Origin of the sequence: Paracoccus amoyensis, from assembly GCF_014490725.1 — a bacterium.
Classification (GTDB): domain Bacteria; phylum Pseudomonadota; class Alphaproteobacteria; order Rhodobacterales; family Rhodobacteraceae; genus Paracoccus; species Paracoccus amoyensis.
This window is the reverse complement of sequence record NZ_JACOQL010000003.1, coordinates 626,527-712,992: the sequence shown is the minus strand read 5'-3', so window position 1 is coordinate 712,992 and position 86,466 is coordinate 626,527. Positions and strand designations below refer to the sequence as shown.

Sequence of the window (86,466 nt, the reverse complement as noted above, 5' to 3'; positions counted from 1 at the left end):
GATCGATGCCGATGATGGTAGCTTTCTTCATGGATGCCTCCTTCCATTTCCTTGCGTTTGACACTTCAAGGTCTGGCACATCGCGATGCCGTCGGGGAGGGAGGCATCCACCCCATCACAGCTCGATATCCGGGCAGGGCAAGGGTGAGGCCGAGATCGATCCCGCCCGCGCCGGAGCAGAGGGAGAGGCCGAAGAGGCAGGTGTCATCGGCCCCGGAATCGCGTCCGGGGGCAGGTAAAGCCAGGTCATTCATGGTCTCAGCGTCTGTTGGCGGTCAGGTCGGCGAAGGTTTTGTCGGTGCCGTCCAGCACGGCCGCCTGGCCCGTCAGGTTCTGCCAGCGGGTGATGGCGACATCGACATAGGCGGGGTTCAGTTCGATACCGTAGCAGACCCGGTCGGTGGTCTCGGCGGCGATCAGTGTGGTGCCCGAGCCCATGAAGGGCTCATAGATCGCCTGTCCGGGGCTGGAATTGTTCAGGATCGGGCGGCGCATGCACTCGACCGGCTTCTGGGTGCCGTGGACCGTTTCCGCATCCTGATCGCGATTGGCGATCTGCCACAGCGTCGTCTGCTTGCGGTCCCCGGCCCAGTGGCCCTTGCCGCGCTTCTTCACCGCATACCAGCAGGGCTCGTGCTGCCAGTGATAGTCGCCCCGGCTGAGGACCAGCCGGTCCTTGGCCCAGATGATCTGCGAGCGGATGTCGAAGCCCGCCGCGATCAGGCTGTCGGCGACGGTGGTCGCATGCAGCGCGCCGTGCCAGACATAGGCGACATCGCCCGGAAACAATGCCCAGGCCTCGCGCCAGTCGGCACGGTCGTCGTTCAGCACCTTGCCCGTGCGTTTGGTCTTGGCCGCGCCGGTATGGTTGCGCCATGCCGGGTCGTATTCCACCCCATAGGGCGGGTCAGTCACCATCAGCAGCGGGCGGACATCGCCGAGCAGTTTGCTGACCACATCCGCCGAGGTGCTGTCGCCGCAGATCAGCCGGTGATCGCCAATCCGCCAGAGATCGCTCGGCACCGAGACCGGATCGACTGGCGGTTCGGGCACCTCGTCCTCGCCCTCGGCGGCGCCTCCATCGCCGATGTCCGGATCCTGCAGAAGCGCCTCCAGCTCGTCCTCGGCAAAGCCCAGCAGCGACAGATCGAAATCCTCGGCCAGCAGGCCCGCGACCTCGTCGCGCAGCAGCCCCTCGTCCCAGTCGCCGAGTTCGGTCAACTTGTTGTCGGCGATGCGATAGGCCCGGCGTTCGGCCTCATCGAGATGGCCCAGCCGGATCACTGGCACCTCGGCAAGCCCCAGCTCCGTCGCCGCCAGCACCCTTCCGTGACCGGCGATCAGTTCGCCATCGTCACTGAGCATGCAGGGCACGGTCCAGCCGAAACGGGCCATGCTGGCCGCGATCCGGGCGACCTGATCGGGCCCGTGCATCTTCGCGTTCCGGGCATAGGGGCGCAGGCGCTCGATCGGCCAGAACTCGATCTGGCGCGGCGCAAAGGTGAGGTCCATGGGGCAGGCTGGTCCTGTGGTTTTTGGTGGCTTCGGGCGGGTGGATCCCGGTGGCTTCCACCTCGCTGGATTCCGGCCCTGGCTTCCGCGAAGTGGATCCCGGAATCCACACTGAATCCAGCAGGAATCCACCCCTGCGGGATACTCAAAGCCTTGTTTTATTGGTCGAAAATGGTCTCAAGCTGGCCAAGTGGATTCCGCCTGGATTCCCCGGTGAAATCGCCTGACGCTGGCAATCTTCCGCGCTGCGCCCCCCCGAATACAGATGCCGCCGGGGAGGAACCGAGGCAGGGGGTAGGGCACGAGAGTGTACTACCCTTGACTTGCGGCCACGTCTTCAGACGGTCGAAAAGTGAAGTCCCGGCCGCTCTTCTTCACAAAAAAGATGAGACACCCCGTCATTTCTTAGGGAGTTTTCCAATTTCTTGTCGAGACAATACTCCAGTATTTTGGGTGAAGCCCAATCTTCCCGCGATTGCGAAAACCTTGACAGAGGCCACCAATGCTCTGGATAATAGTATTTCAGCATGAGGTAACAGAATGACAACGGAGACAAGCGCCTCGACGAGCCCCAACGATCCTCACCCGACATGCCGATATGAAAATGTGCCCCCGGATGTTGTACAGGTCTAAACTGACTCTCACTAAATTCATACCGGAAGCGCGGCACATAATAGTTTATCGGCATACTTGTAGATAATTCAGAAAACTCTTCTTCCGAAATTTCTCCGCTATCCCGAGCAACGGAAAACTCTTTGAATTCAGAAAGCGCTTCGATCGAGCCTGTTATTCTCGGGTTTGGGTAGAAAGCTAAAGCCCACTCCGTTGGGCCCTTGTGAGTGAACTGAAAATAAGCGAGATCTAAGAGTAGAAAATTATAGTGAGAAAGTCGTAGGCCAGTCTCATAAATTTCATTATAGTCTTTGCTTGTAAGGCAGGTCTGGTTAAAATCCATAGATCTTGGAAGCGAGCAGTTGTAAACAGTGCCCTCAAGAAGGTTGAGATCGGCTAGGACGGCGTCGACAGCTCTTATGCTCCTGTTGAAGCTTTCAATGTTCACCCCTTACTCCTCGATTAGACTGTTCAGGTCGTCGTCAGAGAGGTTCAACTCATTTTTCATTTTCTCCATGCGTCGTTTGGCTTCAAGAATTCGTGCGTGCTTTTCCTCTAGTCCGCGCTGTATGGTGTTCAGTTGATTCATATCCGGCATGGTAAATTTGATACGTGGACTATTTTCTATCGCTGTGTCGAATTCTCTCTGCATTTGCTTGAAGGTTTTACTGTTTACTCCCATAATGCGGAGCCAAGCCTTGCTCCTTGTCATGGCAACAAATATTTTATTTCGACCAGTGCGGGTTCTTAGTACCGCAGCATCAGCGCCGACAACAATTACCACAGCAGCCTCGTTTCCTTTTGCTCTGTAGACAGTGCTCATCGTAACCATACCGTCGATCCTAAATGGAGGCTCACTGTATGTATCTTTGATGATATTGTTGCTGACAATGTTGTGGTTATTCAAATCTTTTGATATTCTTGAGAAGTAGCTTCGGGCTACCCTGTCATCCAAGCTTATGACCATTATTTGGTGTGGCGCAATTCCGTGATCGATAAAGAACTTTATTTCTTCTACGGCAAATGAAACCTCTTGGTCGAAATCCGTAGCAGCACGGGTTGAAGCTATTGGTATTCCTTCAGGAGAGTGTAGTATACTTGGGCTATTTCGAAGAGGGCGCTCGACGACGTTCTCGCTGCCAGTATCAAAAGTGCCGGATATCACTTCGTAGCCGACGTCTTCCCAGTGCTTTGCATTTTCCAGCATCTGTACGACGTCACTATAGACGCCGAATCCCAAAGAGTGTGCCAGAACAAGGACTTCACGCTGATTTCGGTATGAGCGCTGAAGGACGAAGTCATTTGTGTCCGTACCGGCGGGCAAGCTGCGAAGCAGAGAGATGCGCGGCTGACCATCGGAGTCTGTTCCGAACAGCAATTCAGGCTCTCGTACTTGCACATCGAACACATTTTGAAGCTCATCGTACGCCCAGATGATTTGCTTTTCATCGCGCGTACCTTTGGCAAGATAAAAGCACATTTGGTAGAAGCTATCTGGGAAATCTTGCCCCTCATCAACCAGAATTATATCGTAGAACTCCGAGATCGCGTTGCTTTGTACAATTTCTTGGCAAACCGCACCAAAAGGGTTTTTTGCACCTCTTACATCATTGAAGCTTTTAGGCGATCTCCCTTCTCGCACGCAGGTGTCGCGATAAACCCCGGGCAGATTGCTTCGACCCCAACCATGGCGAACATGAATATTGTCCCAGTTTGGATCGGTTTCGGCAAAGTGGCGATGAAATCTTGTGATAAGACGTTCAATTACATCTCGGAGGCTTCTGGTATAATAAGTGATAAGAATTTTGGCGTTTGGATTTTCAATATGAGCCAGCGCGGCCTTCATGGCCAAAATTACCGTTTTCCCTGTGCCTGCAAGACCGCGAATTCGCTGTGGCCCATTAATACTTGTCAGCGCGACAGCTCTTTGTGTGGCGTCGAAATTGTAGATGATGGCTTCGAGATCGTTGAATGCGCGTGCTACGGGGTCAATTAGATCTGTATCGTCCTTTTCTCCGATCTGGCCTAATGCCTTTGCCCCCTCAATGATAGCTTGGACTTCGGCTTGTTGCTCTGTGGATAGTTCGTTATCACTTTCTGCAAGGAGACGAATAATCTCAACTTCGCTACGAGCGAGTTCTATTTCATCAGTTCCGATGTCTGTTCCGGAGAAATTTGGCGCGAATAAAATTGGAACTACATCAAAAATCAACTTCCGCTTCTTTTTTAGTTCAAGACTTTTCCCGAGAAGCGCTTCTGTTGTTGCAGCGGCCTGAAGAATGCTAAGTGCATCCTTCTTGAGATCTGTGCTACTTGAAGAAGGAGAAAACTTTACCAGCTTCACTCCATGGTGGTTACTGACCACAGTTAAATCTGCGGTGTGGGTTCTTCCGCTATAATCCTTTACTTGCGGCCATCCCGCGTAGAGTATGACCTGATCCTCTGGTGAATAGACAACACCTTCTCTAACCTTTCGAGCGATCTGAGCTACGTCGTAGTTCTCCTCGCCCCTACCGATTGTCGGAATGTATGTAACGGTCATATTAGTCTCATTCGATTTTGTTGGTGGGGCTGATATTGCGCTGCTGGACACATAGCCGCTAGTATTGGCTAGGAAAATGTCGACGTCATTTCTGCGATGTCTTAGGTTTTCGGTATTCTAACGATCTACAACGTAATTGCGTCAAACTCCTCGGATTGCGTTGAGCATCTGGTCCTGAACGCCGATGCCATGCTGCATTTTGCGCACGGTCAGGAAGACATTACCGGTCTTCTCGGCCCAGAGCCTACCCAGCATGTCTTTTTCGCGTGCATCCTGCGCGGTGGCAAGGTGCTCGCCCTTGTATTCAACGACGAACAGCCGACCATCGGTGAGGCGGGCGATGAAGTCGGGATAGAAGCGGTGCTGGACACGGGGCAGCCAGAAGCTGGCCGGGTGTTTGGAGATGTTCCGCACCCACAGGTCCACCTCCTCCAGACTGTCGAGTGCCCAGGCGCACTGAAACTCTTCGCCGCCGAGATCGCCATCGAGCAGTGGGACGCGATCCGCGCCGAGCAGATGGCGGCGCAGGCGAAATGCACCGGTCGGCGTGGTCGGCACATTGGCATAGCTTTCGGCATCGAACCTTGCGACGCATGCCGGATCGGTGCCTAGCACGGCCGTATCATCGAAAAGCGCGACCTGATGGGCCTGCTGGCGCACCCCAGCGCGGATTTCGGCGATCTTTGCGCGAATGCGTGTGGCGAGCGGATATTGCCAGTCGATGAGCGTGCGTGCGGAAATCCCGCGTTCGGCGACCAGATTGGCGACAATCCGCGCCAGCCATGCAGACAGGTCGGTCGGCGGAATATCCGCAGCCCGGCACTGACGATCCAGCCATTGCAGGAGGCTTGACGCGAGCGTCGCATCGTCAGGATCTGCAAGTCCGATCAGCGGCAGCTGCGTCGTCTGGGTCTGCGAATAGACCAGCTTCTCGCCCTCGACATCGATCTCGATCACATTCTCGGCGCGGCGGAAACTCATTTCTGCTTCGGTGATCTGGGCGGGATGGTTCAGTATCGACCATTCGACCCGCTCCATGATCAGGTCGGTATCGGCCTGGAACAAATCGCCATCCATTTCGACCATCAGGAACGGCACCTCGATGGCGGCACCCTTTTCGGCGGGCGACAGCGCGGCCTCGACCTGTGCCTCGTGCCGGTCGATTTCGGCGCGCAGGGCAGGGCGCTGTTCCTCTGGCGTATGGCGTTCGATGGTGCTGGCGACAGCCTCGGTCACAGCACCCTTCACCCCGACCTTCAGCGTACCGGAATCGGTGCGGATAAACTCTGCACCGGCCTCGGCAAGCTCAGCCAGATCCGCGCGGGCCACGTCGCTGTCGGGGATTTCAAAGGTCATGACCGGCTTCGGCGCCACCGGATCCGGATCGAACAGCTGGCCCTGCGCATCTTCCTCGACAGAAGCCGGGCGCAGCGACTGCCGGACCTCTTCATCGGTGAAGCCCATGTCGATCAGCTTGTCGCGCAGGCTGGCCGCTACTTCAGCGAAGGACGGTTCGGCCACATGCGCATAGGCCATGTTCAACGCCGCATCCCGGCGCCGCTTGGCATAGGGCATCCGCAGAACACGGCCCAGAAGCTGCTCGACCGCCGTTGCCGATGCCACTTTCTGCGTGGCGCAGAGCACATAGGCCGAGGGGCAATCCCAGCCCTCGCGGAGCGCCTGAACCGTGATGACGTGCCGCGTGGGCTCGTTCGGATCGCGCAGATTGACGCCATCCAGCTCGCGGTTGTCGCCCGTCGCGACCTTGATCCAGGCGGGAGGAATTGCTTTTTCTTCAACAAGATAGCGGCGCAACTCCTCGACTGTGGGGTGCCCGTTCTTGGCCTGTGCCTGATACAGGGCAACGGGACGCAGGAACTCGGCCTCGCGTTTGGCCTTCTCCTCCAGCATGTTGCGGGTTGCGACCGCGCCGGTCACTGCCTCTTCCCAGCCGTCATGCGGGCGCACGCGGATAGGCAGCTTGATCATTTCCTCGTCCTTCAGCGCGCCGGCTGTGACGGAAAACAGCACGTTCGACACGCCGCGCGGGGTCGCGGTGAATTCGATGATCGCCGACGGGCGCAGCCGCGCTTGCATGTCGCGCGAAAGGCCGGTCACGGCGTTATGGGCCTCGTCCACGATCATTATTGGGCGGTGATGATACATCAGATTGGCAAAGCTGAACTTCACCGTGCCTTCGCGGCCTGCCAGCAGAGGCTCGCGCGCCGCGTCCGACGCTGTTACCAGCTCCATTCCCTCGGTCGGAAGCCCCGAGAAATGCGGCTCGAACTCCTCCTGATAGGCATAGACCTTGCGCTGGGTGGTATCCGTCACGCGGAACGACTGGATGGTTGCCACGATCACGCAGGTGAAACGGCCGATATCGCTGGGACGCAGGGTTACGAATTCCTCGATATCGAAAACTCGCGTCCTGCCGCCGGTCACCGCGTCCAGCCGCTGCCGATAGGGGTGGTTCACATCCTTCAACGCCTCGACCGTCTGGCGCTTGATCGCGTCCGAGGTCACCATCCACAGCACCATCGGATGCGGCTTCTGGACGAATTCCGCACCCACTCGGATCGCTTCGGTCGCGAGCAGCGTCTTGCCGCCGCCAGTCGGCAGGCGCAGACAGACATAGGGCATGTCGGGCTTGTCGGCGAAGGGGGTCTCATAGTGGCGAGGCTCCAGCTTGCGGCCTTCAAGCTGTGCCTCTTCCTCCTGACGGGCGACCTCTTCGGCGAAAGCCGCGGCAGGGCCTTTCGCGCCCGAACGGGTCAGGAACCGCGACAGGGAATTCAGGGCGGACTGCTGGTAGCGCTTCAATTCCATGGTCATGCCCTTGCCTTGATATCCCAGGGCGTCTGGCGAAAGCTCACCTCTGCCTCATCCAGAGTTCGGTCCGACAGGCGGTTTGCCGCGCCATATACGGTGACCGGCCCCGTATGGCCCGCCGCATGGGCCTCATCGCGGATCAGCCGCAGCACAGCATGGGTCAGCACGTTGCCGCCGCTGACCGAGCGATCCTTAAGGATGCCGTTGTACAGCAGCGCCAGCCCGCGTCCGTCATGTGCGCCCAGAAACGGACCAGAGGGCGAAGCTGCCAGCGGCACCCGGAATTCCGAGAACCACAGATGCCGGGCGAGATCCGCGAAACGGATATCCGGGTTGATCTGACCGGCATGGTCGAACACCGCCGCGCCCAGCGTGCAGAAACGAAACCCGCCGCCGCCCTGCCAGCCGATATCGGCCGAGATGCCGCCCTGTTCGCCCTCGATCACCTTCCGCATGCGCAGCGCGCAATGGGTCCGGGCGTGATCGCCCATTTCCACCCCGATCCAGCGCCGACCCATCTTGTGCGCCACCGCCGCCGTGGTGCCCGAGCCCAGAAAACTGTCGAGCACCAGATCGCCGGGGTTGGTCGCGATATGCAGGATGCGCTGGATCAGGCGTTCAGGCTTGGGGGTAGCGAAAATATCCTCATCCTCGAAGACAGCGAGGATCTCCTTCTTTGCCCTCTGGTTGTCGCCAGACTCAGCCGCTGTCCACCATGTCATCGGTGCAAGGCCAGAGTCTTCCCATTCGTATTTCTTGATGCGTGGCCGGCCTTCACCGCCTTTGGGCCAGTAGACGCGCCCCTCTGATCGGTAGCGTTCGAATTCTGGCTCTGTCGCACCCCAACAGCGCCCCTTTGGTGGTGAAAGCTGCGACCCTGTTGGTGTCGTGATGGTATACATTTGATTGGGTCGATACCCTTGGGCGCTGAAGGGAATGGAGCGCCAGCGGCCTTGAGGATCGCTATCGGGATTTGAGTAGCCCGCGTCCGTATCTGGTTCCAGATTCCGATACTCTTTCCATTCGGCCGGACCTTTTCGCGCGTAGACAAGGATATGATCATGCGCTGAACCGACAGCCTTTCGATTTTCGCGCGAAGTTCTCTTTTGCCACACGAGGTTGGCTATGAAATTCCTGCGCCCGAAGACCTCGTCCATCAGAACTTTGAGATAATGCCCCTCGTAGTCATCGATGCTGACCCAGATCGAGCCGTCTTCGCTCAGAAACTCACGCAGCAATTGCAGGCGCGGCACCATCATTGCCAGCCATTTGGCGTGTTCCAGACTGTCGTCGTAATGCTCGAAGGCCGAGCCTGTGTTATAGGGCGGGTCGATATAGATGCACTTCACCCGTCCGGCATAGAAGGGCAGCAGCGCCCGCAGTGCCTCCAGATTGTCGCCCTGGACCAGCAGATTGCCGTCCGCATCCCCGCCAGTGTCCGGCACCGACAGATCGGGCACCTCATCAAGCAGCCGATATGCCACGCGATCAGCGGCGGTCAGGTCCTGATCGCGGGTCAGCCATTGAAGAAGGGGCATAAGGGAAATGTCCTGCCGGTTGTTTTTCCGACAATCTGCCCGCGATTGCCCGGGCCTGCAAGGCAGCGCGACCGTTCATGTCAACGCAGGCCGTGCTTGCCACGGCCTCACCTTCGGCATCGCCTGCGTCACCTCCACCTCCCGCAGCATCCCGCCCGCAATCAGCCCGTCGCGGATCCAGCCCAGCGCCTGCCACCAGTCCTCATAGGCGCGGCGGGCGGCTTCGATCTGGTGGGGATGGGGCGAGAAGGTGACGGGGCAGGCCATAATATCGACTGTGCGCCATTTGCCACGGGACAGCACCCGCGCTGTGCCGACGACCGCCGTTGCTGCCCGCTCCCCATGCTGGTTGCGCCTCACCTCGACCGGCACGCAGCGCGGCAGGGCGCCGGGCATCCAGTCCGGTGTCAGCCCGGCGCGGGCCAGTTCCGCGATCCGGATCGCCATGCGCCTCCCGCCAAGACTGTCGGGCATGCCAGCCACGCAGGCGGCGATCACTTCGGCATCCTCATGGGTATAGCTGCCGAACTTGTGCTGGCCGCCATCGATCCTGCAGCCCAGCGCCGCGCGCTGCAGCAGGACATGTTCAAGCCCATATCCGTAGCTCTCACCTGTTGTGTCCTTCGGCACCGGCAGATCCAGCTGCGCCTTCTCGACCCGGAAGGCCCATTCCAGCGCCGCCTGCACGCCCAGCGCGCGCCTCACCCGTCCGCCGCCCGTGCGGCCGATCCGTCCCTGAATGCTCATGGCTGCGGTCCTTCAAACAGGGACATCTGCGCCGGGCGCTGGGGTTCCTCCGCCGGACGCCAGATCCACGGGCCCGAGGCCATGGGCAGCTGCGAGAGTGCGCCACGCATGTGCCGCTGCCAATGGGTGAACTCCGTTGCCGAGCAGGCGCAGAGCGCGTGCCCGATGGGCCAGCCCATCAGCCATCCGACGAAGAGCGGGTTCAGCCGCCGCCGCGCCCGCGCCTTCAGGATCCGCCGCGAGACAGCGCGCCCATGCGAGGCAATCATGAAAGCCCAGAGCGGGCGCGAGATCGGGGCGTGCGGCGAGGATTGTGGCCCATGCGGCGTGATCGCCGGGGCCGGGCGGGTGAAGCCCTGTTCCGCCCGGTAATGCAGGACATCCATCCGGCTTTTGCCATCCGCCCGGGTGATGCTGGCTTCCGAACTGCCCTTCCAGTTCTGCGCGGCCGGGGTCGGCCATTGCGTCGCTGGTGTCGCCCAGTTTTGCGCATCTCGCGCCAGGCAACGGTTGCCAGCCTTCGGTCCTGGAATCTGACCCGCACCCCGAGGGCTGACATCGTGTGCCTGCGGTGTCGTCCACCATTGCGCCGCCTGCGCTGGCAATGGTGGCGTTCCGCACGAGCCATAGCTCTGACCCGGTCCGCCCTTCGACCCATCGCTGGCCTTCGGCGTCGACCAGCTGGCGATGCCCAGCGCCAATGCTTCCGCCTTGCGGGTAAAATCGCTGTTGCCCGCCGGGTTGTAGCGGGTGGTTCCGGGATGCAGGCTCATCGGTGTGGGCCAGGATGAAGATCCGCAGCCGCTGGTGCGGCGCACCGACTTCTGCCGCTGAGAACAGACCCGCCGCAGGCGTGTAACCCAGTCCCCAAAGCTCTCGGAGCACGGTTTCGAGACCGAGGGTGACGTGCCCGGCGACGTTTTCGAGGGAGACCCATTCCGGTCGGCATTCGGCGATGACACGGGCGACTTCGGGCCAGAGGTGTCGGGGATCGGCCGCGCCGCCGCGCTTTCCGGCGGCACTGAAGGGCTGGCAGGGATACCCGGCCAGCACTGTGTCGAAGGCGCCACGGAAGGGGCGGGCATCGAAGCTGCGCAGATCGTCCCAGATCGGGGCCGGGGCGAAATACCCGGCATTCTGGGCTGCGATGAGCACCGATCTCGGCCAGTCCTCCCATTCGACAAAGGCGCGGGTATGATATCCGGGCTCGGCGAGCATGAGGCCCATATCCAGGCCTCCGCCGCCTGCGCAGAGGCTGAGTCCGTGCCGGGGACGTGACACCATGGCATTCACAGCACCCCTCGTTCGCGCAGGCGCTGGGCCGTCACCAGCCCCCTCTCAAGCAGTGCATTGCGCACGGTGTTGGAGATGGCGTTCGAGGGCAGGTAGCCGTCGCCGTTCACCATCCCGGCGTAGAAGCTGGCGATTTCGTCGAGGCTGGCCCCTGGGGCGTCGCTAGGTTTGGTTTTGCGCTTGCGGCGGTGATCGCCCTCGGAAGGGGGCGGGGCCTTGGCCGTGCGTGCCGCCCGTTCCATCAGCCGGTCCAGCGCCCGCGGCCCGTCCGGCGGTTCGGGATGGGTGTCCCGGCTGTCCCGGGCGACCGCGATGATCCGGTCCTCGGTCAGCCCGAGATCGGTGATCCAGCGCCGGACATGCTCGCGGGCTGGCCAGCCCTGCCACCAGGCGGGAAGGGCGGCCTCAAGGTCCAGACCCAGCGCATCGAGCAGTTCCCCGAAAAATTCCTCAAATCGGTCATCGCGCGCACGCGCGTCCTCCTCCTCCTTTACTGGTTCCCTTAAAGGTTCCCTTACAGGGTTAGTCTCCGGATTCCGGAGATGGCTTTCGGCAAAATCCGGAGATGGCTTTGCCGAAAATCCGGAGATGGGTCCATGTCCGGAATCCGGAGTTGGATCGCCGCCCGGTTCCCCCTCCAGCCCTTCATCGCCATCTCCGGTTTTCGGAGACGGGTCGTGCGGAAAGCTTGGCTCGAAACCCAGAATATAGCGGGTGGCCTGACGCTTGTGGGTGCGGGGATCATGCGTGCGGACCCGGTGGATCAGGCGCCGTTCCTCGAGCTTGATGAGATGTTCGTTCAGCGCCGAAACCGACATCTCGGCGTCTTCGGCCAGCCGCACCTGCGTCGGAAAGCAGCCGAAATCGGGATTGTGGCGGTCGCAGAGATGCCAGAGCACGATCTTGGTCGCAGGCTTCAGCCCGCGCTGCTGGATGGCCCAGTTGGTGGCGGCATGGCTCATGGCGCGACCCTCCGGGCCGGGGCTGCAATGCGGGTGGAAAACCCGTGATCGGCCAGCGCACCCAGTGCATCGTCGAGGGACCGGACCAGCGCCCAGCCGAAACCCTGCGCCATCACGGCGTCGCGGAACGCCTCCTGCGTCGGTCGCAACCGCCCCTTCGGGGCTTTCAGCTCCAGAAACAGCACGCGGCCATCGCAGAGGATCATCAGATCGGCGAAACCGGCATGAACGCCCATGCCGACGAGGATCGCCTGACGCTTCGCGCCGCGCGGTCCGGGTTCCGTGACCTCGTTGGCGCAGTGATGGATGATGGCGGTGCGGGGCAGGATCTGGCGCAGGCTGCGGACCACGGCGCGCTGCAGATCGGCTTCGGGGGTGCCGCGGCGCTTCATGGTTGTACCTCGTCACCATCATTGCGCCGGGCGCGGACCGGCCGCCGGGCATCGACGATCAGGCGCAGCAGCTTTGCCTCTTCGCGCTCTTCCTCGGTCGCGCCATGGCGGGCCAGAACTTCGCAGGCGATGGTCACGAGGCGGTCGCTGTGATGGGCGGCATCGGCAATGACAGCCCTTGCCTCGGCGACGCGATCGGCGGACCAGTCGGGCGCATGGATCAGGTCGGTCATCAGCGGCGGCCTCCGGCGCGGCGGCGGCGCGGGGCGGCCTGTTCCTGCTCTTCCAGCCAGTCCTCGACGGCGGCGCGGCGATAATAGACCTTTCGGCCAGCGCGGACGCAGGGCGGGCCCATCCGCTGGGCTTCCCAGCGGCGCAGGGTATCGACCGAAAGGCCGAGTTCCATGGCGAGATCGAGGCGGCTGATCCAGCCGGCCATCAGGGTGCGGGGTTTTGCGGTCGGTTCCGGCATCGATCCGAGATGCGGCATCGGGGTCTCCATCATTGCTGTGGAGGCGATTGAGCGCAGATGCCGAGGGGTGGCGGCGAGGCGGAGGGTGGCGCAAAGAATGCCACAGGCGTGCCACCCCATGTTTTGCTGGCTTTGTGGCGCTTTGCTTGGCGAAGCGGGGCAGGGAGGCAACTGCCACCGATCACCCCCGGATTGACCCCAAGGCGGCAAGCACCAGCGAACCGCCGGAAATGTCGGCATTGACCGGCATTGATGGGCAAAGGGGGGGTGGCACCCGGCAGGGCACCGCGCCACCCATTGAAATCATTCGGGATTTACAAAGCCGGGTCTGCCGATCCCGCGAAAACGCCCGCTATTGTTGGCGATTCCGATGATGAGCCTGAGATCGGGCCGGGACATCGCACCGGGTCAAGTGCCCGCCTGATCGTAGAAAGCCCAGCAAAACAAGGGGTGGCGCGAGTATGGCGACGTTTATGCCACTCTCCGCCTCGCTGCCACCCAGGTTCCCATGCTTGGCTTGATAGAGCCGCAGAACCACGCCTCATGTCGGATGCCAGAAGGACCGAACGACCATGCCCGAACGCATCAAGCTGACCGAAAAGATTCTGCGCGAGGTCGAACCCGTGCCGGGGCGCGATTACCAGATTTTTGACAGCGAGATGCGCGGCTTCGCGGTCTGCATCTATCGCGGTGGCGGGCGCGCCTTCACGCTGGATTACCGCCATGCCGGTCGCCAGCGCCGGATGACCTTCGGACGCTGGCCCGACTGGTCGGTCTCGGCGGCGCGGGAACGTGCCCGTGAACTCCGGCGCGAAATCGATGCCGGGGCCGATCCGCTGGCCCTGCGCGAGGAAAAGCGCGAAGCGCCGCGCGTCGACGATCTGATCGAACGCTACTGCGCCGAGCATCTGCCGAAACTGTCGGAACGCAGTCAGGCAGACCAGCGCTCGGTCATGGCGAAGCTGGTCGCCCCGGTCTGGGGTAGGAAGCTGGTGGTGGACATCACCCAGAGCGATGTGGACAGGTTGCTGACGCAGATCGCCGAGGGTCGGGCAAGGCCGCACAAGGCGAAGCCGAACAACCGGGCGCGCAAGCTGCAGGGCGCAAAACCCACGCCGGTCCGCGCCAACCGGGTCGGAGAGATCATTCGAAAGATGTTCACGCTGGCGGTGCAATGGGGCTGGTGCGAAGACAATCCCGCCCAGCGCTTCCATCGCCGCATGGAAACGCCGCGCGAGCGCTTTCTGTCAAAGGAAGAGATCGCCAAACTGGCTGCCGCGCTGGATGCGGCCGAGGACCGGCGCGCGGCCGATATCATCCGGCTCTGCATGCTGACCGGGGCTCGCCTCGGCGAGGTGCGGCAGGCCCGGTTCGAACAGTTCAATCTCGAACAGATGAGCTGGTCGAAACCGCCTGCCATGACCAAACAGCGCCGCGCCCATCGGGTGCCGATCTCGGACGAGACCGCCGCCATCGTGCGGCAGCGGCTGATGCTGGTGCCGAATGGGGTGCCATGGCTCTTTCCCGGCGACACGCCCGGCCAGCCGGTGCAGGAGGTCCGCCGCTTCTGGGCGCGGGTGCAGAAGGACTGTGGGTTGGAGGACGTGCGCATCCACGATCTGCGCCACACCTTCGCCTCGCTTCTGGTCAGCGGCGGGGCCTCGCTGGAGATGATCGGCAAATTGCTCGGCCACAGTCAGATGCAGACCACGCTGCGCTATGCCCATCTGATGGATTCGCCGCTCCGCGCAGGGGTCGATGCCGTGGCCAGCGCCTTCCGGCCAAAGCCCCGGCTGGTGCACGATGCCGAGGCAACTGTGAAACACCAGTCTGCCTGACCGGCCGAGCGCCGCCCCGGTCCTTTACTCATCCTCGCGCCGCAGGGCTTTCCACACCGGCGTGATCCGCCTCCGAATGCTGCGGCCGTCGGGGATTCTGTCACCGTTCGACCGGTTTGCGAACCAATCCTGCATCTCGGCGACTAACTCTGCCTGCGTCGCGGGCAGGCCATCGTCATGAATGCGCAGGATCAGGGCGACGTTCATGCCTTCCCAGTCATAGGGCGTCGCCGCGCCCGGTCCGGATGCGACCCGGCGCACCATATCGTTCTCGTCCTCGAAGGCGTGCACCTCCTCGGCCAGGATCAGCATGTCGGCAATTGCCACCGTGATCCCGCCCACCGGATCCGTGATCAGCAGCCAGTCTTCCCGGTCGACGGGCCGGATGCGTCGCATGACACCTTCCGTCGGGCCGGTGCCGCAACGGCGGAAGAGCGGCAGCAGTTCCATTGGCGACAGAACCACCTTCCCTGCCACTGTTTCGCTGCCGCAATGCACCACCGCGATCCCGGTCAAAATCCTGAAGCGGCCCGCATCCGCCCATCCCGCGATATCGGCGATGTTGCAGCCCCAGCGGGCAGTGACTTCATGCAGGGTGTAATGCGTGCGCGGCGGCAGGGCCATGGTCTTATCCTCTCCGTTTCTGCAGAGGATTGCCGTCGCTCAAACCCGGTGCAGCCCGCGCCCGAGGGTGCGGGGGGAAGTGGAATTGGCGGCAATAAGGGCAGGGCGCTTCCTTGCGCCCGATCGCCTGTCCCTGAGCTATATTCCGATGAGGCTGCTATGCTTGTGGTTGAGCTTGATTCTCCTCTTGCGCGTCGTTGTGCACCGTTCGGTCGATGGGAACAAGTCAAGAACACGCGTTAACTTGCAAACACGCGGATGCTGCCGCGACGTCGTTCGGAGGTGGCGTTCAGCACGGTTCCGGGGATAGAAACCGGTCAACAAAATTCCCGGGAGAATATCATGACCAAGCGCAGCGACATGTCCGATCTGATGGGCTTTATCGGAGAGAAGGGTGTCTGGGCTGACCGCATGAAGGAAGTCACGGCCGAACACATCCGGTCGACGCTGGAAGACTTCGGGATCGATTTCCTGAGCCTGATCGAGGTGCTGGGCGGTCAATGGAAAGTCGCCCTTTGGGATTGCGGTTTCGAGGATTTCCTGTCGCGCCACTATGAGGACGGCAATATCGTCGATCACTATCTGACGAGCCGCAACTGGAGGGACACTGTCCGGAACCGGGATTACCTGACGGCTTTGCGCGACACGCCGATCAGCCTCTATGAGGTCGATGAAGTTCAGCCTGGTGTCTCGATGGTGCTGCGGGATGTGCTGGGACCGGCAGAACCCGTCACCGTGCGGGCGACCGACCGCAATCTGCAGCAAGGCAGCCGGATCGCGACGCGGCTGATGCCCAAAGGCGATCATCATGTCATCGCGGGCGCGTTACTGGCTTTCCGAGCAGAGGCGGTGAAATTGCTGTTCCACAGGCTGCGTGACGCGCTGGAACTGGACACGTACGACCTGCCGCGCCTTACGCGGGATCAGCTGATGCTCTGCGCGCCGGTCTTCACCTCGGCCTGGCTGTTTACCGAGCTTGATCTCGCCGAAAAACCCGTCGAGGCGGTCATTTTCAACACAGACGGCGACGACGTGCTGTTCCATGATCTGCGTTTTCCCCTGGCCGACGGCGTGACGCAGAAGGACGTGGCCGAACAGCTTGGCCGCGTTGACGGTTTCAAACCGGATGGGCCGAACCTCTGGAACTGGCTCAGGGTTCACAAGGGCCCCGTCGGAGGGTCGGCGGGAGGTATGATCATGGACAACGAGATCGATGGCGCCACGGTGATGGGAACGCTGGAGCTGACGGAGCGGACGTTGATCGTCGATGTGAATTCGGCCGCGCGCGCTGCACACGTCGACGCGCTGGTGACGGCGGCCTGTGGCGAGTTGCTGACGGGCTCGATTACGATCAGGCGCACGATGGATCAGATGCGCGGCGAGTATCGCCCGATCCAGCCGCTGGTCGCATCAGACGAAATCCCGCCGGAAAATACCCCGAAAGTCACGCACGAAGATCTGGATCGGCATTACCGCGAAACGCTGGATGCGCCGATCCCCGCCCTCGGCGGCAAGACGCCGCGTGCGTCCACTCGCACTGCCGTCGGTCGAGCGAAGGTGGTCGATTGGCTGGAATATCTGGAGGGCGGACGTGATCGCTATCCGGACAGTCCGGTTGCGGAATATGATTTCGGCTGGATGTGGGATGAACTGGGGCTGAAGGAACTGCGGAAATGACGGTCGCAGACGTTTGCCACCTAGGACTTTGAAGTCAGCGCAATCACTCCTAACCGGCCGCTCATGATCGACGCAGCGAAAGCCGGGTTGCGGAGCCATACTTGTCAATCGCGGCGTGCAAACCGAAAGGATGCTCTTTTGAGTTTGCCCTGTAGGTTTGGTAGCGCCCTCAAGGAAGGAATGACGACTGAATCGCGATGCAGGCTGACATGCTTAGTAGGCCTAGAGACGTGGTTCTCCCCTAGTGCTAGGCCGACGGCGCGTCGGTTTGCGATTGACTTCTAGAGGCTCAAATCCTAAATCTACTCCTATCTATCGAGCCTACATGCGCTTTGAGAGCCCCGAGCCTGAAAGCGCCATGCGATTGTACGGATGAGTCGAAAAATTAGGGTTAGCCCTTGATCCACTCAGACCGCTTTCGGTGAGAGAGCATCATAGACGCATTTAAGGGAGCTACACTGTACTCCCTGATGCCACTTTCAGAAAAAGTCGCTAGTAAACATATTGAGGTGGGAATTTTTCCCGTGCTCACGGAGTATTCCGTGACAATCCTCGTAGATACCCTTCATAGACACGTTTTTATCGCGACTAACATTGTAATGGGTTGATCCATCAAACCTATGCCCGAAGCGCATGTTATTTGAGACCACACAAATTGCATTATGTGGCGGCATACTTGTTTCTGCCTGCGCGTGGCGTTCCGGTCCCAATTTGAAGTGTTTGTCCTTATCATCGACAAGGTAGACCTCCGGATAGGCAGAAGCCTTCTTGGGCTTTTGTCGCTTGCGCATGTCTTTCAACAGCGCGTCTATCTCACGGCCGTAGTTGCGTTGAGTCATATCGCGACAGATTTTGCGCATCTCAACAATTTCAGGGGCATCGAAATTTCTGAGCGGTAGCCGAAAAATCTGCTGGTATTTTTTGTCGGTGAAGCGTTTTGCGAAAAATCTGAAGGCGCGTAAGCACTTCGCCAGCACCGAGGTGATCACGTTGTCAACGTTCTTACTATTTGACGGGGCTTCGAAAAGGTGAACGCTGAAGTGGTCACCAAGATTTTCCGCCAAGCTCGGCATGCTTTCATCCGAAATAACAATGACCCCCGACGCATCTTCCCATCTTAGCCAATCTACGAAATCGTTTATGCTTTTGCTTTTATTCGTGTCAAAAGCGGTCAAAACTAAGTTGTGGACGCCAAGTGCCGAGAAACCATTTGCGCGTAGATCCGCAGGCACGAGAGAAGTCTTTTTCGACGCCACAGCTTCAAGTACCGCAGATTCAGCGGTTACAAATACAACGACAAGCATGATCAGCTTCTGAGAAGAGCTATGAGAACCTTTGCGGGTACCGACAATTCTGCCGAAGCGGTTTCCGGCATTGCTGCTAAGGAATCGACAAACTTTATCAGTTCTTGTCCTCGCCGGTCGCTAGGGCGCGATCGAGAATGGATTTGATCAGCCGCCGGTTCGCTCGAGAAGTCAAAATCGACGCCAGCAGGAATAAGTCCTACCTTTGCCTTAACTGTTGGATGGGCAACGAGCTTTGTGTCTGGAATGTCTTCTCTAGTCAGCCATTGCGCGAGTCGAAGTGGCCCTGTGAACGTGCGATAGTCCACACCCTTCTGTTTCAAATCGATAGCTACAAGGCTCAGATAGTAGGGAATTTGCCTCTCGTCCCATGTTTCCTGCGCACGCTGTCGCAAGAAATCCTTAACGTCGTTGGCGTCGTCGATGGAGGTGGTCAAAACTTTTACATCCTCAAATTTGAGCGCGCAGTGTTTGCTTATCTCATTCAAAGATAACTGTCACTCTACGGTTTAAGCTAAGACATGTATAATTGCTAGGCGATGTACACTAGGCAGGCCATCACGGACGACGGCTAGAAGGGTTCGGCGACCGGGTCGATGGCTGTCGTTCAGTTTCTCAAGGTGGTAATTGCCGCTCGCCCAACTCGTCCCGCATCCTACCAGTCCGTGTGCGGCGCAGTGTACGTCTGAACCCAAGCGCACACTTTGCTCAGCGTCAACATGCAGGCGTTCCAAACAAAGTTCTCGCTGGTTTCCGATCATTGATGGCGGGCCGGGCTCCGGACTACATCAACGCCACATCAACCTGCGACTGCGGGATTCGCGCCCGTTTTGCGCGTGAATCCGTGCCAATGCTGCTTGGTGCGGGGAAGGAAACTGTGTTAAATCAAAGATTTATCGCGTAAACTATTGATATTGCTAAGTTGTTGAAATTTCGGGGCTATGGGCTCATAACCTGAAGGTCACAGGTTCAAATCCTGTCCCCGCAACCAACACTAATTCGCCAATCTTATCAAAAGCCTCGGTGCATCCGCCCGAGGCCTTTTTGCTGTTCGCACGCCGGGTGATCTCCCGTAGCGGCTGGCCCGTCGCCAGGCGCAAGAGGCCCGCCAGCGCGCCCTGCAACTCGATCATCAGACCGTCGCCCTCCGGGTCGGGCCGCAGCACGATCCGCTCGACCAGTGCGCGCAATGCTTCCTTCGCCTCCTCCATTCCGTCGGCATCCGACACCCCCGGATCAACGCGCCCACCCGGTCGCGATAGGTATGCGCCATGGAGGGATGAATGCGCAGCGGATCGGCCGCAGGGGCCGTCGCGAGCATCGACCCGATCTCCCTTCTGCGCGCATCAAGCGCGATCATCCGGTCCTTGACATGCTCGGCCGGCACGCCGGCGATGATGGCATTGACCAGCTTCTCGTGGTCGCCAGTGACCTGGCGCAATTCCTTCTCCAACTCGCCGCGTCCGGCATGGGCCTCTGCCTGCAGCCGGTTGCGTTCGGCGGCATATTCTTCGCAGAAGATCGCCACCGCCTCTGGGTCCATCAGGTTCTGTTCCAGCGCGGTCAGGACCCGGGCATCCAGGTCTTCGCGCTTGATCGCGCGCATGTTGGTGCAGACGGCCGGTCCCTTGTTGCGGGCGGCCGAGCAGCCAAAGGCGTCCTTGGAGATCTTCGAGAATCCAGCGCCGCAGCAGCCACATTGCATCAGTCCCGAGAACAGGAACTTCGGGCGGCGCCGATCCCAGATCTCGGCATCGGTGTTCTTCACCTTCTGCTTACCCTGCCGGGTGCGGACGCTGTCCCAGAGCTGATCCTCGATGATGCGCAGATCCGGCACCTCGGTGATGACCCATTCACTTTCCGGGTTCAGCCGCGAGATGCGTTTGCTGGTTTGCGGATCCTTCACATATTGGAGCCGGTTCCAGATCTGGCGACCGATATAGAGCTCATTGTTCAGGATGCCGGTGCCGCGTTCGCGATTGCCGTGAATTGTCGACGTGCCCCAGTGCTTTCCGGACGGGCCGGGAACACCCTCGAGGTTCAACTGCTCGGCGATCTTCTTCGGCGAAATCCCCTTCGCGTAGTCGCTGAAGATCCGGCACACGACCTTGGCCTGTGCCGGATCGACCTGCCGGTCACCCCGGATGGGCTCGCCTTCGGCACTGAGCTTGACGACGGCCTTGTCGCCATAGGTCAGGCCGCCGGCCGATTTGCCAGCCAGCGCGCGTCCCTTCAGGCCACGACGGGTCTTGTTTGCGAGATCCTTCAGAAACAGCGCATTCATCGTGCCCTTGAGCCCGATATGCATCTCCGAGATCTGCCCCTCGCTGATCGTCTCGATCGCGACCCCCTGGAACTGCAGGTTCTGGTAGATCGTGGCAATATCCGCCTGGTTCCGGCTGAGCCGGTCCAGGGCTTCCGAAACCACCAGGGTAAACTGCCTGACCTGGGCGTCACGCATCAGCTTCTGGATGCCGGAGCGCATCAGGCTGGCGCGCGATACGGCGCGATCGGAATAGATCTCGACGATCTCTACGCCCTGGCGTTCCGCATAATCGCGGCAGCTGCGGACCTGGTCATCGATCGAGGCATCGCGCAGATCGACACCAATTTATCGGGCTTGGCCACGTCAGGCTTGGCAACGCTCGACGACAGAGCTGGTCGGCGAAAACCGACAGCCCTATTCAAGTCGACCGACTCAGATCTCTCAAACGGGCCATTGATGGTCGCAAACGCCGACATCGAGAAGGCGGGAAGCGGCAGCTATTGCGACACTTCCCGCCTTTGCTTGTGGCTTCTTTCGGCCCTAGTCGGGCACCGCCCAGTCCAGATCGGCCATCTTCAGCAGGCTGGCCACCATCCCGGTGGTCTGCCGCAACGGCAGCTTGAACAGCACCTTAACCGTCAGGCAGAACTGGATCGCCGCGTTCGAGAATACCGCAGGCCGACCGGGACTGCCGTCACGCGGCGCCAGCCAGTCCATCTCCTTGTCCAGCCAGATCAGCAGCGACTCGCGCTTGCGAAGCGAAGCCGTGTAGCTGGACCAGTTCGTCGTGCGGTAGCGGGTAGGTGTCGGTTTGCTCATGCGGCCCGTCTAACCGCATGGATTCGCGATGTGAATCCTCCACGGGCAGGGCTCTGCAACAACGCCTTTAGGACGATGGAAATCAAGATCCTTGAGGGAAACAATCGCCGCAATTCGCGTAGAAATTGATTCCATATTCCAGCACTCGCGCCACAATGGTTGTGCGATCGTATTTATCAGCTTGCGATGCATTTTCATCTTCTGACTTCGGACCTTTTTCGTCTAGCCTGCATGTTGTCTTGTTGTCTTATGAGTAAAGGAAGTAACAAATGTTCAAGGTTCTGATGAGCAAAGGGGCGGCGCGGGTATCCATGGCCGGGGTGATGGCTGCCCTCGCATTTCAGGCGACACCCGGTTTCGCGCAGACCGAAGGGCCGGACCCGCTGAAGATCTATTTCCAGACCAACAGCCGAACGGTTTCCGACGAGGGTCAGGAGACGCTGGATCAGGCGGCCCGACTGTTCCGTGACGGCAATCCCATCGTGATGATCGTCGCCGGCGGCACCGATACCGTGGGCGCCCCGGAATACAACCTGCAACTGTCGCTGGACCGGGCGCAGGCGGTGGCTGGTCAACTGGTCGCGCGCGGTATTCCGGTCGACCGTCTTCAGGTGTTAGGACGTGGGGCCAGTGAACTGATCGTCAAGACCGAAGACAATGTCGAAAACCCGGACAATCGTGTCGTCGAGATTTCTTGGCGCTGATCCCAGCAGAAGGCTTGCCCGGATCCTCGTGCTGATCCTGGCCTTCGGGGCCACCGCCGCGGTCGCGCAGAACTCCGACAGCGGACAGGCGGCGTTCGACCGTCAGGATTACGCACGGGCCGACACCCTGTGGAGAGAGGAAGCCGCCGAAGGCTCGGCGCAGGCGATGTTCGGGCTTGGCCTGATGCGCGACCTTGGCATGGGTCGCGCCCGCGATCCGTCCGGCGCCCTGCGCTGGTATCTGGGGGCGGCCAATCTTGGCCTGGCGGATGCGCAATTCAATGCGGCCGTCATGCTGGATTCGGGCGTGGGCTTTCAACGGCAGGCGCATGCGGCGGCGGCATGGTATGGGCGCGCGGCCAGCAATGGCAACCTGCGCGCCAGCTATAACCTTGGTCTGCTGTTCGCCGATGGCGATGGCGTGCCGCTGAATGCCGATCTGGCCCGCCTTTGGCTGACCGATGCCGCCGCCGTTCTGTCCGCCGCCGAGGAGCGCCTGCGGGATCTGGCGGAACCGGCGCCCAAAGATCGCAGCCTCGGCGGGATCATTCCTCTGGGGGGCGACCTTGTCTCGGCCGTGCGCGCCGAAATGGTCTGGGCGGCGGGGCCGGGGCCAGAGGGAATTCCCTACCGGGTCGAAATCATGGGCCGGATTTCCGACAAGACCTTCGCGACACAGCTTTTCGCCGGCGATACCGAAAAATCGGCGATGACCGTGCAGCTTGCGAACACGGTGCCACAGATGGTCTGGCGAGTGCTGCGTATTGATCCGGCCGGGCCGGATTACGCCGCAAGCCCGTGGCAGATGCTGGCCAGCGATGGTGAGGCCAGGGCGCCGCGCGGCGTGTTGCAGATCAGATGCCTGTCCACCGATATCGCCGCGCATCGTTTTGCCCGAGAGCTGGCCGATGTATTCACCCGCGCCGGTTTCTGGACCCAGTTGAGCTTTGATGACAGCGTGACGACGGATGCCAGCAGGGTCAGTTACGCCTATCCCTCTGATGTCGATCTGGCCCGCCAGATTGCCGAATTCCTTCCCGGCATGACTGCCGAAAATGTCGCATATCAACCGGATGATGCAGCCTTCGCCGGGTCAGTCGTGCTGCATCTGGTCGGCGGCCCGGCGGAGTGAGGGGGGAGGGACGGCCCCTGCCTAACCGCCCAGCCAGATTTCGATCATGCCGGCATCGGGTTTTGGTGCGTAGCTGGTGAAGTCCATGGCCTCGGCACCGATGATCTGCGCTGATTGCAGGGCAAGATCGCGATCCGCAGCATGGAAATACCGGACCATATTGCGATCCGGTGCGAAGAACGACCGGACAAGCTGCAACGCGTCCCCGGTATAGGCGATCTCCATATCGGCGGGCACATGCACCCGCGTCGCCGCAGGGACCACATCTGCCAGACGCTGCAGCAGCTCTGCCGGGGTCGGCGGGGCGTCCGGAACCGCCTCGGGCTCGGGTGCGGGTTCCGGCTCCGCTGCCCCGGTCGCGATAATATAGTTGCCCGGCTGCGCCGGATCACTGTCCACCAGACCGAAGCTGAGGCGAGAATCGTCTGCGGTTGCTGCGGGGTCGGCAGAGGGCGACAGCATCTCGGCGGCGATTTCCGGCGCCAGTCCGGCAGGCTGTCGGTCGGCCACCGGCCCGCTGTCTGCTAGCCAGAGCCACCCGCCCAGCGCCAGCGTGGCAAGGCCCAAAGCGGTGCCAGCCATCGACAAGGATCGACGCGCTGGCCGGTTGGGCATTCCCGCCACCGCAGGCATGGGCCGTGTCGGCCTTTCTGCTTGAATTGGCTGGGTCTTTCGGGCGGGTCGCAACCCGTCCGGCCGGGGCGGGTCGGCCTTTCTGAATGACGGCTGGCGATCGGCAACCAGAAACGAGGTTTCGGCGGCGGTCGGATCCAGCCCTTCGATTGCCGCCGCGGTCGGGGTGACCTTTTGCTTCAGCACCTGCTCGCGCTTGGCGCGAGCTTCCTCAAGCCTTTGTTTCCAGTCGTCGGATTTCAGACCAGCCAGGATCTGTTCATGGTCAGCCTTGGCCGACGCCGTTTCCGATAATGCTTTTCTGGTCATTGGCTTCTGACCCTAATTGCTATGACGCCATTGCATCTGGACAGGCGCAGCGGCGGGTTCTTTCCCCGATCACCCTGAAAAGTACCTGAGATGCGCTAGCAAGGTCAACGATGCGGCGACTTCGACGCTCGGACCATGGCCGGAATCCGGGGGTGTCGGCGGCAATCGGCTTGTCCCGCGCGGCCTGTGTTCAACAGACTTCCCTTTCGTTAAACATGGCCGATATATCGCATCATAGCCCGCTGGCCCATGCCGCCTATCACGACCTGCTGCGGTCGCAGCGCGACGAAGCCGTGGGCGATCTGCGCGGCACGCCGACCCGTGTCACCCGCAATGGCCGCGTCTATTGGTAGGCGTTGTTGCAGAGCTCTGCCCGTGGAGGATTCACATCGCGAATCCATGCGGTTAGACGGGCCGCATGAGCAAATCGACACCGACCCGCTACCGCACGACGAACTGGTCCAGCTACACGGCTTCGCTTCGCAAGCGCGGGTCGCTGCTGATCTGGCTGGACAAGGAGATGGACTGGCTGGCGCCGCGTGACGGCAGTCCCGGTCGGCCTGCGGTATTCTTGAACGCAGCGATCCAGTTCTGCCTGACGGTTAAGGTGCTGTTCAAGCTGCCGTTGCGGCAGACCACCGGGATGGTGGCCAGCCTGCTGAAGATGGCCGATCTGGACTGGGCGGTGCCCGACGACACCACCTTGTGCCGGCGCCAGAAGACTCTGGCCGTTCATATCCCGTATCGACGCGCCGAAGGTCCCTTGAACCTGCTGGTAGACAGCACCGGGATCAAGTTCCTCGGCGATGGCGAATGGCAGGCGCGCAAACATGGTGTTCAGGGACACGCCAGTGGCGCAAGGTGCATTTGGCGATGGACACCGCCACGTCCGGCATTCGGGCGGTGGAGTTTACCCCGAGCAGCGATGGCGACAGCCCGGTCTTGCCGGAGTTGCTCGACCAGATCCCCGAGGGTGAGGAGATCGGCACGGTGACCGCCGACGGCGCCTGCGACACCCGCCGTTGCCACACCGCCATAATCGACCGCCAGGCCACGGCGATCATCCCGATCCGCAAGAATGGCCGGCCATGGAAAGAGGACTGCCCGGCTGCGATGGCCCGGAACGAAACCCTGCGCGCCACCCGGCACTATGGCAGGGCCTTCTGGAAGCGCTGGACCGGATACCATGTCCGAAACCGGATCGAAGCGAAGATGCGGTGCCTCAAAGCCTTCGGCGAGCGCATCAGCGCAAGGGACCCAGATCGCCAGACCGCCGAAATCCAGATCCGCATCGCCCTGATGAACCGCTTCTCAGCCTTGGGAACGGCCGAGATCGTCCGTGTCGCCTGAAGCCGAAGGGGAAAGGGGCCGTCACGCCTCAAGCCGCATTTCTGCAACAACACCCCCAAGAACGCTCATTCCACGCGCGTCAGGCCGTCGCCAATCTTGACGCAAACACCGCAGAACGACGCTGCCGCCCGCTGATCCCCGAGAACGGACCAGAGCAGCAATCGCCCGACCAAATTCCGCAGATCGTCTTGCCCATGCGCCAACGCGGCGCTACTTTGCGCGACATTGCCTCGGCCCTGAACCGCGCCGGACTGACGACCAATAGCGGCACCGCGTGGAAACCAACGCAGGTATCAAGGCTGCTGCAGATGATGGGATAGATGGTGTGCGCTGCGGCTGTGTGTGCTCTTTTCATTTGCGCATCGTCACTTGCTCTATCCCTGTGCTGACGACACCTACGGGTCCCTCGCTCCCAGCAATGTGGCGCCAACGCGCGAGATACCGATGCTGATTGGGGCGCTGACCCAGCCTGACTAATTTCATGGCTGTTACTAGACTGCGAGGGCGAGGAATTTATTGATGTTTGGCTACAGAGTCCAGCGTGCTTTTACCGATCAGACCGAGCGGCGCGGCGTATCGAGCTCAGCTGAGCGCAAAATCAGAGTTCTCTGAATATTGCCGGATGTTCGGCTTCCGCGCGCGAACTGGCGTGACATTTGGGCCTTGCTCAAAGTCCGGTGGTGATGAGAGGAAGTTTTAATTGGCACAAAAGGACATTTTAGTGTGCTAACTAAAATATAGGCCATTGATTTCATTGAAGTGGCAATGACAATTGGCGTGGCAAACCACATAGTTTGTGGATTGCCACGATATTCTTCCTCAATTGTCACTATGCTTCCTTTGCGGTAGGAAAGCTGACTTACTCTGTGGAAAGTTATCACTTGCCCCTTGGGCTTTCGGCGACGAACGTCTGACAGGTTAACTTGACGGCGGATTTATATTCGATCCGGGCAAGAACGGCCCATAGCCGCCGTTCATCGCCCGTTCCGACGCGGCGATGCAGCTTACCTAGACCCGTCTTTCATAACCTGCGCAGCGTTCGTAAGGAGACCCGCAGGGCTAGGCGCTTAGACGATATCTTGATGCTTTCCCTATGCTGCGGCCCGAAAAGGTATCTCGTCCCATGTGCGACCGTCGAGAATGCGGCCAGCCTTTTTCTTGTTAACACCACCCCACTGTTTGAAGAGGAAGGCGACACCACTACGGACGCACTGATCTCGGATCGAACGGACCCAATCTGGATTCATGTAACGGGCCCCAGGGCCACTTTCCCCCCTGCGATTGCCCAGTCGATACCATCTAGATTCATCTGTCCAATATCTCCCACAAGTGGTTCAAGGGACAGGAACTTTGTGAATGCCCCACTTGCTCGGAGATCATCCATTCGGAAGGTGAAGTCGGCGCTCTCTACGCTCACACCCATCCAGACGCCGGACGGGTTGCCTTCGGCCTCGCGGCGAATGACTGCTCCCCGACAGCTGGATCGCGAGCCGCCCTTTCCCGTTGCCACCGCCTGAGTGGCCGTTCTCTCAACTTCGCTGCGGGCGCTATGCCGCAGTGCGGCTGACGGCTTACCGCCCAGAGCCCCCCGCCCGGAAATGTGGTATCCTACCGTGGTCGGCATGTCCGAAGAAGGGTGGCCTTCTTGCGCGACAGTCTCGACCGTCGTCGGATCATCCCCTGCGCCGAGGCGATGTCAGCCCGTGACCGGTTCTGGTGCGAGACCGCCGGTCTGGTGCTGGTCCGCCAGCGCCCCGGATCGGCCAAAGGCGTGATGTTCATCACGTTGGAGGATGAAACCGGCATCGCCAATCTCGTTGTCTGGACCAAGGTGTTCGAGGCGCATCGCCGCATTATCCTCTCCGCCGGCATGATCGCGGTAAAAGGCCGGGTCCAGCGCGAGGGCGAGGTGGTGCATTTTGTCGCCCAGACCATCACCGACCTCTCGCACGACCTGGCCAGCGTCGGCCAGCGCGACGAGGCCTTTCGGCTGCCCCCTGGCCGCGGCGATGAATTCCACAACGGTCCGCCCGCGCTCGATCCCCTTTGCGGCGCCAAACCGCGGTCGTTCTTGGGTGATTGATCTGCTTCGTTGTTCAGGAGCTTTCGTTTGATATCATCCCGGGTCCGTGGTCGGTGCGATGGCCGCCAACATGATGCTGGTAGTTAATACGCCGCGGTCAGCCATTTCGAGGATCTAGGGCCAGATTCACGCGTTCCGGCAGCGGGTTTCAGAAATTTGCGGCTTGCGTGCATGGCTGCTGGCCCGCAAGGATGTCGTAGCCAATCTATTGGCCGCCGCGCTCTGCCTGCTGGTCGTGGCCGTCGCACTGCGCCTGGGGCTCGATGCTCATGCGCGGGGCGAGATGGACATTCGCGCCATCGAGATCCCGCGCTGGACACTTTTCGCTCTGCTGGGCGGCGGCTTTGGCCTCTGCGGGCTCGAGTTCCTTCGGCACGCTTTGTCGCGCGAAGCGGCCGTCCAGGACCGCACGTCTCCCCTCACCGGAGAAGCCTGATGCTGGATTGGTATGTCTCTGGCGCGTTGCTGATCGCGCTTGTCGTTCTTGCCATGGCCACAAGTCTGCCTGTGGCCTTCGCTTTCCTTCTGGCCAATGTGATCGGTGTCCTGCTCTTCATCGGCGGGCTTGCAGGGCTGGAACAACTTGTCGCGAACGCCTCGACCGCGATCACCTCGTTCACGCTGATCACCATTCCGCTTTTCATCCTGATGGGAGAGCTGTTCTTTCACACTGGCGTCTCGGCCCGCGTGTTCGGGGCGATTGATAAGCTGTTCGGCGGCGTGCCGGCGCGGCTGTCCTATATGACGGTGACCGAAGGGACGCTGTTTGCGACGCTGTCGGGGTCAAGCATGGCCAATACGGCGCTGCTCGGATCTTCGCTGCTGCCCGAGATGACGCGGCATGGCTATAAGGATCATCTGTCGATGGGGCCGATCGTGGCCTGCGGGGCTTTGGCGATCATCATTCCACCCTCCGGGCTGGCGGTGCTTCTCGGCAGCCTCGCACATCTGGATATTGGCGAGCTGTTGATTGCAGGACTGATCCCCGGCTTCCTTCTGGCCGGGCTTTATCTGGCGGTGATCTGGATCTCGGTGCGGCTGAATCCCTCTGCGGCCCCCGGCTATCCGGTCGGGCGCATCGGCTGGGGCGCGACGATCCGTCTGGTGTCGGTCAATGTCCTGCCGATGCTGCTCGTGCTGGTCCTGGTTGTCGGGGTGATCCTGCTCGGGCTGGCGACGCCGACGGAATCGGCGGCCTTTGGCGTAATGGGCGTGACGCTGATCGCAGCGATGTTTCGCAGCCTGACCCGCGAAAGCCTGATCCGGGCGATCGTCTCCAGTGCCAAGGTCAGCGGCATGGTCTTCATGATCATCCTTGGCTCATCGACCTTCAGCCAGTTGCTGGCATTCTCGGGCGCCACCCCGGGGCTGATCGGCTGGGCGACAGGGCTTGAGGTTCCGCCGCTGGTCCTGCTGCTGGCGATCCTTGCGGTGCTTCTGGTGCTGGGGCTCTTCATGGAGGCGGCATCCATCATGATGCTGACAGTGCCGATTTTCTTTCCGCTGATCGTCAGCCTGGGCTACGACCCGATCTGGTTCGGGGTGGTCATGCTGGTTTCGCTTGAGATTGGTCTGGTCACGCCGCCCTTTGGCATGGGGTTGTTCGTGATGCTGGGGGTTGCGCCGAAAGGGACCACATTGGGACAGGTCAGCCGTTCCGTGCTGCCCTATCTTGGCTGCATGCTGGCGCTGGTCGCGCTGCTGATCGCTTGGCCGGGCATTGCCACGGCGCTTCGCTAGGCTCAGAGCGTGGAGAATGGGGGCAACCGGCACTTGGTTGGTGCCGGTGGCGACAAGCTTTTCAGGATTTTTCCTGCGAAAACTGCGACTCGGCGGTGCTTTCGGTTGTTGTGAACAGATCACGGAGCGGGGCTATCCGGCCACGGAGGTCTCAGAGCGGCTCGGGGTGAGCACGCATTTGCTCTCTGCCGGGAAGCACAAATTCGCGAAGGCGGTGTCGGGGGACACGGAGAAGGATGTCGAGATCCGGCGGCTGAAGCGGGAGGAAATCTTCTCGAAGTTGCGGCAGGTTGAAGTTCTGATGGGGCAAGGACTGTCCCGTCTGGACGCGATCAGGCGTTTCGGTGTCGTCGAACAGACTTATGACCGCAGGCGGAAGCAGTGAGCCGGTGCAGGTGCCACTTGTCCGAGCTCAACGGCGAACGTGGGATGGGCGTTGCCACGCGTCGGGCTTGCCACGTGCTTCGCCAGCATCGTTCGGCACAACGCAAATTGCCGCAAGGGCGCGCTAACATGATCGAGCGGACCCGGCAATATGGCCGCTGCGGCGACCGCCGGATTGCAGCTTTGTTGTGGGGTCGACGCATGCCGTCGACGGCTGGCAGGTGAATGACAAACGCGTCGAGTGTTTGTGGCGGCGGGAGGGGCTGAAAGGGCGATTGTGGCTGAATGACGGACCCTGTGTCCGGTTGCGGCCGGAATACAGGGATCATGTCTAGCCCTCTGATTTTGTTCATTGCCGTTATCGGTTCGGCAATGCGCCTAAAAAAAATCGAATACTTGCTACACGCCGTCATGAAAGGATAGTAGGGAGTAATGTTGACGTAATAATTGTTATCGCCCGTAAAAAAGGATGTTTCCCATGGCTGTCGGCTATCTCGTTAACCTAGGCACCGACAATTCGGCCTGGACCAGCGACACAATCGCCACGACGACGACGACTTTCACCCCCGCAGTCTCCGGCCCGAACCCGACCGCGACGATCGGGGCGGGCACATGGACGTTCACCGGGACACTGGCCGACGGGACCGTGGTCACCAATCAGATCATGGGCGGGATTTTTCAGACTGACTCGAGCGGCAGGCTTTATTTCGTACCAGACAATGCGGTTTCGTCCGTAACCTCGGCCACGGTGGACACATCGCCGATCTATACCGGACCGCCGGCGATAACGGGTGGAACCGGTGCCGATAGCCTTGCCGGGACCAACAACCCGAATCTCATCAATGGCGGTGCGGGAAACGACACCATCACCGGCGCCAACGCCGCGACCACGAACGTCGTTGCAGGCGGGGTGAATGATCGCGACGTTCTGATCGGTGGCGACGGCAACGACAGCATCCATGGTCAGGGGGGCTCTGACCGCTTGGTCGGTGGCGCTGGAAACGATTTTCTGAACGGAGGCGCGGGCGCCGACATCGCCGATTATTCGGGGGCGAGCGTCGCCATTAACGCCACTGCTGGCGGCACGTCTACGGTCGTTGCCGGCAATCAAGGGACCGATACCCTCTCGGGCATAGATGGCTTCATCGGCTCGGCCTTTAACGACACGCTGACGGGCTTTGACGGTGATGGAACCGACCCTGATGGGAGCCGCTTCTACAACTATATCGACGGCGGCGGCGGCAACGACCTGATCGACGGCAAGACCGGGTCGGACTATCTGTTCGGCGGCGATGGCAACGACACCGTCATTGGCGGGATCTTCGATGGCACGGGGTCAACAGACGATCAGGTTTTCGGCGGCGCCGGCAATGACCTGCTTTATGGGGATGACACCCTTGGCACCGCGAGTGCGGGCGGTGCCGATCTGATCGATGGCGGAACCGGCCATGACACCATTCTTGCCGGGGGTGGTAACGATACCGTCTTTGGCGGCGATGGTGACGACCGTATCAACGGCAATGCCGGCGATGACCTGATCCATGGCAATACAGGCGCGGACCGGATTAGCGGCGATGCGGGCAATGACACGATCTTCGGCGGAATCGGAGCCGATACCATCTATGGTGGCAACGGCGGCGATACCATCGATGGCGGTGCCGACAATGACCTGATCTATGGCTATGGCGATTTCACCGGCACGGGCGCCGGCACCGATGACGGCGCGGCGGATTCGCTGAGCGGCGGCCTTGGCAATGACACCATCTTCGGCGGCGGGGGCAACGACACGCTGCGCGGCGGCGACGGCGATGACTCGCTCTCGGGCGATGCGGGCGATGACCTGATCGATGGTGGCGCCGGTGCGGACAGTATGTCGGGCGGCCTTGGCGCCGACAGCATGCTGGGCGGTGCGGGCATTGACAGCATGTCCGGTGGCGACGGCAATGACACTATGGACGGTGGCGATGATGCCGACAGGATGCAGGGCAATGCCGGCAACGATTTCATCCTCGGCGGGACCGGCAACGATACCATTTTTGGCGGCGACGGTGCGGATACCATCGACGGCGGAGCCGACAACGATCTGATCTATGGCTATGGCGACAATGTCGGCGGCACCGATGACGGAGCGGCGGATTCGCTGAGCGGTGGCCTTGGCAATGACACCATCTTCGGCGGCGGGGGCAGCGACACGCTGCGCGGCGGCGACGGCGATGACTCGCTCTCGGGCGATGCGGGCGATGACCTGATCGATGGCGGCACCGGTGCGGACAGCATGTCGGGCGGTCAGGGCAATGACACGCTTCTGGGCGGCGATGGGAATGACACCATGGACGGCGGCGTCGGTGCCGACAGTCTGGCGGGTGGGGCCGGTCAGGACTCCATATCGGGTGGCGACGGCAATGACACGCTCGACGGCGGGAATGACAACGACTTTCTGAGCGGCGGTATCGGCAATGACAGCCTCTTGGGGGGCGCAGGCAATGATATCCTGCTTGGCGGCGACGGCGCGGACACGATGGAGGGCGGGACCGGCAACGACCTGCTGGATGGCGGCGCGGGGGCCGACAGCCAGACCGGGGGCGAAGGCTTTGACACCTTCATCGCCGGCAATGGCGACACCATCACCGATTTCAACACGGCGACCGGGCAAGATTTTGCAGATGGCAATCAGGCGAACAACGATTTCGTCGACCTCGGCGGCCATTACAACGCCGCAAATCTGGCGACCATCAACGCGGCGCGCAGGGCCGCCGGGCTGAAAGAATATGCCACGGCCCTTGGCTGGATGCGGGGCGATCAGGCCGATGGCGTCCTGAACGACATCAGCACGGCAAACGGCTTCGCCGAAAATTTCTCCATGACGATCCGGAGCGGGGCCGGTGCGACTGCCCCGTCGGATCTGACCTTCGACAATACCAATGTGGTCTGCTTCTCGGGTGAGACGCTGATCGAGACTGCGGAAGGTCCGGTCCGGGCCGACGCGCTCAAGGTCGGCGACAGGGTCCGGACCCGTGACGCCGGCCTGCAGCCGGTGCGCTGGATCGGGCGGCGCCATCTGGACGCCGAGATGCTGGCAGCCAACCCCAACCTGCGGCCGATTCGGATTGCGGCGGGATCGCTTGGCGCGAACACGCCATCCTCGGATCTGGTCGTCTCGCCCCAGCACCGGGTTCTGATCCGCTCGAAGATCGCGGCGCGGATGTTCGGCACGACCGAGGTGCTGGTCGCGGCCAAGCAGTTGCTTTTGCTCGACGGGATCGACATTGCCGAGGATCTGATCGACGTGACATATGTGCATTTCCTGTTTGATGCCCATCAGATCGTTTATTCGAACGGTGCCGAGACGGAATCGCTTCACACCGGGGACGAGGCACTGAAATCCGTGGGCGCTGCGTCGCGGGTCGAGATTTTGGCGTTGTTCCCGGAACTCCAGGCCGGCCCGGCGCGGCCGCTGGTGGCCGGACGACAGGCCCGCAAGCTGGCCGATCGGCACCAATCGAACCGCCGACCGTTGGTCATGTAGGAAAAAGGCCGCGCCGTGCCCCGAGGGGCTGGGCGCGGGTCGGTCCGCGAATGGATGGTGTCATCGCAAAGCCGCAGGTCGCCCTTTGGTCGGTCCGGCGGCGGTCGTTCGTCAGGGATGGGTTAGAGGCAAGGCGCTCACCTTGCCAAGCTGACACGATCTCGTTTCCAGCAACAAGACTGCGCGGATTCACCTTGTCCCAACCGATATGCGCATCGCCGCCCGCCAGCACCACTGGCAGCGTGTCGAAGGGGCGGCGTTGAGCACCCGGTCAAGCGGGGCCACGCCCTCCCGATAGGCCGAGCTTCGCGCGTCGATCAGCAGCGTATCGGCGGCAATGGCTGGCACCGCAGCGAAGCCAACCGCAACCGCCAGACGGCTGCGCCATCACCTGGATGCGCGGCGTGAACGTGCGAAATGCACGGGGTCTGCCTCAATTGTTTCTTCGGACGCCTGTTTCTTCAGACGCCGCGATTGGCACGTAAATTTACGTATTGGACAATCAATTATATAATAAATAATCTTTAAACGCTAAGATCACGCCATATCGCGCCGGCGGGTTGCGGCGGGAAACGGGGGAGGGGAGGCGAAGGAGATGAGGGGCTTGGCGTGCCTAGCTGTTCAGATCGCTCGCCGCCGCCAGTTCGGCGGCAATGGCGCTTTGTCGTCCGTCGGTGCCGAAACTGCCGGCAAGGCCGGTCGCGGTCAGCGCACAGACCAGCGAGCCGTCGAAGTCGAAGACCGGCACCGACAGCGCCGCAAGCCCCGGAATGACCGTGCCATCGACAAAACCGATCCGCTGGGCGCGGGTCTGGTCGATCATGGCCTGCAGGGCGGTGCGTTCTTCGGGACTGGCGATCTCGCGCAGGATCAGGGCGGCGGTGGCGCTGTCGGGCAGGAAACTGGCAAAGACCAGCCCGGTGGCCGAGCGCGTCAGCGGAAGCACCCGGCCCAGCCCGAGGCTGGTGATCAGCGGCCGGCCGCCGTGATGGGTGCGCACGATGACCGGGCCGTGATCGCTCCAGACGCTGAGATGGCCGGTCAGCCCGTGGCGGTCGAGGACGCGGTTCAGTGCCGCCTCGGCCAGCCCGATCGCGTCGCGCCGCGCCATGGCCGCAAGGCCCAGCCGGATCGCCAGCGGCCCGAGGTCATAGCGGGCATCGGCCGGATTCTGGCGCGCCAACCCGATGCGGACAAGGCTGGCGAGATAGCGGTGCAGCTTGGCGGCGGGCACGCCGGTTTCCTCGCTCAGCCGTTTCAGAGACAGGGCGGCATCGGCGCGGGCCATGGCTTCCAGCAGCTGGCCGACGAAGTCGATCGACTGGATACCGCGCCGTTCCTCGATCTCGGTTCCGCTCATCTCTGGTCCTTTCGGGTTTCGTGGGGCGCGCCGTCAGCCGAAAGGCTGCGACGGCTGGATCGCCCGCTACGCATCGCCCCCGGTATCAAGCGGCGCCCGGCTGTATTGGTTGCCGGTATCCGTCAGCTTGCGCATCAGGCGTATGAACTCTGCCCGTTCGGCCTCGTCAAGGCCGTTGGTGATCTGTTCCTGGGTGGCGCGGATTGCTGGCTGGATGGTCTGCAACAGCGATTCGCCCCGCTCGGTCAGGGTCAGGCTACGGGCGCGGCGGTCATCGTCGCGCACGCGGCGCTGCACATAGCCTCGGCTTTCCAGGCGCGACACCACGCCGCCAATGGTTACCTGGTCATGCGCGATCAGCCCGGCCAGCGTCGTCTGATCGATGCCCGGATGATCGCGCAGGCTGGCCAGCGCGCCATATTGCACCGGCGTCAGGTCAAAACCTGCCGCCTTGGTCTGGGCCGCAAAGACGGCCACCGATATCTGGTTCAGCCGCCGGATCAAGTGGCCGGGAAGATCGTAAATCTGCGTCATGGGCCGAGTCATACCCCTTGGCGAGACAAAGGCAACGGGCGATTGACACGTATACTAATAATTAGCATACATAGTAACTGAGGGGATTCGACAAAGGGAGGAAGCCGATCATGGAGAGTTCCATGCAGCCCGAGGACACGCCGGAACTGCGGCGACTGTATCAGGGGTTCCGTGACAACAACCTGAACCCGCTCTGGACCCAGATCGGCGACCTGATGCCGGTTCATCCGCGCCCCCGCGCGGTGCCCCATGTGTGGAAATGGTCGGATCTTTATCCGCTGGCACAGGCGTCGGGCGATCTGGTCCCGGTCGGTCGCGGCGGCGAACGTCGTGCCATCGGGCTGGCCAATCCGGGCCTTGGCGGCGAGACCTATATCACGCCGACGCTGTGGTGCGCGATCCAGTATCTGGGCCCGCGCGAAACCGCGCCGGAACACCGTCATTCGCAGAACGCCTTCCGCTTCGTGGTCGAGGGCGAGGGCGTCTGGACCGTCGTCAACGGCGATCCGGTGCGGATGAGCCGTGGAGATTTCCTGCTGACTCCGGGCTGGAATTTCCACGGCCATCACAATGATACCGACCAGCCGATGGCCTGGATCGACGGGCTGGACATTCCCTTCAGCTTTCAGAACGACGTGGGCTTTTTCGAATTCGGCGCCGACCGGGTGACCGATTACGCCACCCCTCGCTATTCGCGCGGCGAACGGCTGTGGTGCCATCCCGGCCTACGCCCGCTGTCGGGATTGCAGGACACCGTGGCCAGCCCCATCGGCGCCTATCGTTGGGAATTCACCGATGCCGCCCTGACACAGCAATTGCTGCTGGAGGACGAGGGCCAGCCGGCCACCATCGAACAGGGCCATGCCGCCGTGCGCTATATCAACCCGACCACGGGCGGCGACGTGATGCCGACCATCCGGGCCGAATTCCACCGCCTGCGCGCCGGCACCGAGACGCCCACGCGGCGCGAGGTCGGCTCGACCGTGTTCCAGGTTTTCGACGGCCGGGGCGCGGTGGTGATGAACGGCGAAACCACGCGGCTGGACAAGGGCGACATCTTCGTCATCCCGTCCTGGGTGGCGTGGTCGCTGCAGGCGGAAACCCCGTTCGACCTGTTCCGCTTTTCCGACGCCCCGATCATCGAGCGGCTGAATTTTCACCGCACCCTGATCGAGGGCGCGGAATGAGCAGCGATCTGTCTCAGGCGCAGGCCGAGCTGCGGGCGCGGCAAGGGGCAGGGGCGCGTTACGACGCCGCCAACGCCCCGGCCGAGACGCTGGCGCTGGCCCGGCATGGCAATGCCTATCTGGCGCGGATCGTGAATGGGCTGGATGACGTGGCCCTGTGGGACGCTTCGGCCCGCCCGGGCTGGAGCCGCCGCCGGGTGATCGCTGCCGCCGCCCTGCAAGCGCGCGAGATCGCTCAGGCGCTGGAGGATGCGACCGGCCAGACCGGCGACCGCGCCGAGACCGATACCGCCGCGCTGGATCTGGCGGAAACACTGCCCGCCCGTGCCCTGCGCCATCTGGCCGCCCATGCCGAGGTGCATCTGAACGTCGTCTGGCGCGACCTGAGTGATGCCGAATGGGATCTGCCCCTGGCGCTGGCCGCCGGCATCGTCCCCGTGCGCCAGACGCCGCGCCTGCATGCGCTTGGCCTGTGGCAGGCGGCGCTGGACCTGCAAGCCGGTGGCCGTCTGCGCGACGTCCCCGCCACGCTGGCAACCGACATGAACCCATCAGAACCGCAAGGAACCCCAACATGACCAAGACCCTGTTCGCCTCGCCCGCATGGCCGACCGTTCCCGTCGAAGGCGAGGACGCCGTCTATCCCGTCCACCGCGTCTTTTGCGTCGGCCGCAACTATGCCGCCCATGCCGCCGAGATGGGGGTCGAGGTGGATCGCGAGGCGCCGTTCTATTTCACCAAATCGGCGCTGACGATCCTGCCCACGGGCGAGACCTATCCTTATCCGCCCGGCACCGAAAATTTCCATTACGAGATGGAATTCGTCGTCGCCATCGGCAAGCCCGCCTTCCGCGTCCCGGTCGATCAGGCGCTGGATGCCGTCTATGGCTATGCGACCGGTCTGGACATGACGCGGCGCGATCTGCAACTGGCCGCGCGCGCCAAGCAACGGCCATGGGATCTGGGCAAGGATGTCGAGGGCAGCGCGGTCATCGCATCGCTGACCAAAGCCGCCGCTTTTGGCCCGGTCGGCGATCAACGCATCCAGCTGACCGTCGATGGCGAATTGCGTCAGGACGCGCGGCTGTCGGACCTGATCTGGTCGGTGGCGGAGCTGGTTTCGGACCTGTCGAAATACTATCACCTCGCGCCGGGCGATCTGATCTATACCGGCACCCCGGCGGGCGTCGGTGCGGTGGTGCCGGGCGATGTCATCCGCGGCACCATCGACGGGCTGGCGCCGGTCGAACTGACCGTGGGACAGCCGGAATGATGCGCTTTTACGGATTCTTCCGGTCCTCCTCGTCCTATCGTTGCCGGATCGCCTTCAATCTGAAGGGGATCCGGCCGGAATTCGTGCCGATCAACCTGCGTCGAAACGAACATCGCGATGCGGCATTTCTTGCGAAGAACCCGCAGGGGCTGTTGCCGGCGTTGGAGGTCGACGGGGCCGTGCTGACGCAATCGCTGGCGATCATCGAATGGCTGGACGAGACGCAGCCCGGCCTGCGTTTGCTGCCCGAGGACGCGACCAAGCGTGCGCAGGTGCGCGCCTTCGCCCAGATCATCGCCTGCGAGATCCATCCGCTGCAGAACCTGCGGGTGCTGAACTTCGTCAAGGAAAACTACGATCAGGATCGGAACGGCGCCGACGACTGGGCGCGCCACTGGATCGCCGAGGGGCTGACCGCCTGCGAGGCGATCGCCGCCCGGCACGTTCGCAATGGAACCTTCACCTTTGGCGACCAGCCCGGTCTGGCCGATATCTGCCTGATCCCGCAGATGTTTTCCGCCGACCGCTTCGGCCTCGACACGGCCTTGTATCCGCGCCTGCGCGAAATCCGCGCGGCTTGCGAGGCCTTGCCTGCCTTTGCCGACGCGCATCCCGCGCGCCAGCCAGACGTCCAATAACGACCGACATTCAGGGAGGAAACGCTATGTCGATCATCCAACTTACCCGCCGCGCGGCGACTGCCGTCGCTGTTGCCACCACGGCGCTGGCCTTCCTGGCCGGCGCGTCCGAGGCGCGCGAGCTGCGCATGGGCGTCATCACCCCGCCCAGCCATGTCTGGACGCAGGTGGCCAACCGTATCGCCGAAAAACTGCCCGAAGCCACGGGTGGCAGCCTGACCGTTGCCGTGTTCCCGGCAGGCCAGCTGGGCGCCGAACAGGAAATGTTCCAGCAGATGTCGGGCGGACTTCTGGACAGCGGGCTGATGACCGCCGCCATCAGCAGCCTGCGTGCGCCGTCGCTGCAGGGCTGGTTCACGCCCTATCTGTTCGCCGACGTGACCGCCGCCGCCGCCGCCGCCGACACCCCGGCCGCGCAGGAAATGCTGGACCAGCTAAGCGCCGCCAATCTGGTCGGTCTGGGCTATACCTTCGCCGGGCAGCGCCACATCCTGATGAAGAACGCCCCCGCCGCCGGCCCCGCCGATCTGACCCGGAAAAAGGTCCGCATCGTGCCCTTCCCGGCGATGAAGACCTGGTGGGACGCGATCGGCGCGGTGCCCACGCCAGTGAACCTGACCGAGGTCTATCAGGGCCTGCAAAGCGGGCTGCTGGACGGGATCGACATCGACCTCGACGCCATGGTCGGGCTGAAATTCGACGAGGTCGCCAAGGGTCTGACCATCACCAACCACATGCCTTTCCCGGCGGTGATGGTGGTCAGCAAGCCCACCTGGGACGCGCTGACCGAGGAAGAGCGCAGCGCCTATACCGAGGTCGTGAACGAGGCGCTGGCCTGGGGCACCGCCCAGCAGGTCGAGGCCGAAAAGGCCAATCTTGCTGCACTGGAAGGCAAGGTCGAGATCCTGACGCTGGAAAACGGCGCCGAGGTCTTTGCCGATGCCAACAAAGCCGTCCGCGACAGCCTTGCCGGCGACGAGATCATTCAGCGCTTCATCACCGAGGTCGAGGCCGAATGACCGGGCTCAGCACGCTTTCGGATCTGCTGGCCCGTCTTGAACGATGGGCCAGCCGGTTTCTGGTGGTGGGCTTCGTGGCGCTGATCGTGACCAATGTCGGCATGCGCTATGTGCTGGGACGTCCCATCGTCTTTGCCGAGGAGGTTGCCGCGATCATGCTGGTCTGGCTGGCCTTCGTGTCGATCTCGATCTCGATCCATGACCGCCGCCAGATCGGCGTGACGCTGCTGACCGAACGTCTGGCCCCGCAGCTTCGCCACATCGTCGATCTGGTGGTGCTGGCGCTGGTCGCGGCGATCCTTGCCACGCTGCTCTGGGCCTCGGTGAAATGGGTGCTATCGCCCGCCGTCGCGTTCGAGCAGATCATCACGCTGGGCTGGGCGAAATCGCCCTTCTACTGGATCGTCCCCATCTTTTCGGCCTGCGCCTTGATCCATGTGCTGGCCGATCTGTCCGAGGGCATTGCCGGGCGCCAGAACATCGAACTGGCCACCGAAAAGGAGAGCGTGGAATGACCGGCCTGTCCTTTCTGACCCTGATGCTGATGGCGATGCCGATTGCCTTCGTGCTGCTGGCCGCCACCATGGTCTTTGTCCTTGGCACCGGGAATCTGCAGATCCTGAACTCGATCCCGCAGATCCTGTTCGGCTCGGTCGAGAATTTCGACCTGCTGGCGATCCCGCTTTTCGTGCTGCTGGGCGAGATCATGAACGAAAGCGGGCTTACCCGGCGGCTGATCGTCACCGCCCGCGTCTGGCTGGCCCGGCTGCCGCATAACCTGGTCGTGGTGAACCTAGTCTCGAATCTGGGCCTTGCGGCGATCATGGGGTCGGCCACCGCGCAGATGGCGGTGATGACCCGCGTCGTCGTCCCCGAGATGGAAAAGGACGGCTATGATCGCGGCTATGCCGCCGCCATCACCGCCAGCGCCGGCCTGCTGGGGCCGATCATCCCGCCCTCGATGGTGTTCATCATCTATGGGGTGATCGCGCAGGTCTCGATCGCCGACATGTTCATGGCCGGGATCATTCCGGGCGTGGTGCTGTTCGTGCTGATGCTGGCCATCGCGCTGTGGCAGGCGCCCCGCAACCGCGAGCCGGGCCACCCCGGTGCGCCCTTGCCCGAGGGTTCGCGGCTGAAGGCGACGCTGCCGGGTCTGGCCACCATGAGCATCCCGCTGATCATCATCGGCGGCATCAGCGGCGGCGTCTTCACGCCGACCGAAAGCGCCGCCGTGGCCCTCATCGCGGCGCTGTTCTTCGGCGCGGTGGTGTTCCGCGAACTGCCGCTGAACCGGCTGCCGCTGATCCTTGACCGCACGGTCACGAATACCGCCATCGTGCTGTTCCTGATCATGGCCGCCAAGGTTTTTGGCTGGGTCCTGACCTTCAACCAGATCCCGCAGGCGGTCGCGGCCTTCATCGTCTCGCTGACCGGCGATCCGCTGATCTTCATGCTGCTGATCATGCTGACCCTGATGGTGGTGGGAATGTTCCTTGACGGGATCGCGGCACTGATCATCCTGACGCCGATCCTGCTGCCGGTGGCGATCTCGAATTACGGGATCGACCCGATCCAGTTCGGGGTGATGATGTCGCTGACCCTGGTGCTGGGCCTGCTGACCCCGCCGGTCGGCACCGGGCTGTATATCGCCGCGGCGCTCAGCGATATCTCCATCACCCGGCTGTCGCGGCTGGTGACGCCCTATATCCTGGCGGCGGTGCTGGTGATCCTGATGGTGATCTTGGTGCCCTGGGTGGTGCGGCCGTTCTGACGGCGGACACCCGTGCAAAATGACTGCGGGCGGCCAGTGGCCGCCCGCTTTGCCTTGAGTGACTGGCCGGGCAGTCCGGCCTTATTCAGCCGGTGCGCTCTGGCAGGCGGAAAGCTTCATTTCCAGCTTTGCCGAATCGTCCGCGGCCATGAATTCGACAAAGGCCTCGTCGCCCTTGGTCGACAGCCGGTAGCCGTTCTGCTCGTCGATCGAGGCATAGGTCGCGCCCGAGGCGGTCTTCATGCTGTTCATGGCGACCAGTTGCCCGTCATACAGCATGACCGCCGTCGAGGAATCGCCCGCGTTGATGAAGGCGACCGGCAGTTTCACTTCGCCCGCGCAAGTATAGGTCACCAGGTTGATCGCGGTGCCTTCGTAGTCATAGTTGATATCGGCATCCTGCGCCTGCGCATAGACGGGAAGCAGCGCCAGCGGCGCGGTCAGTAGCAGTTTCATATGTGATCCCTTGGTGTCATCTGGTTGTGGGTCTGGCTCGCTGGCCGGCACGGCGGCCAGCGAGTTGCATCCGACCGGGTCAGTCGGACGCGTCGTTCAGGGCGCGGTTGACGACGAGGATCGCGATGATCCCGCCCGCAATCGCCACGCCAAGGCCGATGCCGGCGCCGGTTGCGATGGTTTCCCCCGCCGTCATCGGCTCACGAGGCTGATTGGCCGGTGCTGGGCGGCACCGCCCAGCACCGCGGCGAGGGTGAGCGCCGCCACAATCTTCTTCCTTCCTTACGGAATTCAGCTTTCGAACGTTCAATACACCGCGACGTTGGCGCAGCCCTGCAGCGGCTTGCCGTCGGTCAGGTTCACCGTCACCTTATGGGTGCCCGTGCGGCCTTCGGCCGAGCAATTGCCGGGCGTCAGGGTGACGATGGTCTGCAGCATCGCGATGCCCTGGCGCATTTCGCCGTTCAGCGAGACCAGGCCAGCCGGCGCACCTTGCGGGGTGCCATGATAGTTCAGGGTGCCCATCCAGGGACCGCTGCTGTCCGGTATCGTCATCTGGGCGCTGTGCTGCTTGCCGTCGATCGACTTGACGTCAAGGGTCCAGTCCTTGCCCCAGGCTTTCATGTCGGGAACCGGGCTGAGTCCCGTGCCTCTGGTCTGGCCGGTGGTCTGACCATCGGGCCGGTTGTTCGGCGAAATCGCTTCTTCATCAATGACGCAACCGCTGACCAGAATGGCAAAACTACCCAGCACGAGATAACGACCAATCATGTTTCTTTCCTTTTGATTACTATCGGGCGCATAGCACTGTAGGTTCACGGCAACCACCCGCCGACGGGACTCTTGGCCCGATTGTGAACGGATAGTGATGATTTCAACCTTGGAGAATCTTCCTGACAGCTCAGGATGGACGCGGTTTATTTCAATCATTTGCCGAAAAGAGGCGGCACGGCCATGGAAACGGTCACCGAAGCGCTGGCCGACCGCTTGGAGTGGCGGCATCGTGCCCACCACCTCGATCGGCAATCAGGCCAGCTTCGCTATCCTCGGCAAGAAGGTCATCATCGAGATCAACACCGACCAGCCCGAGGCACGCGGCGGCCATACCCCACATCTGCTGGAGGAAGCCTTCAGCTGGCACGAAAGCCTGCGCCAGAACAGACATATGCAGCCGGGGCGCTTCACGCCCATGCGATGCCGCGCCGCAGAGCCGCCATTGCCACGGGGCGTCGCCTTGTCCTCGCGCGGTCGGAAACCCGCGCGCCATTGGGCGGTCGTCAAGCGGTGCTTCAGATGTCAGGCGTTCTGCGACAGTTCCGCCTCGTAGGCGTCTTGTAGCCGTGCGAAGGCGTCCGTCGTGGCCGCTTGCTTCATCAAATGCGTTGCGCGCAGTTCATCCATCAAGATCGCCCAAAGGGCTGGTCCACCTTCTTCAAGCAACTTGGCCCGGATCGCGAGAGGGCGGCTGACGGCCGTGTGACGCCTGCCCCATGCCGCCATTGCAGCCAGTAACGGCACCAGTTGGATCGTCTTTTCGGTCAGGCTGTAGATCGCTTTCTGCTTGTGGGAAGGATCGTCCTCACGTGTCAGGAAGCCCCCCGCCATGAGCCGTTTGAGCCGGTCGGCAAGGATATTGGATGCGATGCCTTCTTCTGATCGCGTCAGCAGCTCACGGTAGTGGCGACGATTGCCGAAGATGATGTCGCGGATGACGATGAGGCTCCACCTGTCGCCAAGTGCTTCCAGGGTGAGGTTAATCGGGCATCCAGAGCGCGGCAGATCATTCATGTCGTCAAATTGGCATAACCGCTTGCAAATTGCAATTTGATTTGATACTGATTGCATAATGCAATCAGATATTTCACTCGATGCGATGGCTCATGGAGGAATGAAAATGAACGCAGCCCCGCTTTTTGTTCAGATATCGGTGTCGCTCGACGACCGTATCGAGGACGCGAAAAAGGCGATCGACTGGATGACCGAGGATCGGTCGGTGGATCGCCTTCATACCGAAACCCTGGAATCGATCGCCGGCATGATCTTCGGACGCAAGGCGCATGAAACCATCGCCAGCTTCTGGATGGACGCTGCTGCCGGACGGATGGAGATGGACGCGGACCTGAAGCGCCAAAGCGAGTTGATGGCCGCCTTGCCCAAATATGTGCTGTCACATGGTCCCTATCAAACCGACTGGAACAACAGCCGGGTCATCCGTCTCGATGATGTGGCACGCATCAGGGCTGAAGCGGAAAAGCCAATCGCGGCCTTCGCTGGTGCTGGCGCGATCCAGAGCCTTCTTGCGCAGGGTTTGGTCGATGATGTGCGGCTGATCCGCTATCCGGTTGTCCTTGGCAGCGGCACGCCCCTATTCGCAAACGATGGGGTTCGCCGTGGTTTTGTGTCAATCGACGCGACGGACTTCAAATCGGGCGCGAGGCTGGAACGCTATCGGCCAATGACTTGACCACCCTGGCCGGGATCCCTGTGGATAGCCGCGCCACCACGATCACGGCGGCTATCCTCGAAGTGAATGTCACGGACCTCCACATGCGGGCCAGTCGGGTATAATGGGGCGGCGTAACCTTCGTTGTGTCAGGACATGCAGATTATGATTTTCAAGCGGGCACTTCCTTTGCTGGCAGCCTTGGCCATCACCACCCCCGCGGCCGCCGAGGCCGCTTCCTGCCTGCGCATCGTGAACGTGTCGGCGGGGGATGCGCTGAACCTGCGGCAGGGGCCCTCGACCCGTTCGGCGATTCTGGCGCGGATCGTGCCCCATGATACGGGGCAGCTGGTGCTCGACGCGCCATGCACGCCGATGTCGGTGCCTTGGGCCGAGCGTTGGTGCCCGGTGACCTATACGCCGTCCTATCAGGTGAACCTGGCCTCGCCGAGGGGCTATGTGAAGGCGCGCTTCATCCGCGACGCCCCCTGCGCGACCACCCAGAATGAGGTCCGTCCGGTCACGCCGACCACCCCGGTTCCGGTGCTGAGCCCGGTGCCGAATGTAAGCGCTTGGGGCCAGGACTGGACGCTTTCGGTCGGCGCGGTCAACCGGCGCGAGCATATTGCCAGGATGACCATTCCCGGCAGCCGTGGCGAATGGCTGGGCACCCTGAATTACAACGGCGTTCCGGCGGATGCGCCGTCCAACATCTTCATGCTGTCGGGAGAGGTCCGCAACGGTATCGCGATGATCCCGCTTTCCGTCCATATCACGCCCCGGTCCTGCACCGCGAATGGGCGTCGCGGATCTTATGAGGTCACCATTTACCCGACGAACGGGGACAAGTTGACCGGATGCGCGGACCCGGCCAGCAGATAGGGCGTGCCGCCCCTGTCGTCGGGCGGAATACCGGTTATCGGGGTCTGGGCGACGCGTATGCCAACCGTGCCCCGGCTTGGACATGGCCGGGGCCGGGTGCCTATCGCCACGGGTTCGCAGCGGACCGCAGAAGCTCCTCAAACGCCGCTGGGGCCGGGGTGATATTGCCGATGGTTTCGTATCGCTGATAAGTGGTGATTGATGGCGTCGGTGTCGCGGCACAATGCAAGGCAGGCTGGCGGCCGCGCGTAACGCAGGCTCCAGCCGTTGAAGGCAATGATCGCGTCGCTGCGCCTTTCGCCACCATGCGCCCGCGTGACCACAGTGATGGACCCGCGACCCGATAGGGCGGCGCATCGCAGCGTTTCGCGAGACTGCAGCCGCGTCGCCGCATGGATGTCGATGTTGAACAGATCGCACCAGAGGGGCGGCAGGGATCGGTGTTCCGCCGCGGCATCCACAACGGCGTCGCGAAATGCGCCAGACCGGCCAGCCAATCCTTGGCAAGATCAATGGTCAGCCGGAAAGCGGCTGTTGCAACCATTGCAAATCCCGATCCCTGAGGTTGCGGGCGCACGACGCGAGTGTTGCCGCCGTCACGCCGCCGGACCTGCGTCGGGGCGAGCCTGACAAGCTGATCGACGAGTTGAGGCAGGAGCCGGCCATCGCTCTGGCCGAGAGCCTGATGCTGACCATTCCCAGCCAGCTGGGGCGGGAAGACAATCCGACTTCTTTGCCAAGCATTCGGCGCCGGCACTGGGCTGGAAACCGAGCCGGGCAAGGCGGGTCAGTGGCGGATCAGTTCGACCGCAAGGATCAGAAGCAGAACGGCGAAGCCCTTTTTCAGCAATTCTCCGGGCAGCCGGCTGGCCAGCCTTGCACCGAATGGCCCGCCCAGCAGACTGCCAAAGCCGATGCCGATCAGCGCCGGCAGATGGATCGAGCCCAGCATCGGCGCCTCGATCCCCGGCAGGGGACGCAGCGCATGGAAAATCGTGCCGAATATCGTGACCGGAAGCCCGACGGTGGCCGAGGTCGCAACCGCACGCACCATCGGCCAGCCGCGACCGTTCAGAAACGGCACCATGAACACGCCGCCGCCCGCGCCAATCAGGGCGCCCGCGAAGCCGATCGCGCCACCCGCCGTGCGTAGGGCATTCGCGGATACCGGCTGCGGGTCGCGCCGGGCCTTGCCGATCAGCATCCGCAGTCCGACAAAGGCCAGAAAGGCGGCAAAGACAACGCGGAGCGCCATGGCCGGCAAAAGCGTGACCACAGCCGATCCCAAGGCAACGCCCAGCAGGCTGAACGGCACCATTTTTCTGACCACCGGCCAGTCGATATTGCCCAGCCGGTTATGGGTCAGCACTGACCCGATCGAACCGATGGTAACGATCCCCATGGATGTCGCCAGGGCGACCACGGGGGCCAAAGGACCCGGCACGCCAAGATGCGGCAGCGCGATGATCAGCACCGGCACGGCAACCAGGGCCATGCCGACCCCGATCATGCCCAGAAGAAGCCCGCCGACGATACCGGCGGCAAAAAGGGCCAGAAAGGTAGTCATGTTCGTCTCCCTCGGATAATGCGAGGCTGCTTCGTCCGTCCCGGTCGCCGCATGGCAAGAGGGTCTGATATGGCTTGTGCGCTTTTCATGGATGGTTACAATTTTCCGTGACGCAAGCGAGTCGATTTTCGGATCAACAGCAAGCAGACAGGTTTGGTCATCTGAACGTCGATCCCGCGCCCTGTGGTGGGAGAGTGTTATGGTCAATCGGCGTGAACTCCTGAAATCGGCGGGGGCCGTGTCTGCGGCGCTTTTCGGCGTCGGATCGCCCGTCTGGGCGCAGGTCGCGGGCGGGCAGGCGCGACCCGAGACATTCGATTACGTGGTCGCGGGCGCCGGGCATAACAGCCTGCTGTGCGCCGCTTACCTGGCCAAGGCGGGCAACAGCGTGCTGGTGCTGGAAGGGCGCGGCATGATCGGCGGCGGCGCCAAGACGGCCGAGGTGCTGCTGCCCGGATTTTTCGAGGATCTCTGCTCCAGCTCGCATCACGTCTTTGCCCGCAACCCCGCCTATCGCGACAATGAGATCGAGATACGGGATTTCGGCTATGAGCTGTTCGATCCCGAGATCGTCGTGCATTTCCCCTTTGCCGACGGTGCGTCGATGACCGTTCATCGTGGCGACCCGGACCAGACCGCCGCGACCATCGAGCGGGTGTCGAAAAAGGACGCCCAGACCTTTCGCGAGCTTTGGGCCGCGCAGGAAAAGGTCGCGGACGAGGATCCGGCCAGCGCCGATCCCTCGCGCGAGGCGCTGTTCTTTCAGCGGCTTGAGCTGTTGTCGGGTTTTGACGCCGCGCGCCAGCTTTGGGAAAGCCCGCAGATGCAGGCGGCCAATATCTCGGGCGGGCGCTGGGGCGGGGTGCCGGCCAGCGATCCGGGCAGCGGTGCGCAGGCCTGGTCGATGCTGACCCATATGGCCGGCCGGCCGATGCCGGTTGGCGGCTCTGGCATGCTCAGCACCTCGCTTGGTCGCTTCATTCAGGCCCATGGCGGCACCGTTCTGGTCAATATGCCGGTGGTGCGACTGATGATCGAGGATCACCGTTGCGTGGGGGTGGAATGTCTTGACGGCAGCCGCTTCCGGGCCCGCAAGGGGGTCGTGTCGACCATTCATGTCAAGCATCTGATGGACATGGCCCCCCGCGAGCTTTGGGGCCAGCCCTTCACCGACAGCGTCGATATCTGGCAACCCGAACAGGCGATGTTCGCCTTTCATTATGCGCTGAAAGGTGCGCCGGAATATCCGCTGGCGGCGGGCGGATCGGTGACCGGGGCCGAGGCCTCGATCATGGAGCGGCCCGAAAGCATCTTTCAGCTGAACGAGGACCAGGCGAAGGGAGAGCTGACGCTGGACGATTATCCGCTGCAGATCGTCCATGCGACCGGCTATGACCGCACCCGCGCACCCGACGGCTATTCCCTGCTGAAGATCGAGGGCGGGATACCCTATCAGCTGAAGGAAGGGCCCGAACACTGGGACGCGATCAAGGAGGACGTGGCCGACCGGGTGCTGGACCGCTATCTGCGCTATACCCCGAACCTGACCCGCGATAATGTGCTGGCGCGCGTCATCATGAGCCCCTTGGACATCGAGCGCATGAACCCCGCGATGTGGCGGGGCAGCGTGCATCATTTGGACAAGCGCTGGGGCGTGTTCGCGCCCTACCGGATGCCGATTCCGGGGCTTTACCAGACCGGCGCCTGCACCGCGCCGGGCGGCTCGGTCACCGGACAGCCCGGGCGCAATGCCGCCATCGCCATTCTGGAGGATGACGGCAAGACGCTGGCCGAAGTGCTGGGGAAGGGGTGAGCCATGATGGGTGATCGTCAATCGCCGAGGACGTGGCGTCGGCTGACAGGCTGGGTGGCGATGGCTGCTGCCGGGCTTTGGGTCGCGGTCGTTGACGGCACCGATGTGGTCGCGACAGCGAATGCGCAGGCCGCGACCGGGAACACCCCCAGCATTGATGAACCGGTGGACCCGGCCTGGTTGAACAGGCTGTTCGAACAGGTTGCGGCCAATCCGGTGCCACCCGCCGCGCCGGTCCAGCCGCTGCCCTTCAATCACGAATGGCATGTGACCGAGGTCGGGCTTGATTGCACGAATTGTCACACCAACCCCGATCCCGGTCGGCTGATGACCTTTCCGGACACCGAAACCTGTATGCAATGCCACGCCGATATTGCCACCGACAAGGAGCCGATCCAGCGCCTGACCGCCTATCACGATGCGCATGAGGCGGTGCCCTGGGTCCGGGTCTATCAGCTTTTGCCGGGCGTCAACTGGAGCCATCGGACCCATGTCGATGCGGGCGTGGGCTGTCTGAACTGCCACGGCGCGGTGCCTGAACTTCAGCAGATGCGGCAGCTGACGACCGTCACCAGCATGGCCAGCTGCCAAAGCTGCCATCAGGCGCAACAGGCCCCCAATACCTGCGTCACCTGTCACAGCTGGCCGGATGATCGGCTGATACGGGCGGGGCGCTAAGCCCTGTCTCAGCGGTCGCATCAGGCGGGTTGGCGGCACCCCCGACGGGGACGCCGCCAGCAGCTTGTTCATTGCTGGCCCTGGGTCAGAACGTCATGGACGATCTCACCGTCGATCAGGGTCAGGTCGGCGCGGATCGTGTCAATCCGGTCGGCGGGCATGGTCAGATAGGGCTGGTCCAGCACCGCTAGGTCGGCTTGCTTTCCGGGGCTGAGGGTGCCGCGCCGTTCCTCGGCGAAATTCATCCAGGCGGCATTGCTGGTGTAAAGCCGCAGCGCCTCTTCCCGGGTCAGCAGCTGGTCATCGGATTTCTGGACCACGCCACCAAGCGAGGTGCCGGTGACGTGATATTCGATGGCCTGCCAGACGCCATAAACGCCGATCCGGGTCGAGTCGGTTCCCCCGACCACCATCAGCCCCTTGTCCAGAGCCGCGCGCAGGGGCGGCGATTTCGCCGCCACCTCGGGCCCGTTGGCTGCCAGAATCCCGGGGGCTTCGAAATAGGGGCCCATCTGCACCGAATAGGCCAGCCCCAGGTCGGCCATGCGCTGCAGCGTCCGTTCCGACCCGGTATTCAGATGCGCCAGCGACCAGCGAAGATCCCTGATCGAATGGCGGGTGTTCACGTCCTCGAACACGTCCAGGATCGCGGCGGCTGCATCATCGGTATAGGCGTGGAATTCCAGCGGGATGCCGCGTTCGGCCGCGAAATCGCCGATCATGCGCAGGCGTTCATGCGCCGGCGGCGGCGAGGTAAAGCCCGGCCCCATCTGCACCCCGTCATACATTTCGCCGACCAGGGCTTCGCCCAGCCCGACAAAGCCGATCCGGCCGGCCTCGTAATGGGGTTGGCGAAAGGCCATGAACCTGGCGATCCATTCCGGCTCGTGGCCCGGGTCCAGGCCGGGAATGCGATAGCTGACGCGCAGGTTCAGCTCGCCCGCCCGGTCAAGATCGAACGGCATCTGATAATTCTCGGGGCCGCCCGCCGTCGCATCGACAAACCCCGTCACGCCATAACTGTTAAGCGTCGCGAAAAAGGTCCTGAGACTTTCCTTGCGGCGCTCTGGATCCTGCGGCAGAAGCTGCGGCAACAGCATGTTATAGGGGAACACACCCCCCAGCAGGCGACCGGTGGCCCGACCCTCGGCGTCGCGTTCGACGGTGATGCTGGGCGGCACGGCGGGGTCGGGGCTGTTCAGCCGCAGAACGTCGATCCCGCGCGCATTGACCCACGCGTCATCGTAAAGAAGCTGCACATAGGCCGGGTGATCGGGAACGGCGGCGGTCAGTTCCTCGGGCGTCGGGCCGCGCTTTTCATCGAACTGTTCGGGAATCCAGGACCCGGCCACGACGACCCATTCATCCGGGTTCCGGTCCTTGGCGGCTGCGGTCAGCTTTTCCAGCGCCGAGGCCAGGCTGGTTTCGTCCAGCCAGAAGGTCTCGGAGGTAAAGGACTGGCCGCCACGGATCAGGTGGCTATGACCATCGGTCAGCCCGGGAATGACCGTGCGCCCGCCCATGTCGATCTGGCGGGTATCCTGTGACGCCAGCGCGCGGATGGTCGCGTCATCGCCGATCTGCTGTATCACTCCATCCGAAATCGCGATTGCGCTGGCCTGCGGCTGGGCGTCATCCAGCGTGATCAACTGGCCATTATACAGGACCAGTTCGGGACCGGCGGCCAGTACGCTTGCTGGGACAAGCGCGAAAAGCGCGGCGAATACCTTGGCGGCCATCTTTGCCATCTGTCGTTCTCCTGGTGGCATGGGGCGCGGCGCCGGACGCCGCCCCGGTTGCGTCAACGGTGCTGAGAAGCCAGTTGCTCGTCATCGCGCTGGACGACACGCGCCTGCGTGATGTCCTCGGCCATCTTGGAATGGGTTCCAGAGGCGCCGATGACGACAAAGACCTTGTATCCTTCGCTGATCGCGGAAATGGCCGGAAAGGCCATGCAGGCGCTGGTGATGGTTCCCGCGATGATCAGCGTCTTGCGGACGGTTTCCTTAACCGCGGCCACGGTCTGGAACATGCCACTTTGGTGGCCGATCAGCAGCATCACACCGTCGTCGTCATCAATCACCGGACGCGCGGCTTTGAAATTCGCGGAGTTGCTCATGAAGCTCTTCCTTCGGTTGAACTGATGCTCTTGCGTGGAGCGTCGGGCCATTGCGACGCTGCAAACTTAAAAAATGTCAGTGTGTCGGACACAAGAAGGCACAGCGATGATACCTGGGCTTGCAATCCGCATTTCGCGCGGCAGGTCGGCACTGACCGGAACTCGGGCGCTGGAACCCTATCGCGTCGCTTTCACCCAACCAGCGCAGCGTGAGTTGGTTCCGCCGCCGATGCCGCCGGATCGTGCGAGATTGACTGCGCCGGGCGCGAATGTTGTTATACAATGATGGGTGTTCTGAATTGTCGAATGCCGCATTCTATTGGTCACTGCCGCGCAGAGCCCGCGATGCGGGAACCACGACCCCGGTCACCGTGTTGAACGCATGCCCCTTGCATTCGGCCCGGCGGCACCGTGCCATGCTCCCAAGCAGAAGGATGAGATCATGAAAGACGCCGATACCGCGCTGATCTTGCCGTTCATGGGGCCGTTCTATGACCGCTTTGCCAAGCCGCTGGCGTTTGTCGGGTTGCGATTGGTGGTCGGCTGGCTTCTGGTGGTCGAGGGCTGGCCGAAGATACAGGACCCGTTCGGTATGGCCGGATTTACCGAAGCGCTTGGCCTTTATCCGGGGCGGTTCTGGTCGGCGGTTCTTGCCGTTCTGCAATTCGGCGGCGGTCTTCTGATCCTTGTCGGTTTCCTGACCCGGCCGGCGGCGCTGGCCAATGGCGTCATGCTGGCGGTGACCTACTGGTTCCACCTCACGCATCCCTATGGCGATCTGGCCCTGACGCAAGAGGGCATTTCCGCCGCGCAGGTTGCGGGCCAGACCTTGTTCACGGCCGATGGCATCCGCAACCTTGCCGCCGATGGCGGCGCGGTCTTTCTGCATCAGGTCCAGTTCAAGGCCGAGGGGCTTTCGGCGATCTGGACCGTGGCGACGCTGTTTCTGGCCGCCTTCGGTGCCGGACCGCTGTCGGTGGATCGGACGCTTCTGAAACGCGAGTTTTGAACTTTTTCGTATCCGGCGCAGGGATGTGCCGGCCCGGTGCTGCGCATGTCGCGGGATCTCAACCAGTGAAGAGGAGTAACGGAATGACAAGCGAACCACGTCGCGATCCGGTCAAGGATCGGCTTCTGACCCCGGAAAATTCGGCGCTGATCGTCATCGACTATCAGCCTGTTCAGGTGAATTCGATTGCCTCCATGGATCGGCAATTGCTGGTCAACAATATCGTCGGAACGGCGAAGGCGGCGATTGTATACGGGCTTCCGATCGTGCACTCGACCGTCAATGTGAAGACCGGGTTGAACAAGCCGCCGATCCCGCAGCTTCGCAAGGTGCTGGCCGATTATCCGACCTATGACCGCACCACCATCAACTCGTGGGAGGATGCCGAGTTTCGCAAGGCCGTCACGGATACCGGCCGCAAGAAGTTGATCATGACCGCGCTTTGGACCGAGGCCTGCCTGACCTTCCCCGCGCTCGATGCCCTGGCTGAGGGGTATGAGGTCTATGTCGTGACCGATGCCGTTGGGGGCACCTCGCGCGAGGCGCATGAGGCCGCGCTGCGCCGGGTCGAACAGGCTGGCGGCAAGATGATCAGCGTGCCGCAGCTGTTCTGCGAATTGCAGCGCGACTGGGACCGCAAGGACACGGTGCCGGCCTTTATGAACCTGTTCATCGAGACTGGCGGCACGGCGGGCATCCAGTTCGCCAACGACCGGCAGGAGTAACCTTTCAGCAGGGCCGCCCCGTTGTCGGGGGCGGCCTTTCGGCATTTCTTCACGACCAGCCAGATCGGCGGTCAAGCCATACTGCCGCGCGCCGATCAGCGCCCCGGCCTGTCGACCGACAGGCCCCGCGCCCCTGCCAGGTTGTATCTCCTGATCCAGCCGCGCGGCAGACGATGTCCTCTCGGCGGGTCCGCCGCTTTGGATTGTGCCATGCCTGTGCCTCCATCTCGCGCCGCTCGGATCGGGCGGCACGAGATAGAGGCATACCGAAAGATTTGGCAAGCAGGCGGGCCACGGTTGGCACGGCGGGGCGTCGGCATTGATCCCTGCAGCTTGCGGGCGTGGTTGTTGGGATTCGCCTTATTCAACCGGGCGACCATGGCGATCCGGTTCAGCAGCTTTCCCACATCAGCGGACGTGATCTCCGACCTCATGGGCAGGTCGCACCGTTACGCGAAGGCGGATCTTGGTCGTGAAGCCACCTCTCGAACGGCCAAAACCCACGTGCCTAGCTACTGATGTTGGACCGCCGGAGTTGGAGTTTCCGCGCTTGGTCACGGCAGCGTCGTGCGGACGATGTAAAGCTACCTGGCCAGCAAGACTTTGGCGCGGACAAACCGGACGATGTTCCGGGCGAGAGCACTTTCTTGGGACATGGATATCTCTTTTTTCATGCGCGATGTGCGTGCCCGGTAGCTTTTGGGGGAAATGGGCCGTGGATGCGGCCTATGCGTTGTCGTCTGCTTCGTAATTATGGACAAAGTCGCCGGGCATTTCCGGCCCCCACAGATAGATCGAATCCTCGGGCGGATAGTCCCCGGCCTCCCAATCGTGATCGACGGGGATATAGTCGATATCGGCCGAATATTCCGAATAGCTGCCCCAGGGATCGCGGACATAGTGGAAATAATTCGAGCCCAGCACGTGCCGCCCCATGCCCCAGCCACGGGTGTAACCCTTATCGGCCATCTGCATGGCGCCCTTGCCGATTTCGTTGATGCCGCCCATGTCCCAACTGCAATGATGCAGCCCCGGTGCCGATGACTTGGCGAAAGCGACCAGATGATGGTCGCTGCCATGGATGCCATGCATGAAACAGATGCCATCGCCCGAACGGTCCGACAGCCGCAGGCCAAGCGTGCGGCTATAGAACGTGATCGCCTTCGGCACGTCGGGCGTGAACAGCAGCACATGGGCCAGCCGCCGGGGACGCACGATCCCGGCCTTCGACCGCTGCGGCGCGGCCGCCACCCCGCCCGGCGTCGAGCCAAGTGAGAAAGGCGTTTTTTCATTGGGCGAGGTCTTTTCGGCGATCTTCACCTCGATCAGCACACCAAAGGGATCAAGGAACCAGAACCCGTTCGAGACCACGCCGCGCGGGGCATCCAGCAGGCGCACGCCCTGCGCCTCGATCCGGCGACGCATCGGGTCGAAATCCTCTTCGAAGACGGCGAAGGACAGATGGTTCAGCTTCTTGCTGCCCGCCTCGGCAATCGACATCCAGCGGTGGTCAGAGCCAAAGGTGTAAAGCCCCAGCCCGTCGCCTTCCTCGCGCACGTCCAGACCGAAAGTGCGATAGAAATCATCGGCTACGGTCAGGTTGGGCACCGTCATGGTGAAGGTGTCCATCGAATGAATGCCCAATTCGCCCGGCCGCTTGGTGGGCGCAATTTTTCCGGTGATCGCAGTCATGTCGTCCTCCTGTCAGGCGGCGGCCAGGCGACGCGCCTTCAGCACGGCGCCCATCTCGGCCAAAATGTTCAGCGTTTCTGCGGCGGCCTCGGTCTGGGTCTGGTTGCCGTGGAATCGCCCCTCGTCATCGCGTTGCTGGGCGTAAAGCGGGCAGACGACGCCCTGCACCAGCGGGATCATCTTTAGTGCCACGGCGACGCGGCGCAGATCCTCGACCGCGCGGGCGGCGCCCGAGACGCCGCCATAGGCCACGGCGCACATCGGCTTGCCTGCCCATTCCGGGCCAAGGTAATCCAGCGCGTTCTTCAGCGCGCCGGGAATGGCATAATTGTATTCGGTGGTCACAAAGACATAGGCATCGCCGCGCGTGATGATTTCACTGAAGCGTTTGGTGTGATCGTGGGTATAGCGTTGCAGACGCGGGTGGTTCGGCTCGTCCATGATCGGCAGGTTCAGTTCTGCGAGATCGACGCGTTCAACAGTGAAGCGCGTGTCCTTGCGGGCGATGTCCTCGAACCATTCGGCCACGGACAGTCCACCGCGCCCCTGGCGAACGCTGCCGATGATGATCTGAAGGTTCAGCATCTTGCCCTCCTAGCGGATATTGGCGGTCAGCCCGCCATCGACGACCAACCTGGTGCCGGTGATGTAACCGGCGCGATCCGAGGCGAGGAACGCCACCGCATCGCCGATTTCCTCGACCTTGCCCCAACGGCGGACGGGGATGCCCTTGCTGCCGCAGAAATCGGCCAGCCAGTCGGCCTTGTCCTGATCGCCCGCCATGCCGCCGGCCCAGCCTTCGCGCCATTCGGTGCCGATGATGCCGGGGACGACCGTGTTGACGGTGATGCCCCGGCCCGCCAGATCGGCGGCCAGATAGCCGGTCGCATGGATCACGGCGGCGTTGTTCATGCCGTAGTTCAGCGCCGGCATCCAGGTCATCATCCCCGACGCGCCTGTGATGTTGACGATACGGCCCGAGCCGTCGCTGGCGATCATGCCTTCGAATTCGCGGATCACGCGCAGGATGCCGGTCACCTTGATCTCGATATCGGCCTGCCAGTCCTCGTCGCTCCAGGTGATGGTGCGGTCCTGACGGCGGATGGCCGTGCCGACGCTGGTGGCAAGGATGTTGATTTCAGGCACGGCGGCGCGGACGGTCGCCGCCGCCGCGCGAACCGAGTCCGGGTCGCTGACATCCGCGATGACCGGTGTGGCGGTTACGCCGAACTCATCGGCTATGGCGCTGGCGGTCGCGCGAAGCTCGTCGCCGTTACGGGCCAACAGGAACAGATTGCACCCTTCGGCGGCGAGGGCGCGGGCGATGCCCTTGCCGATACCCTTGCTGGCCCCTGCAATCACGGCGATGCGGTCGCGTAGTCCAAGATCCATGTTGCAGGCCCTCCCTTGCCTTGCGTCCAGGTTGCCGTCCGCTCAGAACTCGCGTCCGATCAGGCGGTCGATGGAATAGCGCCCACCGCCGCGCAGGGCGATCAGACCGAAAGCCCCGAACCACAGCGCGCCCAACTGGTAATTGGCACCGCGTGGGATCAGCACGGTCAGCAGCATCACCGTCACCAGGATGAACAGCATCACGGCGGCGGGCCGTGTCAGAAGGCCAAGGATGAGCGCCAGCGATGCGAAAATCTCGACCCCAACGACGAAATAGGCCCAGAGCGCCGCCGGGACGAGGCCCAGTTGTTGCATGAGCTCGACATCGCGCGACACCTCGCCCGCGAGCACCTTGCCAAGCGCGATCTGGATCATCATGCCGCCCGCCAGAACGCGCAGCACCGCATAGGCCAGCGGCTCCAGCCGGTCATAGATGCCACGCAATTGCGGGATGATCAGTCTGGTCATCGAAATCTTCCTACTCTTCCTCTTCGGTGTGACGCCCGCCTCACGCCTGCAGCGGGTCGGCCCCCGGCATCGGTGTCGGCTGATAGGCAATCAGCCGCCACGCATCGCCTTCATCCGCCCAGACGGCCAGAAAGGCGTTGTTGATGCGGCGGGGCTCGCCGCCGACATCCACCTCGGCCGCCATCCGGCCCGCCAGAAGGACGGCGCCGGGAAGGCGTTCCGACCATTCGACCGGGTGGTCGATGCGGTGATAGACGAAGTGGCCGGCGGCCACCTTGGCCAGATAACTGTCCCGGGTGTCGTGATCGCCCAGCGAATGCGTATAGCGCAGCCGCGCCGACAGCAGGTCGCGCAGGGTTGTCACATCACCCGCCCGCATGGCGGCGTAACGACGATCCTCCAGCGCCTGGATATCGGGCATGCTCACCGCAGCACCGCACAGATGTTGAAATGGGTCATCCAGGCTTGCGAGGGGAGTTGTCCCCAGCGATTGACGACCTTGTAGTTGGACAGGTTCTCGCCAGGATCGACGATACGCGGCTGGAAATGCGGATCGGCGATGATCTCCATCTCGGCCGTGGTCTCGACCAGGAAACCGGCTGCATCCACGTAATAGGCGAAGATGTTGTCGCCCGCGCCATGCCGACCTGGCCCCCAGGCAAGGGTGCGGTCCCGGGCGTCCAGAACGTCGCCCAGCCGCTTGAAATCGGCGAAATCGGCGAATTCCCAACTATAGTGATGCAGGCCCCCGCCATCGGGTGACTTGGCCATGCCAATCGTGTGATGGCGCCCGTCGCCAGCGCGCATCCAGGCCAGTTCCCAGCCTTGGGTGCGTTCGCTGAGCTTCAGGCCAAGCACCTGCATCATCAGGTGCGCCGAGGCAGCCGGATCGGCGGCCGTCAGATTGACGTGGTCCAGAAAGCGCGGATGAATGCCCGGCCCGGCATAACGCGGGGGGCGGTCGCGCGGCATCGGCGTGTGGATCTCGATCACATGGCCTTCGGGAAAGGCCACGCTGACCGCGCGTTCGATCACCGGCAGCGAAGGCGTCTCGCTGACGATGGTCAACCCGGCCTCACGCGCCCGGCGGGCGACCTCATCGACATTGGCGGGGTCCAGCGTCTCCAGCCCGATCGCGCGCAGCGACGATTGCTCGGCGCGGTGCAGGATCAGTTCGGCATGACGCGCATTCGATGTCAGCAGCGCCAGGTCCGGGGTCTGATCGACAAGGGCGGCGCCGGCGATCTCGCGGGCGTCCTCGATCGCGCCTTCCAGATCGCTGACATTCAGGGCAATATAGCCCAGACGGTGAACAAGCGGTTCCATTTTGGCCTCCTCCTCCTCCTCAGGATTGCCGGATCCGGATCAGACGACCTCGTCCTCGACCGGGTTGCGCAACGTGCCGATGCCTTCGATCTCGACCTCGACCACGTCGCCGGGCTTCATGTAAAGCTTGGGGTCGCGGGCCATGCCGATCCCCGCGGGCGTGCCGTGACGATCAGATCGCCGGGTTCCAGCGTGATAGCCTCGGAAATGATCGAGATCAGATCCTCGACCGAATAGATCATGTCATTGGTATTGGCGTCCTGCACGGTCTGCCCGTTCAGGCGGGTCTGCAACCGCAGTCCCTTGGCGCCGGCCGGCAGTTCATCGGCTGAAACCGCATGTGGCCCGAAGGCGCCGGTGCCGTCAAAATTCTTGCCGACTGTCCATTGCGGCGACTTGAACTGATAGTCCCGCAGCGAGCCGTCATTGAAGATCGAATAACCGGCAACATGGTCCAGCGCCCGATCCTTGGGGATGTGACGCCCGCGCTTGCCGATGATGGCGACCAGCTCGCCTTCGTAATCCAGGTCCTTCGAGACCTGAGGGCGGATGATGGCGGCACCATCGGCGATCAGGCTGGTGGTGAAACGCGGGAACAGCGTCGGATAGTCGGGCTGCTCATAGGGCGATTCATCGGTGTGGTCGGAATAGTTCAAGCCGACGCAGATGATCTTGCCGGGACGGGCCAGCGGCGGGGCGTTCTTCACGGTGCCCTCGTCCAGCGCCGGGGCCGAGACCACCTTGTCGGCATGGACGCCGTTCAGCACTTCGACCAGATCGACCGAACCCAAATCGGCCCAATCCGTCTCGCGTTTGACGGCGACCCCAGTGGTGCCGTTACGGTCATAACTCGTCACTCGCATCGTTGTCTCCTCCGATCTCTGGTTCGTCCCTTGGATGAACTAGAGATAAGAGAAGTTTAATCGATAATCAATAATATTTTCGAAAATCAGTCGTCAAAACCTGTTTTTTGCAGATCTTCGCCTGACAAGATAATCTCGACCGTTCGCAAAAGGTGTTTTCGGATCAATTGATTGGCCAGATCGGCATCGCGGGCGATCACCGCATCGGACAGGGCGCAATGTTCCGACAGATGGTCGCGCCCGGATGATGAATAGTGGTGCGACAGCTTGCGATAGCGGTCGGCATGATCGGTCAGTTGCTGGCGATACAGCAGTAGGCGGGGCGAATCGCAGGCTGCGACCAGGCTGTCATGAAAGGCCCGGTGGCGTCTTTCCCATTCCGGGTCGATATGGCCGCCTTCGGTCAGGCTGTCGCGCTTGCCAAGGGCGTGTATCGTGGCAACCACGGCCGATTCCCATTGATCGTCACCTCGTTCGATGGCCCTGCGGATTGCCAACGATTCAATTTCCTGACGCATGAACAGCAGGTCATTCAGATCCGAGCGCGAGATCGGCGCGACGCGAAAGCCCTTGTGTTCCTCCAGAATGACCAGCTTTTCGGCGGCTAGCCGGGTCAGCGCCTCGCGTAGGGGTGACAGGCCGACCCCGTAGCTTTCCTTCAACTCATCAAATCGTAGCCGCGCGCCGGGGCGCAGCTCTCCATCGACGATATCGCCACGCAGCCGGTCGTAGACCGAGGCCATCAGGGTCTTGCCGTCCCCATCGGACCGCAGGGGCATGGTCATCGGATGTCCTTTCGATTTTCGCCGGTTCGTCGGCAGTTGCTTATCACATGGTTCGAAGATCAACGCAAAGTTCGATGATCCAGCCGGCAGAGGGCGTTGCTGGCCAGATCCATAAATTCGATGTTATTATTGATTTTCGAAAATATCTATCTTAATCGTCAAATAATGGATGATTCGTAACTTCGGCAGAGGAGGAGCTGCGATGGCTGACGGAATTTCCACCGATGTGCTGATCGTGGGCGCGGGCCCGGCGGGGCTTGCGGCTTCGGCGCTGCTATCGATGTATGGGATCGAAAACCTGGTCATCAACAAATACGGTTGGCTGGCGAACACACCTCGCGCCCATATCACCAACCAAGGCACCATGCAGGTGCTGCGCGATCTGGGGATCGAGGATCGGGCGATGGCTCTGGCCAGCAAGCAGAAGCTGATGGCCAACAATGTGTTTTGCCATAGCCTTGCGGGCGAGGAGTTCGGCCGCGTGCTGTCCTGGGGCAACCATCCGGCGCGCAAGGCCGACTACGAACTGGCCAGCCCGACCGAGATCTGCGACATCCCCCAGACCTATATGGAGCCGCTGCTGCTGGAGGCTGCGGCCTCGCGTGGCGGCAAGATACGGTTCAATACCGAATTCCTGCGGCTGGACCAGGACGACGGGGGCGTCACCGCCCATGTGCGCGACCGGCTGTCGAGTCAGGAATTTCCGATCCGTGCCCGTTATATGATCGGCGCCGATGGCGCCCGCAGCGCGGTGGCGGAACAGTTGGGCTTGCCGATGACGGGTCAGATGGCGTTGTCGGGCAGCATGAATATCCTGTTTGACGCCGATCTGACCAAGTTCGTGGCCCACCGGCCCAGCGTGCTTTACTGGGTTTTGCAGCCGGGCGCCCGGACCGGCGGGATCGGGGCAGGTGTGGTGCGCATGGTCCGGCCGTGGAACGAATGGCTGGCGATCTGGGGCTATGATACCAGCAAGGGAGAGTTGAAGCTGACCGATGACGAGGCGGTGAAGATCGTCCATCAACTCATCGGCGACGATACCATCCCGGTGACGATCCGATCGACCTCGACCTGGACGGTCAACAACATGTGGGCGACCGAGTTTTCAAAGGGCCGGGTTTTCTGCATGGGCGACGCGGTCCACCGTCACCCGCCGCTGAACGGGCTGGGGTCGAACACCAGCATCCAGGACGCCTATAATCTGGCGTGGAAACTGGCTGCGGTGTTGAAAGGGCAGGCGGGGCCGGGGCTTTTGGACAGCTATTCGGTCGAGCGTGTGCCGGTCGCCGAAACCATCGTCAGCCGCGCCAATAACTCGATCAAGGACTATCCGCCGATCTTCGACGCGCTTGGCATGACCGCCAGCGACGATCCGGTGCGGGTCGAGGAACTGATGGCGGCGCGCAAGGGGGCCTCGGACGATGCCAAGGCGCAGCGCCGTGCGCTGAACGACGCGATCCGGCGAAAAAACTACGAATTCAACACTCATGGGGTGGAATTGGGCACCCGTTATGCCTCGGGTGCGGTGGTGTCCGATGGCACGCCGGAACCCGAATTCATCCGTGATCCCGAGCTTTACTATCACCCAACCACTTGGCCCGGTGCGCGGTTGCCGCATGTCTGGCTGGATCACGGCGGCAAACGGGTCTCGTCGGTCGATCTGGGCGGCAAGGGACGCTTTGTCCTGCTGACCGGGCCGGGGGGCGAGGATTGGCGCGCGGCCGCCGCCGCTGTGGGGAAGAAGCTGGGGCTTGACCTGCCAGTGGTCTCGATCGGTCCCGATGGCAGCGATGCGCATGATATCTATGCCGACTGGTATTATCAAAGCGGTGTGCAGGAAGACGGGGCCATTCTGGTCAGGCCCGACAACTATGTCGGTTGGCGTGCCGATGTGATGGTCGAGGCCCCCGAACAGGCGCTGGGGGCCGCACTGAGTCAGATCCTTGCCCGGCAGGATCGCGACGCGCTGGCGGCCTGATCCAAAACCAGAAGGGCCGGGGCGGCGCACGGAGCCGGCCCAGAGCCATCAGCCACCGAACCAGCAACGCACGGCGCGACCCATTCGCAGCCGACGGGCAGGTTTGACCCGACACAAGCCCGAAAAAAGGAGAAACCCCATGAAAACCATCTGCGCGACCGCCACCGCACTGGCCGTCCTGGCACCAATGGCCGGGGCCGAAGAAATTAACCTGACCATCTCGGCAAGCCACGCCATCCAGATCCCCTGGATCGCGCCGCTGCAAGAGGTGATCGTCGCGAAAACCAATGAGCGTCTGAGGGCCATGGGATCCGAGAACAGCATCGTCTGGACGGAATCCTATGGCGGTGCGCTTTACAGTTTCGGTGACACGCTGGAGGCCGTCGGAGACGGTATCACCGATGCGGGTTGGATCGGCTCGCTTTGGGAAGAAAGCAAGATGCCCTATGACAACCTGACCTATTTCACCCCATTCGCCACCGACGATTATGATCTTCAGATGCAGGTCTTCAACCGCCTCTATGATGAGGTTCCGGCCCTGAAAGCCGAATGGGAGGATAACAATGTCGTCTTTCTGGGCGCAACCGGGGCGGATACCTATCACCTCTATACCACGTTTCCGGTCGACTCGATCGACGACCTGAAGGGCCGCAAGATTCTGGCACCCGGTCCGACCGCGCCCTGGATGGCGGCCATCGGGGCGGTCCCGGTGAACGGTGCGCTTCCGACCTACTACAACCAGATTGAAACCGGTGTTGCGGATGGCGTCATTTCGATCGTGACCGGTGCGCATCCGCTGAAAATCCAAGAGGTTGCGCCCTATGTGACACTGGTCGGCGTCGGGGCGAATTTCATCGGCGGGTTCGGGGTGAACAAGGACATCTGGGATGGGCTGCCGGGCGACGTGCAGCAAGTCCTGACCGAGCTTGGCCCCGAATACAGCGCCCGCAACGCGGAAATCCTGAAGGATCGCTATGACACGATCCTGACCGAGCTTGCCGCCGATCCCAAGGTAACGCTGACCACGCTGCCCGCAGCCGAGCGGCAGAAATGGGTCGATGCACTGCCCGATCTGGCCGGGCAATGGGCCGCGAAACTGCCCGAGGGCAAGGTGATGCTGGATGCCTATATGGCCGCGATCCGCGAAGCCGGCGCCACCCCCGCCCGCGACTGGAAGGTCGAGTAACCGAAGCGGCGCCCGCGCCAGCCCCAAGGAGGATAAGATGCTGCAATCGGATGAGACGCCCATGGCCCCCGAAGGGCTGGTCACGCGGGCTTACGGTCAGGTGACCGGTGGGCTGTCGGCGCTCGGCACGATCTGGATTTTCGTGCTGATGCTGCTGATCTGCGCCGATGTTGCGGGCCTCGCGCTGTTTTCGCAGCCGCTTTACGGCGTCGTCGAGGTGGTCGAGCAGACCATCGTGCCGGTGGTGTTCCTGCAATTGGCCCATGCGCTGGCCCATGGTCGGCTGACGCGCGCGGACTTTCTGTTCGCGCCACTGGCCAAGGCCGATCCAGCGGCGGCGGCGGTGCTGAACATGCTGTTCCTGCTGATCGGGGGCGTGCTGTTCGGCGCTCTGACCTGGGTGTTGTGGGGCGATTATGCCAGTGCCTTCAGAGGCGGGGAGTTCATCGGCGCCAGCGGCGTCTTTACGCTGCCGACATGGCCCTTCAAGCTGCTGACCGCCATTGGCTGCGCAGCCGCCACGATTCAGTTCCTGCTTGAGGCCACCGACGTGGCGCGGCAGTTGCCCGAGATGCTGACGCGCGGGCGGGGCCGCTGGCTGGTGCCGGCGCTGATCGGCGTGGCGGTCGTCATCGGTGCTGTCTGGCTGGTTGCGACAGGCGATTTCAGCCGCACCACGCTGGGCATCCTGGCGATCCTGTTCCTGCTGGTGCTATTGATGGCGGGGATGCATGTCGCTGTGGTTCTGGGCGTCGTCGGCGTGGTCGGGATCTGGCTGATCCGGGATAATCCGAACGTGGCGCTGAATTCGCTGAAGACCTCGGCCACGGGCACGATCAACAAATTCGATTTCGGCGTCGTCCCGCTATTCGTGCTGATGGGGCTTTTTACCGATATCTCTGACATTGGCCGCGATGCCTATCGGGTGGCCGCGTGGTGGACGAGGAAATTGCTGGGTGGCCTTGGGATTGCCACGGTCGCAGCCAATGCGGTCTTTGCGGCAATTACCGGCATCTCGATCGCCTCGTCGGCCATCTTCTCGCGCGTGGCGGTGCCGCAGATGGTCGCACATGGCTATACGCCGCGTTTCGCCACCGGCACGGTGGCGGGGTCGTCGATCCTGGGCATGCTGATCCCGCCCAGCCTGCTGCTGATCATCTTCGGCTTCGTCACCGAAACATCGGTCGGCAAACTGTTTCTGGCGGCGATGGTGCCGGGGATCCTGATGGCGCTGATCTTCTGTATCACCATCATCCTGCTGGCGAAGTTCCGCCCCGATTTTGTCGGTCAGCCCACCGGCAATGATGATCTGGAACCCGAAACGCTGGCCAGTTCCGCCCGGCGCCTGCTCCCCATCGTGGTGCTGGTCGGCATCGTTCTGGGCGGCATCTATCTGGGCTGGTTCACGCCGACACAGGCGGGGGCGGTCGGCGCCTTCGCCACAATGATCGTGACCATCCTGCGTCGCCGCCTGACCCGCGCGAACCTGTGGAACGTGCTGCGCGAGACCGGGCAGATCACCGTTGCGGTCCTGTCTCTGGTCATCGGTGCCAGCGTGCTGACCAAGGCACTGGTCATGTCCACTCTGCCGGCGCAGATGGTGCAATACGCGGTCGACTCGGGCTTTGGCTTCTGGGGCGTGATCGTGCTGTTCCTGCTGGTGGTGATCGTGATGGGGATGTTCCTCGACTCGACGTCGATCATCGTCATCACCGTGCCTATGGTGGTGCCGCTGGTGACGACACTGGGAACGGGGATCATCGGCCCCGATGTGCTGATCTGGTTCGGCATCGTCACCATTATCGCGGTCGAGATGGGGCTGTTGACGCCCCCCTTCGGAATCAGCGTCTTCGTGGTCAAAAGCACGGTCGGGGACTTGTGCAGCCTGCAGGACATCTTTGCCGGGGTCATGCCCTATGTGCTGGCCATGGCGGCGCTGATCGGGATTTGCATGGCTTTCCCGGCAGTCGTCACAGGTATCTTGTGAGGTGCCGGCTCATGCAGGGTGCTCGGTGCACGGATAACGCGAGCTTCACCGATCTCCCTGTCTTTCGAAGAACGCTGCGACCGTTTCGGATGTCTTGCTTCTGTCTGTAACAACACCTTGGCCGGGCGCCCCCACCTCGTGGGGGGGCGAGTTCGGCTGATTTGCCAGCACCGCGTTCAACACCGGCCCGAACAGGTTCCGAGGGCAGGTGGAGTCGAGAATGTCGAGGGCGCTTTGCCCGAGCCTGCATGGAAGGCCGCGCAGCACATGGCACTGCGCAGGTCGTCACGTCGGTCTGTCGGGGTTAAAGGTCAGCAGCCGCAGGGCGTTCAGCGTGACCAGCACGGTGGCGCCGGTATCGACCAGAATGGCGATCCACAACCCGGTGATGCCCAGTAGCGTCGTGACCAGAAACACCGCCTTCAGCCCCAGGGCGATGGTCACGTTCTGGCGGATATTGGCCATGGTGGCGCGGGCCAGCCGGATCAGCGCCGGAATATCCGTCACCCGGTCGCGCAGGATCGCCGCATCGGCGGTTTCCAGCGCCACATCGGTGCCCGATCCCATGGCCACGCCGACGCTGGCCTGCTTCAGCGCCGGTGCGTCATTGATGCCGTCGCCGACCATCATCACGCCGCCATGCGCGGCCATGTCGCGGATGGTGTTCAGCTTGTCCTCGGGCAGCATCTCGGCGCGGAACTCGGTGCCCAGACTGTCGGCGATGGCGGCGGCGGTGCGGGGGTTGTCGCCGGTCAGGATCGTGGGGGTCAGGCCCATGGCGCGCAGCTGCGCCACCGCGTCCACTGCATCGGCGCGCGGTTCGTCGCGCAGCGCGATCAGGCCAAGCGCACCGTCGGGCGCATAAAGCACGGCGACAGTCTTGCCCTCATCCTCCAGCGCGGTGGCGCGGGCTGCTGTATCGCCCGCGAGCGCGCCTTGTTCGACGGCAAAGCGCGGGCTGGCGACGGTCAGGCTGCGCCCCTCGACCTGGGCCGAGACGCCCTTGCCGGTGATCGCCCGCGCGGCGGTGGCGGCGGGCAGCGCCACCCCTTCGGCCCGGCGCAGGATCGCCTGCGCCAGCGGGTGGCTCGACCCGGCCTCGACCGCGGCGGCAAGGCGGATCACCTCGGCCTCGGTGGCGCCGTTCAGGGCCACCACATCCACCACTTGCGGGCGGCCATGGGTCAGGGTGCCGGTCTTGTCAAAGGCGACCGTATGGACATTCGCGGCCGCCTCGATCACCGCGCCGCCCTTCATCAGCAGCCCGCGCCGGGCGCCAGATGACAGCGCCGAGGCGATGGAGGCGGGAACCGAGATCACCAGCGCACAGGGGCAGCCGATCAGCAAAAGCGTCAGCCCGCGATAGATCCAGGTCTGCCAGTCGGCGCCCGTGGCCAGCGGTGGCACGACGATGACCAGCGCCGCCAGCGCCACGATCAGCGGCATATACCAGCGGCTGAAGCGGTCGATGAAGCGTTCGGTGGGCGCGCGGGCCTCCTCGGCCTCCTCGACCAGGCGGATGATGCGGGCGATGGTATTGTCCTCGGCCGCCTTGGTGACGCGGATGCGCAGCGCCGCCTCGGTGTTGATCGACCCGGCAAAGACCGCATCGCCGGGACCCTTGGTGACGGGAACGCTTTCGCCGGTCACCGGGCTGTCATCGACGCCCGAGGTGCCCTCGATGATCTCGCCATCGGCGGGGACGCGGTCGCCGGGACGGGCCAGCACGATCTGGCCGATCTGCAACGTCTCGGCGGGAACCTCGCGGGTGGCGGTGCCCTCGACCAGCAGGGCGGTCTTGGGCACCAGATTGGCCAGTGCGCGGATGCCGTCGCGGGCCTTGTTGGCGGCCACGCCTTCCAGCACCTCGCCGACGGTGAACAGGAACACGACCAGCGCCGCTTCCTCGGCCGCGCCGATGAACAGCGCGCCAATGGCGGCGATGGTCATCAGGCTTTCGATGGTGAAGGGCTGGCCCATGCGCAGCGCGGCCCAGGCCCGCCGGGCGACGGGCGCCACGCCAATGACACAGGCGGCGATGAAGGCCCAATGGGCGATCGCGCCGGGCATCAGCAGCTTGACCGCCCAGGCCGCCGCCAAGAGCGCGCCGGTAAAGATCACCAGCCGCCCCTTGCCGGTCTGATACCAGCTTTTGCCCCGGTCGGCGGGATCGGCATGGCCATGACCGGCATGATCATGGCCCGCGTGATCGTGGCCAGTGTGATTGTGGCCGGTGTGATCGTGGTCGTCATGGTCGTCGGCCGTCGCCGGAACGGGTTCCCCCGGTAGCACAAAAGCCTTCTTCTTCGCGGCGGTCTGGCCCTTGGGCGCGATGCCGAAGCCAAGCGCCTTGACCGCCTCCTCGATCCGGGCGGGCGGCGTGGTGTCGGGCACCAGCATCACCGTCAGCTTTTCGGCCATCAGCGCGACCGAAACCTCGCTGACGCCCGGCATCCGTTCCACCGCCCGCGTCACCTTGGTCACGCAGGATGCGCAATCCATGCCGCTGACATTCCATTCCAGTTTCTTCGCTTCGGACATCTTGCCCTGCCTTTCAGTCATTTCCGTCCGTCTCTCAGGGCTCGGAGGGGATCGCGCCGGGAGGGTCCACCTCGACCGTCGCGTGAAGGATGTCGTGTTTCCCGGCCAGACGCGCGGCGACCTGACGGGGCAGGGCCAGCGGATCGGTGCCGGGGGTGGGGGTGACATGGACAGTGGCCACGGCGCGATTGTCGGTCAGCGTCCAGACATGCAGGTGCCCGACCTCGGCCACGCCGGGCAGCGTCGCCAGATCGGCCATCACCGCCTTGGTATCCAGCCCGCGCGGGGCGGCCTGCATCAGCACGAAGATGGATTCCGCCACCAGACCCCAGGCCGAGCGCACCACCAGCACCGCCACCAGCACCGACAGGATCGGGTCCAGCACGGTCCAGCCGGTCAGCATGATGCCGACGGCCGCCCCGATGGCGCCCACCGAACCCAGCAGATCGCCCAGCACATGCAGCATGGCACCGCGCAGGTTGGCATCGTTCTGCTGGCCCGCGCGCAGGATCAGGAAACCCGCGATATTGACCAGCAATCCGACGACGGCGACGGCCAGCATCGGCCCGGCCAGAACCTCGACCGGATCGCGAAAACGGCGGATCGCCTCGTAGACGATCCAGGCGACAAGGATCAGCAGCGAGGCACCATTGGCCAGCGCCGCCAGCACCCGGACCCGGTGGAAACCGTAACTGACCTCGGGCGTGGCCGCGCGCCGGGCCACGCGATAGGCGATCAGTGCCAGAAGCAGCGCCGCCGCGTCCGAGATCATGTGCCCGGAATCTGCGACCAGCGCCAGCGAACCGGACAACAGCCCGCCGATGGCCTGCAGGATCGCGTAGCCAAAGGTCATCAGGAAGACAAAGCGCATCCGGCGTTCATTGCCCGCCGTCACCTCGACCGTGTGGCTGTGTCCGGCATGGTCGCCTTTGGTATGGTCATCGCCCAAGTGATCGTGGTCCGCGTGATTGTGTCCTGCGTGGTTGCCATCCTTGTCGGGGTCGTGCTGCGTCATTTCTACCTCTGACCGCGCCGTCGCGGCCTTGTCCGAATCATCTTTCCATCCTACCTAATTGCTCTAGTGGCTATAGCTTCAAGAGGTTTTTCGATGTTTTCGATCGGGAAGTTGGGACGGGCGGCGCGGGTTAAGGTCCCGACCATCCGCTATTACGAGCAGATTGGCCTGCTGCCTGAACCCGACCGCAGCGCCGGCAACCAACGGCTCTATCCGCGAACGGCGCTGGACCGGCTGGCCTTCATCCGTCATGCCCGCGAACTGGGCTTTCCCCTTGACGCGATCCGTGACCTGTTGGGCCTGTCGGACCATCCCGACCAGTCCTGCGCCGCCGCCGATGCCATTGCACGAGCCCAACTGGACGCCGTTCGCGACCGTATCGTGCGCCTGAAGGCGCTGGAAGGTGAATTGGAACGCATGCTGGACCAATGCGCCAGCGGCACGATTTCTGACTGCCGGGTGATCGAGGTGCTGGGCGATCACGCCAATTGCGCACACGATCATGATGGGAAGGATCTGGGATGACCTGCCCGCCAGCTTGACCATCTATGCGCTGGTGGCGCTTGCCGGTAATCAAGCGGCCCTCTTTACACGAGATGTTATTCGCGCCGCCATCATCGCCATGGGGATCATAGTTTGCGCCGTCACCCCGCCGCGCGACCACCACCATGACAGTCAGCGGTGATCCGGCCTATCTGCCGTGTCGGCCCCTTGACCATGTGGACATGATCTCGCCCCGCCCGATCCTATTTGTTGTCGGCTTTGTTGTCGGCGGGAATGCTCATTCGTTGTTCGTCAGCGAACAGGCCTTTGCCACAGGATATGACTGCGGGCGTGGCGACCTGTTTGCGGCCCCCTGCCTGAAGCGATGACCAGCATGTTCGCTGTTCGAACGCCGCTATCTATCAACTGACAATCCGGCCCCGACCGTCAACAGACGGTCAGGACGTTATTACTCGATAATCCTAGTGCGTATTCTGCGAGGGCGACGTGGGCTTCTTTCGTCCCAGCTTTGCCGAAAACCATTCTGTTATCGTCTGAATGACGTAATACAGTGATGGGATGATAAACAGCCCGATCAGCGTCGCGCCCAACATCCCGGCGATGATGGTAACACCGACAGCATTTTGTGCGCCGGCACCGGCACCATGCGATTCCGCCAAGGGCAGGACGCCAAAGATGAAGGCCAGCGCCGTCATCAGCACGGCGCGGAAACGGGCTTCTGCCCCGGTCCGGGCGGCGTCCATGATGGACATGCCTTCCTCTCGTCGTTCCTTTGCAAACTCAACGATCAGGATGGCGTTCTTCGCGGCAAGGCCGATCAGCAAGACCAATGCGATCTGCACATAAAGGCTCATCTGCATGCCGGTGATGAACAGACCGACACCCGCACCAAATGCTGCTGCCCCAAGGGAAAGCAGGATCGCGATCGGCAACGCAAAACTTTCGTAAAGGGCGACCAGAAACAGGTAGGCGAAGATCAGCGACATGACATAGGTGATATACTGGTTTCCGCCGCCCTGCTGTTCCTGATAGGAAAGCCCGGCCCATGCAACGTCATAACCTTCGGGCATGTCCTCCTGGGCGATACGTTCGACCGCCGCCATGGCTGCGCCAGAGCTTTGGCCGGGGGCCGCCTGACCATTCACCGTCGCCGATACCTGCTGATTGAAGCGGTTGATGACATAGGGACCAAGCAGGGTTGTTGTCGATGCCACCGTGCGCAAGGGCACCATCGCCCCGCTGCTGCTGCGGACATAAAGGTTCATCAGATCGTCGATGTCAGACCGGTATTCGCCATCTGCGGCCAGTGTCACCTGATAGTTGCGTCCGCCCGTGGTGAAATCGTTGATATAGCTTGATCCGAACGAGACACCGATGGCGCTGTAGATATCGGCCGGGCTAAGCCCAAGACGCTCGGCCCGGACGCGATCAACGTTCAGATAGACCTGTGGAACGTCTGCGCTGAAGGTTGAGCTGAGCCCGCCAATCGCAGGATCCTGATTGGCTGTTGCCAGAAATGAGCGCAGCGTTTGGGCAAGTTCGGCCGGTGATTGTCCCTGCAGCGTCCGAAAGCGCATATCAAGGCCACCCACGGCACCCACGCCCGGAATAGGCGGGGGCGAAAAGGCGGCAATGGTCGCACCGGGAACCTGACTGAACGTCTGATTCAAGGTCCCGAGAATATTGTTAAGCTGCGTTTCCTCGCTTTCGCGATCTGCCCAGGGTTCCAGCGCAACCACGGCCATACCGCCATTCGGCGCCACGGTGCCCTGCAGAATGCTGAAACCGGAAACGGAAATGACCTGTTGGACGCCGGGCGTTTTCTCTAACTCATCCCGCACAAGTGCCATGATGCGGTCCGTGCGTTGCAGGGATGCCGCATCGGGAAGCTGGACGTTGACGAACAGGGCACCTTGATCTTCGTCCGGCAGAAACGTGGTCGGTAGCGCGGTGATCAAATAGACCGCGCCAACGATACAGGCCGCTAGAATGCCCACGGGAATGACCCAGATGCGCAGCATGACCCCAACGATCTTGCCATAGGTGTCGCGCATCCAGTTCAGCCCTGCCTCGATCCATGCCAGCGGACCACGCTTGCCCCCCTCTTTCGGGGGGCGCAGCATGATCGCGGCTATGGCTGGGCTAAGCGTGACGGCAACGATGGCGGACATGACCAATCCGCCCGAAATCGTCACCGCGAACTGTCGGAACAACTGTCCGTTGATCCCCGGCAGAAAACCCGTCGGAATAACCACCGCCAGTAGCACAAACGTGGTCGAGATGATTGGCCCGGTAATCTGGACCATGGCCTTTTTCGCGGCGTCCCGCACGGACATGTCGGGGTCTTCCTCCAGCAGGTGCTGGACGTTTTCCACGACAAGGATTGCGTCATCCACCACAAGCCCGATGGCCAGCACAAGCGCCAGCAGCGAGATCATGTTCAGCGAATAGCCCATCAGCAGCAGCACAGCCATCGCACCCAGCAAGGATACCGGGATCGACACACCTGCCACGATTGTTGCCCGCCAATCCTGCAAGAACAGGAAGATCACCACCATGACGATGACGAATGCTTCCACCAGAATACGCATGATCAGTTCGATGCTGGAGCTGACGAACAGGGTCGCGTCATAGACCGTGTCGTAGACCAGATCACCGGGAAAGCCTTGCTTTGTTTCTTCCAGCATCGCCAGAATGGCGTCGCGGGTTTCAAGCGCGTTTGCACCCGGACCCAGATTGACCTGCACCATCGTTGCGTTCCGGTCGCCCACCATGGCCTGCGCGGCATAGGATTGTGCGCCCAACTCGATCCGGGCAACGTCGCCCAGCCGCACGATGCTGCCATCTTCTCCGGTGCGGACGATCAAAGCTTCAAACTGCTCTGGTTCTGCAAGCCTGCCCTGAGACACCAGTGTATATTGAACCTCGGTCCCTTCCGGTGCCGGCGGGCCGCCAAGCTCTCCCAATGCGGCCTGCACGTTCTGGGTTTGGATGGCTGCGGCAACCTCATCGGCAGTGACGCCAAGCGCCACCATCTTGGGCGTGTCCAGCCAGACCCGCATGGCATATTCCGACGTCCCGACCGAGGACGCGTCGCCGACACCGGGAATGCGAACGATTTCGTCGATCAGCGAGGTATTGACGTAGTTGGCAACGGCCAGATCGTCCATCTGGCCGTTTTCGGAATAGAAACCAAGCGCAAGCAGGAAGTCCGGCGAACTGGCACGAACCTGGACACCTTGTTGCTGCACCTCGTTCGGCAGGTTGGATGTCGCCAACTGCACACGGTTTTGCACATTGACCTGCGCCTGATCCGGGTCGGTCCCGATCTCGAACGTAATCGCCAGCGAATATTGCCCCGCGTTGGAACTGGTCGAAGACATATAGGTCATGTCGTCGACACCATTCACGGCAGATTCAATCGGGCCGCCGATCACATCGGCAATGGTTTCGGCGCTGGCACCCGGATAGGCCGTCGATACATTGACGGTGGGCGGCGTGATGTTCGGATATTGCTGAATAGGCAGCGCAAACAGCGCGATTGCCCCGACGATCGAAATGACGATCGAAATGACCAGCGCAAACCGAACCCGATCAATAAAGAAATTCGAGATCATGGCGCATCACCATCAGACGCAGCGGCATCATCCGTGCTTTGACCTTCGGCATCCTGTTGGATCGCTGCGGTATCCTCTTCGGCTGCTTGTGCGCCGACCCTGACCGCCATGCCGTCCTGCAGTCGCTGAACGCCCTCGACGACGACGGCTTCTCCGCCTGCCAGCCCCTCGGTGACTGCCCATCCGTTCATGACGCGCGGGCCTGTCGAAATACGTTTCTGGGACACGGTCTGATCATCATTCACCACAAAGACATAACGCCCTTCGCGATCCTGAAGAACGGCAGTTTGTGGCACCACGGGCAGACTTTGGGGATCTTTTTCTGCAATGACCATGGTGACGAATTGGCCTGGCAGCAGCAAGGCATCGGGGTTTGCATAGACAATTCTGACCGCGATACTGCCAGTGGCGGGATCGACCCGATTGTCGATATATTCCATTGTCCCGGTTTGCGCATATTCGGTGTCGTTCGACAGCATAAGCTTGAAGTTCACGTTTTCCGCGCCGGTTTCGGCCATCCCGCTTTGCTGCATGTCCAGCAAAAGTTGTTCCGAGATCGAAAAGACAACCCGGACCGGATCAAGCTGGACGACCTGTGCCAGCGACCCCGCCGAAGGGCCGACAAAGTTGCCTTTGGTAATCAGGGCTTGTCCGATCTTGCCGGTGATCGGGCTGGTGATGGTGGTATATCCCAGATTGATCTGGGCCAGTTCAACGCCCGCTTGCGCCGCTTGAACATTCGCCTCGGCGACCTGAAAATCGGCGCGGGCCTGTTCAAGGTTGACCTGCGCGGCGGCGTTCCTGTTCACCAGTTCCTGCTGGCGGTTGGCTTCGCTTTCGGCCCGGACGCGTTGTGCTTCGGCCTGGGCCAGATTTGCCTGCGCAGAGGCGACTTCGGCCTGATATTGCTTCGGTTCGATCTGGAAAAGCCGGTCGCCGGTCTGGACGATCTGCCCGGGGCTGAAGACGACCTCGTCAATGAAGCCCTGAATCCGGGCCATGATCTCGACGCTCTCAATTGCTTCGACACTGGCGGTAAAGCTTTCCGGCGCGTCGATTGGCTGAACTTCAATCTGATGCGTTACGACGGCCGGTGGAGGGGCGTCTTGTGCCTGCAGATTGGTTGCGAATAATCCCCCCAATAGCGTCGCAGAAATCGTCGCTCGCAGCACTACCCTGTCGATCCCAAACATGATCTGCCCCTTGAATGATTGCGTGGTGAATATCCAACTTTTTCTAGATTCGTCAGGTTGATAGTAACGCGAGGTCATCCGCTTGCAATGTTGAATGCTTGCATTCGCGGGCAAAATCGAATGTGCGCCTCCTGCCGTGTGGTGGCCGCATGTTCGATGCAAGCGAACGGCGGTTTCGGTCAGGTAACCCTGCCATATGGCAGGGCGATGACCAGATTTATGTTCAAGACGGCCCGCAGATGACGACCGTTGCCACAAGGTGGAAAATGTTTCCTTGCAAAACCCGCTTGGGTGCGGGACGCGATTTTTTCGCTTGTGCGAAGTGTCGGTTCAGTGCGGGGCCATTCAAAAATCGTTATCCTGACAGGAGAATGTTATGAGAGCTTTTGGATTCCTGAGCTTCGGACATTACGGAAATTCATATGGTTCGCAGGCGAAAACGGCCAGCGACATGATCCGGCAAGCTGTTGAGATCGGTGTGGGTGCCGAGGAACTGGGCGTTAACGGCGCGTATTTCCGCGTGCATCATTTCGCTCGCCAGCAGGCGGCCCCCATTCCGCTGCTGACCGCCATCGCCGCGAAAACCAAGCGCATCGAGGTTGGCACCGGTGTTATCGACATGCGCTATGAAAACCCTCTGCATCTGGCCGAGGAGGCGGCGGCGCTGGATATCATCGCTGACGGCCGGATTGCGCTTGGCATCAGTCGCGGATCGCCCGAAACGGCTTTGCGTGGGTATGAGACGTTTGGTTATACCGGTTCGACGGACCCCCGTGGGGCAGATATCGCCCGAGAAAAATTCGACCAGTTTCTGAATGCGATCGACGGAAAAGGTGTTGCCAAAGGCAATCCCAATCTGGTCGGCACCGGTCAGATGTTGCCGATCGAGCCGCAATCACCCGGCTTGCGCGGCAATATCTGGTGGGGTTCGGCCACACGCGACAGCGCGGAATGGACCGGGCGGCTGGGCCTGAACATGATGTCCTCGACCGCGTTGGTCGAAGATACGGGGCAACCCTTTGATGAATTGCAGGCTGAACAGATCCTGCGCTTCCGCGAAGCCTATCGTGCGGCCGGTCACAAGGGCGCGCCGCGCGTGTCGGTCAGTCGCAGCATCATTCCGATCATGAACGAAACCGACGCGGCCTATTTCGGGCATCGCAGCAGCAGCGAGGCACAAGACAGCTACGGAATCATGGACGGCTACAGGGCGACATCGGGCCGGACCTATGCGGCTGAGCCCGACAGGCTGATCGAGGAGTTGAAGCGGGACAAGGCCATCGCCCTTGCCGATACGTTGATGCTGACGATCCCCAACCAGCTGGGTCCGGAATATAACCTGCATATTCTGGAATCCTTCGCGAAACACGTCGCCCCGGAACTGGGCTGGCAGCCGAACTGGAATGGCGCTGTCACAGGTGATCCAATCGGCTAAGACCAAGGCCGAACATGGAAACGACGCCGGCGTGCAAGCGCCGGCGTTCACGCATCAATGGCTTTGCCGCCGATCATCCTGGCTGCCCTGTCGATCCGGGCCTCAATCTCGGCCCAGTCGGGCGGATCGCCCATTAAGGCGTGATTGACGGCATCGGTCACGATCATATCGTGAAACAGCACCGCGTCTCGCTGTGCGTTCGGCCCGCCACCCAGGAAATCCGCGATGACCGCCTGACTGGTTTTCGGTCCGACGCGATACCATTCGGCCATCAGATGTGGCATCCGCCTCGAAACAGCCATGACCATCCGCTGAAACGCGATATGACGCGGCTGCATCAGTTGCCGCATCAGGGTGCGGCCCAATATGCCAAGACCGGTCTCTTGCGCGATCTGGCCAAGATCCAGGGCAGTCAAGGGCGACAGAAATTCAGCGGCAAGCCGGTGAACGATCTGGGTGAACAGCCCATTCTTGTCGCCGAACTGCTTGTAGACGTTGGTTTTCGAACCGCCGGACACACGCAGGATTTCATCAAGGCTGACAGCATCGAAGCCACGATCCAGAAATGCCTGCGTCGCGGCGTCAAGGATTTGTTCGTGGCGTGCAGCACCCCGGACATTCAGCCGGGGTGCCTGAGCGGCGGGGTCGGTCATTCCGCAGCGACTCCTGTGGATCTGGTGGCGACTTGCCGTGCCGAGGGTGCATGGTGGTGCGCAACCCGGAAAGCGCGGCGATCAACGTGCTGCCCATACAACAGGCTGCCTATCACAATGGCAACGCCAAGCGACTGAACCGGTGAAGGCAGAAACCCGCGAAAGATCGCGTCCAGCGCAAAGGCTGTCAGCGGGGTCAGCAGCATCATCGGTGCGACGGCGGACGGACCGGCGCTTTGCACCGCGCTGAACCAGAGTGCAAAGGCAAGCGCCGTGACGATCAAAGCGATGATGGCCAGGCCAAGGATATTGATGGCGCCAAGGCTGGTGGGAATATCACCCAACAGGGCGGCGACCACGGATAGCTCGACCCCGGCGATCGCCATTTGCCAGCCGGTCAGCCCAAGGATGGAACCCGGGCGTCCCCATTTATGGACAAGTGAGCTGCCAAGCGCGACCGACAGGGCTGCGCCAAGGGCGGCAGCGACCCCGATCAGGTCCAACGTCGCATTTCCCTTCAGCACAACCATCGCCACCCCGACAACGCCAAGCCCAACCGCTACCAGCTTTGAACGCGACGGAATGGCGCCAAGCAAGGGCCACGCCAGAAGCACCATGAACAGCGGCCCTAGCGCTTGAAAGGTGGCGGCCATTCCGCCGGGCAACCGGATGGCCGCGACAAATAGCAATGCAAAGAACAGGGCGCTGTTCAGGGTGCCCAGAACGATGATGCGGCCCCACCATTGGCGCGGTGGAAATTCGCGCGCAAGCAGCAGCAGTGGCAGCGCACCGCCCAAGGCACGGACCGCAGCGATGAACATCGGGTTTTGTGGCAGCATGGAGGTGGTGACGATGTAGGTAAAGCCCCACAGAATTGCGGCAAATGCCGCGGCAGGTAAGGGTGGCAATGTCATGACAAGCCTATGGTTTGATTGTTCAGATGATTGTTTGATACCATATAGTATCATAAATGGACAAAGTGGTATTAATAATGTGCATGACGGCATTCTACCGGACGCATGGCTGCGCGGCCTTGCGCATCGGATAACCCCAATGCAATCTGGCTGTGTCGTGATGCGTATCCATAGGTTCGGAGAAAAATGAGCGGCCTTGCCTACAAGATCGATATTCTGGTGATCGGCGGTGGGCAGGCAGGATTATCAGCGGCCTATCACCTACAGCGGTCCGGGCTGGTTGGCGGCAAAGGGTTTCTGGTGCTGGACAAGTCGCCGCAGCCGGGCGGCGCCTGGCAGTTCCGCTGGCCGTCATTGACGATGAAGACGATCAACCGGTTGCACGATCTGCCGGGCATGGGGTTTGCCGAGGTGCTGGACCCCGGCCAGACCGAGGTCAAGGCGGCCGAGGCCGTGCCCGCCTATTTCAAGGCCTATGAAGAACGCTTTCATCTGCCGATTTATCGTCCGGTGACGGTGCGTCTGGTCTGCGGTCGGGGTGAACGGCTGCGTGTCGAAACCGATCATGAAACCTTTTCCGCCCGCGGTATCATCAACGGCACCGGCACGTGGGATGCGCCGCAGATTCCGTATTATCCGGGACGAGAGCTGTTTCGGGGGCGTCAGATCCACACGCATGACTATCACATTCCCGACGAGTTTGTCGGACAGCGTGTTGCCATCGTGGGGGCGGGTATTTCTGCCTTGCAGATACTGGACGAAGTTTCTCGCGTCGCCGAGACCATCTGGGTCACGCGTCGTCCACCAGAATATGTTGATGCGGCCTTTGGACCCGAACTTGGCCGCGCGGCCGTTGCAATGGTCGAAGAGCGGGTTCGTCAGGGGCTGGCCCCGCGTTCGGTGGTGTCCGTCACGGGCATCCCCCGGACGGCCGCCATCGACGCGATGGAGGCGCGAGGCGTTCTGAACCGTCAGCCGATGTTTACGGAAATCACGCCGACGGGTATCCGTTGGGCCGATGGACGCGAAGAACCTGTCGATGTCATTATCTGGGCGACGGGTTTTCGCAGCGCGCTGGATCATCTGGCCCCTTTGCAATTGCGCGAAGAAAACGGCGGAATCAAGATGACGGGCCGGTTGACCACGCAGACCGTTCGCGATCCGCGTGTGCATCTGGTCGGCTACGGCCCCTCGGCCTCGACCATCGGCGCAAATCGGGCGGGCGCCGCGGCTGCGCAGGAACTGGTCAGTTATCTTGGCCTTGTGCCGCCCAAAGCAAAATCAGAATAGGGGAAATCCATGTCCGACGGCGTTATCGAGAATCCGCAAGAGCATCGTTTTGAACTGGCGCTGGACGGCGATGATATTGCTGCCGCCTATTACCAGATGGACGGAAATGGAAATCTGGTGCTGACCCATACCGAAGTGCCGTTTGAATACAGCGGACGCGGGATTGGCACCCGGTTGGCCATCGGCACCTTTGATCTGATCCGGGCATCAGGGCGCAAGGCCGTGCTGAAATGCAGCTTCATGGCCCGGTTTTATACGACCCATCGGGAATATGACGATATCGTCGTGGGGTGAAGCCTAGGCGTTTTCGGCGTCATAGCGTGTTTGGGCGCTGACGATCTCTGCCTCGTTCGCGATGGCCCATGCGCCAAGCGCCTCGACCGGGCCACGCAGCGAATGGCCAAGTTCGGTCAGCGCATATTCAACGCGCGGCGGTGTCGTTGGATAAACCTTGCGAGAGATCAGGCCGTCACGCTCCATCCCTCGCAGGGTCAGCGTCAGCATACGTTGCGAGATCGAACCGATATCGCGGCGAATCTGATTGAAGCGACGCGGCCCCTCACGCAAGGCCATGACGATCAGGACCGACCATTTGTCGCCAATACGGACAAGGATCGGGCGCACGGCTTCGCAGCCGCCCAGCAGGTCATCATTTGACAGATGCGGTATCATGGATGTGCCTTCTTGTGTCAAAAAATTCAGTATCAATATAGGTGCAAGTTACGAATTTATACCAGCCGGTCGTGAAAATAATCTGGCCGCTGACGATAGGAGGGAATGAGATGGAACTGGGTGTTTACAGCTTTGGCGACGTGCAGCGCGATCCCAAGACGGGTGAACTTGGCAGCACAGCCGAGGCACAGCGCAACCTGTTGGAGGCGATCCAACTGGCTGATGAGGTGGGACTGGATTATTTCGGGATTGGCGAACACCATACCCGCGAAATGCCCGCATCCGCTGCGACGGTGATCCTTGGGGCTGCTGCGTCAACGACGAAGAATATTACGCTTGGCAGTGCGGTTACGGTGCTGTCGACCGATGACCCCGTGCGGGTGTTTCAGCAATTCGCGACGCTGGATGCGTTGTCGAATGGTCGCGCCGAAATCACTGCGGGTCGTGGCTCGTCCACCGAAAGCTTTCCGTTGTTTGGTCACAGCCTGAACGATTACGATGATCTTTATGCCGAAAAGCTGGACCTGCTGCTGAAGCTGAACGACAGCGAAGAGGTGACCTGGGAAGGCCAGTTTCGTCCGTCGTTGAATCATGCCCTGGTCGTGCCGCGCCCCGAAAACGGCAAGCTTCCGATCTGGCTGGCCACGGGCGGGAACCCGAACTCGACGGTGCGTGCGGCGATTGCCGGTCTGCCGGTCAGCTATGCGATCATCGGTGGTGATGCTGAACGGTTCGCACCCCTGGCACAACTGTATCGTCAGGCGGTCGAACAGGTGAAGGTGCCCGGTGCGGATACCCGTGTTTCGGTCGCCAGCCCCGGTTTCGTGGGTGATGATGCCAAGGCCGCCAAGGATCTGTGGTGGAACCATTACCACGAGGCGTTCCGCGCCTTGGGCGAAATCCGTGGCTTCCCGGCCCCGCAGCGTCCCGGTTACGACCGCGATGCCAACGGCAAGGGCGCATTGTTTGTCGGCAGCCCCGAGGAAATCGCCGACCGTATCGTCGCGCTGCATGGGGCGATGCAACATGACCGGCACTTCTTCCAGATGGATCTGGGGCAAGTGGCACAAAAGGATTTCCTGCGCTCGATCGAGTTGCTGGGAACCAAGGTGAAACCATTGGTCGATGCCGCTTTGGCCCAGAAAGCCGACGCCCCGACCGAAGCTGTGTAAGGGAGGTTCATATGTCCGAACCGAAAATCATCGGTATTCTTGGCGCAGGTCGCGTTGGCACGGCGATTGCACGCCGCGCCCTTGCCGCCGGGTATGAGGTGCGCGTCGCCTCGTCCCGGCCCGCGTCCGATATTGCGCTGGTGTTGCAATTCACCGCCCCCGGTGCCGTTGCCGCCGATGCTTCCGATGTCATCGCACAAAGCGATGTCATCGTGCTGGCGCTGCCGCTGTCGAAATATCGCAGCCTGCCGGCGGATCAGTTGGCCGGTAAGATTGTCATCGACACGATGAATTATTGGGCGCCGACCGACGGAACCTTGACGGAATTCGAAGGCGCACCAAGCAGCAGTGAAGTGGTGGCCGACTATCTGACAGGTGCGCGACTGGTGCGCAGCTTCAACCATATGGGCTATCATGAAATGGACGGCGAAGCCCGTCCGGCAGGCGATCCCGACCGTCGCGCCATGGCCGTGGCTGGCGATGATGCGCAAGCGCGTAGTATCGTGGCGGATATCATCGACCGGATGGGCTTTGACCCGGTTGACGCAGGCAGGCTGGCAAATGCCCGCGACTTTGCCATCGGGACGCCGGTTTTCGGCGCACCCCTTGGTCGCCACGACTTGCAAGCGGCGCTGCGTGCGCCACTTGCCGCATGAAAGCGGATGGAAAGGAACTGAGCATGGCCGACCCTATCAAGATCGACATCTGGTCAGATATTGCCTGCCCGTGGTGTTATATCGGCAAGCGCCGTCTGGAAACGGCCCTGTCGCAGTTTGCCGAAGGCCCGGACGCGGTGCCGGTTCAGGTGGAATATCACAGCTATGAACTGGACCCGACCGCACCGGCCGAATACGCCGGAAATCACGCGGAATATCTGGCCAAGCATCTGCGTGCCTCGCCCCAACAGGTGCAGGAAATGGACCGTCAGATCACTGATCTGGCCTTGCAAGAAGGACTGGATTATCACCTTGATGACATCAAAGTCACCAATACCGGCAAGGCCCATCAACTGATCCATTTTGCCAAGGAACACGGCCGCGAAGCCCAGATGAAGGAACGTCTGCTGCGCGCCTATTTCAGCGAAGGCCGCCATGTCGGGCGGGATGCCGAACTGGCAGATCTGGCCGCCGAGATCGGGCTGGACCGTGACGCCGCCTTGTCGGCGCTGATGCAGGGGACGTATCGGCAGGCGGTTGAGGGCGACAAGGCACGGGGTGCTGCTGTTGGCGTCAAGGGTGTGCCTTTCTTTGTCGTCGATGGCAAATACGGCATATCGGGTGCCCAGCCCTCGGAGCTGTTTTTGCAGGCGCTGAACAAGGTCAAGTCCGACCGGGATCAGGTCGCACGATGAGCGGCGAACTGATTTCGCTTGGTGACGGCGGCGGCGTTTGTCAGGGGGGCGTATGTGAATTGCCCACCGCGCAACCTGCTGCGGGCGCCACATCTCCCCTGCCAAAGCTGACCCTGATCAGCTTTCCGACATGCCCTTATGTTCAGCGAGCGGTGATCGCGCTGAAAGAGCGCGGCGTGGATTTCGAGGTGATCTATATCGACCTTGCCGCCAAGCCCGATTGGTTTCTTGCAATTTCTCCCCTTGGTAAAGTGCCGGTCTTGAAGGTCGAGCGCGAGGGCTTTGATCCTGCGATCCTGTTTGAAAGCACCGTTATCCTGCAATATCTGGATGAAACGCTGCCGGGGGCGCGGCTGTTTCCCGAAGATGCACTGGACCGTGCGCGACAGCGGGCATGGATCGAATATGCCGGCAGCCTGCTGGGCGATCTGTTCAAGCTGTCGCAGGCCCGCGAGGGCGCCGCGTTCGATGAAGCCATTGCTGCGCTAAAGGCGCGTTTGCAGCCGTTGGAGGCCGAGGTGCGGGGACCGTTTTTCGCGGGCGAGGCTTTTTCTGCGGTCGATGTGGTTTACGCCCCGGCATTTCGACAGATCGACACATTGCAAACCGTGCGACCGCTGAATGTGCTGGACGATTTTCCGGTGCTTGATGCGTGGCGGCAGGCCTTGTCAGGCCGCCCCAGTGTCAAGGATGCCGTGCCGGTCGATTTCAGTGAACGGTTTCTTGACCGCCTGCGCAAATCCGACAGTTTCGTGGTTCGAGAGCGCTGACACATTCGTCTTGCGACCGGCGGGGACGATGCGTCCCCGCTGGTTCATGTGTAATCACGACCGCAGCCGCTTACTCGGCTGCCATTCGCTGGGCCATGGCCTGTTTTTCGGCGGTATGTTGCAGCTTCAGTTCAAGATACGGGCCAGCCTTGTCGATCTGTCCCCGAGGGCGTGACGGCAGTCGCGATGCAATCAGAACCCGTGCCGATGCAAATTCTTCGGGGGTGACGGGGCGGTTCTGAAAACCGGTTGCAAAGTTATCTGTCAGGATTGGATAAATCCGCAGTGATGGCCCGGTGCGCTGCCGTTTGCTGAAGCGAAGCGCGACGGCCAAACCAAGCGGCTGCACGTCGCGCTTGTTAAAGCGACCCGGCGTATTCCAGACAAAATTGCCGATGTTGAACAACACGGGGCAACCGTCGATGACCTCGACCGGTTGGGTGATGTGCGCCCCATGGCCGATGATCAGATCGACACCCGCGGCCACCAAGGCAGCAGCCGTTTCGCGCTGGCTGTCGGTGATGTCTTCGTAATCCGTTCCCCAATGCGGGAAAGCGATGAAGGTCGGGTTGGGCAAGATGTCACGCAATGCGTCGATCTGCGCCGCGATCATTTCGGGCCAGATGCTGGCAACGCCGCCATGCCCCCGGCCCGCATACCAGCGATAGCTGCGATCATATCGGCGACGATGCTCAAATCCGGGAAAGACGACCAGCGACTGGTCAATTCCGCCGACGGAAAAGCGATGGATCATCGGGTGCGATGCGGTATCCACGTCGGGGCCTGCGCCGAAACCCGCAATGCCCGCGCCCTGCAGGCGGGACAATGTTTCCGCAAGGCCAGCAGGCCCGCAATCAAGCGCGTGATTATTGGCAAGCGTCACAGCATCGATGCCAGCCTGTTGCAGCGCAGCGACGGTCCGGGCTGGATCAGACCAGCCCAGATATTTCTTGCGTCCTTGTAGTCCGGCATCGGGACGCCCGGACAGGGGAACCTCCAGATTGGCGATTGTCAGGTTCGACTGCCCCAGAACATGGTGCAGATTGGAAAGGGAATAGCCGTGGCCATGGGTGCCAAGGATGCTTTGCAGGTCCGAGACGCGTGGATGGTGCATATAGCTTTCACCGAAACCGACATCACCGATGAACAGGGCGGTGAATTCGTCCGGGTTTTCAGTCTTGCGGGCCACCGGGCTGGCGTAGTTCGGGGCGTCAGCATCGATCTTGTCCGGGGTCGCCTGGGCAGGAAAGCCAAGTGCATCGATTGCGATCGAGGACGCTGCTGGTTCATCCAATGGAATGATGTGATTCTGGGCTACGCGCTGAATGGCACTCATTGCCAGCCGATCGTCGTCGGATTCGACCTGCGGCGCGATGACCGCAAGATCCAGCCTTTCCACCCCGATGCCGTTTTGCGCTATCTGCCGGGGTGAAACCTGGATCACAGCCGCGTCGATCTGGTTGTCCCATTCCAAGGCGGTGGCGTCGTTCACCCGCCGGGAAGACGTCGCGCCTGCCGCGTCACAGACCAACCCAAGGGTTTTGCCCGAAGCGGTGGCCGCGGCCTCGATCCTGCTGCGCAGATGGTTGGTCTGTGCGGGATTGCCGATAAGGGCGATCACCGGCATTCGGACCGGGGCGCGATCGGGAAACAGCATGTTCAGCATCGCATCGGTGATCTGGTGCCCGCGTTCTTCCATGGCATGGATATGGATATGGACACCGGGCCGGCTGTTTACCTCGCAGATGGCCGCACCATTTTCACGCCAGGACACCGAAGGGTCTTTGGTGATGAAATCAACGCCGCAGACATCCAGACCGATAACCGCTGCCGCCTGCGCCGCCAACGCCCGATTGTCGGGATGGATAAGGTCGGTGATATCAACGCCTTCACCCCCCCGAGAGATATTGGATTCGCGACGTAGCAAGACGGTTTCGCCTTGGGTTGGAATGCTTTCCGGTGTGAAGCCCTGATCGGTCAGCACTTCCAGCGCGTTCCCATCCAGTTTTAGCGGGCGCATGATCGCCATGCTGCTGGGCAGCGCACTTTCGCGCTCGGGGCGTTTGTTTTCCTTTTCGACCAACTGCTTGATCGTCAAGGTTCCGTCGCCGGTGATCTGGGCCGGGCGTCGTTGCGCCGCTGCAACCATGCGTCCGTCAACGACCAGCAGCCGATATTCCTCTCCGACGATCAGGCTTTCAATGACCACGTGCCGCGAAATCTGCTGGGCACGTTTGAACGCACGTCTTAACTGTGTGGAATTGGTGACACCAATGGAGACACCGCGCCCCATATTGCCATCACGCGGCTTGACGACCACAGGGAAGCCGATCCTGGCCGCGAAACCTTCAGCTTCCGTGGTATTGGCTGTCACGCTTTGCCGCGCGACAGGTAATCCCGCAGCGCTCAGGATGCGATGCGTCATGCTTTTATCGCGGGACAGGGCGCGGCTTATGGACGTCGTGTTGGTCGATTCCGACCCCTTCAGGATCTGCGAATGCTTGCCCAAACCAAGGCGCATGTAGTGAGAGCGTTCCACCACCGACCACGGGATCCCCTTGGCGGTCGCGGCCTTGGCGATGGTCAGGCAATCGCCAGATGGTGTTTCGTGGCCAGTGGCCGCAAAAAATTGCATCAACTGTTCGATGAACCGGTCGTAAAGCGCGTTCGCGGTCATCCCATCTAGCATGTGCTGTGCCATGGAGATGGCGACCTCGGCCGCGGCCAATCCAACGGCCTCTGCGCGGGTTTCAAAAATGGCGATACCTTGTTTTTCCAATTCTTCCGGTTGGATGCGATGATTGCCGGTGGCGCTTTGCCGCCATGAACAGAATTTCACCGGCCAAAGCGCATAGCGTTGCGTCAGGACGGCCAGAACCTCGATTGCGCCTGCGACCGGGACGGGCTGTTTGGCGCGGTGCAGGCGTCGCCATGCAGGGCAGTCGCTGATCTCGGCGCGAATCCGGCGCAGCATGCGCCCAAATTCCTGAATCGCCGCTGCAGGCATGATCACGCCGGTCGCGCCATCTAGTGTCAGTTGAATGGCTTTGCGGCGGGTATGGATATTGCCCGGTTGGAAGAGGTGGCTTTCTATAATCTTCATAACGGCAACCTTTCTAACAATGAAATGCACTCAACCTTCGCGCATGCCGCGCGAAATGAACTGGGTAATCGGGGAAAACAGGTAATTCAAAGTCGTGCGCGCACCGGTGTGGATCATCACCTCGGCGCTCATCCCCGGCTGAATCGGGACTGTGCCATTTTCGACATCGCTCCGGTCAAGCTGCACCCGTGCAAGATAGTAGGGGGCGCCCGTCTGCGGATCGACAAGACGATCGGCTGACACGGTCTGGACAATGCCTTCGATCGGTTTTTGACTGCGGCGGTTCAGCGCGGACAACCAAACCTGCGCGTCTTGTCCCTGCGATACCTGGTCAATATCCATGGGGTCGATCGTCGCCTGCACCACCAGCTTGTCGCTGACAGGCACGATTTCCATCAGCCCCTGACCGGCAGAGATTACGCCACCAACCGTATGAACCTGCAAGCCAGTGACCACCCCCGTGACAGGAGAGCGGATTTCCGTGCGACCCATGACATCCCGCGCGGCAGCCAGACGTTGTGACAGCTCATAGGCGCCCGCGCGGGTTTCGCGCAGTTGCTGGACGACTTCGGTTGCCATTGAATTCTGCAGCTCTGACCGGCGAAGGGCGGTTTCTTCGATTTTTTGCTGGGCGGTTCCGATAGCGGCGCGATAGCTTGCAATCTCACCGTGCAGTTCTGCCTGCTCGCGCTGCAACCGCAACAGGCGCGGGCGATCTGTCAGCTTGCGATCGTATAGCGCCTGAACATCTGCCAGCTCTTGATCCAGCAGCAGCAGGCGGCCCTCCGAGGACGTGATCTGATCCTGCAACCCTTTGATTTCAGCATCCAGACCACCGGTCGTGCGTTCAAAGATCGTCAGGCGATCCTGCAGCAATACCCGACGGCTTTCAAAGATGCTTTCCTGTCCGCGCATCGCAGTTTGAACGGCCAGATCACCGATTTTATCGGTCAACTCGGACGGAAATTCGATCTTGTCCGCTTTCAGTTGTTCGGCAATCAGGCGCGCTTCGGTTGCGCGTGCCTCGAAATACTGGGCCTGAATTTCGTTCAGGCTAGAGGCGGGAACGGTATTTTGCAGCCTGATCAGCGGCTGGCCGGCCTCGACGGTGTCGCCGTCACGCACCAGCAGTTGATCAATGATACCGCCTTCAAGATGCTGAACTGTCCGCACGTTGGTGTCGACACTGACGATGCCGGGCGCGATCACGGCACCTTCCAGTGGTGCGCTTGCCGCCCAGACATAGAACGACCCGACGAAAACCGCGATGATCGCAAAACCTGCCGTGGCAAGGCCACGACCAAACGGGCGATTCTGGGCATCTGTGGCTGCCTGATTTTCCTGGGTTTCCAGAAGGGTCATGTCACGCTCCTCAGATGATCTTTGGCGCGTTGCAGCGTTTCGTTACCGGTATTTTCCGTCACCTCGTGCGAACGCTTGCCACCCAGGATAAGAAAGCGGTCCGCCATCCGCGCGATCTGTGCCGCATGGATGGATTGGGTGATGATGATCGATGAGCCGCCTTTTTTCAGCTCTGCGACCGCGCTTTCCATCAAGCGCCTTGATGGGCTGTCAAGGTTTGCCGATGGCTCGTCCATGACGATGATCCTTGGGCGACGATAGAAGGCGCGGGCCAGCGCGATGCGTTTGCGTTCACTGCCGGACATGCCAAAACTGTCGCCACTGATGACCGTATCATAGCCATCTGGCAGGCGAATGATCTTATCGTGAATGCCGACAAGAGTGGCGGCGTCGACGACGTCGTCAAACTCTCCTTGGCCCATACGCGCG

General features: G+C 61.9%; 81 protein-coding genes and 6 pseudogenes (1 of these 87 only partly in view). 39 read left to right on the top strand and 48 right to left on the bottom strand.

Annotated elements, in window-relative coordinates; translation table 11 throughout:
- Positions 1–115: 115 nt before the first annotated feature.
- The 13 genes and pseudogenes from H4P12_RS19055 to H4P12_RS12470 form a co-directional block, all read right to left on the bottom strand.
- Entirely contained in the window at positions 116–250 is a 135-nt protein-coding gene (locus tag H4P12_RS19055) for a hypothetical protein (protein WP_281390451.1), read from the bottom strand.
- 8 nt (positions 251–258) lie between these two features.
- On the bottom strand, positions 259–1,512 hold the full coding sequence (locus H4P12_RS12520; protein ID WP_187793964.1) for a site-specific DNA-methyltransferase: 1,254 nt from the start codon (positions 1,510–1,512) through the stop codon (positions 259–261).
- A 337-nt stretch (positions 1,513–1,849) separates the two neighbouring features.
- Positions 1,850–2,572, bottom strand: coding sequence for a DUF2290 domain-containing protein (locus H4P12_RS12515; RefSeq protein ID WP_166331135.1), 723 nt, complete (start codon positions 2,570–2,572; stop codon positions 1,850–1,852).
- 3 nt (positions 2,573–2,575) lie between these two features.
- Positions 2,576–4,666, bottom strand: coding sequence for a DEAD/DEAH box helicase (locus H4P12_RS12510; RefSeq protein WP_166331137.1), 2,091 nt, complete (start codon positions 4,664–4,666; stop codon positions 2,576–2,578).
- 141 nt (positions 4,667–4,807) lie between these two features.
- Positions 4,808–7,501 (bottom strand): DEAD/DEAH box helicase family protein, encoded by a 2,694-nt coding sequence (locus H4P12_RS12505; RefSeq protein ID WP_166331139.1) that lies wholly within the window; start codon positions 7,499–7,501, stop codon positions 4,808–4,810.
- The gene (locus H4P12_RS12500) at positions 7,498–9,036 is read right to left on the bottom strand and encodes a site-specific DNA-methyltransferase (protein ID WP_166331141.1); all 1,539 of its coding nucleotides are present in this window, start codon (positions 9,034–9,036) and stop codon (positions 7,498–7,500) included. The genes H4P12_RS12505 and H4P12_RS12500 overlap by 4 nt, the downstream gene beginning before the upstream one ends.
- A gap of 75 nt (positions 9,037–9,111) precedes the next feature.
- Positions 9,112–9,783, bottom strand: a complete 672-nt coding sequence (locus tag H4P12_RS12495; protein WP_166331142.1) for a hypothetical protein — start codon at positions 9,781–9,783, stop codon at positions 9,112–9,114.
- Positions 9,780–10,556: a DNA methyltransferase gene (locus H4P12_RS18825; protein WP_235931377.1), complete on the bottom strand. Its 777-nt coding sequence runs from the start codon at positions 10,554–10,556 to the stop codon at positions 9,780–9,782. The genes H4P12_RS12495 and H4P12_RS18825 overlap by 4 nt, the downstream gene beginning before the upstream one ends.
- 28 nt (positions 10,557–10,584) lie before the next feature.
- Positions 10,585–11,001, bottom strand: a pseudogene (locus H4P12_RS19195) (DNA cytosine methyltransferase); the annotation flags it as partial.
- Between the two features lie 71 nt (positions 11,002–11,072).
- Entirely contained in the window at positions 11,073–12,038 is a 966-nt protein-coding gene (locus H4P12_RS12485) for a helix-turn-helix domain-containing protein (protein WP_166331146.1), read from the bottom strand.
- On the bottom strand, positions 12,035–12,430 hold the full coding sequence (locus tag H4P12_RS12480; protein ID WP_166331148.1) for a VRR-NUC domain-containing protein: 396 nt from the start codon (positions 12,428–12,430) through the stop codon (positions 12,035–12,037). The genes H4P12_RS12485 and H4P12_RS12480 overlap by 4 nt, the downstream gene beginning before the upstream one ends.
- Complete coding sequence (locus H4P12_RS12475; RefSeq protein ID WP_166331150.1) at positions 12,427–12,663, bottom strand: hypothetical protein; 237 nt, start codon at positions 12,661–12,663, stop codon at positions 12,427–12,429. The genes H4P12_RS12480 and H4P12_RS12475 overlap by 4 nt, the downstream gene beginning before the upstream one ends.
- Positions 12,663–12,920: a helix-turn-helix transcriptional regulator gene (locus H4P12_RS12470; protein WP_166331152.1), complete on the bottom strand. Its 258-nt coding sequence runs from the start codon at positions 12,918–12,920 to the stop codon at positions 12,663–12,665. The genes H4P12_RS12475 and H4P12_RS12470 overlap by 1 nt, the downstream gene beginning before the upstream one ends.
- Positions 12,921–13,474: 554 nt before the next feature.
- Between H4P12_RS12470 and H4P12_RS12465 the strand changes: the two genes are divergently transcribed.
- Positions 13,475–14,740 (top strand): tyrosine-type recombinase/integrase, encoded by a 1,266-nt coding sequence (locus H4P12_RS12465; RefSeq protein WP_166331154.1) that lies wholly within the window; start codon positions 13,475–13,477, stop codon positions 14,738–14,740.
- Between the two features lie 24 nt (positions 14,741–14,764).
- Here H4P12_RS12465 and H4P12_RS12460 read toward each other — a convergent pair whose 3' ends face one another.
- Positions 14,765–15,364, bottom strand: coding sequence for a hypothetical protein (locus H4P12_RS12460; protein ID WP_166331156.1), 600 nt, complete (start codon positions 15,362–15,364; stop codon positions 14,765–14,767).
- 342 nt (positions 15,365–15,706) lie between these two features.
- Between H4P12_RS12460 and H4P12_RS12455 the strand changes: the two genes are divergently transcribed.
- Positions 15,707–17,041: a DUF7986 domain-containing protein gene (locus H4P12_RS12455; protein ID WP_166331158.1), complete on the top strand. Its 1,335-nt coding sequence runs from the start codon at positions 15,707–15,709 to the stop codon at positions 17,039–17,041.
- Positions 17,042–17,520: 479 nt separating this feature from the next.
- On the opposite strand, the gene H4P12_RS12450 is transcribed toward H4P12_RS12455, so the two are convergent.
- From H4P12_RS12450 to H4P12_RS12435, 5 genes and pseudogenes are all read right to left on the bottom strand, one after another.
- A complete protein-coding gene (locus tag H4P12_RS12450) occupies positions 17,521–18,345 on the bottom strand; it encodes a hypothetical protein (protein WP_166331160.1) in 825 nt (274 codons plus the stop codon).
- 2 nt (positions 18,346–18,347) lie between these two features.
- A complete protein-coding gene (locus tag H4P12_RS12445; protein WP_166331162.1) occupies positions 18,348–18,782 on the bottom strand; it encodes a hypothetical protein in 435 nt (144 codons plus the stop codon).
- Positions 18,783–19,292: 510 nt separating this feature from the next.
- A complete protein-coding gene (locus H4P12_RS18820) occupies positions 19,293–19,478 on the bottom strand; it encodes a hypothetical protein (protein WP_246449271.1) in 186 nt (61 codons plus the stop codon).
- Complete coding sequence (locus H4P12_RS12440; protein WP_343069823.1) at positions 19,478–20,929, bottom strand: recombinase family protein; 1,452 nt, start codon at positions 20,927–20,929, stop codon at positions 19,478–19,480. The genes H4P12_RS18820 and H4P12_RS12440 overlap by 1 nt, the downstream gene beginning before the upstream one ends.
- 225 nt (positions 20,930–21,154) lie before the next feature.
- A pseudogene (locus H4P12_RS12435) lies at positions 21,155–21,430 on the bottom strand (transposase); the annotation flags it as partial.
- A 269-nt stretch (positions 21,431–21,699) separates the two neighbouring features.
- On the opposite strand from H4P12_RS12435, the gene H4P12_RS12430 reads away from it, so the two are divergent.
- Together H4P12_RS12430 and H4P12_RS12425 are read left to right on the top strand one after the other, a co-directional pair.
- Entirely contained in the window at positions 21,700–22,134 is a 435-nt protein-coding gene (locus H4P12_RS12430; RefSeq protein WP_246449270.1) for an OmpA family protein, read from the top strand.
- The gene (locus tag H4P12_RS12425) at positions 22,109–23,266 is read left to right on the top strand and encodes an SEL1-like repeat protein (protein WP_187793963.1); all 1,158 of its coding nucleotides are present in this window, start codon (positions 22,109–22,111) and stop codon (positions 23,264–23,266) included. The genes H4P12_RS12430 and H4P12_RS12425 overlap by 26 nt, the downstream gene beginning before the upstream one ends.
- Before the next feature lie 21 nt (positions 23,267–23,287).
- Here H4P12_RS12425 and H4P12_RS12420 read toward each other — a convergent pair whose 3' ends face one another.
- Positions 23,288–24,208 (bottom strand): hypothetical protein, encoded by a 921-nt coding sequence (locus tag H4P12_RS12420; protein ID WP_187793962.1) that lies wholly within the window; start codon positions 24,206–24,208, stop codon positions 23,288–23,290.
- Between the two features lie 215 nt (positions 24,209–24,423).
- Here H4P12_RS12420 and H4P12_RS12415 point away from each other — a divergent pair, with 215 nt between their 5' ends.
- The 3 genes and pseudogenes from H4P12_RS12415 (at position 24,424) to H4P12_RS12405 (ending at position 25,878) form a co-directional block, all read left to right on the top strand.
- Positions 24,424–24,561, top strand: coding sequence for a hypothetical protein (locus H4P12_RS12415; RefSeq protein WP_187794016.1), 138 nt, complete (start codon positions 24,424–24,426; stop codon positions 24,559–24,561).
- A gap of 65 nt (positions 24,562–24,626) precedes the next feature.
- Positions 24,627–25,558, top strand: a pseudogene (locus H4P12_RS12410) (IS5 family transposase).
- A 194-nt stretch (positions 25,559–25,752) separates the two neighbouring features.
- Positions 25,753–25,878: a recombinase family protein gene (locus tag H4P12_RS12405; RefSeq protein ID WP_187793961.1), complete on the top strand. Its 126-nt coding sequence runs from the start codon at positions 25,753–25,755 to the stop codon at positions 25,876–25,878.
- A gap of 234 nt (positions 25,879–26,112) precedes the next feature.
- Here H4P12_RS12405 and H4P12_RS12400 read toward each other — a convergent pair whose 3' ends face one another.
- Positions 26,113–26,388, bottom strand: coding sequence for a hypothetical protein (locus tag H4P12_RS12400; RefSeq protein ID WP_187793960.1), 276 nt, complete (start codon positions 26,386–26,388; stop codon positions 26,113–26,115).
- A gap of 261 nt (positions 26,389–26,649) precedes the next feature.
- Positions 26,650–27,182: pseudogene (locus tag H4P12_RS19280) on the bottom strand (DUF5131 family protein).
- A 21-nt stretch (positions 27,183–27,203) separates the two neighbouring features.
- Here H4P12_RS19280 and H4P12_RS12390 point away from each other — a divergent pair.
- The 5 genes and pseudogenes from H4P12_RS12390 (at position 27,204) to H4P12_RS12370 (ending at position 33,291) form a co-directional block, all read left to right on the top strand.
- A complete protein-coding gene (locus H4P12_RS12390; RefSeq protein ID WP_246449268.1) occupies positions 27,204–27,641 on the top strand; it encodes an OB-fold nucleic acid binding domain-containing protein in 438 nt (145 codons plus the stop codon).
- Between the two features lie 163 nt (positions 27,642–27,804).
- Positions 27,805–28,077, top strand: a complete 273-nt coding sequence (locus tag H4P12_RS12385) for a hypothetical protein (RefSeq protein WP_187793959.1) — start codon at positions 27,805–27,807, stop codon at positions 28,075–28,077.
- Positions 28,077–29,381: a TRAP transporter large permease gene (locus H4P12_RS12380; RefSeq protein WP_343069820.1), complete on the top strand. Its 1,305-nt coding sequence runs from the start codon at positions 28,077–28,079 to the stop codon at positions 29,379–29,381. The genes H4P12_RS12385 and H4P12_RS12380 overlap by 1 nt, the downstream gene beginning before the upstream one ends.
- A gap of 244 nt (positions 29,382–29,625) precedes the next feature.
- Positions 29,626–30,181, top strand: a pseudogene (locus tag H4P12_RS18810) (IS3 family transposase); the annotation flags it as partial.
- 62 nt (positions 30,182–30,243) lie between these two features.
- Positions 30,244–33,291 carry a Hint domain-containing protein gene (locus tag H4P12_RS12370; protein WP_187793957.1) on the top strand — a complete coding sequence of 1,016 codons (3,048 nt, stop codon included), beginning with the start codon at positions 30,244–30,246 and terminating at the stop codon, positions 33,289–33,291.
- Positions 33,292–33,904: 613 nt separating this feature from the next.
- Here the strand turns inward: H4P12_RS12370 and H4P12_RS12365 are convergent.
- Together H4P12_RS12365 and H4P12_RS12360 are read right to left on the bottom strand one after the other, a co-directional pair.
- A complete protein-coding gene (locus H4P12_RS12365) occupies positions 33,905–34,651 on the bottom strand; it encodes an IclR family transcriptional regulator (RefSeq protein WP_187793956.1) in 747 nt (248 codons plus the stop codon).
- Positions 34,652–34,717: 66 nt separating this feature from the next.
- Positions 34,718–35,185: a MarR family winged helix-turn-helix transcriptional regulator gene (locus H4P12_RS12360; RefSeq protein WP_187793955.1), complete on the bottom strand. Its 468-nt coding sequence runs from the start codon at positions 35,183–35,185 to the stop codon at positions 34,718–34,720.
- 110 nt (positions 35,186–35,295) lie between these two features.
- Between H4P12_RS12360 and H4P12_RS12355 the strand changes: the two genes are divergently transcribed.
- Genes H4P12_RS12355 through H4P12_RS12325 form a run of 7 tightly spaced genes read left to right on the top strand, consistent with a single transcriptional unit; the run spans position 35,296 to position 41,076 of the window.
- Positions 35,296–36,372: a cupin domain-containing protein gene (locus tag H4P12_RS12355; protein WP_223115795.1), complete on the top strand. Its 1,077-nt coding sequence runs from the start codon at positions 35,296–35,298 to the stop codon at positions 36,370–36,372.
- Positions 36,369–36,950: a DinB family protein gene (locus tag H4P12_RS12350; protein WP_187793954.1), complete on the top strand. Its 582-nt coding sequence runs from the start codon at positions 36,369–36,371 to the stop codon at positions 36,948–36,950. Before H4P12_RS12355 ends, H4P12_RS12350 begins: the two co-directional genes overlap by 4 nt.
- Positions 36,947–37,645, top strand: a complete 699-nt coding sequence (locus H4P12_RS12345) for a fumarylacetoacetate hydrolase family protein (protein WP_187793953.1) — start codon at positions 36,947–36,949, stop codon at positions 37,643–37,645. Before H4P12_RS12350 ends, H4P12_RS12345 begins: the two co-directional genes overlap by 4 nt.
- On the top strand, positions 37,645–38,283 hold the full coding sequence (gene maiA / locus H4P12_RS12340) for a maleylacetoacetate isomerase (protein WP_187793952.1): 639 nt from the start codon (positions 37,645–37,647) through the stop codon (positions 38,281–38,283). The genes H4P12_RS12345 and maiA overlap by 1 nt, the downstream gene beginning before the upstream one ends.
- A 26-nt stretch (positions 38,284–38,309) precedes the next feature.
- Positions 38,310–39,302, top strand: a complete 993-nt coding sequence (locus tag H4P12_RS12335) for a TRAP transporter substrate-binding protein (protein WP_187793951.1) — start codon at positions 38,310–38,312, stop codon at positions 39,300–39,302.
- Positions 39,299–39,817: a TRAP transporter small permease gene (locus H4P12_RS12330; protein WP_187793950.1), complete on the top strand. Its 519-nt coding sequence runs from the start codon at positions 39,299–39,301 to the stop codon at positions 39,815–39,817. The genes H4P12_RS12335 and H4P12_RS12330 overlap by 4 nt, the downstream gene beginning before the upstream one ends.
- A complete protein-coding gene (locus tag H4P12_RS12325) occupies positions 39,814–41,076 on the top strand; it encodes a TRAP transporter large permease (protein ID WP_187793949.1) in 1,263 nt (420 codons plus the stop codon). The genes H4P12_RS12330 and H4P12_RS12325 overlap by 4 nt, the downstream gene beginning before the upstream one ends.
- An 81-nt stretch (positions 41,077–41,157) precedes the next feature.
- Here the strand turns inward: H4P12_RS12325 and H4P12_RS12320 are convergent, their stop codons facing one another.
- Together H4P12_RS12320 and H4P12_RS12315 are read right to left on the bottom strand one after the other, a co-directional pair.
- Entirely contained in the window at positions 41,158–41,532 is a 375-nt protein-coding gene (locus tag H4P12_RS12320; protein ID WP_187793948.1) for an MliC family protein, read from the bottom strand.
- A 306-nt stretch (positions 41,533–41,838) separates the two neighbouring features.
- On the bottom strand, positions 41,839–42,558 hold the full coding sequence (locus H4P12_RS12315) for a hypothetical protein (RefSeq protein ID WP_187794015.1): 720 nt from the start codon (positions 42,556–42,558) through the stop codon (positions 41,839–41,841).
- Here H4P12_RS12315 and H4P12_RS12310 point away from each other — a divergent pair.
- The gene (locus H4P12_RS12310; protein ID WP_187794014.1) at positions 42,536–42,859 is read left to right on the top strand and encodes a hypothetical protein; all 324 of its coding nucleotides are present in this window, start codon (positions 42,536–42,538) and stop codon (positions 42,857–42,859) included. The genes H4P12_RS12315 and H4P12_RS12310 overlap by 23 nt on opposite strands.
- Here H4P12_RS12310 and H4P12_RS12305 read toward each other — a convergent pair.
- The gene (locus H4P12_RS12305; RefSeq protein WP_187793947.1) at positions 42,829–43,320 is read right to left on the bottom strand and encodes a winged helix-turn-helix transcriptional regulator; all 492 of its coding nucleotides are present in this window, start codon (positions 43,318–43,320) and stop codon (positions 42,829–42,831) included. The two genes, H4P12_RS12310 and H4P12_RS12305, sit on opposite strands and share 31 nt — an antisense overlap.
- A 106-nt stretch (positions 43,321–43,426) precedes the next feature.
- Here H4P12_RS12305 and H4P12_RS12300 point away from each other — a divergent pair, with 106 nt between their 5' ends.
- From H4P12_RS12300 to H4P12_RS12290, 3 genes are all read left to right on the top strand, one after another.
- The gene (locus H4P12_RS12300) at positions 43,427–43,996 is read left to right on the top strand and encodes a dihydrofolate reductase family protein (protein ID WP_187793946.1); all 570 of its coding nucleotides are present in this window, start codon (positions 43,427–43,429) and stop codon (positions 43,994–43,996) included.
- Between the two features lie 135 nt (positions 43,997–44,131).
- Positions 44,132–44,857: an SH3 domain-containing protein gene (locus tag H4P12_RS12295; protein WP_187793945.1), complete on the top strand. Its 726-nt coding sequence runs from the start codon at positions 44,132–44,134 to the stop codon at positions 44,855–44,857.
- Between the two features lie 392 nt (positions 44,858–45,249).
- Positions 45,250–45,420 (top strand): hypothetical protein, encoded by a 171-nt coding sequence (locus H4P12_RS12290; protein WP_187793944.1) that lies wholly within the window; start codon positions 45,250–45,252, stop codon positions 45,418–45,420.
- A gap of 224 nt (positions 45,421–45,644) precedes the next feature.
- Here H4P12_RS12290 and H4P12_RS12285 read toward each other — a convergent pair whose 3' ends face one another.
- The gene (locus H4P12_RS12285) at positions 45,645–46,424 is read right to left on the bottom strand and encodes a sulfite exporter TauE/SafE family protein (RefSeq protein WP_187793943.1); all 780 of its coding nucleotides are present in this window, start codon (positions 46,422–46,424) and stop codon (positions 45,645–45,647) included.
- 199 nt (positions 46,425–46,623) lie between these two features.
- Between H4P12_RS12285 and H4P12_RS12280 the strand changes: the two genes are divergently transcribed.
- Positions 46,624–48,237, top strand: a complete 1,614-nt coding sequence (locus H4P12_RS12280; protein WP_187793942.1) for a phytoene desaturase family protein — start codon at positions 46,624–46,626, stop codon at positions 48,235–48,237.
- 3 nt (positions 48,238–48,240) lie between these two features.
- A complete protein-coding gene (locus H4P12_RS12275) occupies positions 48,241–48,915 on the top strand; it encodes a cytochrome c3 family protein (protein WP_187793941.1) in 675 nt (224 codons plus the stop codon).
- 68 nt (positions 48,916–48,983) lie between these two features.
- On the opposite strand, the gene H4P12_RS12270 is transcribed toward H4P12_RS12275, so the two are convergent.
- On the bottom strand, positions 48,984–50,663 hold the full coding sequence (locus H4P12_RS12270; RefSeq protein ID WP_187793940.1) for an amidohydrolase: 1,680 nt from the start codon (positions 50,661–50,663) through the stop codon (positions 48,984–48,986).
- Between the two features lie 53 nt (positions 50,664–50,716).
- On the bottom strand, positions 50,717–51,034 hold the full coding sequence (locus H4P12_RS12265) for an isochorismatase family protein (protein ID WP_187793939.1): 318 nt from the start codon (positions 51,032–51,034) through the stop codon (positions 50,717–50,719).
- A gap of 442 nt (positions 51,035–51,476) precedes the next feature.
- Between H4P12_RS12265 and H4P12_RS12260 the strand changes: the two genes are divergently transcribed.
- Together H4P12_RS12260 and H4P12_RS12255 are read left to right on the top strand one after the other, a co-directional pair.
- Positions 51,477–52,043, top strand: coding sequence for a DoxX family protein (locus tag H4P12_RS12260; RefSeq protein ID WP_187793938.1), 567 nt, complete (start codon positions 51,477–51,479; stop codon positions 52,041–52,043).
- A gap of 83 nt (positions 52,044–52,126) precedes the next feature.
- Positions 52,127–52,768 carry a hydrolase gene (locus H4P12_RS12255; RefSeq protein WP_187793937.1) on the top strand — a complete coding sequence of 214 codons (642 nt, stop codon included), beginning with the start codon at positions 52,127–52,129 and terminating at the stop codon, positions 52,766–52,768.
- A gap of 726 nt (positions 52,769–53,494) precedes the next feature.
- Here the strand turns inward: H4P12_RS12255 and H4P12_RS12250 are convergent.
- The 8 genes and pseudogenes from H4P12_RS12250 to H4P12_RS12215 all read right to left on the bottom strand — a co-directional run bounded on the left by H4P12_RS12250 (position 53,495) and on the right by H4P12_RS12215 (position 59,294).
- Entirely contained in the window at positions 53,495–54,460 is a 966-nt protein-coding gene (locus H4P12_RS12250) for a VOC family protein (RefSeq protein ID WP_187793936.1), read from the bottom strand.
- 12 nt (positions 54,461–54,472) lie between these two features.
- Positions 54,473–55,045 carry an NADPH-dependent FMN reductase gene (locus tag H4P12_RS12245; protein WP_187793935.1) on the bottom strand — a complete coding sequence of 191 codons (573 nt, stop codon included), beginning with the start codon at positions 55,043–55,045 and terminating at the stop codon, positions 54,473–54,475.
- Between the two features lie 9 nt (positions 55,046–55,054).
- Entirely contained in the window at positions 55,055–55,852 is a 798-nt protein-coding gene (locus H4P12_RS12240) for an SDR family NAD(P)-dependent oxidoreductase (protein WP_187793934.1), read from the bottom strand.
- 42 nt (positions 55,853–55,894) lie between these two features.
- Positions 55,895–56,320: a DoxX family protein gene (locus H4P12_RS12235; protein ID WP_187793933.1), complete on the bottom strand. Its 426-nt coding sequence runs from the start codon at positions 56,318–56,320 to the stop codon at positions 55,895–55,897.
- A 40-nt stretch (positions 56,321–56,360) separates the two neighbouring features.
- Positions 56,361–56,741, bottom strand: a complete 381-nt coding sequence (locus H4P12_RS12230) for a nuclear transport factor 2 family protein (protein WP_187793932.1) — start codon at positions 56,739–56,741, stop codon at positions 56,361–56,363.
- 2 nt (positions 56,742–56,743) lie between these two features.
- Positions 56,744–57,646: a VOC family protein gene (locus H4P12_RS12225; RefSeq protein ID WP_187793931.1), complete on the bottom strand. Its 903-nt coding sequence runs from the start codon at positions 57,644–57,646 to the stop codon at positions 56,744–56,746.
- 39 nt (positions 57,647–57,685) lie between these two features.
- Positions 57,686–58,509, bottom strand: a pseudogene (locus H4P12_RS12220) (fumarylacetoacetate hydrolase family protein).
- Between the two features lie 86 nt (positions 58,510–58,595).
- Positions 58,596–59,294 (bottom strand): FCD domain-containing protein, encoded by a 699-nt coding sequence (locus tag H4P12_RS12215; protein ID WP_223115793.1) that lies wholly within the window; start codon positions 59,292–59,294, stop codon positions 58,596–58,598.
- Between the two features lie 202 nt (positions 59,295–59,496).
- Here H4P12_RS12215 and H4P12_RS12210 point away from each other — a divergent pair, with 202 nt between their 5' ends.
- The 3 genes from H4P12_RS12210 to H4P12_RS12200 all read left to right on the top strand — a co-directional run bounded on the left by H4P12_RS12210 (position 59,497) and on the right by H4P12_RS12200 (position 64,445).
- Positions 59,497–61,272: an FAD-dependent oxidoreductase gene (locus H4P12_RS12210; RefSeq protein ID WP_187793930.1), complete on the top strand. Its 1,776-nt coding sequence runs from the start codon at positions 59,497–59,499 to the stop codon at positions 61,270–61,272.
- Between the two features lie 139 nt (positions 61,273–61,411).
- Entirely contained in the window at positions 61,412–62,458 is a 1,047-nt protein-coding gene (locus H4P12_RS12205) for a C4-dicarboxylate TRAP transporter substrate-binding protein (protein WP_187793929.1), read from the top strand.
- 37 nt (positions 62,459–62,495) lie between these two features.
- On the top strand, positions 62,496–64,445 hold the full coding sequence (locus H4P12_RS12200) for a TRAP transporter large permease subunit (protein ID WP_187793928.1): 1,950 nt from the start codon (positions 62,496–62,498) through the stop codon (positions 64,443–64,445).
- A gap of 285 nt (positions 64,446–64,730) precedes the next feature.
- On the opposite strand, the gene H4P12_RS12195 is transcribed toward H4P12_RS12200, so the two are convergent.
- Entirely contained in the window at positions 64,731–66,986 is a 2,256-nt protein-coding gene (locus tag H4P12_RS12195) for a heavy metal translocating P-type ATPase (protein WP_187793927.1), read from the bottom strand.
- 34 nt (positions 66,987–67,020) lie between these two features.
- The gene (locus H4P12_RS12190) at positions 67,021–68,001 is read right to left on the bottom strand and encodes a cation diffusion facilitator family transporter (RefSeq protein ID WP_187793926.1); all 981 of its coding nucleotides are present in this window, start codon (positions 67,999–68,001) and stop codon (positions 67,021–67,023) included.
- A gap of 93 nt (positions 68,002–68,094) precedes the next feature.
- Between H4P12_RS12190 and H4P12_RS12185 the strand changes: the two genes are divergently transcribed.
- Both H4P12_RS12185 and H4P12_RS12180 read left to right on the top strand, forming a co-directional pair.
- Positions 68,095–68,526 (top strand): MerR family transcriptional regulator, encoded by a 432-nt coding sequence (locus tag H4P12_RS12185; protein ID WP_187793925.1) that lies wholly within the window; start codon positions 68,095–68,097, stop codon positions 68,524–68,526.
- Entirely contained in the window at positions 68,504–68,686 is a 183-nt protein-coding gene (locus tag H4P12_RS12180; RefSeq protein ID WP_187793924.1) for a hypothetical protein, read from the top strand. Before H4P12_RS12185 ends, H4P12_RS12180 begins: the two co-directional genes overlap by 23 nt.
- A 280-nt stretch (positions 68,687–68,966) precedes the next feature.
- On the opposite strand, the gene H4P12_RS12175 is transcribed toward H4P12_RS12180, so the two are convergent.
- Both H4P12_RS12175 and H4P12_RS12170 read right to left on the bottom strand, forming a co-directional pair.
- Positions 68,967–72,122 carry an efflux RND transporter permease subunit gene (locus H4P12_RS12175; RefSeq protein WP_187793923.1) on the bottom strand — a complete coding sequence of 1,052 codons (3,156 nt, stop codon included), beginning with the start codon at positions 72,120–72,122 and terminating at the stop codon, positions 68,967–68,969.
- Complete coding sequence (locus H4P12_RS12170; RefSeq protein WP_187793922.1) at positions 72,119–73,315, bottom strand: efflux RND transporter periplasmic adaptor subunit; 1,197 nt, start codon at positions 73,313–73,315, stop codon at positions 72,119–72,121. Before H4P12_RS12170 ends, H4P12_RS12175 begins: the two co-directional genes overlap by 4 nt.
- A 376-nt stretch (positions 73,316–73,691) precedes the next feature.
- Here H4P12_RS12170 and H4P12_RS12165 point away from each other — a divergent pair, with 376 nt between their 5' ends.
- A complete protein-coding gene (locus H4P12_RS12165; RefSeq protein ID WP_187793921.1) occupies positions 73,692–74,750 on the top strand; it encodes an LLM class flavin-dependent oxidoreductase in 1,059 nt (352 codons plus the stop codon).
- Between the two features lie 47 nt (positions 74,751–74,797).
- Here the strand turns inward: H4P12_RS12165 and H4P12_RS12160 are convergent, their stop codons facing one another.
- Entirely contained in the window at positions 74,798–75,403 is a 606-nt protein-coding gene (locus tag H4P12_RS12160; protein WP_187793920.1) for a TetR/AcrR family transcriptional regulator, read from the bottom strand.
- Positions 75,400–76,317 carry a DMT family transporter gene (locus H4P12_RS12155; RefSeq protein WP_187793919.1) on the bottom strand — a complete coding sequence of 306 codons (918 nt, stop codon included), beginning with the start codon at positions 76,315–76,317 and terminating at the stop codon, positions 75,400–75,402. Before H4P12_RS12155 ends, H4P12_RS12160 begins: the two co-directional genes overlap by 4 nt.
- Positions 76,318–76,503: 186 nt before the next feature.
- On the opposite strand from H4P12_RS12155, the gene H4P12_RS12150 reads away from it, so the two are divergent.
- Both H4P12_RS12150 and H4P12_RS12145 read left to right on the top strand, forming a co-directional pair.
- Positions 76,504–77,607, top strand: coding sequence for an NAD(P)-binding domain-containing protein (locus H4P12_RS12150; protein ID WP_187793918.1), 1,104 nt, complete (start codon positions 76,504–76,506; stop codon positions 77,605–77,607).
- 9 nt (positions 77,608–77,616) lie between these two features.
- Positions 77,617–77,901: a GNAT family N-acetyltransferase gene (locus H4P12_RS12145; protein ID WP_187793917.1), complete on the top strand. Its 285-nt coding sequence runs from the start codon at positions 77,617–77,619 to the stop codon at positions 77,899–77,901.
- A 3-nt stretch (positions 77,902–77,904) separates the two neighbouring features.
- On the opposite strand, the gene H4P12_RS12140 is transcribed toward H4P12_RS12145, so the two are convergent.
- Entirely contained in the window at positions 77,905–78,279 is a 375-nt protein-coding gene (locus H4P12_RS12140) for a winged helix-turn-helix transcriptional regulator (protein WP_187793916.1), read from the bottom strand.
- A 110-nt stretch (positions 78,280–78,389) separates the two neighbouring features.
- Here H4P12_RS12140 and H4P12_RS12135 point away from each other — a divergent pair, with 110 nt between their 5' ends.
- Genes H4P12_RS12135 through H4P12_RS12120 form a run of 4 tightly spaced genes read left to right on the top strand, consistent with a single transcriptional unit; the run spans position 78,390 to position 81,572 of the window.
- Positions 78,390–79,451, top strand: coding sequence for an LLM class flavin-dependent oxidoreductase (locus H4P12_RS12135; RefSeq protein ID WP_187793915.1), 1,062 nt, complete (start codon positions 78,390–78,392; stop codon positions 79,449–79,451).
- A gap of 11 nt (positions 79,452–79,462) precedes the next feature.
- Complete coding sequence (locus H4P12_RS12130; protein WP_187793914.1) at positions 79,463–80,107, top strand: NADPH-dependent F420 reductase; 645 nt, start codon at positions 79,463–79,465, stop codon at positions 80,105–80,107.
- Positions 80,108–80,130: 23 nt separating this feature from the next.
- Complete coding sequence (locus H4P12_RS12125) at positions 80,131–80,802, top strand: DsbA family oxidoreductase (RefSeq protein WP_187793913.1); 672 nt, start codon at positions 80,131–80,133, stop codon at positions 80,800–80,802.
- Positions 80,799–81,572: a glutathione S-transferase family protein gene (locus tag H4P12_RS12120; RefSeq protein ID WP_187793912.1), complete on the top strand. Its 774-nt coding sequence runs from the start codon at positions 80,799–80,801 to the stop codon at positions 81,570–81,572. The genes H4P12_RS12125 and H4P12_RS12120 overlap by 4 nt, the downstream gene beginning before the upstream one ends.
- Positions 81,573–81,642: 70 nt before the next feature.
- On the opposite strand, the gene H4P12_RS12115 is transcribed toward H4P12_RS12120, so the two are convergent.
- The 3 genes in view from H4P12_RS12115 to H4P12_RS12105 are tightly spaced (at most 30 nt apart) and all read right to left on the bottom strand, a layout consistent with a single transcriptional unit that may run on beyond the window.
- Entirely contained in the window at positions 81,643–84,675 is a 3,033-nt protein-coding gene (locus H4P12_RS12115) for a CapA family protein (RefSeq protein WP_187793911.1), read from the bottom strand.
- Positions 84,676–84,705: 30 nt separating this feature from the next.
- Positions 84,706–86,037 (bottom strand): HlyD family type I secretion periplasmic adaptor subunit, encoded by a 1,332-nt coding sequence (locus H4P12_RS12110; protein ID WP_187793910.1) that lies wholly within the window; start codon positions 86,035–86,037, stop codon positions 84,706–84,708.
- Positions 86,034–86,466, bottom strand: the 3' end of a protein-coding gene (locus H4P12_RS12105) for a type I secretion system permease/ATPase (RefSeq protein ID WP_187793909.1). Its footprint extends 1,283 nt past the window's final position; the window shows 433 of its 1,716 coding nt (coding positions 1,284–1,716); its start codon lies off the right edge, out of view; its stop codon occupies positions 86,034–86,036. The genes H4P12_RS12110 and H4P12_RS12105 overlap by 4 nt, the downstream gene beginning before the upstream one ends.

Excerpts from the sequence above, each read along its gene's own strand:
- H4P12_RS12305 (WP_187793947.1), bottom strand. The coding sequence starts at position 43,320 with ATGAATGATCTGCCGCGCTCTGGATGCCCGATTAACCTCACCCTGGAA.
- H4P12_RS12175 (WP_187793923.1), bottom strand. The coding sequence starts at position 72,122 with ATGATCTCGAATTTCTTTATTGATCGGGTTCGGTTTGCGCTGGTCATT.
- H4P12_RS12500 (WP_166331141.1), bottom strand. The coding sequence starts at position 9,036 with ATGCCCCTTCTTCAATGGCTGACCCGCGATCAGGACCTGACCGCCGCT.
- H4P12_RS18825 (WP_235931377.1), bottom strand. The coding sequence starts at position 10,556 with ATGAGCCTGCATCCCGGAACCACCCGCTACAACCCGGCGGGCAACAGC.
- H4P12_RS12370 (WP_187793957.1), top strand. The coding sequence starts at position 30,244 with ATGGCTGTCGGCTATCTCGTTAACCTAGGCACCGACAATTCGGCCTGG.
- H4P12_RS12255 (WP_187793937.1), top strand. The coding sequence starts at position 52,127 with ATGACAAGCGAACCACGTCGCGATCCGGTCAAGGATCGGCTTCTGACC.
- H4P12_RS12325 (WP_187793949.1), top strand. The coding sequence starts at position 39,814 with ATGACCGGCCTGTCCTTTCTGACCCTGATGCTGATGGCGATGCCGATT.
- H4P12_RS12495 (WP_166331142.1), bottom strand. The coding sequence starts at position 9,783 with ATGAGCATTCAGGGACGGATCGGCCGCACGGGCGGCGGACGGGTGAGG.
- H4P12_RS12130 (WP_187793914.1), top strand. The coding sequence starts at position 79,463 with ATGTCCGAACCGAAAATCATCGGTATTCTTGGCGCAGGTCGCGTTGGC.
- H4P12_RS12170 (WP_187793922.1), bottom strand. The coding sequence starts at position 73,315 with ATGTTTGGGATCGACAGGGTAGTGCTGCGAGCGACGATTTCTGCGACG.
- H4P12_RS12360 (WP_187793955.1), bottom strand. The coding sequence starts at position 35,185 with ATGACGCAGATTTACGATCTTCCCGGCCACTTGATCCGGCGGCTGAAC.
- H4P12_RS12345 (WP_187793953.1), top strand. The coding sequence starts at position 36,947 with ATGACCAAGACCCTGTTCGCCTCGCCCGCATGGCCGACCGTTCCCGTC.
- H4P12_RS12120 (WP_187793912.1), top strand. The coding sequence starts at position 80,799 with ATGAGCGGCGAACTGATTTCGCTTGGTGACGGCGGCGGCGTTTGTCAG.
- H4P12_RS12380 (WP_343069820.1), top strand. The coding sequence starts at position 28,077 with ATGCTGGATTGGTATGTCTCTGGCGCGTTGCTGATCGCGCTTGTCGTT.
- H4P12_RS12260 (WP_187793938.1), top strand. The coding sequence starts at position 51,477 with ATGAAAGACGCCGATACCGCGCTGATCTTGCCGTTCATGGGGCCGTTC.
- H4P12_RS12405 (WP_187793961.1), top strand. The coding sequence starts at position 25,753 with ATGCGCCAACGCGGCGCTACTTTGCGCGACATTGCCTCGGCCCTGAAC.
- H4P12_RS12455 (WP_166331158.1), top strand. The coding sequence starts at position 15,707 with ATGACCAAGCGCAGCGACATGTCCGATCTGATGGGCTTTATCGGAGAG.
- H4P12_RS12270 (WP_187793940.1), bottom strand. The coding sequence starts at position 50,663 with ATGGCAAAGATGGCCGCCAAGGTATTCGCCGCGCTTTTCGCGCTTGTC.
- H4P12_RS12125 (WP_187793913.1), top strand. The coding sequence starts at position 80,131 with ATGGCCGACCCTATCAAGATCGACATCTGGTCAGATATTGCCTGCCCG.
- H4P12_RS12505 (WP_166331139.1), bottom strand. The coding sequence starts at position 7,501 with ATGACCATGGAATTGAAGCGCTACCAGCAGTCCGCCCTGAATTCCCTG.
- H4P12_RS12135 (WP_187793915.1), top strand. The coding sequence starts at position 78,390 with ATGGAACTGGGTGTTTACAGCTTTGGCGACGTGCAGCGCGATCCCAAG.
- H4P12_RS12350 (WP_187793954.1), top strand. The coding sequence starts at position 36,369 with ATGAGCAGCGATCTGTCTCAGGCGCAGGCCGAGCTGCGGGCGCGGCAA.
- H4P12_RS19055 (WP_281390451.1), bottom strand. The coding sequence starts at position 250 with ATGACCTGGCTTTACCTGCCCCCGGACGCGATTCCGGGGCCGATGACA.
- H4P12_RS12150 (WP_187793918.1), top strand. The coding sequence starts at position 76,504 with ATGAGCGGCCTTGCCTACAAGATCGATATTCTGGTGATCGGCGGTGGG.
- H4P12_RS12165 (WP_187793921.1), top strand. The coding sequence starts at position 73,692 with ATGAGAGCTTTTGGATTCCTGAGCTTCGGACATTACGGAAATTCATAT.
- H4P12_RS12520 (WP_187793964.1), bottom strand. The coding sequence starts at position 1,512 with ATGGACCTCACCTTTGCGCCGCGCCAGATCGAGTTCTGGCCGATCGAG.
- H4P12_RS12225 (WP_187793931.1), bottom strand. The coding sequence starts at position 57,646 with ATGGAACCGCTTGTTCACCGTCTGGGCTATATTGCCCTGAATGTCAGC.
- H4P12_RS12280 (WP_187793942.1), top strand. The coding sequence starts at position 46,624 with ATGGTCAATCGGCGTGAACTCCTGAAATCGGCGGGGGCCGTGTCTGCG.
- H4P12_RS12365 (WP_187793956.1), bottom strand. The coding sequence starts at position 34,651 with ATGAGCGGAACCGAGATCGAGGAACGGCGCGGTATCCAGTCGATCGAC.
- H4P12_RS12110 (WP_187793910.1), bottom strand. The coding sequence starts at position 86,037 with ATGACCCTTCTGGAAACCCAGGAAAATCAGGCAGCCACAGATGCCCAG.
- H4P12_RS12245 (WP_187793935.1), bottom strand. The coding sequence starts at position 55,045 with ATGCTGAACCTTCAGATCATCATCGGCAGCGTTCGCCAGGGGCGCGGT.
- H4P12_RS12415 (WP_187794016.1), top strand. The coding sequence starts at position 24,424 with ATGGCCGATATATCGCATCATAGCCCGCTGGCCCATGCCGCCTATCAC.
- H4P12_RS18820 (WP_246449271.1), bottom strand. The coding sequence starts at position 19,478 with ATGATCGAGTTGCAGGGCGCGCTGGCGGGCCTCTTGCGCCTGGCGACG.
- H4P12_RS12230 (WP_187793932.1), bottom strand. The coding sequence starts at position 56,741 with ATGCCCGATATCCAGGCGCTGGAGGATCGTCGTTACGCCGCCATGCGG.
- H4P12_RS12355 (WP_223115795.1), top strand. The coding sequence starts at position 35,296 with ATGGAGAGTTCCATGCAGCCCGAGGACACGCCGGAACTGCGGCGACTG.
- H4P12_RS12290 (WP_187793944.1), top strand. The coding sequence starts at position 45,250 with ATGGATGTCGATGTTGAACAGATCGCACCAGAGGGGCGGCAGGGATCG.
- H4P12_RS12205 (WP_187793929.1), top strand. The coding sequence starts at position 61,412 with ATGAAAACCATCTGCGCGACCGCCACCGCACTGGCCGTCCTGGCACCA.
- H4P12_RS12460 (WP_166331156.1), bottom strand. The coding sequence starts at position 15,364 with ATGGCCCTGCCGCCGCGCACGCATTACACCCTGCATGAAGTCACTGCC.
- H4P12_RS12295 (WP_187793945.1), top strand. The coding sequence starts at position 44,132 with ATGCAGATTATGATTTTCAAGCGGGCACTTCCTTTGCTGGCAGCCTTG.
- H4P12_RS12285 (WP_187793943.1), bottom strand. The coding sequence starts at position 46,424 with ATGACTACCTTTCTGGCCCTTTTTGCCGCCGGTATCGTCGGCGGGCTT.
- H4P12_RS12480 (WP_166331148.1), bottom strand. The coding sequence starts at position 12,430 with ATGAAGCGCCGCGGCACCCCCGAAGCCGATCTGCAGCGCGCCGTGGTC.
- H4P12_RS12450 (WP_166331160.1), bottom strand. The coding sequence starts at position 18,345 with ATGCTTGTCGTTGTATTTGTAACCGCTGAATCTGCGGTACTTGAAGCT.
- H4P12_RS12200 (WP_187793928.1), top strand. The coding sequence starts at position 62,496 with ATGCTGCAATCGGATGAGACGCCCATGGCCCCCGAAGGGCTGGTCACG.
- H4P12_RS12115 (WP_187793911.1), bottom strand. The coding sequence starts at position 84,675 with ATGAAGATTATAGAAAGCCACCTCTTCCAACCGGGCAATATCCATACC.
- H4P12_RS12485 (WP_166331146.1), bottom strand. The coding sequence starts at position 12,038 with ATGAGCCATGCCGCCACCAACTGGGCCATCCAGCAGCGCGGGCTGAAG.
- maiA (WP_187793952.1), top strand. The coding sequence starts at position 37,645 with ATGCGCTTTTACGGATTCTTCCGGTCCTCCTCGTCCTATCGTTGCCGG.
- H4P12_RS12185 (WP_187793925.1), top strand. The coding sequence starts at position 68,095 with ATGTTTTCGATCGGGAAGTTGGGACGGGCGGCGCGGGTTAAGGTCCCG.
- H4P12_RS12335 (WP_187793951.1), top strand. The coding sequence starts at position 38,310 with ATGTCGATCATCCAACTTACCCGCCGCGCGGCGACTGCCGTCGCTGTT.
- H4P12_RS12300 (WP_187793946.1), top strand. The coding sequence starts at position 43,427 with ATGAACGCAGCCCCGCTTTTTGTTCAGATATCGGTGTCGCTCGACGAC.
- H4P12_RS12475 (WP_166331150.1), bottom strand. The coding sequence starts at position 12,663 with ATGACCGACCTGATCCATGCGCCCGACTGGTCCGCCGATCGCGTCGCC.
- H4P12_RS12470 (WP_166331152.1), bottom strand. The coding sequence starts at position 12,920 with ATGCCGCATCTCGGATCGATGCCGGAACCGACCGCAAAACCCCGCACC.
- H4P12_RS12465 (WP_166331154.1), top strand. The coding sequence starts at position 13,475 with ATGCCCGAACGCATCAAGCTGACCGAAAAGATTCTGCGCGAGGTCGAA.
- H4P12_RS12265 (WP_187793939.1), bottom strand. The coding sequence starts at position 51,034 with ATGAGCAACTCCGCGAATTTCAAAGCCGCGCGTCCGGTGATTGATGAC.
- H4P12_RS12180 (WP_187793924.1), top strand. The coding sequence starts at position 68,504 with ATGATGGGAAGGATCTGGGATGACCTGCCCGCCAGCTTGACCATCTAT.
- H4P12_RS12235 (WP_187793933.1), bottom strand. The coding sequence starts at position 56,320 with ATGACCAGACTGATCATCCCGCAATTGCGTGGCATCTATGACCGGCTG.
- H4P12_RS12155 (WP_187793919.1), bottom strand. The coding sequence starts at position 76,317 with ATGACATTGCCACCCTTACCTGCCGCGGCATTTGCCGCAATTCTGTGG.
- H4P12_RS12215 (WP_223115793.1), bottom strand. The coding sequence starts at position 59,294 with ATGACCATGCCCCTGCGGTCCGATGGGGACGGCAAGACCCTGATGGCC.
- H4P12_RS12330 (WP_187793950.1), top strand. The coding sequence starts at position 39,299 with ATGACCGGGCTCAGCACGCTTTCGGATCTGCTGGCCCGTCTTGAACGA.
- H4P12_RS12275 (WP_187793941.1), top strand. The coding sequence starts at position 48,241 with ATGATGGGTGATCGTCAATCGCCGAGGACGTGGCGTCGGCTGACAGGC.
- H4P12_RS12420 (WP_187793962.1), bottom strand. The coding sequence starts at position 24,208 with ATGACCAGAAAAGCATTATCGGAAACGGCGTCGGCCAAGGCTGACCAT.
- H4P12_RS12195 (WP_187793927.1), bottom strand. The coding sequence starts at position 66,986 with ATGTCCGAAGCGAAGAAACTGGAATGGAATGTCAGCGGCATGGATTGC.
- H4P12_RS12510 (WP_166331137.1), bottom strand. The coding sequence starts at position 4,666 with ATGACCGTTACATACATTCCGACAATCGGTAGGGGCGAGGAGAACTAC.
- H4P12_RS12145 (WP_187793917.1), top strand. The coding sequence starts at position 77,617 with ATGTCCGACGGCGTTATCGAGAATCCGCAAGAGCATCGTTTTGAACTG.
- H4P12_RS12140 (WP_187793916.1), bottom strand. The coding sequence starts at position 78,279 with ATGATACCGCATCTGTCAAATGATGACCTGCTGGGCGGCTGCGAAGCC.
- H4P12_RS12210 (WP_187793930.1), top strand. The coding sequence starts at position 59,497 with ATGGCTGACGGAATTTCCACCGATGTGCTGATCGTGGGCGCGGGCCCG.
- H4P12_RS12320 (WP_187793948.1), bottom strand. The coding sequence starts at position 41,532 with ATGAAACTGCTACTGACCGCGCCGCTGGCGCTGCTTCCCGTCTATGCG.
- H4P12_RS12160 (WP_187793920.1), bottom strand. The coding sequence starts at position 75,403 with ATGACCGACCCCGCCGCTCAGGCACCCCGGCTGAATGTCCGGGGTGCT.
- H4P12_RS12190 (WP_187793926.1), bottom strand. The coding sequence starts at position 68,001 with ATGACGCAGCACGACCCCGACAAGGATGGCAACCACGCAGGACACAAT.
- H4P12_RS12240 (WP_187793934.1), bottom strand. The coding sequence starts at position 55,852 with ATGGATCTTGGACTACGCGACCGCATCGCCGTGATTGCAGGGGCCAGC.
- H4P12_RS12430 (WP_246449270.1), top strand. The coding sequence starts at position 21,700 with ATGTTCAAGGTTCTGATGAGCAAAGGGGCGGCGCGGGTATCCATGGCC.
- H4P12_RS12250 (WP_187793936.1), bottom strand. The coding sequence starts at position 54,460 with ATGACTGCGATCACCGGAAAAATTGCGCCCACCAAGCGGCCGGGCGAA.